The organism is Alloalcanivorax sp. C16-2 (assembly GCF_046507615.1).
Lineage (GTDB): Bacteria > Pseudomonadota > Gammaproteobacteria > Pseudomonadales > Alcanivoracaceae > Alloalcanivorax > Alloalcanivorax marinus_A.
Window position 1 is genome coordinate 1282072 of the sequence record NZ_JBKFTL010000001.1, and the last position, 112755, is coordinate 1394826.

General features: G+C 64.6%; 104 protein-coding genes. 73 read left to right on the plus strand and 31 right to left on the minus strand.

Translation table 11 applies throughout. The features are described from left to right. Positions 1 to 106: 106 nt before the first annotated feature. Both ACLD02_RS06105 and ACLD02_RS06110 read right to left on the minus strand, forming a co-directional pair. Positions 107 to 1738, minus strand: a complete 1632-nt coding sequence (locus tag ACLD02_RS06105) for a hypothetical protein (RefSeq protein ID WP_410298188.1) — start codon at positions 1736 to 1738, stop codon at positions 107 to 109. A gap of 200 nt (positions 1739 to 1938) precedes the next feature. Next, the gene (locus tag ACLD02_RS06110) at positions 1939 to 2361 is read right to left on the minus strand and encodes a putative quinol monooxygenase (protein ID WP_410298189.1); all 423 of its coding nucleotides are present in this window, start codon (positions 2359 to 2361) and stop codon (positions 1939 to 1941) included. A 131-nt stretch (positions 2362 to 2492) separates the two neighbouring features. Here ACLD02_RS06110 and ACLD02_RS06115 point away from each other — a divergent pair, with 131 nt between their 5' ends. Beyond that, on the plus strand, positions 2493 to 3389 hold the full coding sequence (locus tag ACLD02_RS06115; RefSeq protein ID WP_410298190.1) for an AraC family transcriptional regulator N-terminal domain-containing protein: 897 nt from the start codon (positions 2493 to 2495) through the stop codon (positions 3387 to 3389). A 7-nt stretch (positions 3390 to 3396) separates the two neighbouring features. On the opposite strand, the gene ACLD02_RS06120 is transcribed toward ACLD02_RS06115, so the two are convergent. Continuing rightward, complete coding sequence (locus ACLD02_RS06120; protein WP_410298191.1) at positions 3397 to 4578, minus strand: MFS transporter; 1182 nt, start codon at positions 4576 to 4578, stop codon at positions 3397 to 3399. A 149-nt stretch (positions 4579 to 4727) separates the two neighbouring features. Between ACLD02_RS06120 and ACLD02_RS06125 the strand changes: the two genes are divergently transcribed. From ACLD02_RS06125 to ACLD02_RS06140, 4 genes are all read left to right on the plus strand, one after another. Then, positions 4728 to 5174: an Lrp/AsnC family transcriptional regulator gene (locus ACLD02_RS06125; protein ID WP_238401054.1), complete on the plus strand. Its 447-nt coding sequence runs from the start codon at positions 4728 to 4730 to the stop codon at positions 5172 to 5174. Between the two features lie 417 nt (positions 5175 to 5591). Next, positions 5592 to 6404, plus strand: coding sequence for a type IV toxin-antitoxin system AbiEi family antitoxin domain-containing protein (locus ACLD02_RS06130; RefSeq protein ID WP_410298192.1), 813 nt, complete (start codon positions 5592 to 5594; stop codon positions 6402 to 6404). Beyond that, positions 6388 to 7332, plus strand: a complete 945-nt coding sequence (locus tag ACLD02_RS06135) for a nucleotidyl transferase AbiEii/AbiGii toxin family protein (protein ID WP_410298193.1) — start codon at positions 6388 to 6390, stop codon at positions 7330 to 7332. Before ACLD02_RS06130 ends, ACLD02_RS06135 begins: the two co-directional genes overlap by 17 nt. A gap of 81 nt (positions 7333 to 7413) precedes the next feature. Beyond that, the gene (locus ACLD02_RS06140; protein ID WP_410298194.1) at positions 7414 to 8076 is read left to right on the plus strand and encodes a hypothetical protein; all 663 of its coding nucleotides are present in this window, start codon (positions 7414 to 7416) and stop codon (positions 8074 to 8076) included. On the opposite strand, the gene ACLD02_RS06145 is transcribed toward ACLD02_RS06140, so the two are convergent. Continuing rightward, the gene (locus ACLD02_RS06145; RefSeq protein WP_410298195.1) at positions 8073 to 9026 is read right to left on the minus strand and encodes an AraC family transcriptional regulator N-terminal domain-containing protein; all 954 of its coding nucleotides are present in this window, start codon (positions 9024 to 9026) and stop codon (positions 8073 to 8075) included. The genes ACLD02_RS06140 and ACLD02_RS06145 overlap by 4 nt on opposite strands. Before the next feature lie 124 nt (positions 9027 to 9150). On the opposite strand from ACLD02_RS06145, the gene ACLD02_RS06150 reads away from it, so the two are divergent. Next, the gene (locus ACLD02_RS06150; protein ID WP_410298196.1) at positions 9151 to 9984 is read left to right on the plus strand and encodes an oxidoreductase; all 834 of its coding nucleotides are present in this window, start codon (positions 9151 to 9153) and stop codon (positions 9982 to 9984) included. Between the two features lie 23 nt (positions 9985 to 10007). Here the strand turns inward: ACLD02_RS06150 and ACLD02_RS06155 are convergent, their stop codons facing one another. The 5 genes from ACLD02_RS06155 to ACLD02_RS06175 all read right to left on the minus strand — a co-directional run bounded on the left by ACLD02_RS06155 (position 10008) and on the right by ACLD02_RS06175 (position 15539). Next, positions 10008 to 10874 carry a PA4780 family RIO1-like protein kinase gene (locus ACLD02_RS06155; protein WP_410298197.1) on the minus strand — a complete coding sequence of 289 codons (867 nt, stop codon included), beginning with the start codon at positions 10872 to 10874 and terminating at the stop codon, positions 10008 to 10010. 50 nt (positions 10875 to 10924) lie between these two features. Then, on the minus strand, positions 10925 to 13108 hold the full coding sequence (locus tag ACLD02_RS06160; protein WP_410298198.1) for a TRAP transporter permease: 2184 nt from the start codon (positions 13106 to 13108) through the stop codon (positions 10925 to 10927). A 52-nt stretch (positions 13109 to 13160) separates the two neighbouring features. Continuing rightward, positions 13161 to 13634 (minus strand): DUF1850 domain-containing protein, encoded by a 474-nt coding sequence (locus ACLD02_RS06165; RefSeq protein ID WP_410298633.1) that lies wholly within the window; start codon positions 13632 to 13634, stop codon positions 13161 to 13163. 53 nt (positions 13635 to 13687) lie between these two features. Then, complete coding sequence (locus tag ACLD02_RS06170) at positions 13688 to 14749, minus strand: TAXI family TRAP transporter solute-binding subunit (RefSeq protein WP_410298199.1); 1062 nt, start codon at positions 14747 to 14749, stop codon at positions 13688 to 13690. A gap of 160 nt (positions 14750 to 14909) precedes the next feature. Next, a complete protein-coding gene (locus ACLD02_RS06175; RefSeq protein WP_410298200.1) occupies positions 14910 to 15539 on the minus strand; it encodes a TetR family transcriptional regulator in 630 nt (209 codons plus the stop codon). 90 nt (positions 15540 to 15629) lie between these two features. Between ACLD02_RS06175 and ACLD02_RS06180 the strand changes: the two genes are divergently transcribed. The 5 genes from ACLD02_RS06180 (at position 15630) to ACLD02_RS06200 (ending at position 21149) form a co-directional block, all read left to right on the plus strand. Further along, entirely contained in the window at positions 15630 to 16283 is a 654-nt protein-coding gene (locus tag ACLD02_RS06180; RefSeq protein WP_410298201.1) for an O-methyltransferase, read from the plus strand. A gap of 185 nt (positions 16284 to 16468) precedes the next feature. Next, positions 16469 to 16861 (plus strand): VOC family protein, encoded by a 393-nt coding sequence (locus ACLD02_RS06185; protein ID WP_203104876.1) that lies wholly within the window; start codon positions 16469 to 16471, stop codon positions 16859 to 16861. A gap of 151 nt (positions 16862 to 17012) precedes the next feature. After that, on the plus strand, positions 17013 to 17408 hold the full coding sequence (locus tag ACLD02_RS06190) for an Hsp70 family protein (protein ID WP_410298202.1): 396 nt from the start codon (positions 17013 to 17015) through the stop codon (positions 17406 to 17408). Then, positions 17338 to 19269, plus strand: coding sequence for an Hsp70 family protein (locus ACLD02_RS06195; protein WP_410298203.1), 1932 nt, complete (start codon positions 17338 to 17340; stop codon positions 19267 to 19269). The genes ACLD02_RS06190 and ACLD02_RS06195 overlap by 71 nt, the downstream gene beginning before the upstream one ends. Before the next feature lie 56 nt (positions 19270 to 19325). Next, on the plus strand, positions 19326 to 21149 hold the full coding sequence (locus ACLD02_RS06200; RefSeq protein WP_410298204.1) for a hypothetical protein: 1824 nt from the start codon (positions 19326 to 19328) through the stop codon (positions 21147 to 21149). 31 nt (positions 21150 to 21180) lie between these two features. Here ACLD02_RS06200 and ACLD02_RS06205 read toward each other — a convergent pair whose 3' ends face one another. Continuing rightward, on the minus strand, positions 21181 to 22248 hold the full coding sequence (locus ACLD02_RS06205) for an MBL fold metallo-hydrolase (protein WP_410298205.1): 1068 nt from the start codon (positions 22246 to 22248) through the stop codon (positions 21181 to 21183). Positions 22249 to 22370: 122 nt separating this feature from the next. Here ACLD02_RS06205 and ACLD02_RS06210 point away from each other — a divergent pair, with 122 nt between their 5' ends. Together ACLD02_RS06210 and ACLD02_RS06215 are read left to right on the plus strand one after the other, a co-directional pair. Continuing rightward, entirely contained in the window at positions 22371 to 22988 is a 618-nt protein-coding gene (locus ACLD02_RS06210; protein WP_410298206.1) for a TetR/AcrR family transcriptional regulator, read from the plus strand. An 83-nt stretch (positions 22989 to 23071) separates the two neighbouring features. Next, complete coding sequence (locus tag ACLD02_RS06215; protein ID WP_410298207.1) at positions 23072 to 23767, plus strand: class I SAM-dependent methyltransferase; 696 nt, start codon at positions 23072 to 23074, stop codon at positions 23765 to 23767. A gap of 16 nt (positions 23768 to 23783) precedes the next feature. Here ACLD02_RS06215 and ACLD02_RS06220 read toward each other — a convergent pair whose 3' ends face one another. Continuing rightward, positions 23784 to 24395 (minus strand): NAD(P)-dependent oxidoreductase, encoded by a 612-nt coding sequence (locus ACLD02_RS06220; RefSeq protein WP_203104871.1) that lies wholly within the window; start codon positions 24393 to 24395, stop codon positions 23784 to 23786. A 156-nt stretch (positions 24396 to 24551) separates the two neighbouring features. Between ACLD02_RS06220 and ACLD02_RS06225 the strand changes: the two genes are divergently transcribed. After that, positions 24552 to 24950 carry a winged helix-turn-helix transcriptional regulator gene (locus ACLD02_RS06225; protein ID WP_203104870.1) on the plus strand — a complete coding sequence of 133 codons (399 nt, stop codon included), beginning with the start codon at positions 24552 to 24554 and terminating at the stop codon, positions 24948 to 24950. Between the two features lie 15 nt (positions 24951 to 24965). On the opposite strand, the gene ACLD02_RS06230 is transcribed toward ACLD02_RS06225, so the two are convergent. Further along, on the minus strand, positions 24966 to 26234 hold the full coding sequence (locus ACLD02_RS06230; RefSeq protein WP_410298208.1) for an NAD(P)/FAD-dependent oxidoreductase: 1269 nt from the start codon (positions 26232 to 26234) through the stop codon (positions 24966 to 24968). Positions 26235 to 26383: 149 nt separating this feature from the next. Between ACLD02_RS06230 and ACLD02_RS06235 the strand changes: the two genes are divergently transcribed. Continuing rightward, positions 26384 to 26851, plus strand: a complete 468-nt coding sequence (locus ACLD02_RS06235) for a MarR family winged helix-turn-helix transcriptional regulator (RefSeq protein WP_203104868.1) — start codon at positions 26384 to 26386, stop codon at positions 26849 to 26851. Here ACLD02_RS06235 and ACLD02_RS06240 read toward each other — a convergent pair whose 3' ends face one another. Next, positions 26852 to 27292, minus strand: coding sequence for a PaaI family thioesterase (locus ACLD02_RS06240; RefSeq protein WP_410298209.1), 441 nt, complete (start codon positions 27290 to 27292; stop codon positions 26852 to 26854). Between the two features lie 225 nt (positions 27293 to 27517). On the opposite strand from ACLD02_RS06240, the gene ACLD02_RS06245 reads away from it, so the two are divergent. The 8 genes from ACLD02_RS06245 (at position 27518) to ACLD02_RS06280 (ending at position 35750) form a co-directional block, all read left to right on the plus strand. Next, the gene (locus ACLD02_RS06245) at positions 27518 to 27748 is read left to right on the plus strand and encodes a DUF1413 domain-containing protein (protein WP_410298210.1); all 231 of its coding nucleotides are present in this window, start codon (positions 27518 to 27520) and stop codon (positions 27746 to 27748) included. A 206-nt stretch (positions 27749 to 27954) separates the two neighbouring features. Continuing rightward, complete coding sequence (locus ACLD02_RS06250; protein WP_410298211.1) at positions 27955 to 29475, plus strand: Rieske 2Fe-2S domain-containing protein; 1521 nt, start codon at positions 27955 to 27957, stop codon at positions 29473 to 29475. Between the two features lie 65 nt (positions 29476 to 29540). Beyond that, the gene (locus ACLD02_RS06255; RefSeq protein WP_410298212.1) at positions 29541 to 30461 is read left to right on the plus strand and encodes a LysR family transcriptional regulator; all 921 of its coding nucleotides are present in this window, start codon (positions 29541 to 29543) and stop codon (positions 30459 to 30461) included. Positions 30462 to 30553: 92 nt separating this feature from the next. Further along, positions 30554 to 31375 (plus strand): class II aldolase/adducin family protein, encoded by an 822-nt coding sequence (locus ACLD02_RS06260; protein ID WP_410298213.1) that lies wholly within the window; start codon positions 30554 to 30556, stop codon positions 31373 to 31375. A gap of 167 nt (positions 31376 to 31542) precedes the next feature. Further along, positions 31543 to 32418, plus strand: a complete 876-nt coding sequence (locus ACLD02_RS06265) for a LysR substrate-binding domain-containing protein (RefSeq protein WP_410298214.1) — start codon at positions 31543 to 31545, stop codon at positions 32416 to 32418. 141 nt (positions 32419 to 32559) lie between these two features. Further along, positions 32560 to 34257 (plus strand): L-lactate permease, encoded by a 1698-nt coding sequence (locus ACLD02_RS06270; RefSeq protein WP_410298215.1) that lies wholly within the window; start codon positions 32560 to 32562, stop codon positions 34255 to 34257. Positions 34258 to 34341: 84 nt separating this feature from the next. Further along, a complete protein-coding gene (locus tag ACLD02_RS06275) occupies positions 34342 to 35328 on the plus strand; it encodes a PDR/VanB family oxidoreductase (RefSeq protein WP_410298216.1) in 987 nt (328 codons plus the stop codon). A 254-nt stretch (positions 35329 to 35582) separates the two neighbouring features. After that, positions 35583 to 35750 carry a hypothetical protein gene (locus ACLD02_RS06280; protein WP_410298217.1) on the plus strand — a complete coding sequence of 56 codons (168 nt, stop codon included), beginning with the start codon at positions 35583 to 35585 and terminating at the stop codon, positions 35748 to 35750. A gap of 29 nt (positions 35751 to 35779) precedes the next feature. Here ACLD02_RS06280 and ACLD02_RS06285 read toward each other — a convergent pair whose 3' ends face one another. The 4 genes from ACLD02_RS06285 to ACLD02_RS06300 all read right to left on the minus strand — a co-directional run bounded on the left by ACLD02_RS06285 (position 35780) and on the right by ACLD02_RS06300 (position 40744). Then, the gene (locus ACLD02_RS06285) at positions 35780 to 38185 is read right to left on the minus strand and encodes a TonB-dependent receptor domain-containing protein (protein ID WP_410298218.1); all 2406 of its coding nucleotides are present in this window, start codon (positions 38183 to 38185) and stop codon (positions 35780 to 35782) included. A 46-nt stretch (positions 38186 to 38231) separates the two neighbouring features. Then, positions 38232 to 39170, minus strand: a complete 939-nt coding sequence (locus ACLD02_RS06290) for a FecR domain-containing protein (protein WP_203104865.1) — start codon at positions 39168 to 39170, stop codon at positions 38232 to 38234. Then, positions 39167 to 39697: a sigma-70 family RNA polymerase sigma factor gene (locus tag ACLD02_RS06295; protein ID WP_203104864.1), complete on the minus strand. Its 531-nt coding sequence runs from the start codon at positions 39695 to 39697 to the stop codon at positions 39167 to 39169. The genes ACLD02_RS06290 and ACLD02_RS06295 overlap by 4 nt, the downstream gene beginning before the upstream one ends. 159 nt (positions 39698 to 39856) lie before the next feature. Next, the gene (locus ACLD02_RS06300) at positions 39857 to 40744 is read right to left on the minus strand and encodes a LysR family transcriptional regulator (protein WP_410298219.1); all 888 of its coding nucleotides are present in this window, start codon (positions 40742 to 40744) and stop codon (positions 39857 to 39859) included. Positions 40745 to 40869: 125 nt separating this feature from the next. Between ACLD02_RS06300 and ACLD02_RS06305 the strand changes: the two genes are divergently transcribed. Beyond that, complete coding sequence (locus tag ACLD02_RS06305) at positions 40870 to 42063, plus strand: MFS transporter (protein WP_410298220.1); 1194 nt, start codon at positions 40870 to 40872, stop codon at positions 42061 to 42063. Between the two features lie 62 nt (positions 42064 to 42125). Further along, positions 42126 to 43088: an alpha/beta hydrolase gene (locus tag ACLD02_RS06310; protein ID WP_410298221.1), complete on the plus strand. Its 963-nt coding sequence runs from the start codon at positions 42126 to 42128 to the stop codon at positions 43086 to 43088. A gap of 17 nt (positions 43089 to 43105) precedes the next feature. Here the strand turns inward: ACLD02_RS06310 and ACLD02_RS06315 are convergent, their stop codons facing one another. Together ACLD02_RS06315 and ACLD02_RS06320 are read right to left on the minus strand one after the other, a co-directional pair. Beyond that, positions 43106 to 43999 (minus strand): DMT family transporter, encoded by an 894-nt coding sequence (locus tag ACLD02_RS06315; RefSeq protein ID WP_203104860.1) that lies wholly within the window; start codon positions 43997 to 43999, stop codon positions 43106 to 43108. Positions 44000 to 44006: 7 nt separating this feature from the next. Further along, positions 44007 to 45257, minus strand: coding sequence for an MFS transporter (locus ACLD02_RS06320; protein WP_203104859.1), 1251 nt, complete (start codon positions 45255 to 45257; stop codon positions 44007 to 44009). A gap of 198 nt (positions 45258 to 45455) precedes the next feature. Here ACLD02_RS06320 and ACLD02_RS06325 point away from each other — a divergent pair, with 198 nt between their 5' ends. From ACLD02_RS06325 to ACLD02_RS06390, 14 genes are all read left to right on the plus strand, one after another. Continuing rightward, positions 45456 to 46496 carry an NAD-dependent epimerase/dehydratase family protein gene (locus ACLD02_RS06325; protein WP_410298222.1) on the plus strand — a complete coding sequence of 347 codons (1041 nt, stop codon included), beginning with the start codon at positions 45456 to 45458 and terminating at the stop codon, positions 46494 to 46496. Between the two features lie 242 nt (positions 46497 to 46738). After that, positions 46739 to 47401 (plus strand): aldehyde dehydrogenase iron-sulfur subunit PaoA, encoded by a 663-nt coding sequence (paoA, locus tag ACLD02_RS06330; RefSeq protein WP_410298223.1) that lies wholly within the window; start codon positions 46739 to 46741, stop codon positions 47399 to 47401. Then, a complete protein-coding gene (locus ACLD02_RS06335) occupies positions 47398 to 48348 on the plus strand; it encodes an FAD binding domain-containing protein (protein WP_203104857.1) in 951 nt (316 codons plus the stop codon). The genes paoA and ACLD02_RS06335 overlap by 4 nt, the downstream gene beginning before the upstream one ends. Positions 48349 to 48351: 3 nt before the next feature. Further along, on the plus strand, positions 48352 to 50553 hold the full coding sequence (gene paoC / locus ACLD02_RS06340; RefSeq protein ID WP_410298224.1) for an aldehyde oxidoreductase molybdenum-binding subunit PaoC: 2202 nt from the start codon (positions 48352 to 48354) through the stop codon (positions 50551 to 50553). A gap of 64 nt (positions 50554 to 50617) precedes the next feature. Further along, a complete protein-coding gene (locus tag ACLD02_RS06345; RefSeq protein ID WP_203104855.1) occupies positions 50618 to 50944 on the plus strand; it encodes an STN domain-containing protein in 327 nt (108 codons plus the stop codon). 11 nt (positions 50945 to 50955) lie between these two features. Next, a complete protein-coding gene (locus ACLD02_RS06350) occupies positions 50956 to 51975 on the plus strand; it encodes a DUF72 domain-containing protein (protein ID WP_203104854.1) in 1020 nt (339 codons plus the stop codon). A 158-nt stretch (positions 51976 to 52133) separates the two neighbouring features. Further along, positions 52134 to 52490, plus strand: a complete 357-nt coding sequence (locus ACLD02_RS06355) for a toxin (protein ID WP_410298225.1) — start codon at positions 52134 to 52136, stop codon at positions 52488 to 52490. Position 52491: 1 nt separating this feature from the next. Next, entirely contained in the window at positions 52492 to 52803 is a 312-nt protein-coding gene (locus tag ACLD02_RS06360; protein WP_161385025.1) for a helix-turn-helix domain-containing protein, read from the plus strand. A gap of 115 nt (positions 52804 to 52918) precedes the next feature. Next, a complete protein-coding gene (locus tag ACLD02_RS06365; RefSeq protein ID WP_203104852.1) occupies positions 52919 to 53671 on the plus strand; it encodes an SDR family oxidoreductase in 753 nt (250 codons plus the stop codon). 80 nt (positions 53672 to 53751) lie between these two features. Continuing rightward, positions 53752 to 54291: a hypothetical protein gene (locus ACLD02_RS06370; protein ID WP_410298226.1), complete on the plus strand. Its 540-nt coding sequence runs from the start codon at positions 53752 to 53754 to the stop codon at positions 54289 to 54291. A 201-nt stretch (positions 54292 to 54492) separates the two neighbouring features. Beyond that, entirely contained in the window at positions 54493 to 55881 is a 1389-nt protein-coding gene (locus tag ACLD02_RS06375; protein ID WP_410298227.1) for a sensor domain-containing diguanylate cyclase, read from the plus strand. Continuing rightward, positions 55878 to 56522: an alpha/beta hydrolase gene (locus ACLD02_RS06380; RefSeq protein ID WP_410298228.1), complete on the plus strand. Its 645-nt coding sequence runs from the start codon at positions 55878 to 55880 to the stop codon at positions 56520 to 56522. Before ACLD02_RS06375 ends, ACLD02_RS06380 begins: the two co-directional genes overlap by 4 nt. Positions 56523 to 56574: 52 nt before the next feature. Continuing rightward, positions 56575 to 56997: a hypothetical protein gene (locus ACLD02_RS06385; protein WP_203104848.1), complete on the plus strand. Its 423-nt coding sequence runs from the start codon at positions 56575 to 56577 to the stop codon at positions 56995 to 56997. Positions 56998 to 57220: 223 nt separating this feature from the next. Then, positions 57221 to 58024, plus strand: coding sequence for a DNA polymerase beta superfamily protein (locus ACLD02_RS06390; RefSeq protein ID WP_203104847.1), 804 nt, complete (start codon positions 57221 to 57223; stop codon positions 58022 to 58024). Between the two features lie 18 nt (positions 58025 to 58042). Here ACLD02_RS06390 and ACLD02_RS06395 read toward each other — a convergent pair whose 3' ends face one another. Further along, complete coding sequence (locus tag ACLD02_RS06395) at positions 58043 to 60010, minus strand: hypothetical protein (RefSeq protein ID WP_410298229.1); 1968 nt, start codon at positions 60008 to 60010, stop codon at positions 58043 to 58045. Between the two features lie 151 nt (positions 60011 to 60161). Between ACLD02_RS06395 and ACLD02_RS06400 the strand changes: the two genes are divergently transcribed. The 5 genes from ACLD02_RS06400 to ACLD02_RS06420 all read left to right on the plus strand — a co-directional run bounded on the left by ACLD02_RS06400 (position 60162) and on the right by ACLD02_RS06420 (position 65677). Beyond that, positions 60162 to 61361 carry a zinc-binding dehydrogenase gene (locus ACLD02_RS06400; protein ID WP_203104845.1) on the plus strand — a complete coding sequence of 400 codons (1200 nt, stop codon included), beginning with the start codon at positions 60162 to 60164 and terminating at the stop codon, positions 61359 to 61361. Next, positions 61358 to 62398 carry a proline racemase family protein gene (locus ACLD02_RS06405; RefSeq protein ID WP_410298230.1) on the plus strand — a complete coding sequence of 347 codons (1041 nt, stop codon included), beginning with the start codon at positions 61358 to 61360 and terminating at the stop codon, positions 62396 to 62398. Before ACLD02_RS06400 ends, ACLD02_RS06405 begins: the two co-directional genes overlap by 4 nt. Before the next feature lie 74 nt (positions 62399 to 62472). Beyond that, the gene (locus tag ACLD02_RS06410) at positions 62473 to 63744 is read left to right on the plus strand and encodes an MFS transporter (protein ID WP_410298231.1); all 1272 of its coding nucleotides are present in this window, start codon (positions 62473 to 62475) and stop codon (positions 63742 to 63744) included. A 119-nt stretch (positions 63745 to 63863) separates the two neighbouring features. Continuing rightward, positions 63864 to 65204: an acetamidase/formamidase family protein gene (locus ACLD02_RS06415; protein WP_194298311.1), complete on the plus strand. Its 1341-nt coding sequence runs from the start codon at positions 63864 to 63866 to the stop codon at positions 65202 to 65204. 113 nt (positions 65205 to 65317) lie between these two features. After that, positions 65318 to 65677: a thioredoxin family protein gene (locus ACLD02_RS06420; protein ID WP_410298232.1), complete on the plus strand. Its 360-nt coding sequence runs from the start codon at positions 65318 to 65320 to the stop codon at positions 65675 to 65677. A gap of 30 nt (positions 65678 to 65707) precedes the next feature. Here ACLD02_RS06420 and ACLD02_RS06425 read toward each other — a convergent pair whose 3' ends face one another. Next, complete coding sequence (locus tag ACLD02_RS06425; protein WP_410298233.1) at positions 65708 to 66757, minus strand: porin; 1050 nt, start codon at positions 66755 to 66757, stop codon at positions 65708 to 65710. Here ACLD02_RS06425 and ACLD02_RS06430 point away from each other — a divergent pair. The 11 genes from ACLD02_RS06430 (at position 66744) to ACLD02_RS06480 (ending at position 77010) form a co-directional block, all read left to right on the plus strand. Then, complete coding sequence (locus ACLD02_RS06430) at positions 66744 to 67109, plus strand: hypothetical protein (RefSeq protein ID WP_410298234.1); 366 nt, start codon at positions 66744 to 66746, stop codon at positions 67107 to 67109. The two genes, ACLD02_RS06425 and ACLD02_RS06430, sit on opposite strands and share 14 nt — an antisense overlap. Positions 67110 to 67379: 270 nt before the next feature. Next, entirely contained in the window at positions 67380 to 68150 is a 771-nt protein-coding gene (locus tag ACLD02_RS06435; protein WP_203104840.1) for an IclR family transcriptional regulator, read from the plus strand. Positions 68151 to 68176: 26 nt separating this feature from the next. Further along, a complete protein-coding gene (locus ACLD02_RS06440; RefSeq protein WP_410298235.1) occupies positions 68177 to 69541 on the plus strand; it encodes an amidohydrolase family protein in 1365 nt (454 codons plus the stop codon). Between the two features lie 42 nt (positions 69542 to 69583). Continuing rightward, positions 69584 to 70327, plus strand: a complete 744-nt coding sequence (locus tag ACLD02_RS06445; RefSeq protein ID WP_203104838.1) for an ABC transporter permease subunit — start codon at positions 69584 to 69586, stop codon at positions 70325 to 70327. Next, entirely contained in the window at positions 70327 to 71121 is a 795-nt protein-coding gene (locus ACLD02_RS06450; RefSeq protein WP_410298236.1) for an ABC transporter ATP-binding protein, read from the plus strand. Before ACLD02_RS06445 ends, ACLD02_RS06450 begins: the two co-directional genes overlap by 1 nt. Before the next feature lie 51 nt (positions 71122 to 71172). Then, positions 71173 to 72168, plus strand: coding sequence for an ABC transporter substrate-binding protein (locus ACLD02_RS06455; protein WP_410298237.1), 996 nt, complete (start codon positions 71173 to 71175; stop codon positions 72166 to 72168). Between the two features lie 66 nt (positions 72169 to 72234). After that, positions 72235 to 73176 carry an alpha/beta hydrolase gene (locus ACLD02_RS06460; protein WP_410298238.1) on the plus strand — a complete coding sequence of 314 codons (942 nt, stop codon included), beginning with the start codon at positions 72235 to 72237 and terminating at the stop codon, positions 73174 to 73176. A 13-nt stretch (positions 73177 to 73189) separates the two neighbouring features. Beyond that, on the plus strand, positions 73190 to 74131 hold the full coding sequence (locus ACLD02_RS06465) for an aldo/keto reductase (RefSeq protein WP_410298239.1): 942 nt from the start codon (positions 73190 to 73192) through the stop codon (positions 74129 to 74131). 2 nt (positions 74132 to 74133) lie between these two features. Then, the gene (locus tag ACLD02_RS06470; protein ID WP_410298240.1) at positions 74134 to 75480 is read left to right on the plus strand and encodes an NTP/NDP exchange transporter; all 1347 of its coding nucleotides are present in this window, start codon (positions 74134 to 74136) and stop codon (positions 75478 to 75480) included. Between the two features lie 40 nt (positions 75481 to 75520). Then, positions 75521 to 76366 (plus strand): AraC family transcriptional regulator, encoded by an 846-nt coding sequence (locus tag ACLD02_RS06475; protein WP_203104832.1) that lies wholly within the window; start codon positions 75521 to 75523, stop codon positions 76364 to 76366. A 50-nt stretch (positions 76367 to 76416) separates the two neighbouring features. Then, positions 76417 to 77010 carry a LysE family translocator gene (locus tag ACLD02_RS06480; RefSeq protein ID WP_203104831.1) on the plus strand — a complete coding sequence of 198 codons (594 nt, stop codon included), beginning with the start codon at positions 76417 to 76419 and terminating at the stop codon, positions 77008 to 77010. 59 nt (positions 77011 to 77069) lie between these two features. Here the strand turns inward: ACLD02_RS06480 and ACLD02_RS06485 are convergent, their stop codons facing one another. The 4 genes from ACLD02_RS06485 to ACLD02_RS06500 all read right to left on the minus strand — a co-directional run bounded on the left by ACLD02_RS06485 (position 77070) and on the right by ACLD02_RS06500 (position 80824). Then, positions 77070 to 78143 (minus strand): porin, encoded by a 1074-nt coding sequence (locus ACLD02_RS06485; RefSeq protein WP_410298241.1) that lies wholly within the window; start codon positions 78141 to 78143, stop codon positions 77070 to 77072. A 354-nt stretch (positions 78144 to 78497) separates the two neighbouring features. Then, positions 78498 to 79373 carry an amidohydrolase family protein gene (locus tag ACLD02_RS06490; RefSeq protein ID WP_410298242.1) on the minus strand — a complete coding sequence of 292 codons (876 nt, stop codon included), beginning with the start codon at positions 79371 to 79373 and terminating at the stop codon, positions 78498 to 78500. Between the two features lie 61 nt (positions 79374 to 79434). Further along, complete coding sequence (locus ACLD02_RS06495; RefSeq protein WP_410298243.1) at positions 79435 to 79833, minus strand: RidA family protein; 399 nt, start codon at positions 79831 to 79833, stop codon at positions 79435 to 79437. 28 nt (positions 79834 to 79861) lie between these two features. After that, positions 79862 to 80824, minus strand: a complete 963-nt coding sequence (locus ACLD02_RS06500; protein WP_203104827.1) for a Bug family tripartite tricarboxylate transporter substrate binding protein — start codon at positions 80822 to 80824, stop codon at positions 79862 to 79864. A gap of 334 nt (positions 80825 to 81158) precedes the next feature. On the opposite strand from ACLD02_RS06500, the gene ACLD02_RS06505 reads away from it, so the two are divergent. The 13 genes from ACLD02_RS06505 to ACLD02_RS06565 all read left to right on the plus strand — a co-directional run bounded on the left by ACLD02_RS06505 (position 81159) and on the right by ACLD02_RS06565 (position 94608). Beyond that, a complete protein-coding gene (locus tag ACLD02_RS06505) occupies positions 81159 to 81788 on the plus strand; it encodes a flavin reductase family protein (protein WP_203104826.1) in 630 nt (209 codons plus the stop codon). Further along, positions 81785 to 82633, plus strand: a complete 849-nt coding sequence (locus tag ACLD02_RS06510) for an IclR family transcriptional regulator (RefSeq protein WP_203104825.1) — start codon at positions 81785 to 81787, stop codon at positions 82631 to 82633. Before ACLD02_RS06505 ends, ACLD02_RS06510 begins: the two co-directional genes overlap by 4 nt. A gap of 26 nt (positions 82634 to 82659) precedes the next feature. After that, positions 82660 to 83343, plus strand: coding sequence for a fumarylacetoacetate hydrolase family protein (locus ACLD02_RS06515; RefSeq protein WP_203104824.1), 684 nt, complete (start codon positions 82660 to 82662; stop codon positions 83341 to 83343). Beyond that, positions 83343 to 84089: a fumarylacetoacetate hydrolase family protein gene (locus tag ACLD02_RS06520; protein WP_203104823.1), complete on the plus strand. Its 747-nt coding sequence runs from the start codon at positions 83343 to 83345 to the stop codon at positions 84087 to 84089. The genes ACLD02_RS06515 and ACLD02_RS06520 overlap by 1 nt, the downstream gene beginning before the upstream one ends. Beyond that, a complete protein-coding gene (gene hpaH / locus ACLD02_RS06525; RefSeq protein WP_410298244.1) occupies positions 84089 to 84907 on the plus strand; it encodes a 2-oxo-hept-4-ene-1,7-dioate hydratase in 819 nt (272 codons plus the stop codon). The genes ACLD02_RS06520 and hpaH overlap by 1 nt, the downstream gene beginning before the upstream one ends. Before the next feature lie 11 nt (positions 84908 to 84918). Next, complete coding sequence (gene hpaI / locus ACLD02_RS06530) at positions 84919 to 85716, plus strand: 4-hydroxy-2-oxoheptanedioate aldolase (RefSeq protein ID WP_203104821.1); 798 nt, start codon at positions 84919 to 84921, stop codon at positions 85714 to 85716. A gap of 44 nt (positions 85717 to 85760) precedes the next feature. Then, positions 85761 to 86207, plus strand: a complete 447-nt coding sequence (locus ACLD02_RS06535) for a tripartite tricarboxylate transporter TctB family protein (protein ID WP_410298245.1) — start codon at positions 85761 to 85763, stop codon at positions 86205 to 86207. A 4-nt stretch (positions 86208 to 86211) separates the two neighbouring features. Further along, positions 86212 to 87723 carry a tripartite tricarboxylate transporter permease gene (locus tag ACLD02_RS06540; protein WP_203104819.1) on the plus strand — a complete coding sequence of 504 codons (1512 nt, stop codon included), beginning with the start codon at positions 86212 to 86214 and terminating at the stop codon, positions 87721 to 87723. Between the two features lie 6 nt (positions 87724 to 87729). Then, positions 87730 to 89160, plus strand: coding sequence for an aldehyde dehydrogenase family protein (locus ACLD02_RS06545; protein WP_203104818.1), 1431 nt, complete (start codon positions 87730 to 87732; stop codon positions 89158 to 89160). 110 nt (positions 89161 to 89270) lie between these two features. Further along, complete coding sequence (locus tag ACLD02_RS06550) at positions 89271 to 89924, plus strand: DUF2238 domain-containing protein (protein WP_410298246.1); 654 nt, start codon at positions 89271 to 89273, stop codon at positions 89922 to 89924. A gap of 205 nt (positions 89925 to 90129) precedes the next feature. After that, positions 90130 to 90456 (plus strand): thioredoxin family protein, encoded by a 327-nt coding sequence (locus ACLD02_RS06555; RefSeq protein ID WP_203104816.1) that lies wholly within the window; start codon positions 90130 to 90132, stop codon positions 90454 to 90456. Positions 90457 to 90610: 154 nt separating this feature from the next. Further along, positions 90611 to 92290 carry a VRR-NUC domain-containing protein gene (locus ACLD02_RS06560; RefSeq protein ID WP_410298247.1) on the plus strand — a complete coding sequence of 560 codons (1680 nt, stop codon included), beginning with the start codon at positions 90611 to 90613 and terminating at the stop codon, positions 92288 to 92290. A gap of 5 nt (positions 92291 to 92295) precedes the next feature. Continuing rightward, positions 92296 to 94608 (plus strand): ATP-dependent DNA helicase, encoded by a 2313-nt coding sequence (locus ACLD02_RS06565; protein ID WP_203104995.1) that lies wholly within the window; start codon positions 92296 to 92298, stop codon positions 94606 to 94608. Here ACLD02_RS06565 and ACLD02_RS06570 read toward each other — a convergent pair. The 4 genes from ACLD02_RS06570 to ACLD02_RS06585 form a co-directional block, all read right to left on the minus strand. Beyond that, positions 94605 to 95294: a haloacid dehalogenase type II gene (locus ACLD02_RS06570; protein WP_410298248.1), complete on the minus strand. Its 690-nt coding sequence runs from the start codon at positions 95292 to 95294 to the stop codon at positions 94605 to 94607. The two genes, ACLD02_RS06565 and ACLD02_RS06570, sit on opposite strands and share 4 nt — an antisense overlap. Before the next feature lie 17 nt (positions 95295 to 95311). Further along, on the minus strand, positions 95312 to 96919 hold the full coding sequence (locus tag ACLD02_RS06575) for a c-type cytochrome (protein WP_410298249.1): 1608 nt from the start codon (positions 96917 to 96919) through the stop codon (positions 95312 to 95314). Between the two features lie 103 nt (positions 96920 to 97022). Beyond that, positions 97023 to 98552, minus strand: coding sequence for an AMP-binding protein (locus ACLD02_RS06580; protein WP_203104812.1), 1530 nt, complete (start codon positions 98550 to 98552; stop codon positions 97023 to 97025). A gap of 48 nt (positions 98553 to 98600) precedes the next feature. Then, positions 98601 to 99380 carry a crotonase/enoyl-CoA hydratase family protein gene (locus ACLD02_RS06585; RefSeq protein ID WP_410298250.1) on the minus strand — a complete coding sequence of 260 codons (780 nt, stop codon included), beginning with the start codon at positions 99378 to 99380 and terminating at the stop codon, positions 98601 to 98603. A gap of 83 nt (positions 99381 to 99463) precedes the next feature. Here ACLD02_RS06585 and ACLD02_RS06590 point away from each other — a divergent pair, with 83 nt between their 5' ends. From ACLD02_RS06590 to ACLD02_RS06610, 5 genes are all read left to right on the plus strand, one after another. Continuing rightward, on the plus strand, positions 99464 to 100333 hold the full coding sequence (locus ACLD02_RS06590; RefSeq protein ID WP_410298251.1) for a PaaX family transcriptional regulator C-terminal domain-containing protein: 870 nt from the start codon (positions 99464 to 99466) through the stop codon (positions 100331 to 100333). A 168-nt stretch (positions 100334 to 100501) separates the two neighbouring features. Then, a complete protein-coding gene (locus ACLD02_RS06595; protein ID WP_410298252.1) occupies positions 100502 to 106735 on the plus strand; it encodes a carboxypeptidase regulatory-like domain-containing protein in 6234 nt (2077 codons plus the stop codon). A gap of 23 nt (positions 106736 to 106758) precedes the next feature. Beyond that, a complete protein-coding gene (locus ACLD02_RS06600) occupies positions 106759 to 109818 on the plus strand; it encodes a transglutaminase domain-containing protein (protein WP_410298253.1) in 3060 nt (1019 codons plus the stop codon). Positions 109819 to 109820: 2 nt separating this feature from the next. Continuing rightward, positions 109821 to 110294, plus strand: coding sequence for a hypothetical protein (locus ACLD02_RS06605; protein WP_410298254.1), 474 nt, complete (start codon positions 109821 to 109823; stop codon positions 110292 to 110294). Positions 110295 to 110609: 315 nt separating this feature from the next. Next, complete coding sequence (locus ACLD02_RS06610) at positions 110610 to 110975, plus strand: hypothetical protein (protein WP_410298255.1); 366 nt, start codon at positions 110610 to 110612, stop codon at positions 110973 to 110975. A gap of 714 nt (positions 110976 to 111689) precedes the next feature. On the opposite strand, the gene ACLD02_RS06615 is transcribed toward ACLD02_RS06610, so the two are convergent. Continuing rightward, a complete protein-coding gene (locus tag ACLD02_RS06615; protein ID WP_203104807.1) occupies positions 111690 to 112121 on the minus strand; it encodes a PaaI family thioesterase in 432 nt (143 codons plus the stop codon). After that, positions 112118 to 112738: a TetR/AcrR family transcriptional regulator gene (locus ACLD02_RS06620; protein ID WP_410298256.1), complete on the minus strand. Its 621-nt coding sequence runs from the start codon at positions 112736 to 112738 to the stop codon at positions 112118 to 112120. Before ACLD02_RS06620 ends, ACLD02_RS06615 begins: the two co-directional genes overlap by 4 nt. Positions 112739 to 112755: the final 17 nt, after the last annotated feature.

Genomic DNA, 112755 nt, shown 5'->3' on the forward strand with positions numbered 1-112755 from the left:
CCTTGTGATTCGTCAAGGTCGCCTTTATGCCTTGTGTACTTATTAATGTACATAAGGCGTCATTTTGTACGTTTTAGTGATCAATAAGACAAGGGCTGCCCGCGGCTCAGGTGGCCCACAGCTCCGGCGATTCCACTTCCATCCGCAGGCGGGTGTTGCTGAAGGTGCGTTTCAGCAGGCCGCCGAGGCCGGGTTTGGGAATCTCGGCCATCAGCCGCTGGACTTCGTTGAGCAGCGGGTCGGGCAGTTCGAGCCGGCCTTCGGCGGTTTCCTGGAGCAGCCAGCCGCCGTGTTCCCGAGCGGCGTCCCAGTGGCCCTGGGCGCTGAGCAGGGTCATGTGCAGCACGGAGAGATAGGGGTCGAACACCTGGGGCAGCACGCTGCTGCTGACCTTGAGGGCGGCGAGCGGGTCGGCGGCGCCGAACCAGCCTTCGTCCAGGCCCCGGGCCAGGGCGTATTTGCAGGCGGCGAAGTCGGCGGGCACGTCGATCAGCACCGCCCGGGCTTCGGCCTGTTCGCCCCGGGCCAGGTGGGCGCGGGCCAGGGGCAGGGCGCCGTAGCCGTTGCCTTCCTCGATGGCGGCGCGGCACAGGGCCAGGGCTTCCTCGGATTGCGGGTCGTCTGTCAGGCGCAGTTCGGCCAGGTTGAGCTTGCCGGTGGGGCCCCGCTCGGCGGCCAGGTGGAACCAGCGCTCCGCCGCCTTCCGGTCCTGTTGGAAGCCACGGTCGCCGAGGGCCAGGCGGCGGCCCAGAAAGTTGGCGGCATCGGTGCCTTTGGGGCTGGGGTTTTCCGCCAGCTTGGCGAATACGGCGGTGGCTTTTTCGATGTCGCCGGCCACCACCCAGGCCAGGCCCAGGTCGAACTGGTGGTCCGGTTCGTTCGGGGAGGCGTCGACGGCGGCCTGCCAGGCTTCCGCGACCTCCTGGGCGGAGACGCCGATGGCGGAGAGGATCTGTGCTTCCTGTACCAGCAGGTTGGCGCGCATACGCCCCGGCGGGCAGTGTTCCAGGCCGGCGCGGGCGTGGCCGCGGGCGGTGACCAGGTCGCCGTCGATGGCGGCGGCCCGGTTGGCGCGCCACCACCAGTATTCGGCGGTCAGTGCCTGGTGCAGTTCCGGGGCGGTGATGGCCTGCTCGGCCAGCTTCAGCACTTCGCCCATGTGCGCGAGACTGCCGCCCCAGCGGGCTTCGCTGCGGGCCAGGGCGTTGGCCCAGGCGGGCAGCCAGTTCGGGTCCGCTTCCGTCACTTCCGCCATCAGCGCCTGGTGGTCTTCCTCGGTGAGCCCCATCACCGTGGCGGCCTGGCCGATGGCGGCCAGCGCCGGCCCCGGTTGAACACCGAGCTCCAGGGCGCGGCCCAGCGGTGCCCGGGCCCGGGTCATGTACATGCCCACCTGCTCCCATTCGGCCTCGGTGAGCATGTCGGCGGTTTCCTCGCCCCGGGCGGCGAGGCCGGCATAGGTATCCGCCAGGCCACGAACCAGCCAGCTCCAGGGGTTATGGGGCTCGGCCTCGATCCAGGCCTCGATCGCCTCGCGATCGGCGCGGGTCATGGCGTACAGGCTGCCTTCCAGCTGCGCCACGGTATGCAGGGACGGCGTGTCGCGGTAGTCCCTGGCGGTGCGCTCCAGGCGTTCCGTGAGCGCGCTCCACTGGTGGTCCTCGGTGGCGGCGGTGATGGCGGCGTAGGAGCCGGGGATGTACATGTCGGTGATGGTCAGGATCGGGTGCTCGGACATGAAAAAACTCGCGGCGGGTCGGGTTAATCGCTCGGGTGGTCGTTCAAGGGTTTGAATTTTGTGGGATGGGAGCAAGAACGCAACCCGTGGTGATGCGCGGATGCACGTTGAATGAGACGTGCGTCTCAGGATGCCGCGTCGGGGACGGCGCCTCGACGTTCGCGCTGGGCGGGCGGGGCCGACGGACCCCGCCGAGGCGGTCAGCGCCGGGCGAACACTTCCTTGCCCATTAATACATCCAGGCGGTGTACATGGGCCGGGCGGGCCAGGATGGCGTTCATTCGTTGCAGGTCGCGGAAGATGTCGCCGCCGCCGCCCTCTACATGGGCCTGGCGACCGGCCCGGTCGGGAAACACTTCGAAGATGCCGAACACCCCGTGCGCGTATTGCACCGCGTACCAGGGGCCGGTGGCCGGCTCTTCGCGGACGCAGCCGAGGATGTCTTCCAGCATGCGCAGCACCTCCTGTTCCTTGCCGGGCAGGGCCTCGATATGAATGTAGAAGGCTTTGCGGCCTTCCTGGCCGTCCTCACCGGAGACTTCCACGCCCCGGTGCGGGCGGGCAAGGTCGGTGACGGCGGGTTCCGGCGTGGGGCCGGGTTGGCGTGGGGTCTTGTCGGTCATGGTTCACCTCCTTTGCTGAGGCTTCCACGGTAGCGGTGGCGCGCCGCCCGGCGGTGCCTGAAGCGCGCTATGATTTGCCTGATTGTGCCGATCAGGCTGTACCGGACTTGGCGGCTGGATAACAATGGGCCATGTCCGATGCTCTGTGCCAGGCGGTGCGCCGCTACACCCGATTGCAGGCCAATACCGCGGGGATCGCCGCCACGCCGGTGCCCGGGCTGTTTCTGGTGTCGGCCGAGCGCCCCGGCGCGCTGGAGCACGCCATCAGCAAGCCGCTGGTGTGCCTGGTGCTGCAGGGCAGCAAGCGGGTCACCATCGGCCCGCGCACCGTCACCTTCGCCGCCGGCGATGCCATGATCGTCACCGCCAATGTGCCCACCGTCAGCGGTATCCGCGAAGCCAGCGTCGCCCGCCCGTACCTGGCGGTGGCCTTGGATCTGGACCCGACGGTGATCGCCGAGCTGGCTATGACCCTGGGGGCTCACGAGGCGTCGAAAGAGCCGGTCTTTGATGACGCCGAGGTTCAGCTCCGGGACGCGGTGTGGCGGCTGGTGCGGTTGCTGGAACAGCCGCGCTCGCTGGCGGTGCTGGGCCCGTCCCTGGTCCGTGAGATCCATTACTGGCTGTTGCTGGGCCGGCAGGTGCCGGCGATTCGTCATCTTGGCCTGCCAGAGAGCCGGGTGCGTCGCATCGGGCGGGCCGTGGCCCTGCTGCGCCGGGACTACGCCCGGCCTCTGACCGTCGAGCAGCTGGCCGGCGCGGCCGGCATGAGCCGCTCCGCCTTTCACCGGCATTTTCGCGCGGCGACCTCCCTGTCACCGCTGCAATTCCAGAAGCAACTGCGCCTGATCGAGGCGCGCCGCCTGCTGATCTCGGAAGGCAAAAGCGCCAGCCGCGCCGCCTTCGAGGTGGGCTACGCGAGCGTGTCCCAGTTCACCCGGGAATACGCGCGCCTCCATGGCCGCCCGCCGGTGCGGGATCGCAACGCGGTGGCGGAGCAGGGTGAGGCCGCCTCAAACTCAAGATAATCGGGCTTCAGAGCGATTCTGGTTTCACCGCCGAGGAGCCTTCCTGCCCGGCGCTGGCCCAGGCGATAACCGCCAGGCCCAGCGCCACCAGCGAGAGCACGGCGCCGGCCCAGTTCGGCGAGGCCAGGCCAAAGCCGGCGGCGATGGTGGCGCCGCCCAGCCAGGCGCCTAGAGCGTTGCCCAGGTTGAACATGCCGATGTTCACCGAGGCGGCCATGGTGGGCGCGCCCGCCCGGTTGGCTCGGTCCATCACCAGCTTCTGGATTGGGGAGACCGTGGCGAAGCCGAAGGCGGCCATCAGGAACACGGAAGCCGATGCCAGGATGCCGTTCTCCACGCCAAGCCAGAACACCAGCAGCACCGCCGCCTGCGCCGCCAGGGTCACGAACAGGGTGCCGAACAGGGACCGGTCGGCGAACCGGCCGCCGACCCAGTTGCCCACGGCCAGGCCGAGCCCGAACAGGATCATCAGCCGTGCGACACCGCCTTCCGAGAACCCCGTTTCCTGAATCATCATCGGCGCGATGTAGGTGATGGAGGTAAAGAAGGCGGCGGGGCCGAATACGGTGATGCCCATGGACAGCAGCACCTGCGGGTCCACGAACGCGCGCAGCTCGGTCTTCAGCGCGATGGCCTTGCCCGCTTCGATGCGCGGCACCAGCAGCGCGACACTGACCACGGTGACCAGGCCGATGCCGGCGATCAGCCAGAACACCAGCCGCCAGTCGTAGACCTGGGCGAGCCAGGTGCCGGCCGGCACCCCGACCAGGTTCGCCATGGTCAGGCCCGAGAACATAAAGGCGATGGCGCTGGCCTGCCGCTCACGGGCGACCAGGGAGGCGGCGATGATGGAACCGACGCCAAAGAAGGTACCGTGGTTGAACGCGGTCAGAATACGGCCCGCCAGCGCGATCGGCAGCGTCGGCGCCAGTGCGGTGATCACGTTGCCCAGCGTGAAAATCAGCGCCAGCCCGATGAGCAGGGTTTTGCGGGGCACTTTGGCGCCGAGGACGGTCAGAATCGGGGCGCCCACGAACACCCCCAGGGCGTAGGTGGTGGCCATCAAACCGGCCGAGGGAATGTCGACGCCGAAATCCGTGGCGATTTGAGGCAGGATGCCGGCGACGACGAATTCGGTCAGGCCAATGCCGAAAGCGCCGATGGCCAGCGCGAAGAGGGCGGCGGGCATGGGAGGGTCTCCAGGTAAAGAGGTTTTCATTCGAAGATGATTCGGTTAAAAGGAGTCTATTCGAGATGAAATTCGGAGATAAACCGGAAATGCCCGTCCCAGGTAAAGAAAAAGATGCTGTTCGGCAGGTTCGCCATCATCCGGCTGATTTGGACGCGATTGACCGAAAAATATTAGGGGCGCTGGCCGAGGATGCCTCGCGCAGCTACGCGGAACTCAGCAAGATCGTGAACCTGTCCGCCCCCGCCGTGCACGATCGGGTAAAGCGGCTCAAGCGCGATGGCGTTATCAAGGGCACCGTGGCCGTGCTCGACGGCTGCAAACTGGGCCGGACCTTGCTGACGTTTCTGGTGGTCGATACCAGTAACTACAGCGCCACGCGCAAACTGCTTACCTTCGCCGACCGACCGGAAGTGGAAGAGCTGCATACCGTCGCCGGCGACGGCTGTGTGCTGGTGAAGGTACGCGCTGATGACACCGAGTCCCTGGAAAGCTTTCTGATGGAGATTCAGAGCCTGGAGGGGGTGCGGTCGGTGCGCAGCTACATCGCGCTGTCCACCTTCCTGGAGAGGGGCCCTTCCCCGGGCCCGGGCTGAGTTTATACAAAACCCAAAACGCTTTTGTTCTTCGCCTGCGCCTGATCGAACCGCACCTCCACGACCGCCCGTCGATGCGGGATCGCAACGCGGTGGCGGAGCAGGGTGAGGCCACCGCGGGCTCAAGATAATCGGGTTTGGGGCGGCTGGCAGGGCTGGAAGGCGTGCTGATGCCAGCCCCGATTTGCGTTTGCACCCGGCGATATCGCTGACAGGGATTGTCTCTCCTCGCTGACCCCTTTTTCCGTTTTTGCCCACTGTTGCCTGCCGCGCTCCAGAGCGATCCTGTGGCTTGGTCGCTAAGCGACGTTTTGGTTTGCATCCAGGCGATAAAGCTCACCTAAAGTGAGTAAATTCATCCTTTAGTAAACTAAGTTGTAGTTGGCAATGGTTTCTTTTGGCGCTATTTTGCTCACTATGAGTGAGCAAAAGATAAGTTACATAAACCGGCTCTTGTCCGGCCTGGATGACACCACCCTGGTATCCAGTCGCTGGCTGCGAGCCCACGGTTATTCCACCAGCCTGGTGGCGCGCTACGTGGCCAGCGGTTGGTTGGAGTCCCCGGCGCGTGGCGTTTACCTGCGCAAAGGCGGACGGCTGGAATGGCCGTCGGTGGTGCGTAGCCTGCAAAGTCGTGAGGGCCTGTCGCTGTATGTGGGGGGGCGCTTCGCGCTGGCCCTACAGGGGTATGAGCATTATCTGCGCTTGGGAGAGGCTCCCGTGGTGACCCTGTATGGTCCGGATCGGCCGCCGGGGTGGGTGGCGAAGTTACCGCTTGAAGCGCGTTTCGAGTTCTGCGGCGGTGCGCCTTTTGATCTGGCGTTGCCAGGTCTTACAGCTAATACGTCTGACAGAGAGTTATTGGCTCAAGGGCTGGGCCGGCTGGCCGAGCTGGACGGCATCGTTTGCTCTTCACCGGAACGGGCGATGCTGGAGCTGTGTGATCGGCCGCCGGGGGCGGCGCTGGTGTATGAGGTGGATGCCCTGATGCAGGGAATGGCGACCCTGCGGCCGGCGCGGGTGGGGCTGCTGTTGCGTCACTGTCGCAGTGTGAAAGCCAAACGGCTGTTTCTCGCTCTGGCGGAACGGCATCGGCATGCCTGGTTGGCCCATGTCTCCATGGAAGGTGTCGATCTGGGCTCCGGCAAGCGGTCGCTGGTATCAGGAGGGCGTCTGCATCCGACTTACCAGATAACGTTGCCGGGAGACCTGGATGAGCACCTGGGATAGCCGCTACAGGGATCGGGTGCAGCTGTTGGTGGACATCTTGCCTGTGCTGGCCAGGGAGCCGCGCTTCGCCTTGAAGGGCGGCACGGCGATCAACCTGTTCGAGCAGGATCTGCCCCGGTTGTCCGTGGACATTGACCTGACCTGGTTACCGGTGAACGGCTTTGCTGAAGATTCGGCGTTGATCACCGCCGCGCTGGAAACGCTGGCGGAGACATTGCGGGCCCGGCCCCTACGGCTGCGGGTGCAAGCATCGGTGAAGCAGAAGGGGCGGGGTGTGACGCGGCTGGTGGTCAGCCGGGGTCGGGCGCGCGTGCAGATCGAAACCACGCCGGTGATGCGCGGCACCGTGCATCCGACGAGGGAAATGGTGATCAGGCCGGCGGCGGAAGAAGCGTTCGGGTTCGCCTCGGCTCGGGTGCTTGATTTCGCTGATCTGTATGCCGGCAAACTGGCGGCCGCGCTATCGCGGCAACACCCTCGTGACCTGTTTGACGTTGGTTTTCTGCTGGAGGATGAGCGCGCGGATATAGCGCTCTGGCGTACTTTCCTGGTCTACCTGACCTGCAGCCCCAAGCCGGCCTGGGAGATATTGCAGCCCAGTGAACCCAGGGATTTCCACACCATATTCGACTCCCACTTTCAGGGCATGACCGCCGAGCCGGTCAGCGCGGACCAATTGCTGGACAGCCGGGCACGGTTGCTGACACGGATCGCGGGTTGGTTGGATGGGCCCTCCCGCGACTTTCTATGGTCGGTGGAGAACGAACAGCCGGATTTCGGGTTGATCGGTTTGCCCCAGGCTCGGGCGCTGCCCGGTGTGCGTCGTAAGCTTCATAATCTGGCCCGGCGCTCGAAGGAAAAGCGGGCGGCCGATAAAGAGCAGTTGGAGTGTTCTATGGCGCGGATCGCCGGACAGGCAGGCGAATAGCCGGGTTGGTCGATATCGTAGTATGGCTACGATAAGTAGGAAAAAGCTAAATATTCCGTTGGGATAGGGAGGGGGAAAACCATGGATGAATTCATCAGGCTTCTGGCGGCGGGCTTGCAAAAAGGAAACGTGCTGCTCGTCATTATTGTGCTTGTGGTGCTTTTTTTTCTGAATGCGCATAAGTTGTATCCCCTCTTTGTCGAGCGAAAAAAGAGCCGTTTGAAGAGCCTGGAAGCGGCCTTGCAGTCGGAATGGGTGCAGGGCGTGGAAAGAGAGTGCCTGAAGAAACAGGCGGAGACGGAACATTTCCATGCCGCCACCGGGATCAGGTTGGAGAAGGCGCCGCGTGAAGAATTGCTGCGGATCTACGAGCGTAGTGACGGGCGTGTGTCTTTCGTGCATTTGAAGCGCGCCATGCCTTTTGTTCACTATGAAAAGGGCGAGTTCGAGATACGGCTGGGATGGTTTGATCGATGGATGATGTGGGTTGGCATTGGCACCGGCCTGGTCTTTGTTCCGTTATCCATGGCGGTGTTGTTTTGGGGGTTTTATGCATGGCTGGCATGGGACAGCGAGCCGCTCGGTTCGTGGAAAGTCTGGGTGTTCTTGAATTTGGGCGGTTGGGCGTCGGTGTTGTCGTCCCGCTCAGCCTATTCCGCGAATCGCGTTCGCCGGGAAATACAACGCCAAGCCAGTGAAACAAACACCCCCGATGACGCAACCAACCCGCCCGCCAACCCCTAATGCGAAGACACAAACTCCGCGCCCTCATGGGCCGGCGGTAGCGCGAAGCTGTCGCGCAGGCGTTTGGCTTCCCGGGCCGGGGGCAGGCCGAACAGGCGCTTGAACTCCCGGTTGAATTGCGAGGGGCTTTCGTAGCCCACGGCCAGGCTGGCGGCGCTGGCGGTGATGCCCTGGCGCACCATCAGCAGCCGCGCCTGGTGCAGCCGGGTGGATTTCACATATTGCATGGGCGCCATGCCGGTGATGGCTTTGAAGTGGCCGTGGAAGCTGGGCACGCTCATGCCGGCGTCGCGGGCCAGTTCAGAGAGGTTGAGCGGCTGCGCGTGGCAGGCGTGGATGCGCCGCAGCGCGTCCCGGATTTGCGCGAACCGGCCTTGCAGGGTCAGCGCCGCCCGCAGGGTCTGGCCCTGGGGGCCGGTGAGCACGCGAAAGTACAGTTCCCGCACCAGGGCCGGGCCGAGCACGGCGGCTTCCAGGGGATCGTTCAGGGCTTGCAGAAAGCGGTGTAATGAGTCGGTGAGCGCCGGGTCCAGGGGGCTGGACATCATGCTTTGCGGGGCGGCGGTGGGCGCTGGGGCGCCCTGGCGGTCGATCTGGATCATCACGTCCGCCGCCACCTGAAAATCCAGATGCATGTACACCGCCAGCAGGGGCTGTTCTGGTGAGGCATCGGTTTCCATCACGAAGGGCACCGGCACGGAGACCGCCAGGTAGTGGCGGGCGTCGTAGCAATAGACCTGGTCCCGAAAATAGCCGCGCTTGCGGCCCTGCCCGACGATCACGATGCCGGGGTCGTAGAGCACCGGGGTTCGCGCCAGGGGCCGGTCCGAGCGCAGCACGCGCACGTCCGGCAGGGCGGTCAGGTTGTAACCCTCCTGGGGGGCGAGGGCGGCGAGTAGCTCCACCAGGGTGGGGCGGTGGGCGGTGGCCGGGATGCTGGAGGGATTCACGGTGGCTCGGTGACGCGGCTGAGGTATTTATAAGAATAGGCAATAAAAAGAGAAGATGGGAGCGTTTCCGGATGGCGCCCGGAGAATAGTATGCACTCTTCCGTGACGATTGGAGTGTATCGAAATGGCGGTTTCCAAAACCCTGTTGATTACCGGTGTGAGCAGCGGCTTTGGCCGGGCGCTGGCGGAACAGGCCCTGGCCGATGGCCACCGGGTGGTGGGCACCGTGCGCACTGCCGAGGCAAAGCGCGCTTTCGAGACGCTCGATGCCGACCGTGCCTTCGGGCGTCTTCTCGACGTGACCGACTTCGATACCATCGAGGGCGTGATCGCCGAGGTGGAAGAGAGCGTCGGCGAAGTCGACGTGCTGGTGAACAACGCCGGTTACGGTCAAGAAGGCGTGCTGGAGGAGTCGCCGCTGGACGCCATGCGCCGGCAGTTCGACGTTAACGTGTTCGGGGCGGTGGCCATGACCAGGGCGGTGCTGCCCTACATGCGCCGCCGCCGCCGCGGGCACATCCTCAACATCACGTCCATGGGCGGCTATATCACTATGCCCGGCATTGCCTATTACTGTGGCAGCAAGTTCGCCCTGGAAGGGATTTCCGAAGTGCTCGGCAAGGAGGTGGCGCCGTTCGGTATGTTCGTGACGGCGGTGGCACCGGGTTCCTTCCGCACCGATTGGGCCGGCCGTTCCATGGTCCGCACACCCCGGTCGATCACCGATTACGACGCCCTGTTCGATCCGATCCGCGAAGCGCGGCGGGCAAAAAGCGGCCAGCAGCTTGGCGACCCGGTGAAGGCGGCGCGCGCCATGCTGGCGGTGATCGACAGCGAGGCACCGCCGGCCCATCTGCTGCTGGGCAGTGACGCGCTGGGTCTGGTACGCGATAAGCTCACCGCGCTGGCCGTCGAGATCGATCAATGGGAGGCGCTGAGCCGGTCCACGGATGGGTAGCTCCGTGGCGGACAGGCCGCCGGTCAGTGGGCGGCGCCGTCGTCCTCGTCCGGCCGGGCGCGGCGGAGGCGTTCCTGTTCTTCCTCGAAGGCGGCTTTGATTTCGGCGAGCACGTCTTCCACGTTGGCGGCCTGGCCGGCGTCCTGGAATTCGCCGGTGAGGGGCGTGTCCGGGTGCAGCTCGCCGGCTTCGTAGAGCGCCCAGATTTCCTCGCCGTAGCGGCTGTCGAGCAGGGCCGGGGCGAATTGGCCGTAATAGCGGGTCATGTTGTGGACGTCGCGCAGCAGGAAGGCCTTGGCGTGGTTGTTGGCGGCGGCGTTGACCGCCTGGGGCAGGTCGATGATCACCGGGCCGTAGGCGTCCAGCAGCACGTTGAATTCGGACAGGTCGCCGTGGACCAGGCCGGCGCACAGCATGCGTACCACGTAGCGCATCATCTGGGCGTGGTCTTCCAGGGCCTGCTCCTCGGAGGGCACCACATCGCAGAGCCGGGGCGCCACATCGCCCTGGTCGTCGGTGATCAGCTCCATGAGCAGCACGCCTTCCAGCATGTCGTAGGGGCGCGGCACGCGCACGTCGGCGGCGGCCAGGCGACGCAGGGCGTCCACTTCGGCGGTCTGCCAGATCTTTTCCTGCTGGTCGCGGCCGAAGCGGGAGCCCTTCTCCATGGCGCGGGCGCGGCGGGTGCTGCGCACCTTGCGCCCTTCCTGGTAGTGCACCGCCTGTTTGAAGCCGCGCTTGGCGGCTTCTTTGTAGACCTTGGCGCATTGCACCTTGTCACCGCAGCGCACCACGTAGATGTCGGCTTCCTTGCCGCTCATCAGGCGGCTGATCACTTCGTCCACCAGGCCGTCGTCGACCAGGGGCTGTAGGCGTTTCGGGGTTTTCATGCCGCCCTTATACGCTATTCGCCGGGCCCCGGCATCCCTGGGCGGGCCCCTCAAACCGGATCGGTGATCTCCTCCTTTTGCTTTGCTAGCAAAAACAGCACCACCGCCGCCACGGCGCCGAAGGCGTCGCTCCACAGGCCCGGATAAATCAGCGCCAGGGCGCCGGCCAGGGCGAGCAGGCGCCAGGGTGGGCTGAGGGGCCTTCGCAGGTAGCCTTCCACGGCCACCGCCAGGAGCAGCACGCCGATCACGCTGGTGACGATGACCCAGAGGGTGTTGGCCAGGGTGGCGTCGATCATCAGCATGCTGTGGGCGAACACGAACATGTAGGGCACCAGGAAGCCGGCGATGGCGAGCTTCATGGCCTGGAAGCCGGTGGCGTTGGGCGAGCCGCCGCTGATGCCGGCGGCGGCGTAGGCGGCCAGGGCCACCGGGGGTGTCAGGTTGGCGAAGATGCCGAAGTAGAACACGAACATGTGGGCGACGAAGATCGCGGTGTCGTTGCTGCCGGCCAGTTCGCGGAACAACGGAAGGTTGAGCAGGATCGGCGCGGCCATGGTGCTGGTGATGATGTAGGTGGGGATGCTGGGCAGCCCCATGCCGAGCACGATGGAGGCGACCATGGTGAGCAGCAGGGTGACCAGCAGCTGAAGGGTCGGGAACGGGATCGAGCGGCCCAGCTGTACCACGGCGTCGGCGGCGTCCAGGGCGATGCCGGTGAGGGTGGCCACGCCCACCACGATGCCCACGGCGCCGCAGGCCAGGGCCACCGGGATCGAGTTGCGCACGCCGTTGGTCATGGCGTCGCGGCAGTCGATCAGATCGATCTTTTCCGCTTCCAGGCCGAGCCGGGCGCGCAGGGCGTTGATCACCACCGGCAGGGCAATCACCGCGAACAGGCTCCAGCGGCTCAGCGGCATGCTGGGCACGGTGTGGCCCAGGGCCAGGGCGCGCAGTTGCGGCTCGAAAATCAGCAGCGCCAGCAGCACGCTCAGGCCGATGGTGACCTTGCGGGTGCCGCAGATCAGCACGGTGGCGGCGATGGACCAGAAGGCGGCGAAGAAGGGCGCGCGGCCTTCGAACAGCAGCCACAGCAGCACCGCCATGGGCACCAGCAGGTGGCCGCGCTTGAGCAGGACTTCACGGATCGGCGTGAGTTGCGAGCGGGGAATGCCTTCCAGCCCGTTGCGCATGGCACGCAGGTGCACCTGGAACAGCACGCCCAGATAAAACAGCAGCGCCGGGATGATGCCGGCCAGAATCACCTGGGTGTAAGGCACGGACAACACCTCCGCCATGATGAAGGCGGCGGCGCCCATGATCGGCGGCAGGATCTGCCCGCCGACGCTGGCGGAGGCTTCCACGGCGCCGGCGAAGTTGGGCTTGTAGCCGGTGCGCTTCATCAACGGAATGGTGAAGGCGCCGGTGGTCACCACATTGGCGATGGCGGAGCCGTTGATGGAGCCGAGCAGGCCGCTGGCCAGCACCGCCACCTTGGCGGGGCCGCCCCGGGTGTGGCCGGCCACTGCCAGGGCCAGGTCGTTGAACAGCTGGCCCAGGCCGGATTTCACCAGAAAGGCGCCGAACAGAATAAACAGGATGATGTAGCTGGCGGACACGGCGATGGCGGTGCCGAGCAGGCCCTCGGTGATGAACACCAGGTGCGACATGATTTGCCGCCCGGTGGCCAGCAGAATGTTCTCGTTGAGCTGCGGGTAGAACGACAGCTTGGCGTAGAAGCCATAGATCAGAAACAGGGTCGCCAGCAGGGTCAGGCCCCAGCCGGTGACCCGGCGGGTGGCGTCCAGCACCATCAGGATCGCCACGGCGCCGACGATCATGTCGGTGGTGTTGATGCGTCCGCCGGAGGCGATCACCCGGTCCGCCACCACCAGCATGTAGATGCCGATACCGAAAGCCATGGCGGCCAATAACAGATCGAGCCAGGGCACCCGGTCGCGCACGCCCTTCTTGGTGATCGGGTAAAGAATAAAGGTCAGCGCCAGCAGCGTGTAAAGGTGGATGCTGCGCTGGGCCACGTCCACCAGCGGCCCGGAGAACGAGGTGTAAAGATGGAAGGCCGCCAACAATACGCACACGGTAGTGACGAACACCACCGCCCAGCGCGGCAGAGCGTCGCGGACCACGCTCTCGCGGTCGTACTTTTCCAGGGCTTCCTTGACCGCCGGATCGGTATCGTCCGGCGTCGGCCCCGATGTGGATGGCTGGCTCATGCGCCTCTCCAGAATAATCGAGCACGTTGGTGTCGCGCGGCGGTGCCACCGGTCAGCGGAACGATGATTTGTCCAAGGCCCGTGCCAAGGCGGGCAGCGCGGTTAACAGCGTCGCGTCGCGGGTGCTGAACGTCAGCACCGGCGACGTGCCGGGGGCGCTCAGCACCAGTGTCCACCGGTGATAACCCAGGCGATAGTTCTCGGCGGCGGCGGCCTGGACATTGAGCGGATCGACGGGGCGTTCAATGCCGCTCATAACCACCCAGCCGTCCTCCAGCCGGGTTTCCGTTCCCACCCGGTCGGGCACGCCGGCGCCAAAGGTCTTGAAGCGGGTTTCCACCAGCATCAGGGTACCATCCGGCTGAACCTGAAAGCGTTCCTGCCAGTCTTCCTTTTCAACCGAATGGGTCCACCGCAGTACGAAGCTGGCGCCGGTGGGGCCGGGCAGGGCGTAGCGCGTGTGGTCGCCCTCCCGTACCACCAGCCATGGCAGGGGCACCAGCGTGACCGTGGCACCCACGGCCACGATCAAGGCCGGCCACCTCCATTGGCGGAGTCCGCGCATTCCCGGCCCGGCCTTCAGTCGCCGTCGCTATTGCCTTCGCGATCTTCGTAGTAGGCCTTGGCGCCCGGGTGCAGCGGCACCACCAGGTTCTGGTCCATGCTGGCCGGGTCGATGTCCTTGAGTGCCCCCACGGATACCTTGTCGGAACCCAGATAATCGTCAAAGCGCTTGGTCAGTTCCTGGGCCACCGCCTCGTCCATGGACGCCGGCACGATCAGAATATTTCGGATCGCCACGGTGGTGACCGCGTTATCCAGCCCGTAGCGCTCGGGCTTGCCGGCGGGGATGGTGTAGGTCTCATAGTAGGGGTAGGCCTCCAGCAGTTTGTCCGACACTTCGCCTTCCACCGGCACGAAAGTCACGTCGCTGGTCTGCATCAGGCCGGTGATGCTGGAGTTGGGCACGCCGGAGGTGAAGAAAGCCGCGTCCAGGTTGCCGTTGCTCATCTCGGTGACGCTGTCCGCGTAGCCGGTGTGGCTGACCCGGGCCAGATCGTCATAGGTGAGCCCGGCGGATTCCAGTACCTTCTGGGCGCTCTGTTCCACGCCGGAGCCGACCTTGCCCACGCCGACGCGCTTGCCTTTCAGGTCCGCCACGCCCTGGATGCCGCTGTCCGCGGTGGCCACGATCTGCACCACGTTCGGGTACAGGCCGGCCAGGGTGACGATGTCCGCCTTGGCGCCCTCGAACTGGTTCTCGCCGTTGATGGCGTCATAGGCCACGTCGCTCATGACGATGGCGATCTGGTTCAGGCCGTCCTGGATGTTCTGGATGTTCTGCACCGACGCGCCGGTGGACACCACCTGCACCCGGCCGACCTGGTCGCTGGCTTCGAACACCGGCTTCAGGGCGCCACCGATGGGGTAGTAGGAGCCGGAGGTACCGCCGGTGCCGAAGATCAGATCCACTTCCTGCTGGCCGGCGTCGGCCTGGGAGGTTTCGGTGGTGGCGCTGCCGGCCATATTGTTGGTGTCCGCGTCCTTCTTGGCGGCGTCGTTGCCGTTATCACTGCAGCCGGTCAGCGCGGCGCCGGACAAGCCCAGCACGGCGGCCAGTATCAGAGTGCGAGTTAGCATGGGTCTCTCCTGATATTCGTGGTTGTTTATTCCTGTTATCGAGACTGCCCACAGCTTACGAGCGGTGATGGCCTGATACTACGCCAGGAAAGGGGCTTAAGACCAAAGTCGAACAACGCCCGCCTGGCCACCGCCCTGCCGGGGTGTCAGCGCTCCAGCCTCAACCGCGATTCAACCGCTCCACATAACCGCACAACATATCCGCCATGCCGTTCGCGTAGCGCTCGATTTCCTCCTTGCCGCGTGGCTTACCGGAGAACGACTTGCCCACGCTGGTCAGGGTGGAGGCGATCAGATCGCTGGCCAGGTCCCGCTCGGGTTCGTCCAGGTCCGGTAGCAGCTCCAGCATGAAGTCGTCGAACAGCCGGTCGGCCTCTTGGCGCGCCTCCTTGGCTTCCGGGGCATCCCGGTAGAGTGGCGCGGCGTCCGCCAGGGCCTGGCGCACCCGGGCTTCGGCGCATTCGGAAGCGATGAAGCCGTGCACCAGTTGTCGCAACCGGCTCAGCGGCGGCTCGGGTTGGGAGAGGATGTCCTCCAGCATGCGGGCGGAGTCCCGCCACTCATCCGCCTGCAGCCGGAACAGAATCGCCGCCTTGTTGGGGAAGTACTGATACAGCGAGCCCACGCTCACGCCGGCCCGTTCGGCCACCCGAGCGGTGGTGAAACGGGCGGCGCCTTCCCGCTCCAAAACCTGAACCGCCGCCTCCAGAACCGACCGCAGAAGCTGTTCCGCGCGGGCCTGTTTGGGCTCCTTTCTCGTGGAAATAGGGGGGCTGGGGCGCTCGGCCATGGGCGGTTCCTGAATGCGAATATAAAAACTGACGAATTGCTCATATATTTTTTAGCACCACTCATCAGCCCCCTTCAACAGGAGATCACAATGACTGCTTTAACCTCCGCGCCGCTGGCCAACCTGATCAGCCGCTTGTTCGCCGAGGCGGACGCCGCCACCAGCCCCGCGCTGCAATCCTTCACCGACGAAGAACGTGCCACGCTCAACAGCAGCAAGACGCAATACCGCGAACTGTATGGCCGGCTTAAGGATCTCTGGCTGCCGGTGTCGCCGGATACCGGTCGCTTGCTCTACATGCTCGCCCGCTCCTTGCAGGCCCGGCATATCGTTGAGTTCGGCATGTCGTTCGGGCTGTCCACGCTGCATCTGGGTGCCGCCTTGCGCGACGAAGGCGGTGGCCGGGTGATCTCCACGGAGTTCGAACCATCCAAGGTCCAGCGGGCCCGGGCCCATGTGAGCGAAGCGGGCCTGGAAGACCTGATCGAGATTCGTGAGGGCGACGCGCTGGAGACGTTGTCCCGGGACCTGCCGGAGCAGATCGATCTGCTGGTGCTCGACGGCGCCAAGGCGCTGTACGCGGACATCCTTGACCTGGTGGAAGCACGGCTGCGCCCCGGGGCCTGGATCGTCGCCGACGACGCGGACAAGAGCCCGGAGTACATCGAGCGCATTCATAACGACGCGGCTTATCTGTCCGTGCCGTTCGCCGAGGACATCGAACTCAGCATGAAAATGGCCTGATCCCGGGCCTGCCTTCGGCGCGGCGCCATCCTCTAATATTGCCCTCCGTTGAGCCCGTGTTCCCGGTGGTTCTGGTTGCCTCGGCCGCCGCGATGTTGTGATGGCGGGCGGACTGATCGGCGTTCCGTTATAGTCTCTGGCAAATGACAAACGCCGGCGGTTCGCCGGCACCAAAGGAGAGCAGTATGTTCAACCACGTGATGATCGGTTCCAACGATATCGAGCGGTCCAAGCGTTTCTACGACGCGGTGCTTGGGGTGTTTGGCGCCCGCGAGGCGATCCGCAATGAATCCCCGTCCGGGCATATGCGCCTGTTCTATATTCATGACGGCAGCACCTTCGCCGTGAGTCAGCCGATCAACAATGAATCGGCCACCGGCGCCAACGGCGGCACCATCGGTTTCAAGTGCGAATCACCGGAGCAGGTAAAGGAATTCCACGATGTGGCCGTGGCCCATGGTGGCAAGTCCGTGGAAGATCCGCCGGGGCTGCGCGAGAGCGCCATGGGCGCCATGCACCTGAGCTATGTGCTGGACCCGGACGGCAACAAGCTGTGCGGCATCCACCGGGTCCGGTGACGCTAAGGCGGTCATGCCCCCGGAAGGGAATGCACGGGCCGCCTGCTGACCGGTGTGAACTCTTTCCCGGATGCAAACGGTGTTTTCCTGCATGCTTTGATCGCCGCCACGGGAGGTAGGACGGTCGATAACAAGTATGCAAGGAGAAAGCGTGGCCATCATCGGCATTGATCTGGGTACCACCAATAGCGCCTGCGGGGTCTGGAAACCGCAAGGCGTTGAACTGATTCCGAATCGCCTGGGCGAAGTGCTCACCCCCTCCGTGGTCGGGCTGGACGATAGCGGAGAGATCATCGTCGGGCGCACTGCCCGGCAGCGGCTGATCCACCACAGTGACAAAACGGTGGCGGCGTTCAAACGGCTGATGGGTACCGGGCACCGGGTTGCGTTGGGAACCCAGCTTTTCAGCGCCACCGAGCTGTCTTCACTGGTCCTGCGCTCGCTTAAGGAGGACGCGGAGGCCCACCTCGGCGGCCATGGCCTATGGCCTGCACCAGAACCAGGAGGGGCTGTTCCTGATCCTGGATTTGGGGGGCGGCACCTTTGATGTTTCCTTGCTGGAGTTTTTTGAAGGCGTGATGGAAGTCCATGCCAGCGCCGGCGACAACTTTCTCGGTGGCGAGGATTTCGTCGAGGCGATGATCAATGACCTGCTGGTATCGCGGGATATCTCCCGCGACGGCTTGCCCGCGTCCGTGCTGCAGAACCTTTACCTGAAGATGGAAGGCGCCAAACGCAAGCTGGGTACGCCACAAACCCTGACGCTGGACCTGAATGGCCAGTCGTTTACCCATGAGGTGACACCGGAATGGTTCGCCCGGATCGCCACGCCCTTGCTCCTGCGGGCCAGGCATCCCATTGAGCGCACGCTGCGGGACGCGGATCTGCACCCGGGCAAGGTGGATGAAGTGGTGTTGGTGGGCGGCTCCACCCGCTTGGCGTCGTTCCGCTCCATGGTGGGGAAAATGTTTGGCCGTTTGCCTTCCTGCCACCTGGACCCGGACACCGTGGTCGCGCTGGGAGCCACCATCCAGGCCGGGTTGCTTGCCCGTGGCGAGGGATTGGATGATGTGGTATTGACCGATGTCTGCCCTTACACCCTGGGCACCGGCATTATCAATGAAGATAACCCCTCCCTGGGTGACTACTTTCTACCGATTATCGAGCGCAATAGCGTGGTGCCGATCAGCGTGGAGCGCCGTTTGTCCACCGCCAGTGACGGACAAACCCGGATCACCGTGAAGGTGTATCAGGGGGAAAACCGGCTGGTGGAAAAGAATGTCCAGTTGGGTGAGATGGAGGTCCAGGTTCCCAAGGGAGCCCGTGGTCAGGAAAGTGTCACGGTTCGCTACAGCTATGATATGAACGGCTTGCTGGAAGTGGATGTGACCGTCACTTCGACCGGAAAGACCTACCACAAGCTGATCGAGCACAGCCCTGGCGGTCTCAGCGAAGAAGAGAAGGCGCATTCCCGGGAACGCCTGGCGTCGTTGAAGTTTCACCCCCGTGACGGTGAGGAGAATCGTGCCTTGCTGGCCCGTGCGGATCGGCTTTTTGAATCCAATCTCGGAGAGCGGCGGGAACGCATCGCCGATTTGATGGGCGACTTCGAGCAGGTGTTGGATCGGCAAAACCCCCTGGATATCGCCCGTGCCCAAAAGACATTCCGGGAGGCGCTCGACTTTCTGGAACGCCAAGACAGCGCGCCACCGGATGAGCCGCTTCTGCATTACCTGAACCAGCTTTTCGACTGGCAGGGAGATCGCGGGGCGCTGTCCGGGCGGCTGGGCCGTGAGAGATTGGACCTGCTGTTGGCTCCGCTGGACAGCACGCCAAGCGATGATTCCGACCTGATCCGTGGGTTGCGTGGCGGGGAGAAGGTGGTGCGGGAGGTGCGCCGCGAGGAGACCGGCGAAACGCCTTCCGCGGAACCCGAAGAGCTCTATTTCACCGTCATGGGTCTGCGACTGACGGCAATGATTCTGGATTGGATTCTGATTGGCTCGCTGGTCGCCATGCCGGCCTGGATCGTGGTTGTCATCAACAGCAGCATCAATGATACCGATCAGAATACCTTTCAGTGGGTCTTAAGCATCTTCCTCGGCTTGGTTATCCCAATCTATCTGGTGATGGCGGTGGTCATGGAGGGCGGCGGCCGCTGGCAGGCTACGCCAGGCAAACGCATGTTGGGTTTGAAGGTCACGGACCGTAACTTTCAGCCGCTGTCCTTTGGTCATAATCTGTGGCGTGTGGTGTGCTTCGTTTTAATCCACTCCTTTGCGGCGCACTTTGTCGTGGTGATCAATATCTTCCTGCGTGGCAATCTGGTACATGATCGAATAAGCCGGAGCTATTTGATCAATCAGGCCCGTAGTGAGCGGGAGTACAAGGAACGTCAGGGGCGATAGTATTCCTCGCTCGGGCGTGGTTGGTAAGAGACATTAACTGGTTTGGAAATTCTTATATGGAAATAGTGCGGCGAGCCTCCTTCGGGCTGTTGTGGGTGATGGTTTTTCTGATCGGGTGTGCGGAGAGAACCTCGGAAGAGAAACTTCAGGCGCTGGAGGAAAAACAGAAGGAGTACCAGGCACGTATCGACGGCATCAGCGATGAAGAGGCGCGGCGCACACTGACTCATCTGAACGACATGGTCTTCTGGGTCGAGCGCTCGGAGCTGGAGCAAAAAGTGCCCCCCGAGCAAGTGCAATACGAGCCATCGGCGTTCACGATCCTGGACGACTATGAGAATCCACGGGACATGGCGGAACAATGGGCCGCCGGCCTGCTGCTGGTCAGTGACCTGCGTTATCGCCCGGCGGAAACCCGCGTGCTGCCACCTTTTGAATATCCCTTCGAGAGCCGACTGGAATGGCAATCGGTAACGTTGAAAGACGGAACGGCGTTGTCGGTGGTGGAGCGTGACCCTTTCGCCGACCAGACGGGTCTGGCCCCGATGGTACTGTGGAACAGCGACTTTGAGCGCTTGGAAACGCAGCTGGAACCACATCGTAACCTGCCGATCGGGCAGGTTCCCCCGAAGCCCGCACCAGTGGTTCGGGCGCGGGGAAAGCTCACGCTCAAAATGCCTGAGGCGCTGCCGACGCTGGCGTTCACCGCCGCCGAGGTGGGTGAGACAAAGGCGGTGGCGGACTGGCGCTTTACCCTCAAGGAGATTGACGGGCATCAAGCGCGGCTGATCGTCGGTTTGCCGAAGGACTTTGATCAGGAAAGCGTTGACGCGGTGCTGGATTCGATGGTGGCGGAAGCCAGTGACGAGAGCGGCCGCTTCCTGTCGCGCAGCGGTAGTTCCCAGGGGCCGGAGGGCAGCGAAGGCAGCATGCTGGAGGTGCTCGAAACGCTGATCGAGGCGGCCGAGGCCGGCGAGCTGGGTGACGAAGACATGCTGGAGCGCGTGGTTCGGGAACAGCGTAATCTGCTCGATGAGGATCATCCGGAACTTTACTACGAGGTCGCGTTCCGCGGCACGCCGAGTCGCATCCAGTTGCGCATACCCGGTCTGGCCAAGGAAAGTGTGCTCACCGTGCCTCTGGATATGGCGCCGGTGCAGTTCGAGGTGCCGGATAATCTCAATGAGCCGAAGCCGTTTGGCGTGACGGCCCGGGTTTACGATCATGATGCCTCCGACTGGTTGCTGAACCAGCCTCTGGAAGCCAGGCCGGATGAGCTGGCGTCGTTGATCACGCCCACATTCGTGGCGGGCGAGGATATCGGCACGCCCGGTTTCGAGGTGACCGACAAGGTTTACTTCCATTTTCCCGACCGGATGAGTAATCGTCTGGTTTCCACCTTCGAACGCTTTGATGAAGTGAATGCTCTGGCGCTCCTGGATGAGAGTGGGAAGGTGCTCTATGAGTATGATCCGGATGATCGCGATGCGCCCTTGAAGTTCACGGTTGATCGCGTTGAGTATCAGCCTGGCCGATTCGATGGTCCGCCAGCCACACTACGCGGCGAAATCGATATCACCCTGTATACCAATATCAATGTGAGCGACTATTCGATCGACGCCTTGCCGGAGGGTTATGAGATGCATGGGCCGGTGTTGTTCGGTCCGGCGGCGGCGGACAATCAGGTTCCGGACCTGGTGCTGGCGTATGATGCGCAAGAGAACTATCTGAAAAAAATCACCACCGTGCGTCATGGATTCGACGAAGGCTGGTCCCGTCGCGCCTACCACTTTTACGGCACGCCCGCGGGTTTCGTGTTTGTTTCACGCGGAACGGGCCAGAAAGTGCCTTATGCGTTCCAGGTCTCTCTTCAGGAGTAAGTGTCTCGTGGTTGGCGAGCCCGCGCGTGGATTACGCCGGGCGCCACCACGGCGTGCCGGACGCCGGTGCGTGCAGGTCGAGCCGCTCGCCCATCATCGGCGTGGTGATCGACACCCCGTGCTCGGCGGCGAGCGCGGTGATCCGCTCGAACGGCTGGTGCCAGGGGTGCAGGGCGAGGTTGAAGGTGCCGTTGTGGATCGGCAGCATCCAGCGGCCGCGCAGGTCCAGGTGCGCCTGCAGGGATTGCTCGGGCAGCATATGCACGTAGGTCCAGCGCTCGTTGTAGGCGCCGGTTTCCACCAGGGCCAGGTCGAACGGGCCGTAAGCGTCACCAATCGCCTTGAAGCCATCGAAATAGCCACTGTCGCCGCTGAAGAACACCCGCAGCTCGGCGGCCTCGATCACCCAGGATGCCCACAGGCTCTGATTACCGTCGCGCAGGCCGCGCCCTGAGAAGTGCTGGGCGGGCGTGGCGGTGAGGCGCAGGCCCTCGATCTCGGTGGATTGCCACCAGTCCAGTTGCTCCACCTTCGCCGCCTCCACGCCCCAGCGGACCAATTGATCACCGACGCCCAGCGGTGCCACGAAATACTCGACTTTCTCCGCCAAGCGGCGGATCGCGGTCCGGTCCAGATGATCATAGTGGTCGTGTGACAGAATCACGCCGGTGATGGGCGGCAACTCCTCAATGCGGATTGGCGGCTCATGGAAGCGTGCCGGACCGGCCCATTGCACCGGTGAGGCACGCTTGCTGAATACCGGGTCGGTGAGCCAGTAGCGGTGGTTCAGCTTTAGCAGCACGGTGGAATGGCCGAGCCGGTAGAGGCTGCCCTCGGGCGCCGCTTCCAGTTGTGCCCGTGTCAGGGGAAGGACGGGAAGCGCCCGGTCCGGCACCGTGTCGGCGGGTTTGTCGAACAGTACCGTCCAGATCAGCTTCAAGGTGCCGCGCCAGCCTGAGGACGGCGGGCGCGCCGCCTTATTGCGAAAGCGGCCCTCCCGGTGCTGCGGTGATTCCGGGAAGCCGGTGCTGTTCCGGCGGTCGCGGCGGGGGCGGCAACGGTGCACCGCGCGACGCGGGCGGGCGGAGGAGGCGGTCATGGGCGGGCTTCCTGGTGACGGAATGGCAAAAGGTAGACTGGGCAGTGTAGGTTTGCCTTTTGAAAAAGTAAACCGGAGAGTGTAAAGTTTTCGTCGCCTCATCGATTGCCCAGGTCCTGCCCATGTCCTCATCCCCGCAACGCCTCACCGACCGAAAGCGCGCGGCCATTTTGCGCGCGGCGGCGGCGGAATTCCGCCAGGCCGGTTTCGAGGCCACCAGCATGGATCGCATTGCCGCCGCCGCCGGTGTTTCCAAGCGCACGGTCTACAATCATTTTCCCGGTAAGGAAGCGTTGTTCGCCCGGATTCTTGAACAGCTTTGGGAGAGCAGCGTGGGCGGCGTGGCGCTGGTTTACCGCGCGGACCAGCCTCTGGCCCCGCAATTGAAACAATTGCTGCTGCAAAAGCTCCTGCTTCTCAGCGACCCGAATTTCATTGACCTGGCCCGCGTGGCCATGGCCGAGATCATCCACGCGCCGGAGCGGGCCCGGGAGATCGTCGGCCGTATGGACGAAAAGCAAGGCGGGCTGGTGCGGTGGATTCGCGCCGCTATCGCTGATGGGCGCCTGCAGGGTGTGGATGAGGATTTTGCCGGCCAGCAATTGCAGGGGCTGGTGAAGAGCTTCGCGCTCTGGCCGCAGATCATGATGGGGCAGGCGCCGCTCGGTGAAGCCGAACGCGAGCGCGTGGCGGAGTCCGCGGTGGCAATGTTTTTGGGGCACTACGGTCGCGGCGATTGATCATTGCCCGGTCCGAGGCGCTGCCGTTCCGGGCGGGTCGGGCGGGTACGATCTTCCGTTGCTTTTCACGAGGGAGTTACTCCATGGATCAGGACCAGATCAAAGCCCTGTTCGATCAACAGGCTGAAGGTTACGACACTCAGTGGGTGAAGACCGCGCCGATCCGTGAGTGCCTGCATTTTCTGCTGGATTCCCTGTTCACGGATTTGCCGGACGACGCGCGAATTCTGTGCGTGGGCGCGGGCACCGGGGCGGAGATCGCCCATCTGGCGTCTCGGCACCCCGGCTGGCATTTCGTGGCGGTGGAGCCTTCCGGAGCCATGCTTGAAGAGTGTCGGCACAAGGCGGAGCGGGGAGGCTTCGCGGACCGTTGCACCTTTCATGAAGGTTATGTGGAGTCATTGCCCGCCGACCAGCGGCACCACGCGGCCACCTGTTTTCTGGTTTCCCAGTTCATTCTCGACGAGGCCGAACGCATCCGCTTCTTCGCGGAGATCGCCCGGCGTTTGCAGCCGGGCGGGTTGCTGGCCAGTTCCGATCTGGCGTCGGACGTTGCGTCGCCGGAATATGCGGTGCTGCTACGGGCCTGGATGAGCATGATGTCGACGGCGGCGGTGTCGCCGGAGATGCTCGAGCGCATGCGCCACGCCTACGCCAACGATGTGGGCGTGCTGCCGCCGGAGAAGATCGCCGCCTTGATCGCCGCCGGCGGCTTCTCGTTACCGGTGCGTTTTTTCCAGGCCGGCTTGATCCACGCCTGGTGTTCCCGGCGCGATTGAACCGGCCCGCTGTCTTTCAATAGCCGACGGTGAAGCGCTGGCGCGCATGGCGGGGCGTTTCCAGCTCGTCCACCAGGGCGATGGCGAAGTCCTCGAAGGAAATGCTGGAGCCGCCGTCGTGGGTGAGCAGGCTGTCCTTGCCGAGCCGGAACCGGCCAGTGCGCTCGCCGGGAACGAACTCCGCCGACGGGGACAGGAAGGTCCAGTCCAGATCGTCGACACCTCGCAGGTAATCCAGGAACTCGCCGCCGGCGGCGGCTTCGGCGCGGTAGGCCTCGGGGAAATCCGGCTGGTCGATGAGTTTCTGGCCTGGCGCCACTTCCAGGCTGCCGGCGCCGCCCACCACCAGGTAGCGTTTCACGCCGGCGTCGCGGACGGCGCCGACCAGGGTTTCCACGTTGCTGACGGAAAAGTGTACCGAGCTGATGACCGCGTCGTGGCCTTTGAGCAGGGCGGCCAGGGACGCGCGGTCGTTAGCGTCGCCCGGGGTCGGCGTGACGCCGGGCAAAGTGGCGATGCGACCGGTGTCCCGGGCGATGGCGGTGACTTTATGCCCGCGGTCGGACAGTTCCTTGAGAATTCGTGAACCGGCGTTGCCGGAGGCGCCGATGAGTGCGACCTGTGCCATGGTGTGCTCCTGATGATGGATGGGCGGATTGCCAAAGGTCTAAAAACTGGACCATGGGAGGAATCTATGGGAGTTTTGGGTTCTCAACAAGAAGTCACCGCCGCCTGACCCGGTCACACGAACCTGACCCGGGCTGGCCCGTCGCAGGAAAACACCATGACCGACAGCCCGAAGAAATCCGCCTCAAGCCTGTGTGAGCGACAGGCGCTGGCGCAGCCATGCCCGATCCGCGACGTGCTTGATCGCATCGGCGATCAGTGGAGCCTGTTGGTTCTGGATGCGCTGGCGCCGGGCCGTCGCCGCTTCAACGAAATGCTGCGCGAGATCGGCGATGTGTCCCGGCAGATGCTGTCGCGCACCCTGAAGCAGTTGGAGCAGGACGGTTTCATCACCCGCACCGCTTACCCGGAAGTGCCGCCCCGGGTGGAATACGCGCTTACCGATCTGGGCCGCTCGTTCCAGGCGCCCATGGGGGCGCTGGTGGCCTGGGCGGATGAGCATCACCGCGCCATCGTCGAGGCGCGCCAGCGCTACCTGGCCGGCGCCGGGGGCTGAGGGCGCGCGTCCGGCTCAGAACCGGTCCGCCCGATAGGGCGTCATATCCACGTTGGTGTTCTCGCCGTCCATCATCTGGCTGATCAATTTGCCGGTCACGGGGCCCAGGGTGAAGCCCTGGTGGCCGTGGCCGAAGGCCAGCCACAGGCCGGGCAGGCCGGGGGCGGGGCCGATGATCGGTTTCATGTCCGGTGTGCAGGGACGGGCGCCCAGCCAGGGCCGAGGGTCCCGGCGTTCACCCAGTGGGAACAGGCGGCGGGCGACGGCTTCGGCGGCGTCCAGTTGCCGGTAGTGGGGCGTGGCGTCCTGGCGCGCCAATTCGGCGCCGGTGGTCAGGCGGATGCCGGCGCGCATGGGGGCGAGCAGATAGCCGGTTTCCGCATCCATGATCCAATGGTGCAGACGGGCGCCGTCTTGCGCGTCGTAGTGCATGTGGTAGCCGCGTTTGACGAACAGCGGCACCTGCAAGCCCTGCTGTCGCAGCCATTCGCCGGACCAGGGCCCCAGGGCCAGCACCACCTGGTCGGCGTGTAACGCCAGGCCGTCGACCACCGCCCGCCATTGCTCGCCGTCGCGGGACAGTGTTTCCAGGGCGCCCCGCACGAAACGGCCGCCTTGCCGTTGAAAGTGCTCGGCATAGGCGGCCACCAAAGCGCCCGGGTCGGTGGCGGTCCACGGCTGGGTGTAGTGCACGGCGCCGATCAGGGCGGAGTCCAGATCCGGCTCCAGCTCGGCGACGGCGGCCCGGTCCAGCACCCGGTGAGTGACGCCGTACTCGGTGGCGTCCTGTTTCGCTTCAAGCACCTGCTCACGCCAGGCCTGCTCGGTGCGAAACACCTTCAGGTAGCCATCCCGCCGGATCAGGTCGCCGGCGCCGGCGGCGTCGATCATCCCGGCGTGGGCGTCCAGGGCCCGGCTTATCAGGGCGGCGTATTCCGGGACGATGCGGGCATAGCGCCCGGGCGCCGAATTGCGCCAGTACTGAAACAGGGGCAGGGCGGCGCGGGCCATGCCGGTGGGCCGGTAGCGGATGTCGATTTCCCGGTTGGGCAGCACCCGCAGCAAGGTGCCCGCGTCCCGTGGAAAGCGGTAGGGCCGCACCGCCTCGCGCTGGATGATGCCAGCGTTGCCAAAGGAGGTTTCCCGGCCCGGTGCGTTGCGATCCACCAGGGTCACCCGGTGGCCGCGCCGGCGCAGATGCCAGGCCACGCTCACGCCGACCATGCCGGCGCCGAGCACGACAATATGGCGGGGCGGTTGTGGTTCGGGCCGGGGCTGGGCCATGGGGGCGGCCTCCTGAAAAACGCGTTGGTGTCGGCCCCCATCCTCCCACAGGAGGCGGGCTTTCGATATCGTCGTTGGAGAACGGGGCCGCCTTGTCAGTGTTTCCGGCGGCGGCCACAATGACGTCGGCAACGGGAGCGCGGAATTCCATGGTGATACACAACAAAAGCCGGTTACCCGGCGTGGCGCTGACGCCGCTGGACCCTCTGGACGCTGCCCTCGAGGCGCTTCATTTCGGCTTTCGGGGCCTGACCGTGGAAGCGGACCGTTACCTCGCCACCCTGGGCCTGTCCCGGGTGCACCACCGTATTCTTTATGTCATCGCCCGTGCCGAAAGCATCACCGTGGGCGAGTTGGCGGCGCTGCTGGGGATCAGCAAGCAGGCGTTGCACCGGCCGCTGACATTCCTGACGGAAAACGATTACGTGACCATGCGCCGCGACGCGGACAACCATCGTTTCAAACAGCTGGCCCTGACCCCGGCCGGTCGCCAGGTGGAGCAGGCGGCGAGTCAGCATGAGCGGGACGCGGTGGCCGCCGCGTTCGCCCGGGTGCCCGCCAAGAGCCGGGACGACTGGTACCGCATCATGGGGTCGTTGGCTTCGAAGCTGGAGTGATCAGCGCTCGTCCATGACCATCAGCGTCGCCGTGCCCTTGGCGTACAGGGTGCCGGCTTCGTCGCGGATCTCAGTATCGCAGATCGCCAGCCGCCGGGTGCGGTCCACCAGCCGGCCTTCCGCCTGATAGGTTTGGTTCTGGCGCAGCGGGCGCAGGTATTTCACGTTCAGATCCACGGTGGCGTAAGGCGTGTCGCCGGCCAGCGTGGAATAGAGCGCCAGCGCCGCGGCACCGTCCAGGCAAGTGGCGGCGAAGCCGCCGTGGACCGCGCCCAGCGGGTTGAGGTGGCGGTCGTCCGGAGTCACGTCCAGCACCACGTGGCCTTCGCTGGCACGGGCCATCCGCATGCCCATGGTCGCACCGATGGAGGAGCCGTTGGAGCGGGTTTTCGCCAGCTGTTCGAGTATGTCCAGACCGGTGGCGTCGGGGGGGATCGTCATCGTCGTTGTCCTTGAGTGGAGGGCCGGTGAGTGGAAATCCTGGCATGCTCCGTTTTCTAAAGTCAATAATGTTGATGTGAGGGCGTAATGGATCGTGTCGCTGGCGCCGCTGTTTTTCTCCTTGATGGGCACGGTGGGCTGGCTGTTGAATGAATACATCGCCGTCACAAGGACGGAATCCGCCAACCGCGCCGCGAGAACGGACTGGAGAATCGGTAGGTTCATATGGACAACGCACTGCAAAAACGGCTGGAAAAAGCGCTTAACAAGCGCTCGCCCGGCGAGTTTCATTTCCCCGAGGTGTACGGCGCCGGCTGGGATGACCTCTACATCGGCGACAAGGTGAAGCTGGGCAACACCTTCCTGCGTCTGGTGCGCCTGGGGCGTTTCCCGGGCATTGAGGACACCGGCAAGAAGAAAGGCGGCGGCCGGCTTTACCGCAAGCTTGGACACTAGTGGTACGGGAAGTGTTTTCCGATGACAAAGACCGGGCCTATTCGTGGCAAGGGGGCCTTGGTATTGCCGCTTTTTTAAACTGATATTTTTTATTCATTTATGGAATAAGCCAGGTGAATGAGGTCCATTCGGAAATTGAATTCGACGGTCCACATTTCTCTTCACTATAAAGTCAAAGACCCCAAAGCGAGTGAGGCGAAATGAGAATGATGAATACAAAGCCCGAGACCAATAATTCGAAAAAAAGCGACAAGCTCAGACCTTATGGTGGCTATTTCACCAACGTCGTTCCCGAGCATGACCCGGAGTTGACCGAGACCGGACCGGGCACGCCAATGGGTGAATACATGCGCACCTTCTGGCATCCGGTCTGCATGTCCATGGAGCTCACCGACACCCCCCGCTTCATCAAAATTCTTGGCGAGGAGCTGGTGGTGTTCAGGGACAAATCCGGTCGTGTTGGCGTGTTGCATGCGCATTGCGTGCATCGTGGTGCCTCCCTTGAATACGGTTCCATCCAGGAAAAAGGCATAAAATGCTGCTATCACGGTATGGTCTTTGATGTTGATGGAACCTGCCTGCATGTGCCCTATCCTTCGGGTGAAGAGAAAGAAGCCGAAAAATTCGCGTGCTCCATCCAGCAAGGGGCCTACAAGGCGTTTGAGCGCCATGGTCTGGTATTCGCCTACATGGGGCATCCCGATAAGGAGCCGCCGTTTCCAGAATGGGAAGAGAACTTCACCGTCATGGAGGGTGATGAGCTGGTCCCATACAGTAACTTCCAGCACTGTAACTGGCTGCAGGTGCAAGATAACGCCGCCGATAACTACCACCCCACCGCGTTGCACGCGAAGAGGAACGTGGTGAATGGCCATTATCAGGGAACCACCTTCGACGAAGTGGGGGCCGCTTCCATGGAAGTCGGGCCCGACATGCAGTTCATTCCGGTTCAGGGGGGCAGAAGCCTGGCGTGCGCCGGCGCCCGGCGCGTCGATGGCGAAAAGCTGTTCATCCGGGTGCAGCACCAGGTTTTGCCCAACCTGAGTTTGCACGCCTACACCTCGGAGGACGGATCAAAGCGAAAACACTTCAGTCGCTTCCACATCGTTCGCTGGACGGTGCCGGTCGACGACGAAAACAGCAAGATGATCGGCTGGCGGGTCATGGGGCCCGGGATCGACACGCGAGGTGTCGGTGACAAAAGCCTGGTCGGTTACGAGACCATCGATTTCCTCGAAGGCCAAGTGGCGATGCGACGAAATGAGCGCTTCGGCGACTACGCCCTGGAAGATCTACCCCCCATCCCGGCCAACCATAGGGAGCGTGATTGCTACAAAGCCGCGCAATACGCACCAGGAGACTATGAGGCGATCATCAGCCAGCGGCCCATTGCCGTGCACCAGTTGGAAAACCCCACCAAGTTCGACGCCGGTCTCTATCTGTTTCGAAAATTGCTGCGTGACGCGGTGCGAGGGAAAAATCCAGCCGCCACCGCGGAGGGCTTCAAGACCTGGCTGGAAGAATACGGTGGTAATCCGCACAGCTATTGCAGCGGTAATGTGCTCGAAGTGCCGGAGGCCGACGAGCCGGAAGAGGAGGTGGCTCGGCGCCGGCACGTAGCCAAAACCGTGGTCGGTATCATCACCGACAGCGATGGCTATCAGGGCGATGAGCGCGCTGAATACGTGAGGCGCAGAATGGATGAACTGGAGACCCACTACAAATAGTCCCCGCGCACAAGACCGCCGTCGCCTTTGGGCAGCGGCGGTCTCCCTGTTCTGAACGGCATGAAATGATGAAGAATGATAATGTTGCCGAGATGAAAGTCTTCAAGTCGGTGGTCGACCTTGGTGGCTTCACCGCATGCGCCAACCATCTCGGCGTCAGCCAGTCCTACGTAAGTAAAACAGTCAGTGGGTTGGAGGCGCGACTCGGAATCAAGCTGATACACCGGAACACAAGAAATCAAAAGGTCACCGAAGAGGGCGTCGAGTATCTTGAAAAAATCGGCGAGATACTGGGCAAGCTGGAAGAGGTCGAGATCTGGGCATACCGGCGCAGCCAGAAAGAATCTCCGACCGGTGAGATCAGGCTGACCGCGCCTCTTGCATTCGGCATAGATCCGGTCAGCCGCTTCCTGCCTGAGTTCCTTAAATCACACCCTTCCATATCGCTGAACCTATCCCTGACGGATTATCACGAGAACCTGCTGGATGGCACCGCCGATATGGCCATCAGGATGGGCCCCCTGGCGGACTCCAGTCTGGTTGCCAAGCGGTTGTGTAAGTTGAACAGGCTAATCGTCGCTTCACCGGAGTACCTGGACGGAAACCCGGCAATCGAGCTGCCCGACGACTTGTTGCACCATGAATGCCTATTGTGGAGCGGCGACAAGTCCAGTCTCAATAAGTGGCGATTCATGGTTGATGGTATGCCAATGACGGTGACTGTGAGCGGCAGGGTCAGAAGCACAAACGGGGTGGCGTTGATCAAGATGTGCCAGGAGGGAATGGGGGTCATGAGAATGGCGGAGCATGTCGCCGTTCCACTGATAAAAAAGGGAAAGTTAAGGGCGGTTCTGGAGACGTACAACGATTGTCACGACGACTACATCTATATCGTTTTTCCGGGCGAGAAAGAGCTCAACCCCCGGTTCAGAAGCTTTGTCGAATTCATGGTGGATAAACTCCGCTACCCGGATTGGCAACTTTAGCGATGTGCGGGAATAAGTGTTATTCGAGCGCGCCTGTTGTTCGCGAGATGGACGAAAATTAAATTGAAGTCTTCGAACATTGGGAGTCAGAAATGAATAGCCTGAATTTACCTAAAGGGAAGATTTCCATCTATCAACCGGAACAGGAGGGGCTTATTTTTCCGGAAATTCCGGAGTTCAAGAATTACGAAGAGGAGCGGGATTACCGGAAGCGCCACTTGGTTGCTGCCTGTCGGGCGTTCGCCGATCACGGCTTTGATTATGGCTTCGCCGGGCATCTGACGGTTCGTGATCCGGAATGTCCGGATCTTTATTGGACCAATCCGATGGCGGTGCATTTTTCCAGCGTGAAGATGTCTAATCTGATTCTGGTGGATCATGATGGAACGGTGGTGGAGGGCAATAATGCCTTGAACCGCGCCGGGTTCGTTCTGCACGCCGCGGTTCATCATGAACATCCGGATATCATTGCGATGTGCCATGCGCACACGCTCTATGGCACCGCTTGGGCAGCCACCGGCAAGAGCTTGCCGCCGATTACACAAGACGCGGCGGCCTTTTTTGGTAATCATGCCGTGATCAGGGAAGAAGGTGGAAAGGTGGCGGTGGAGGTTTCCGCCGGCAAGAAGGTGGCGGATGCTTTTGAAGGCGTCCGTGCCGCGATCCATCAGAACCACGGGATCATCACCGCGAGCCGCCACAGTATCGATGACGCGGCCTTCTGGTTCATCGCTCTTGAGCGCTGCTGTCAGCAGCAGCTGATGATCGAATCTTCCGGTATTGAGCCCATCCTCGTTCCGGAGGACAAAGCGAAATACAGCCGGGAACACGTCGGTAGCGATTATATCGGCTGGCTGCATTTTCAGCCCCTCTATGACCATTTGGCGCGCACCCAGCCCGATATGTTCTCTTAATTATGGTTGCAAAAGCAGGTCCGGCGCGCTATCCCGCCGGGCCTGTTTTATTTTATAGGAAAATATAGACAAAAATTAATCCTGCTTCATCGTTTGTGGGTGTTCAAGTTTATCCTCGCGGAAGGCTGTGAGACTATTGCTGGATTAGTTTGTTGCCGGGGTTTCTCATGTCTTTGAATTTTCATCAGTTGCGATGTTTTCATGCCGTCGCATTGCAGGGAAGTTTCACGTCCGCCGCTAAATCATTGTTCATAGGTCAGCCCAGTATAACCACCCACATAAAATCCCTTGAACAAAAATATGGAGTCGAGCTTTTTTATAGGTATGGCCACAAAGTTTGTCTCACGGCCACTGGGAAGCGCCTGCTGAAACTGACCACGCAGTTATTCGAACTTGAAAAATCCTCGGAACAGCTTTTAAAGGCCGCGGGTGGTTTGCTGGAGGGGGAGATCCGGATATCCGCGTTCGATCCGGTGCAGATCGCGACGCTTGCCTCTCGGTTTCACTCTCAGTACCCGAACATTTCTTTGAAAGTATCCTTCGGCAATGCGGAGCACCTGGTGGACAGCCTGGTGTCACTCAACGCGGATGTTTCCTTTCTACCAAAATTGGGTGATCGGCGTTTCCATTCAATCAGTTATCGCCGTGTCGGCATCGTGCTTCTCTCCGACAAGACATTCACGCGCGGCTCCCGTGGCAGGGTATCGATCCACGATCTGGAAGGTCTCGACATGATCGTGCGCGAGAAAGGTTCGATGCAGCAGAAGATACTCGATGAGATCCTTGAGGCTTCCGAGGTGTCGGTAAAAAGAGTCCTGGAAATCGACAGTCAGGATGCTGTCCGTGAAGCGATATCCACGGGTCTGGGCGTCGGCATCGCATTGGACAGCGCGGATTATATCGATCAAAGGTTAAAGAAAAACGCGATCACCGATTCCCATGGCGAGGAACTTTATCTGGATATGGAAGTGGCCTGTCTAAGGGAGCGCAGGGGGGCGCCCATCATCAGGGAGTTTTTTGACTTCGTTGCCAGGGGTGCGTAGCTGGCGTGCCGCACTGAAAAGGAATAACTGTTATTCCCCGTGCGCCGTTTTTCCGGTGGCATTGCTCTTCTATTATTGATTCAGGCTTTATTGAAAATCAGGCCGCTATAAAAAAACAAATTTGATGCGGAGGTGCGCCAGATGACTTCATTGGTTTCGATGTCGGCTTTCTTTCCTTTGATTTTTGCCGGCATCTTGATCGTGGTATTTAAAATGTCGGCGAAGCGTGCCATGCCTTTGGTTCTACTCTCCGCTGTTTTGATTGCTCTGTTTGTGTGGCACGTGCCGGTGAGCAGGGTGGTGGCGTCCTGCATTCAGGGTGTGATCCTTACCGTGGCGATCGTCTGGGTTATTTTCGGTGCCATCCTGCTGCTGAAAACACTGAAATTTTCCGGCGGGATACACGCCATACGAACGGGGTTTTGCAGCATTACCCCGGATCGGCGCGTACAGGTGGTCATAGTAGCCTGGCTTTTCGGCAGTTTCATAGAGGGGGCGTCCGGATTCGGCACGCCGGCGGCCGTGGTGGCGCCGTTGTTGGTGGCCATCGGATTTCCGGCGTTGGCCGCCCTGATCGCCGGATTGATGATTCAGTCGACGCCGGTATCTTTCGGGGCGGTCGGATTACCCATCGTGCTGGGCGTCGGTGGTGGCGTTAATCAACAGGCGATAGCGGCGGAATTGGCGTCAAAAGGCAGCAGCTGGGATGTTTATTTCAGTGAGATCGTGTCGACGGTAGCAGTCACGCACGCGATCATTGGCTTGCTGATGCCGACTCTGATGGTGTTGATCGTCGTCCGCTTCTTCGGCGAGGAAAAATCCTGGCGGCCGGCTTTGCCGGCGATCCCATTCGCGCTGTTCGCCGCAGCCTGCTTTTCCGTTCCGTACTGTCTTGTGGGTATTTTCTTTGGTCCTGAATTTCCCTCGATACTGGGCGCGATGATTGGCTTGATGATCGTGGTGCCCGCGGCCAGGAAAGGTTTTCTTATGCCAAAGGACAGTTGGGATTTCGCGCCGCCTTCTTCCTGGCCTCGGCATTGGCTCGGGACCATTGAGGTGAAGGATCAGGCCGATGTGCACAAGGACGGCATTTCGGTGTTCAAAGGGTGGCTGCCTTACGTCGTGCTGGCGGCCCTTCTCGTACTGTCCCGGGTGTCTGCCGACGTCAAGGGCATGCTTCAGTCCGTCGATATATCCTGGGATGCCATTCTGGGGCACTCCGATATATCGGCCAGCTTTCAGCCGCTTTATGTTCCGGGTGGCATTCTCGTTTTTGTCGCGCTGATCACCATTTTTATGCACAGGATGGATCGTAAAAGTGCCGCCATGGCGTTTTCAGAATCGGCGCGCGTGCTGGTCAGTGCAGCTTTTGTTCTTTTGTTTACCGTGCCCATGGTGAGGATATTGATCAACTCGGGAGTAAATGACGCCGGGTTCGATTCCATGCCCATTGCAATGGCACATGTGGCCTCATCGGGGTTGGGCGATTTCTACCCGCTTTTCGCACCGACGATTGGGGCGTTGGGAGCATTCATTGCCGGGTCGAATACGGTATCCAATCTTATGTTATCCGAGTTTCAGTTCAACGTCGCTCATGGGTTGGGACTATCGACTGTTTTGATGATTTCTCTCCAGGCGGTGGGAGCCGCCGCCGGCAACATGATTGCCATCCACAATGTGGTGGCGGCCTCCGCCACCGTCGGAATGCTTGGCAATGAAGGCATAACGTTGAGAAAGACCGCGCTCCCCACTCTTTACTATCTTTCGGCGACGGGACTTTTCGGCATGTTGGCAATTTACGTTTTTGGTTTCAACGACTCGTTGATGTGGCCTTTTTAATCAAAGCACGTTTTGGCGCCGGTGGTTGCTCGCCTTGCGGAGAGACGAGCATGCCGAGCGTGAATGGACGATGGGAGTTAAAGAATGAGCAGTGATGACGCCCGGGAATCCGGCGACCTCGAAGTGATGGTTTCGAAAATCATCGATGAAGCGTTTGGTGTCAAATCGTTTGAGCTGGTGGACAGGTTCGGCAAGACGCTTCCCTCTTTTTCCGCCGGCTCACATGTCGACGTAAAAATACCCGGCGGCTATGTCAGACAGTATTCGTTGTCGAATGACCCAAAGGAGACGAACCGCTATGTGATCGGCGTACTGTGCGAGAACATGGGGCGAGGGGGCTCACGGGCGCTCCATGAGCGTATCCGTGTCGGCGATACACTTCTGATCGGTCGCCCGAGAAATAATTTCTCTCTTTGCATGGACGCGAAAAGGCACGTGCTTATCGCCGGTGGTATCGGCGTCACGCCCCTGAAGTCGATGGTCCATACGCTGCTGAATCATGGCGCTGATTTTGAATTGCACTATTGCGCCAAAACCCCGGATCACGCCGCGTTCAAGGTGCCGTTCGGAGCCCTGGAGCGCGATGGACGTGTTTTTATGCATTATGATCATGGCGATCCTTCCCGTGGTTTGGACATTCCCTCTCTGTTGGCCAGATCTCGGCCGGGCGATCACCTGTACTACTGTGGCCCGGGCGGATTCATGGCGGCGTGTGCCGCGGCCTCGGACCATTGGCCAACAGGCACGGTTCATTGCGAACATTTCAAAGCTCCGGACGTAAAGTTCGACAATGTAGTTTCCGAAGAGCCCTGTGGCTTCAAGATAAAGATCGCCAGCACCGGAGAAGTGCTGGCCGTCGGTGAGGAGCAGAGTATCGCCGATGTTCTGGCCGCGAACGGGTACGGTATTGAGACTTCGTGTGAGGCGGGCCTTTGTGCGACCTGCAAACTACGTTATCTCGAAGGCAAGATCGATCATCGTGACTTTATTCTGGATGATGAAGAACGGGGGGAATATCTGACGGCGTGCGTCTCCAGGGGCGTATCGGAGATGGTGGTAATCGACCTGTAAGGCCGACTTACAGCGCTCTTTACGACCGTCCGACGAGCAACCGAAAGCGTAGTAATCCCTGACGCTGTCTTGGCATTCCGGGGCTTGTTAGAAGGCTTTTCGAAGGCGTGTTGATAACGGCGGAGCTTAGGTTTCGGGTAACGTTATTCTATCGGCACATGGCCGGAAAAAACGTCCATCGTTGGCAAGCTGGTGCGGAGGAGAGGTGAAATGAGAAACGCGGCAATTTGGCTGGTGGCGGCTCTGGTCGCCGGTTGCTCCGGCAAGGGCGAACCCTGCGCCTAAAAAATCGAGACGGCCCTTCCAACGGCGAGTTGCTGGCGGGGCTGGAAAGCGCCGGCCCGGACCAGCCTCACCCGGAGGAGCGTGAGGCGGTACTGGCCGACGAGGGCGGCGACTGGGCGTTGCCGGGCTTTCTGTAAGAGCCTTCTTGCAGGCGCCCGTCGAGCGGCTAGAAATCCAGGCCGTAGCCCAGGCTGATGACGCGGCCACGGCCCTTGAAGTACTGATTGTTCTGGGACGAGGCGGTCTGCGAGAAGTAGGTGAAATAGTCCTCGTTGAACAGGTTCTCGATGCCGGCGCTCAGCTCGCCCTTTGGCAGCCGGTACAGCAAGGACAGGTCCACCAGGTTGTAGCCCTCGAAATGCTGGTCCGGATTGTCGAACGACCGGCTGAAATAACGGGTGCCCTGCAGCCGGGTGCGCAGGCGCTCACTCCAGCTCGCCTGCCAGTGCAGGGAAAGCTGGTCCGGCGCCACATTGCGGCCGTCCAGCTTGCTGTCCACCTTGCCGTCCTGGTCGCTGTCGTACTCGCCGCGCACCCGGGCGTAGCTGGCGCCCAGGGTGTGTTGGTCCAGCACCCGCCACTCGGCGCTGGCTTCCCAGCCGTCGATCTCGGTTTTCTCCCGGCGTACCTCGGCGATGCCGTTGACGTTCTCCAGCCGTGAGCCCAGGTCCGAATCGGATTGGTAGTAGCTTAGCTCCACGCTGACCCGGTCGCGGTGGAAGCGCACGCCAATCTCGCGGTTGTCGGTGACCACCGGACGCAGATCCAGATAGTCGTCCAGGTTCTGGTTCGGCACGCTGATTTCACGGATCACCCGGCCCACGTCCGGCATGCCGAACCCTTCGGCATAGCTGCCGAACAGTTGCCAGCTGTCGGTCAGCTGATAGGTGAGGCCGGCGTTGAGCAGGGTTTCGTCGAAGCTGGGGGAGCCGCCGTTGACGTCGGTGCCGCCGCCGTAGGACGCCAGGGTGGTGTAGTCATCCACGTCCAGGCGCGCGTATTCGTAGCGCACGCCGGTTTGCAGGTTGAGCCGTTCGTTCACCCGCCACTGGGCCTGCAGGAACGGGGCGATGTTCTGGAAGCGGGTCTCCGGCACCCACTCCCGGTCGGTGAGAACCATCATCTGCCGGGTTTCATCCTGCAGCAGATCGACGCCGGTGGTTATACCCAGCAGGCCGTCGAGAAGGCCGGCCCGGTTGAGGGTGAATTTGGCGCCGACTTTGTCCGCTTCATTCTGCGATTGATCGAACAGGTTGCCGGTGGGGTCGATGGCCGGGTCCTGGAAGGTGGCGAACACGCCGCCGCCATAGCGGGCCCGGAAACGCTGGGTATAAAGCTGCGCGCGCACGTCGTTGCCGCCCAGGTCGCGGTGTTGATAGACCAGGCTGGTGGTCAGCACCTCGTTGCGCGGCGCCTTGCCTTCCGGGCGCCCGCGCCGGGAGGTGGTGGGCACACCGGTGGCGCGGTCGCCGTCCACCGTCTCGTAGTCGTAGTCCCCTTCCAGAAAGAAGCGGTTCACGGTGAATTGCAGGTTCTGGTTGTCGTCGAACCAGTAACCGATCTTGGCCATCAGATCTTGGCCCTGGGAATCCATGATGTCGCCCTGGCTGCGGTCCACCCCCACCGGTCGGTCATGGGCGTCATAGAACAGGCCGTGGGACTGATAGGACACGCCGGCCAGGTATTCCCAGTTGCCGCTGTTGCCTTGCAGGCGATAGTCGGTTTTGTAGCTCAGGCTGTCGGACGGGAACTTCGGGTCGGCGCTGAGGCGCACGCCGGCGTGTTGGTGCACGCCGTCGCCCTGGGGATGCCGGGTGACGAAGTTAATGATGCCGCCGGTGGCGCCCAGTCCGTGCTCGGCGCTGGCGCCGTGGATCACCTCGATACGGTCGAGCATGGAGAAATCGATGGTGTAGCCCTCCCGGCTGCTGTCGCGCAGCGGGTTGGACTGGGGCACGCCGTCGATCAGGATCAGTGGTTTGCGGCCGCGAAAGGTCTCGCCGTAATTGGTGAGCTTCTGACGGCTGGGCCCGTAGGAGGGAATCAGGCTGCTGAGCACCGACGACTGGTCGGTGGTCATGGCCAACTGCTCCTCGATCTGCTCGCGCTCGATCACGGTGATTTTTTGCGGTGTGCGGCCCAGCTCACTGGGGGCCCGGGTGGTGCTGACGGTCACCGGTGCCAGGGTGCCTGACACCGGCGCGGCGGGGGCGGTGATCAGGTAGCCGCCGTTGGCGCTGCGCGCCACCCGCAAGCCGCTGCCCGCCAGTACCCGCCGCAGGGCCTCGTCGGTGGTGTGGATGCCGTCGACGCCGTCGCTGTGCAGACCTTCCAGTCGAACCGGATCGAACGTCAGGGTGATGCCGGCGACCCGCGCCAGTTGGTTGAGCGCGGTGGCCAAGGGGCCGGGAGCGATCTGGAACGGGTGGCGGGCGTCGTTCACCTCCTGGTCGTGGTAGGGGCGGGCCTGGGCGGCGCCGGCCAGGGGCAGGCTCGCCAGGAGCAGGCAAAGCAGGGCCCGGCGGGGGGTGGAAAGAGTGTGGAACATGGTTTCCTCGACATTGCTCTTCAATGGACGTTTATCCAGTAGTCGAGTGAGCAGCCGAAAAGGGGCCAACTTATGCGGGTGGGGCGCCAACGGATACCCAGAAATCGGTGAACCGGCTGACGCGCAGATGGAAGACCTGTTCCAGCACCTCCAGCGCCAGCTCGGTATCGTCGGTCTGGAACACACCGGAAATACGCAGGTCGGCCACGTCCGGCTGGCAACGCAGCACCCCGGGCCGGTAGCGGGCGAGCTCCGCGATCACCTCGGCCAGCGGCCAGCTCTCCACCACCAGCTCGCCCTGGCGCCAGGCCAGCCGGTCGGCGGGCGCCGCGCCCACGGCAGTTACCGCCGTGTCGGAGAACAGGCCTTCCTGGCCCTGCACCAGCCGTTGCCCGGTGCCGGACAGTGGCGTCAGCGTCACCGCGTCCCGCGCCACCGTGACCCGGGTCGCCTGGTCCAGGCAACGCACCGCGAACTCAGTGCCCAGGGCACGTACCCGCCCCTGGGCGGTGCGCACCGAGAGGGTGCCGGGCCGGCGGTGGCCGGTGCGCACGAACAGCTCGCCCTGGTACAGGCGCAACTCCAGGTCAGTGCCGTCCGTGACCACGTCCAGGGCGGTGTCGGTATTCAGTATCACGGCGCTGCCGTCGGCCAGGGTCAGCGCTCGCCGTTCGCCCACGGCGGTGCGGTGCGCGGCCAGCCAGGGGCGCCACGGGGCCTCATTGGCCAGGTGCCAGCCCAGCGGCGCGGCCAGCCCCAGGCCGGCCAGGGATTTCAGCACGGTGCGCCGGTGCAGGCGCGGGCGCCGCAATACCGGCGCGGCCAGGTCCGCCGGCAGGCTGGTGAATTGCTGATTGAGTTGGCAGGCCGCCTCCCAGACCCGGCGGTGGGCTTCGCTGGTCTGGTACCAGCGCCGCAGGGCATCCTGCTCGTCGTCGCTAAGGGCGCCGGCATCCAGGCGCACCAGCCAGGCGGATGCTTCCCGCAGCAGGGTGGGGCGGTCGGTCACGGTGTTATTTCCTGGCCGACCATATGGTCCAGGCAGGCCAGGAAGGCCCGTTGCATATGCCGTTTCACGGTGCGCGACGATACGCCCAGCCGTTCGGCGATTTGCGGGTAGGTCAGGCCGTCGAGCCGCGACAGCAGAAACGCCCGACGGGTGGCGGCGGGCAGGGTATCCAGCATGCGATCCAGTTGCTGCAGGGTTTCCAGGATGATCTGCTGCTCCTCGAGGGCCAGGGTGGCGGCCTCCGGGCGTTGCGCCAGGGCCTCCAGATAGGCCTGCTCCACCGCGCGGCGGCGAAAATGGTCGACCATCAAACCATTGGCCACCAGACGCAGGTACTGGCGCGGATGACTGACGGTGAAATCCCGCTCCTGGCGCTGGCGCTGCATGATCCGCACGAAGGTATCCTGGGCCAGGTCGGCGGCGGTCTCCGAACAGCCCAGCCGGTGGCACAGCCAGCCGCGCAGCCAGCCGTGATGGCCGCGATACAGATGCTGGAGCGGATCCTGGGTCAGTTCGCCCGCCGACATGATGACGTCCCCCGCGTCAATTCCCAAATCATGCAATTGATAATCAGTCTCAATCTTATAGGTGGTGGCCCAGCCGCTCAAGCCGGGGGCTTACAGTTTCAATGAACACCGCTTGGCCAGGCGCGGGCTCGCCGAGCTCGGACAGGTCGTGGAGCCCCGTTAAACCCGCAGGGCGTTCAGCACCAGGGAAAAGGCCGGCGAGGGCTGGCGGCGGCTGGGGTAGTAGAGGTAATAGCCGGGGAACGGTTCGCACCAGTCGTCCAGTACCCGCTCCAGGCGCCCCGCTTCCAGGTGGGGCGCGAACTCCTGCTCCGGCAGGAAGGCGATGCCCAGGCCGTGCAGGGCGGCGTCCACTATTGGTGGTGAGGTGTTGAACACCAACTGGCCGTCCACGCGCACGGTTTGCTCCCGGCCCCGGTGGTCGAACTCCCAGACGTACAGACCGCCGTGGGTGGGGAAGCGCAGGTTGATGCAAAGGTGCTCGGTGAGGTCCGCCGGGGTGGCCGGTCGACCGTGGGCCTCGAAGTAGGCCGGCGTGGCCACGGCGGCCATGCGCAGGGGCGGGCCGATGGGCACCGCGATCATGTCCTTGTCGATGGTGTCGCCCAGACGCACGCCGGCGTCGAACCGGTCGGCGACGATGTCGCGGAAGCCGTAGTTAACATCAAACTCCAGGTTGATGTCCGGGTAATCATGCATCAGCGGTGCCAGCCGAGGCAGGAGTGTGTGGCGCAGCACATGGTCGCCGCAGGTGATGCGCACCGTGCCGGCGGGCTTGTCGCGCAGCTCGGTGAGCGCGTCCAGTTCCGCCTCGATCTCGTCGAAGCGGTGGCCGATGGCACGCAGCAGGCGCTCGCCGGCGGCGGTGGGCGAGACGCTGCGGGTGGTGCGTGTCAGCAGGCGGATGTCGAGCTGGCGTTCCAGGCCGCTGATGGTCTGACTCAGAGCGGACTGGGTCACGCCCAGCCGGGCGGCGGCGCGGGTGAAGCTGCCTTCCCGGGCCACGGTGACGAAGGCCAGCAGGTCGTTGAAGTTGCGCTTGATCATCCCGGGCCCCGGCTGATTGATTAGTAGAGCTAATATCCTCATTAAGAATTCATTAGCTAGTCAACCCCGGGGTGGCGGCGGAGAATGCACGGTCTCTGAAATTCTCTCCCGCGAACAGGACCGGAATGCCTTCTCAACCCCGAACGGCGACCCTGGAACAGGTGGGCTCCGTGCCCGCTTACTGGAGCGGCGTGCTGGCCATGACGCTGTGCGTGTTCACGCTGATTGCCTCCGAGTTCTTGCCGGTGAGCCTGCTTACGCCCATCGCCGCCGAGTTCGGCGTGGGCGAGGGGCTGGCCGGGCAGGGGCTGACCATCTCCGGCGTGTTCGCGGTGCTCACCAGCCTGAGCATCGCCTCCCTGGCCGGGCGCATGAACCGCAAGACCCTGATGTCGCTGCTCACCGCACTGATGGTGGTGTCCGGCGCCACGGTGGCGCTGGCGCCCACGTTCACCGTGTACATGATCGGCCGCGCCCTGATCGGCGTGGTGATCGGCGGCTTCTGGTCGCTGTCCGCGGCGGTGGCGATGCGGCTGGTGCCGCCCCATCGGGTGCCCCGGGCGCTGGGCATCTTCAACGGCGGCAACGCCGTGGCCATGGTGGTGGCGCCGCCGCTGGGCGCCTGGCTGGGTGAGGCGATCGGCTGGCGCGGCGCCTTTTTCTGCCTGGTGCCGGTGGGGCTGGCGGTGCTGCTGTGGCAGTGGCGAAGCCTGCCGTCGATGCGCGCGGAGGCGCGGCCGGCGGCGCCCACCGCCGTGTTCAAGCTGCTCACGCGGCCGCCGGTGGCGGTGGGCATGTTGGCGGTGGGCGTGTTCTTCATGGGCCAGTTTTCCCTGTTCACCTATGTGCGGCCGTTTCTGGAAACGGTGACGCGGGTGGAGGTGAGCACCCTGTCCTGGATTCTCATGGGCATCGGCGCCGCCGGCGTGTTTGGCACCACCCTGGTGGGCTTCGTGCTCAACCGGCACCTGTACCGCACCCTGATGCTGATTCCCCTGTTGATGGCGGGTGTCGCCGTGGCGCTGACCCTGTTTGGCCACCGGGTGTGGCCGGTGGCGGCGCTGCTCGGCTTCTGGGGGCTGGTGGCCACGGCGGCTCCGGCGGGCTGGTGGACCTGGATCGCCCGGGCCCTGCCCGACGACGCGGAAACCGGTGGTGGCCTGATGGTGGCGGTGATCCAGCTTTCCATCGCCCTGGGCTCGTCGGTGGGCGGCGTCCTGTTCGATACCCGTGGCTACCAGACCACTTTCCTGGTCAGCGCCGCCCTGTTACTGGCGGCGGTAACGCTGGCCTTCTTCACCCGGCGAACGGAGTCATGATGAAGCCACTGCTGACCGCGCTGATTTTCAACTTGTGTTTGATCTCCGCAGGAGGAGCCGACATGCCAAGCGATGCGAACAACTTCTACACCAGTGACCGGGTCACCGTGGAAAAGGTGACCTTCCCCAACCAATACCAGATGAAGGTGGTGGGCAACCTGTTCGTGCCCGAGGGTCTGGACCGCGACAGCGCCCATCCGGCCATCGTGGTGGGCCACCCCATGGGCGCGGTGAAGGAACAAAGCGCCAACCTCTACGCCACCAAGATGGCCGAGCGTGGTTTCGTCACCCTGTCCCTGGATCTGTCGTTCTGGGGCGAAAGCGAGGGCCGGCCCCGTAATGCCGTGTCCCCGGACATTTACGCCGAGGATTTCAGCGCGGCGGTGGATTTCCTGTCCAGCCAGGCGTTCGTGGACGCGCAACGCATCGGCGTGATCGGCGTTTGTGGCAGCGGCAGCTTCGCCATCAGCGCCGCCAAGATCGATCCGCGCCTGAAAGCGGTGGCCACGGTGAGCATGTACAACATGGGCGCCGCCAACCGTAACGGGCTCAACCACGGTCTGTCCCTGGAACAGCGCAAGGTGATCCTGGAACAGGCGGTGAAACAGCGGCAGGTGGAATACAACGGTGGGGAAACCCTCTACACCAGCGGCACCGTGCATGAAATCACCGAGGACTCCACGGCCATCGAACGGGAGTTCTACGATTTCTACCGTACGCCGCGCGGCGAATACACCCCGGAAAGCTCGTCCCCGGCGCTGACCACCCACCCGACCCTGTCCAGCAACGTGAAGTTCATGAACTTCTACCCGTTCCAGGACATTGAGACCATCTCGCCCCGGCCGATGCTGTTCATCACCGGCTCCGAAGCGCACTCCATCGAGTTCAGCCGCGACGCCTACGCCCGCGCCGCCGAGCCCAAGGAGCTACTGGAGATTCCCGGCGCCGGCCACGTGGACCTCTACGACCGGGTGGACCTGATTCCGTTCGACAAGCTGGACGCCTTCTTCACCGATCACCTTTGAGTGAGAGGGCGGCGCGCTCAGGCCGGGTGACCGGCCCGGCGCTGGTTGACCACGCACAGGCCGCCGACGATGGCGGCCGCGCCCACCCAGAACAGGGCGTTCTGCCGCTCGCCCAGCAGCACCACCGCGAACACCACGCCGAACAGCGGCGCCAGGAAATTCATGGCGGACACCTGGGAGGTGTAGTGGCGGCGCAGCATGGCGAAGAACACCAGGTAGCTCAGGAACGCCACGCCCACGGTCTGGAATGCCAGGGAGGCGATCAGCGCCGGGCTCCAGTGAACGCTCCAACCACCGTCCGGCACCAGGGTGGCCAGGCCCAGCAGGGGCACCGAGCCGAACAACTGGTGGAACAGCACCACCGGCGCGTCCAGGTCGCGCAGGTCGGTGGCGCGGATCACCAGCACGGTGGCCGCCCAGCACACCGCGCCGGCGAAGCACAGCAGGTCGCCGAGCACGGTGGCGGCGCCGCTGCCGCCGGTGCCGGAGAAGGCGGTGAGCGCCACGCCCAGAAAGGCGAACAGAATGCCCAGCACCTTGAAGCGGCGCACCGGCTCGTCGCGAACGATGTACATGGCGCCCAGGGCGATCATCATCGGCGCGGTGTAATAGATCACCGCGGCGTGGGCGGCGCTGGTCAGCGCCAGCCCCAGATACAGAAAGCCGAAATCCAGGGCGAACAGCAGGCCCAGGAGCATGGACGGGCCGGTGGGCGCGCGGAACGGGTTGCGGCGCTGGCCGAGAAACCACAGCGCCAGCAGCGCCGTGCCGCCCAGCGAGCGCAGGAAGGTCTGGGTTAGCGGCGCCATGTCGGAAACCACCGCTTTGACGGCGGTCTGCTGGGCGCCGAAGGCGGCGAACACCAGGATCAGTATCAGGATGGCGCGGGACGTCAGCGGTTGAAGCGGCATAAAGCAATCAGGCAATGGCGGCGGCCGGTGCCGGCCGCTCGTGGACGAACAGATGGGCCAGGGAAGACAGCACCCCCAGCGCGATGGCCAGGTACCATATCTGGTCATAGCTGGCGAAGCGATCGAAGAACACGCCGCCCAGCCAGACGCCGGCGAAGCTGCCCAGTTGATGGCTGAGAAACACGAAGCCGAACAGGGTGCCCATGGCGCGCGGTCCGAACTGGGTCAGTACCAGGGCGCTGGTCAGCGGCACCGTGGACAGCCACAGCCCACCCATCACCAGGGCGAAGATCATCACCGAGGCCGGCGTCAGCGGCAGGGTGATGAAAATCAGGATCACCAGGGCGCGCAGCGCGTAAATGGCGGCCAGCACATAGGGTTTGGGAAAACGCATACCCAGCCGTGACGCGAACAGGGTGCCGAAAATATTGGCCAGACCGGCCAGCGCCAGGGCCTGCAGCCCCAGGGCGCGAAGTTCCGCCGGCGAGGCGGCGGATACGCAGAAGTTCTGCACATAGGTGGGCAGGTGGGCGGTGATGAATGCCAGGTGGAAACCGCACACGAAGAAGCCGGCGTTGAGCAGCAGGTAATCCCGATAGCCGAAGGCGCCGCGCACCATGGCGGGCAGCGGTGGCGGCGCGGCGCCGGCGGTGTCGTGCTCCGTGGCCGCCACCCGAAGGCGTGGAATGCACAGCGCCATGGGCAGCAGGGTGGCGGTGATCACCAGCAGGGTCATGCGCCAGTCCAGCCACTCGATCAGCCAGGCGGTGAGCAGCGGCAGCACCACCTGGCCGGCGGAGCCCATGGCCGAGGTGATGCCCAGGTAATGGGCCCGCTTGTGCTCCGGGGCCGCCCGGCCCACCACCGCCAGCACCAGGCCGAAGGCGGTGCCGGAAATGCCCATGCCCACCAACACCCCGGCGCCCAGATGCTGGGCCCAGGCGCTGCTGGCGAACACGCAGATCAGCATGCCGGCCAGGTAGCAGACGAAGCCCAGCCACAGGGCGCGGCGGTCGCCGTAGCGGTCGGCGAGGATGCCGAAGCCGGGCTGGGCCAGCCCCCACACCAGGTTCTGGATGGCGATCGACAGGGAGAACACCTCGATGCGACCGCCGAACAGCTCATCGGACAGCGGCTGCACCACGCCACCGAATACGGCGCGCACGCCGAACGCCAGCGCCAGCACCACGCCGCCGGCCAACACGATGGCGCGAATGTCCCGGAGGCCGGTATCGGCCCGCTGTTCTGATCCCGTCATGATGCCTCCCTTAAAACCACCGAATACTAATCGAATAACGCTGAAAGAACGGTTCAGTTGCGCTGAATATGAGCGGCACACCGTCGCGCGCCAGTGTATGAGCCGTGACCCTATCGCCCCGGCGCTCGGTTCCGTCCGTCAGTTACAGGACCAGGCGCGGCGCCCATGATGCCGGGAATCAAGGCGGAGGAGGCGATTATGCAAATCGATACGAGCATGCCGGTGATGGTCACCGGCGCTACCGGTTACGTGGCCGGCCGGCTGATGGAGCGGTTGCTGGAAGAAGGGCTTACCGTGCACGCGCCGGTGCGTGATCCGGACAATCCGGACAAGCTTAAATACCTCAATGCCATCGCCGAGCGTACCCCCGGCGAGATTCGTTATTTCAAGGCGGATTTGCTGGCGCCGGGCTCCTACGCCGAGGCCATGGCCGGCTGTTCGGTGGTGTTCCACACCGCCTCGCCGTTCATCACCTCGGTGAAGGACCCGCTCAAGGAGCTGGTGGAACCGGCCCAGCAGGGCACCCGCAACGTGCTGGAAACGGTGAACGACACGGAGTCCGTGCGGCGCGTGGTGCTGACCAGCAGCTGCGCCGCCATTTACGGCGACAACGCGGACCTGGAAGACACCGCCCAGGGCGTGTTCACGGAAGCGGACTGGAACACCAGCTCGTCCCTGGAGCATCAGGCTTACTCCTACTCCAAGACCCTGGCCGAGCGGGAAGCCTGGAAGATCGCCAAGTCACAACAACGCTGGGATCTGGTGACCATCAATCCGTCGCTGGTGGTGGGCCCGGGTATCAATCCCAACGCCACCTCGGAGAGCTTCACTATCGTGCACCAGCTTGGCGACGGCACCGCGCGCATGGGCGTGCCGGACATCGGCATGGGCGTGGTGGACGTGCGTGAAGTGGCCGAGGCCCATGTGCGCGCCGCGTTCCTGCCGGAAGCCCATGGGCGTTACATTTTGTCCGGCCACGACACCAGTTTCCCGGAGATCGCGCGGGTCCTGCGTCACCGCTTCGGCAAGGACTACCCTCTGCCCAAGCGGACCCTGCCCAAGGCGGCGGTATGGTTGTTCGGGCCGATGGTCAACAAGACCCTGACCCGCGACTACGTTACCCGCAACGTGAACCTGCCCTGGCGGGCCGACAACCGGCGCAGCCGCGAGGAACTGGGCATCCAGTACCGGTCGCTGGAGGAATCCCTGTTCGCCTTCTTCGAGCAGGTAATGCGCTGATCGCGTGACCGGCGGCCGGGTTTGGAGGATCCGGCAGGCATGGGGCAGGATCGGGCAAGCCGGTGTGCCGGGGCGTTCGCTAGGGTGGTTTTTTACATCGATTTATCCATTCGAAATGCGTGCGCCTCTTCGTTTCCGGTAAGTTGTCTCCAGTAACGTGGAAACAAGGCTTTTCACACGTACGTCCTCGCCAGCGGGCGGCATCGACACGGTCGCCCCGCCAGCCAGAAGGATCGGTGACCATGTCTCAGCACCCCCGTTTCAAGATCACGCGTCGCGCCCTGATGATCGTCGGCGCCGCCTCCGCGGCCTCCCTGGGCCTGCCTCGACTGGCCGCCGCTGGTCGCGACGGTGAAAGCCCCACCAGCGCTCCCGCCGCTGATGACAAGGCGGCCACCGCCGAAGTGGCGTTCACCGTCAACGGCGTACCCCGCCGGTTCACCGCCGACACCCGGCTGACCCTGCTCGACGCCCTGCGCGAACAGCTGCGACTGACCGGCACCAAGAAGGGCTGCGACCACGGTCAGTGCGGTGCCTGCACGGTGATGGTCAACGGCCGGCGGGTGAACGCCTGCCTGTCCCTGGCGGTGATGCACGAGGGGGACGAGATCACCACCGTGGAAGGCCTGGGCACGCCGGACAATCTCGACCCCATGCAGGCGGCCTTCATCGAGCATGATGGCTACCAGTGCGGTTACTGCACGCCGGGACAGATCTGCTCCGCCAAGGCCACCCTGCAGGAAATTCAAGACGGGGTGCCCAGCCACGTGACCGCCGACCTGAACGCGCCGATGAAGGTGACGGCGGAAGAAATCCGCGAGCGCATGAGCGGCAACATCTGCCGCTGCGGCGCCTACGCCAACATTCTCGACGCCGTGCGGGACGTGGCCGGGGAGCAATCATGAGAGCCTTTACCTACGAACGGGCGGAGACCCCGCAACAGGCGGCCATGGCGGCGGCGTCCACGGACCACGCCCGTTTCATCGCTGGTGGCACCAATCTGCTGGACCTGATGAAGATCGAGGTGGAAACCCCGGCCCATCTTATCGACGTGAACGGCCTGGGGCTGGACACCATCGAGGACACCGACGACGGCGGTCTGCGCGTGGGCGCTCTGGTGCGCAACACCGACCTGGCCGCCGACCCCCGGGTACGGCGCCACTACGGCGTGCTCACCCGGGCCCTGGTGGCCGGCGCCTCCGGGCAACTGCGCAACAAGGCCACCACCGGCGGTAACCTGTTGCAGCGCACCCGCTGCCCGTACTTCTACGACACCAACATGCCCTGCAACAAACGCAGGCCCGGCGCCGGCTGCGCCGCCCGGGAGGGCTTTAGCCGCCAATTGGCGGTCATCGGCGGCAGCGAGCACTGCATCGCCACCCACCCCAGTGACATGGCGGTGGCCATGCGCTTGCTGGACGCGGAAGTGGAAACCGTGCTGCCCAACGGAAATACCCGGGCCATCCCCATCGCCGATTTTCACCGCCTGCCCGGCGACACGCCGCAGATTGATTCGGTGCTGATTCCCGGCGAGTTCATCACCGCCGTGACCCTGCCCAGGCCCCTGGGCGGCAAGCATTTCTACCACAAGGTGCGCGACCGGGCGTCCTACGCTTTCGCCCTGGTGTCGGTGGCGGCGGTGGTTCAGCCCGACGGCAGCGGCCGGGTGGCGCTGGGCGGCGTGGCGCCGAAGCCATGGCGCCGGGAAGAGGCGGACGAGGCCCTGCCGAGGGGCGCCAAGGCGGTGATGGCGCGGCTGCTGGACGGCGCCGAGCCCACCCACGAGAACCGCTTCAAGGTGAACCTGGCCGAGCGCACCCTGGCCGCCGTGCTCGCGGAAGCGAAGGAGTAACCCATGCGTTTCGACAAACCCGCCGGGAGCAATCCGGCCGATCGCGGAACCGTGCTGGGCCAGCCCCTGCCGCGCATCGATGGCCCGCTGAAAACCACCGGCACCGCGCCCTACGCCTACGAGCGCCATGACGTGGCTAACGGCCAGCTGGTCGGCTACCCGGTGGGCGCCGCCATCGCCAAGGGCCGCATCCGTTCCATGGACACCCGCGCCGCCAAGGCGGCGCCGGGCGTGGTGGCGGTGATCACCACCCTGGACATGGACCGGCTGCCCAAGGCGAGAATGAACGTGGCCTACCTGTTCGGTGGCCGCGACATCCAGCATTACCACCAGGCCATCGCCGTGGTGGTGGCGGACACCTTCGAGCGTGCCCGCGCCGCCGCCGCCCTGATCCGCACCGACTACGACGAGGACGAAAGCGCCTCCTTCGATCTCGCCGAGCAACGCCGCGCCCACCAGGATGACGAGCTGGAACCGATGGCGAAGGTGGGCGACTTCGACCGCGCCTTCGCCGAGGCGCCGGTGAAACTCGACCAGACCTATACCACGTCGGCCCAGAGCCACGCGCAGATGGAACCCCATGCCTCCATCGCCGAATGGAAGGACGGCGCGCTCACCCTGTGGAGCGCCAATCAGATGATCGAGTGGAGCAAGCAGGCGCTGGCCAAGGCGTTCGACCTGCCCGACGAGAAAGTGCGGCTCGATTCGCCCTACATCGGCGGTGGTTTCGGCGCCAAGCTGTTCCTGCGCGCCGACGCGGTGCTGGCGGCGGTGGCCGCCCGGGAAACCGGCCGGCCGGTGAAGGTGGCGCTGCCGCGCCCGCTGATCGCCAACAACGCCACCCATCGCGGCCTGACCATCCAGCGCATCCGCATCGGCACCGATCGGGACGGGCGCATCACCGCCATCGGCCACGACAACACCAGCAACACCCTGCCCGGCGGCGATGGCGAGAACGGCGCCGCGCCCACCCAGCATTTCTACGCCGGCGCCAACCGCCTGCTGGTGCACCGGCCTCTGGAAATGCACCTGCCGGAAAGCAACGCCATGCGCGCCCCCGGCGAAACCGCCGGTTTGATGGCCCTGGAAGTGGCCATGGACGAAATGGCCGGGAAACTGGACATGGACCCGGTGGCGTTCCGCGTGCTCAACGACACCCAGGTGGACCCGGACAACCCCGAGCGGCCCTTCTCCGAGCGGCATTTCGTGGAATGCCTGGAACGGGGCGCCGAGCGTTTTGGCTGGAATGAACGTAACCGCAAGCCCGGCGCCCGCCGCGACGGCCAATGGCTGATCGGCCACGGCGTGGCCGGCGCCTACCGGGGCGCGCCGGTGCAGGCCTCTGGCGCCCGGGTACGACTCAAGCCGGACGGCACCGTACGTGTGGAGACCGACATGACCGACATCGGCACCGGCTCCTACACCATCATCGCCCAGACCGCCGCGGAAATGCTCGGCGTGCCCCTGGACGCGGTGGACGTGGCGCTCGGCGATTCCGATGCGCCGGCCTCCGCCGGCTCCGGTGGCCAGTGGGGCGCGGCCAGTTCCACAGCCGGCGTTTACGCCGCCTGCGTCGCCCTGCGCGAAGCCATCGCCGAGCGCCTGGACGCCGACCCCGAGGACCTGAGCTTCGCCGACAGCGTGGTTCGCCACGGTGACCGCCGCACGCCGCTCACCGAGGTGGGCGGCGGCGAGGAGCTGGTGGCCGAGGACAAGATCGAGTTCGGCGACTTCCGCGGCAAGGAGTACCTGCTCGCCACCTTCGGCGCCCACTTCGTGGAAGTGGGCGTGCACGCCGCCACCGGTGAGATCCGTGTGCGGCGCATGCTGGCGGTGTGCGACGCCGGCCGCATCCTCAACCCGGTCACCGCCCGCAGCCAGGTGATCGGCGCCATGACCATGGGCGTGGGCGCGGCCCTGATGGAGGAACTGGCGGTGGATACCCGCTACGGGTTCTTCGCCAACCACGATCTGGCCGGCTACGAGGTGCCGGTGCACGCCGACATCCCGGAGCAGGAAGTGATTTTCCTGGAAGGCGAGGACCGCTATTCCACGCCCCTGAAAGCCAAGGGCGTGGGCGAGCTGGGCATTTGCGGCGTCAGCGCCGCCGTGGCCAACGCGGTCCATAACGCCACCGGTGTGCGCGTGCGCGATTATCCGGTGACTCTGGACAAGCTGCTCGACGGACTCCCTGACCTGGCCTGAGCCCGGAACCCGGAGTGCGCGCACCGGTCTCAGAGTGCACATCATTGCAAATGGAGATTGAACGATGCGCGATACCCTGATGATGGCCCTGGGCGCCGGCGCCTTGATGCTGGCCGGCTGCACCGGCCAGGACCGCGCCGCGCCGATGGAAACCGGCAAGTGCGACGCCGTGGCGAGTTACGACTTGCCGGCCCAGCGCTTCGATGAAACCGCCCAGCAACTGGCCCACGCCACCGGCTGTTTCATCGAGGCGGACACCGATGAAATCGGCGCCGTCCAGGTTCAGCCGGTGGCCGGGCGCATGAGCATTCGCCAGGCCCTGGAGACCGCCCTGGACGGCACCGGGCTGGCTATCACCGAGCACGCTCCCAACACCCTGAAAGTGGAATAACCCCGCCCGCCATGCCCACCGAGCCGCCACCGCCGGGCACCGGCGTCCTGTTCGAGGCGCCCGCCGCCGTGCCCCCGGCGGTGCGGCCGGCGGCGCCGGACCCCGCCCTCGCGTCTCTGGCCGCCGCTCTGCCGGAACGGCTGTGGCTGGGCACCTCTTCCTGGCATTACCCTGGCTGGGCCGGTCTGGTCTGGGACAAGCTGTATGACGAGGGCCAACTTTCCCGGGAAGGCCTCGACGCCTACGCCCGCCATCCCCTGTTCAACGCCGTGGGCCTGGACCGGGGCTTCTACCGGCCGCTTTCCATGGCGCAGTACGCCGACCACGCCCGCCAGGTACCGGCGGCTTTCCGCTTCGTGGTCAAGGCGCCGAGCCGCGTCACCGACGCCTTGCGCCGTGGTAGCGGCGGCCAGGGCCTGAAGCCCAACCCGGATTTCCTGGACGCCGAACTGGCCTGGCGGGACTTTCTGGCACCGGCGGCGGAGGGGCTGGGCGGGAAACTCGGCGCCCTGGTGTTCCAGATCAGCCCGCTGCCCGGCGCCTGGCTGGGGCACATGGCACCGGTGATCGAACGCCTGCATGACCTGTTGCGCGGCCTGCGGGCCCGGGCGCCGGCCACGCCGCTGGCGGTGGAGGTGCGCGATCCGCACTGGCTGACGCCGGACTTCGTGGCCGCTCTCAAGGACACCGGTGCCACCTACTGCCTGGGCCTGCACGGCAAGATGCCCCCCATCACCGAACAGCTCCCGGTGCTGCGCGCGCTCTGGCCCGGCCCGCTGGTGTGCCGCTGGAACCTGAACCTCAGGCACGGCGCTTACGGGTACGAAGACGCCCGCGACCGCTACTCACCCTTCGACAAGCTGGTGGATCCGGACCCGGACACCCGCGCCGCCCTGGCGCGGGTGATCGCCGGCACGGTGGGCGCCGGCCAGCCCGCTTTCGTTACCCTGAGCAACAAGGCGGAGGGCAGCGCGCCGCGCTCCGTGGCCGCCCTGGCCGAGGCGGTACTGGCCGCCGCCACCCGCCGCTGAGCGCCACCATGGTGTTCGGCTGACGTCCTTCCTCGCTTATTTCCCACAAACCGGCGGGCCCTTGTCCGACTCCGCCGCCAGGGGCCCCTGCGTACAGTAAGGGCTGGACGGCCCATTCATCGGGATGGGGTTTTATTTGTACGCAGGGAACGTATAGTATGCGAGCGGTATTCGTGGAGTTGACGCCGTTCCGGCGCCACCGGGCGGCGTATCTGGACGAGGACACCTACTGGCTGCTGCAGCGGGTTCTGATGCTGCATCCGGAGGCCGGCCCCCGGATGCCGGGCACCGGCGGATTGCGCAAGCTGCGTTTCGTGGATGAACGGCGCGGCAAGGGCACGCGCGGCGGCTTACGGGTGATCTATTACTGGTGGCCCACGGGCGCTCAGTTCTGGTTGTTCACGCTCTACGGCAAGGACGAGGCCGACGATTTGACGCTGGCCGAGCGTCGCGCGCTGAGACGCCTGCTGAAGGCGGAGTTGATGGCGAGGCGTAATCAGACGGGAGGATCATGACATGAAGCGGGATCTGTTCGCGGAATTGAAGGAAGGCTTTCAGGAACTGGAGGCCCAGCGCCAGGGCAAACTTACCCTGCGTGGTCAGGAGGCCCGGCTGGCGCCGGTGGCGGCCATTGACGCCGGTGACCTGCTGGCCCTGCGCGAGCGCCTCAACCTGTCCCGGGCGGTGTTCGCCATGTACCTGCGCACCAATCCCCGCACCCTGGAAAACTGGGAGCAGGGCCGTGCCCGCCCCAACGCCCAGGCCGCTACCCTGATCCGCCTGATCGAACGCTACCCGGACACCCTGGAGCGACTGGCCGGGCTGTAGTTTCGCGTCTGATTGTTCATGAAAACCGAATAGAGTTATCAGGATTGTCGGGTTTATCGATTTTTCCTGAACGATAGCATGGGGTTTTCCGATTCATTGCGCCGAGAGGTCCCCCATGAGCAGCACTTCCATCGAACACTCTTCCAAGGTCGCCCTGGTCACCGGCGCCTCCCGTGGTATTGGCCGCGCCATTGCCCTGCGGCTGGCCCGGGACGGCTTCGCCGTGGTGGTCAACTACGCCCACTCTGAAGCCGCCGCCCGGGAGGTGGTGGACGCCATCGAGGCGGACGGCGGCCGCGCCCTGGCGGTGCGGGCGGATGTGGGTGACGAGCAGGATGTGGCGCGGTTGTTCGACAGCGCGGAACAAACCCTGGGTGGCGTCCATGTGGTGGTCAACAGCGCCGGCGAGCTGCCCATGGCGCCGATTGAAACCGCCCGCCTGGCGGATTTCGACCGGGTCATTCGCACCAACCTGCGCGGCACCTTCCTGGTGCTCGCCGAGGCCGCCGCCCGGCTCGGGCAAGGCGGCCGCATCGTGGCCCTCTCCACCAGCGTCATTGCCAAGGCGTTGCCCGCCTATGGCCCCTACATCGCCAGCAAGGCCGGCGTGGAAGGTCTGGTGCGGGTGCTCGCCAACGAGCTGCGCGGCCGGCATATCACGGTGAATGCCGTGGCGCCGGGACCGGTGGGCACGGAACTGTTCCTGGAGGGCAAGTCCCAGGCGCTGATCGACCAACTGGCCGCCCAGGCACCCCTGGAACGGCTCGGCGAGCCGGATGATATCGCCGGCGTGGTGTCGTTCCTGGCCGGCCCGGACGGCGGTTGGGTCAACGCCCAGGTGCTGCGCGCCAACGGCGGCTTTGCCTGAGCCGGCGCCGCCGTGTCGCGGTCGGTGGCACGCCGCCCGGCGGCGGTGTAACGTCGCTTCCTTTTCCGAGGGGGAAGCGAATGAATTCCGTCAGTACAGCGGCGACGCTGCTCGCCGCCCTGGCTCTTACCGGCTGTGCCGGCATCGTCGGCGGCGGGTTGGCGCGGGTGGATCAGACCTCGGTGGCGGTGCCGGTCTGCGACGCCGACACCGACCCCAGGCCCTACTATTTCGAGCTGGACGCGGACGCCCGTAACGACTACCTGGACGATAACCTGGCGGGCAAGCTGTCCGGCTGGACCCTGGGGCTGCTGCCCACCTACTGGTTGTCGCCGGTGAAGGCGGAAGCCCGCCTGTACCACCGGGGCGAGCGGATCGACACCTATCAATACTCCGCCCGGGTGCACAAGTTCTATGGCCTGCTCTGGGCCCTGCCTCTGATCCCGGTGAACGCGGTGGTCGCCGATTACAACCAGGTGCCGGCCAACGAAGGCGTGGGGTTGGCGGTGGGTTGGATCATCCCCGACAAGGCCGCCGCCCGGGCCTATCTGGATGCCACGGAAAAGCGTGGCCTGGCGCCGGATCAGGTGTGCTACTGGCGAGGTGACCGCCGGCACTGATGGTGCCGCGTATATTTTGTATATACCTTCTGTTTCAAGCCGGGCCGTGGCGCGTCAAGGGGGCGTGAATCCGGGGTTTTTGCTTTGACAGCGCGGCGTTTAACGACAACCATGTGGTCGTCGGTTGTCCGGCTGTCCAGCGACTCTTTGATTATGGCCCAAGAAAATCAACGTGGCGGGATCTCCCCAGCCACGGATGACATGTCCTCCCCGGTGGAGCTGAACTCGGTTTCAGCCGCTCTGCTCGCGGATATTTTCAATCAGCTTCCGGAAGCGGTGGTGGTGGCCGATCAGGCGCGCCGGGTGGTTTATGTCAATCCTGCCACCGAACGGCTGTTCGGTTATTCTCCGGTCGAGCTGATTGGCAAGGAAACGGCGATTTTCTATGCCGACCGGAGTGACTTCGACGACCAGGGCCAGCGTCGTTACAACCCGGACGCCCATGGCGGCATGGCCAATTACCGGATGACCTACCGGTGCGCCGATGGAACCGTGTTCCTGGCACACACCTGCGGTGGCGTGATGCATGATTCGCGCGGTGAAGTGAGCGGCTACATCGCTTTGGTGCGCCCCTCCGCGCCGGTGGAAAAATCCATCGATACCCTGCAACGGCTGCATGCCATCAGCGCCAATCCATCCATGGATCGGGATGAACGGATCGACGCCATCCTGGAGCTGGGGGCGAGTCATTTCGGGCTGCCGGTGGCGATCCAGTCACGCATCGTTGGAGAGGATTATCTGGTCGAGCATTGCGTGAGCCCGGACGGTGGTCTGGTTCCAGGCACCGGGTTCGAGTTGCCCGGGACCTATTGCGTGCACACGCTCAAGGCGGACCGGCCGATCGGTTTCCACCACACCGCGCACAGTGAAATCCGCCACCATCCCTGTTATCTGAATTTCGGTCTGGAGTCCTACATCGGCAGCCCGATTCAGGTGGCGGGCAAGGTCTACGGCACCCTGAATTTCTCCTCGCCGGAACCGTGCCGGCCTTTCACTCAGGACGATCTGATTTTCATGCAGTTGCTGGCGGACACCGTCGGTCATGAAATCCACGAAAGCATGATGCGCGACCAACTGAGCGCGTTAGCCCGCACCGATGAGCTCACCGGAATCGCCAACCGGCGCGCGATCATGGAGACCCTGGACTGGCAGGTGGCGCATTCGCGTCGCTCCGGGCTGCCATTGTGCGTATTGTCCCTGGATCTGGATTACTTCAAGCGCATTAACGACACCTGGGGCCATGCCGGTGGCGACAGCGTGCTGAGCGCCTTCGCCGACATCCTGCTGAGGTCGTGCCGCGAAGTGGATCACTGCGGAAGGCTGGGGGGCGAGGAATTCATCGTTGTTCTGCCGGATACAGATCTACAAGGTGGCCGCGCGGTGGCGTCGCGTTTGCGCAATACCATGGCCATCAGTCAGCTGCCGGTGTCCGACCGGGAGAAGATCACCGTGACGCTTAGTGCCGGCCTGGCCGCCCTGGGCCCCGAGGAGACCGTGCCGTCCCTGCTGCGCCGCGTCGACGATGCCCTCTACGAGGCCAAGAACGGTGGCCGCGACCGCCTGTGCGAGGCCGGTGACGCGCGGCAATGAGCAGTGGCCGTGAGACGCTTGATCTGAACGGCCCGGCGGGCCGTCTCCGTTTGACCCTGGATCACCCGGATGGACCACCCCGGGGCGTGGCCCTGGTGGGGCACCCGCAGCCGGTGCTGGGCGGCTCACCGCGCCATCCGGTTCCCCATGCGCTGGCGCGGGCCCTGCGTGCCGGCGGCTGGCTGGCGGTGCGGCCGGCGTTCCGTGGCGTGGACGGGTCGGAAGGTGAGCACGATGAAGGGGAAGGCGAAACCGAGGACACCGGCGTGATGATCGAAGCGCTGCGGGTGCGCCATCCGGACCTGCCCCTGGCCCTGGTGGGCTTCTCCTTCGGCGCCTGGGTGTTCGCGCGTGCCGCCGCGCGGCTGGCGCGACCGGTGGACGCGCTGGTGTTGATGGGCATGCCGGTGGGGAAGGTGCCCGATGGCCGTGTCTACGAACCGGTGCCGGTACCCACCGATGCGCTGCTGCTGCATGGCGAGGACGACGAGCGCGCGCCGCTGGCGGACCTGCTCGCTCATTTGCGCGCCGAGCGCCATCCGGTGACCGTGTTTCCCGGCACCGACCACTTCTTCAAAGGCTGTTTACCGGCGGCATCCCAGGCCGTGCTCACCCATCTGCGGGCGGTGGCCGGGGCGTGACGGCGTGAAGGTGGTACCCTTGGCGTTTTCCCACTGAAACGAGCGAAGCCCAATGAGTGATCAACGCACGCCCTGGCATTGCGCCCACGGCCGCCCCTATGATCCCTTCCCGGTGCTGGATGCCCTGGCCGGTGGGGACCCCGAGGCTCTGGATACGCTGTGGCGGAACCTGGTGCGTGACGGCGCGGTGGGAACGGCTTCCTACGCGGCGGTGCCGCGCTTGGTGGATGCCGGCCAACTGGCGCTGGTGGCGGCCATCGAGCTGGGACGCGAGGAGGACGGCGCGCCATCATTGCCGGCGGACCTGCGCACGCCATACCTGCGTGCCGTCGAGTACGCTCTGGAGCGGGTGCCCGGAGACAGCGAACGGCTGCAGGCCTGGTATTCACTGCATGCCGCCCGTCGGGGCCACCGTGAGCTGGCGCGGGCACTGCAACTGATGGACCGGCGGGCGATCCTCGACCTCCACGGCTGATCGGGCCGCCCCAATGCGTGGCGGTCGCGGTCGAAGCCGCTCCCGTCGCCAGCCGCGCGCTGCTCTAGGCGCGATGAACCTGAATTTTCCGAAGCTTTACAAAGCCTGCCAACCGGGTCGTGGGGCAAAGGCGCGGGCATGGGATACCATCCGCGGAGTTCCGACCGGTGTCCGCCCATGAAGCGGGTGCCCGGCTCGGTTGGCATCCGGACCAAGAGCAATCATGACTGACTTATCCGAAGGCGTTATCGACGCCGCCGTCCATGGCGAGATTCTGCGGCGCCTGCGCGCCACCGAGCAGGAGCACGATGTGCGCGTGCTGCTCGCGGTGGAATCCGGTAGCCGTGCCTGGGGATTTCCTTCTCCGAACAGCGATTACGATGTCCGCTTTGTCTACGTCCGTTCCGAGGACTGGTATCTGTCCCTGGATGTGGAGGACCGCCGCGACGTGATCGAGTACGAGATCGTCGATGACATTGATCTTAACGGCTGGGATCTGCGCAAGGCGCTGAAACTGCTGCGTAAATCCAACCCATCCATCGTCGAATGGTTGCAGTCGTCGATCCTGTATCGGGATGACGGCCACTTCGCCGAGCGGGCCCGGGCATTGCTGCCGAGCGTCTACGCCGTCGACAAGGGTGTGTTTCATTACCTCAGCATGGCGGACAAGAATTACCACGGTTATCTCAAGGCGAGGCTGGTGCCGCTCAAGAAATATTTCTATGTGCTGCGACCGCTGCTGGCGATCCGCTGGCTGGAGCGGTACCGCACGCCGGCGCCGATCGAATTCGAGCGGCTGCGTGCGCTGGTGGCGGACAATGAAATCCTCGACAAGGAGATCGGCCGCTTGCTGGCGCGCAAGCAGCGCAGCCAGGAGAAGGAATTCGTGCCGGCGATTCCGGCGCTCAACGAGTTCATCGAACACGAGCTGTCGCGGCTGTCCCGATATCAGGCCAAGGGGGACACGCCGGACGGTGATCCGGCGGCGCTCAACGCCCTGTTTCGCGATTGCTTGCGGGGGCGATGAGCGCGCCGGAAGAAGACGTTAATCCTCGTCGTTGTCGCCCGTCACTTCCACCAGCACCACCAGCCCCAACTCGTTGGGATCGCCCTGGTCCGGTTCGAAACGCAGGGTGAACAGGCCCAGGCTGGCATCCTGATTGAAGAAGCCGTCCAGCACATTGGTGCCGTCACCAGCCTCCAGGGTCAGGGTGGCGGCGCCGTTGGCGGCGACGTCCACGGAAAAGCTTTCTTCGACCTCATCCACGCTGGTCTCCAGGTTGGCGGCCAGGTTGTTCTTGCTCACCTCATTGATGCCGCCGGCCAGGGTCGCCTGGGTGGCGCTGTCCAGGGTCAGGAAGGTATTGAACTGGCTGGCGTACATTTCCATATTGGCGCCGCCCGCCGGGTTGCCTTCCAGGAACAGCGACAGCAGCATCATCCGATAGCGGTTGCCGGCCACGTCGGGGGTGGCTTGGGGCAGCTTCACCATCAGGGTGGTGTCGAAACGGGCGAATTCCGAGTCGCTTCCCTCGGCGCGCATCAGGCTGATGAAATCGTGGGTGTCGTTGATGAAACCGTCCTCGGGCTCGCCGCCGATGGCCACGATGTCACCGTCACCGTCGATGATCACCGACAAATTCTCGACCGTCTCGGTGGCGCCGGTTTCATAACCGGTGCCCACGCCCAGTCGATGGAAGGTACCGGTGGCCAGATTCAGATTACCGTTGCCATTAAAGCTCACCACATTGGTTTCCGCTTCCACGGCGATCAACCCCTGTTCCATCTCGGTGGCCAGGTAGACGCGACCGAAATCACCGTCAAGGTCGTTGTCGCTGAAATCCGTGGGGGTGCGGGCGAATACCTCCAGGGCCCGGAAGGCTTCATCGCCGCGCCGGTCGTCCGGGTTGAGGGCGCCGTCCTGGGTCACGCCGTAGCGTACCGCCGCTTCCTTGGACACCTGGAAGAACAGCCCACGGTCGCCGACCCGTTGCAGGTTGTACACCGAGGGCGGGAAGCGGAACGCATGCTCGTCATCGACTTCCTCCTCGAATTCGCCTTCCACGGACAGAATGCCGGAAGCGGTGAGCGCGGCGGAGAAGGTTTCGTCCATCTCCTCCCCACTGGTGCCATAGTCCAGCCAGGCGCCGCTGACGGTGTTGCCGGACAGCATGCCCTCGGCGCTTTCCTCGCCGGTCAGGTTGAGGTCGACGATGCCGTCGCCGCCATCGCTGAAAGTGAAGGTGCTGGTGTAAAGGTCGGTGGCGAAGGTGCCGCCGCTCTGATCATCGCTATCGTGCAGACCTAGCGAGAAGGCGTTGGCGCGGTAGTGGCCGGCCACCGTGGCGGCGTCGCCGCCGCCGTCGTTGATCACCGCCACCTGGTTTTCCACCAGGTCGCCGACCTCGGCGTCCAACTGCTCGAGCATGTCGGTCAGGTTGGCGCCGGCGGTGAGATCGAAGGCCTCCACCTTGCCTTTGAGCTTGACCACCTCATTGATCACCAGTTGCTCCAGGTCGGTGCCCTGGGCGATGAATTCGCGCAGCAGGAATTCCGAAGTGGGGTCGATATTGACCGCTTCCTCCACCACCTGGGCGCGCATCTGGGCGTCGGCGCCGCTGATGCGCACCACCAGGTTGCCGGCCAGGTTCACGCCCTGGGGCAGGGTCAGGGTGTAATCGCCGGTGGTGGACGTGGTGGTGGTGGCGAGCACCTCGCCGACCGGGTTGCCGTCATTGTCCACCCGGATCAATTCCACGGTGGCGCCGTTGACCGGCTGCAGGCCGGTGATGGCCGCTGCCGCCGGCTGGATCAGGAAGTCCAGCACCACCCGCAACGGGTCCGGCGCGCGCAGTGAGGCGACCATGCCGGAAGGCGCCGAGGCGGTGCCGGTGACGGTGCGTGCCTGGCCAGTGTCGGAATCGTCGGAAGAGGACGACGAGGAGTCGCCGCAGGCGGCGAGAGCCGCCAGCAAGGCCATCAAGGCCAGTGTATGAAACGGTTTGAAGTTCATGTGAACGTCCCCAGTGTGTTGTCTTGTCCACGGCGAGCCTAGCCAGCGCCCTGCTACCCCACATCCCCCAAATGGGGTAAGACCACCTTGAAATCCCGTTCCGGGCTATCAGGTAGGCGGCATCGGCAAGCATTCGTGCAAGGAGGAGCTCATGAGTTCTAACGCCGACGCGCGGGATATTCCCGACACCATGGCCGCCATGGTGCTCACCGGCCACGGCGGTTTGGACAAGCTGGTTTACCGGGACGATCTGCCGGTGCCGGCGCCGGGCCCCGGTCAGGTGCTGGTGCGGGTGACCGCCACCGCCAAGAACAACACCGACCGCAAGGCCCGCGAAGGGCTCTATCCCACCAAGGAGAAGGACGAGGTCACCTCCTTTCAGATGGGCGGCGCGCCCACCTTGACGTTCCCGCGCATCCAGGGCGCCGACGTGGCCGGCCGGGTGGTGGCGGTGGGCGAAGGCGTTGATCCAGCCCGCCTTGGTGAACGGGGGCTGCTGGATTTCAATCTCTATCCGGATGACCGACAGGATCTTAACCTGACCCCGGATTATTACGGCCATGGCGCCGATGGCGGCTTCGCCGAATACATCGTGGTGCCGTCGGACCAGTTCCACGCGGTGCCCAACCCGGAACTGGCCGACGCCGAGCTGGCCGCCCTGGGTATGTGTTCCTACCAGACCGCCTGCCACATGCTCACCGCCGCCCGGGTGCGCGCCGGCGAGCGGGTATTGGTCACCGGCGCCAGTGGTGGCGTGGGCACCGCGTTGATCCAGCTGTGCCGGCTGCTGGGCGCCATCCCCTATGCCCTGAGCACGCCGGACAAGGCGGAGGCGCTGCGTGAACTGGGCGCCGAGGCGGTGCTGGACCGCTCCAATATGGACACCTTCACCGAGCGGGTCCGGGATCTCACCGGCGGGGCTCCCATCGACGCGGTCATGGATCTGGTGGGCGGCGACATGACCGACCGCTTCATCGATACCATGATTTTCGACATGAAGGCCCGTGACGGTTACCCGCGCCTGAGCATCGCCGGCGCCAGTGGCGGCAACGTCAGCGAGATTCTCTGGACGCGGATTTATCTGTACCAGGTCCAGGTGTTCGGGGTGTCCCACGGCACCCGGCGGGAAGCCGGGCAACTGATGCAATGGATTCGCGACGGGGCGCTCAAGCCGGTGCTGCACGGCGCCTTCCGTCTCTCCGACCTGCACCGCGCGGAGCGTTATTTCGTGGAGCGCGGCAGCCACTACCTGGGCAAGATCGTGATCGTGCCCGACGCTCAGTGGCCGGAGCACGGTGCCCCCTTCGCCTTGAACCAGCAGGAGCAGAATCGGGGGGCGCCGGTGTCATGAAAAACGAACTGACCCTGCAACTGATCGACACCCACGCCGGCGGCGACGTGAGCCGAATCGTCACCGGCGGCGTGGACCCGCTGCCCGGCGCCACCGTGCGCCAGCGAATGGAATACCTGCGCGACGATGCCGACGGCTTGCGCCGGCTACTGTTGGAAGAACCCTACGGGGCGCCGGAAATGTCCGTGGATCTGATCGTGCCGCCTTCGGACCCCCGAGCGGAAACCGGCTACATCATCATGGAAGTGATGGGCTATCCGATCTACTCCGGCTCCAACACCATCTGTACCGCCACGGCACTGCTGGAGAGCGGCCTGGTGCCCAAGCGCGAGGGGCATCAGCATTTTCTGCTGGAATCGCCGGCCGGGCTGGTGCAGATCGATGCCCGGATCGAGAACGGCGTGGTGGAAGCGATCACCTGCGGCGGTCTGCCCAGCTACATTGATACCCATCGCGCCTCCATCCATGTGCCGCATCTGGGCGACATAAGCTACAGCGTGGCCTACAGCGGCGGTTTCTACGCCCTGGTGGACGCCCGCGATCTGGGTTTCCACCTGACCCGGGACGAAGAGCGCGATCTGGCCCGCTGCGCCGGCGCCATCGTCGAGGCGATCCAGGCGGAGCGCGGTTTTTCCCATTACACCCTGGGCGATGTGGGACCGCTGCCGTTTCTGCACTTCATGGGGCCGGTGGAACAGGTCGCCGATGACTTTTACCGCTCCCGCTCGGCCACTTACGTGCACCCCGGGGTGATCTGCCGCAGCACCACCGGCACCGGTACCTCGGCGCGGCTGGCATTGATGCACCATGAAGGCGACATCCGCCCCGGCGACAAGCTGGAAACCGTCTCGTTGCGTGAGTCCGGGTTCATTGGCGAGTTCCTTGGCGTGGAGCAGGCCGGCGCCCACGACGTGGTGCGCAACACCATCACCGGCAAGGGCCATGTGCTGGCCCGCTCGGAGGTCGTGGTCAACTGCGATGACCCGATGGTGGAGTGCGGCGGTCTGCACCACATTCTGACGTCGCGCCACGGCTGAGCTAATCCGGCGGGCAATCGACGCGCCGCTCCGTTATCCTGTGCCGCCGAAAGCGCCTGGGAAAGGAGTTGCGCATGCGGCGAACCGGAAAGCGGCACACGGCGGTCATGGCCGGTTTCATTGGCAACGTGGTGGAGTGGTATGACTTCGCCCTGTACGGCTACATGGCCGGTATCATCGCCGACCTGTTCTTTCCCGGGGAGGACAGCATCGCCGCGCTGATCGCCACCTATGGGGTGTTCGCCGCCGGTTTCCTGATGCGCCCCCTGGGCTCGGTGGCGTTCGGCTGGCTTGGCGACACCCTGGGCCGCAGTGCCACCATGTTGTTATCGGTAAGCATGATGGCGCTGCCGACGCTGTTGCTGGGTTGTTTGCCGGTGTACGACAGCATCGGCCTGTGGGCGCCGCTGCTATTGGTGCTGATCCGCCTGGTGCAGGGTTTGTCCGTGGGGGGAGAGTTCAGCAGCTCGGTGACCTATCTGGTGGAGACCGCGCCCCGTTCCCGGCGTGGTCTGGCTGGCAGCTGGGCCAACACCGGCACCATGGTGGGCATGTTGCTGGGGTCCGCGGTGGCGGCGCTCACCACCTCGCTGTTCGCCCAGGAAACCCTGTTGGACTGGGGCTGGCGGGTGCCCTTCCTGCTTGGCGGCATCCTCGGGGTCACTTCCATTCTGATGCGCCGCCATCTGCCCAAGTCCGAGGAATTCCAGCGCCACCACGAAGAGCGACCAGATACCTCGCCGTTGCGCCGCGCGCTTACCGAAAACCGCCTTGAGATGGTGCAGGCGGTGGTGTTCGCGTCCGCCTATGGCGCGCTGTTCTACCTGCCGTTGGTGTATCTGCCGGAATGGCTAAACCGTTTCACCGGCCTGCCTCTGGATCTGGCGCTGCGCATCAACACCTTCGCAACGGTGCTGCTGCTGGTGTTGATTCCACTGTCCGGCTGGATCGGCGACCATGGCCCGCGCCGCACCCGCTTCATCGCCCTGGCCATGTTCGCCATGGCGGCGGTGGCCTGGCCCGCCTATGCCTGGTTGCACGCCGACCGCCTGGTGGCGGCGGTGGTGGTGCAGTTCGGGCTGGTGGCGCTGCTGGCGGTGCCGCTGGGTTCGGCGCCGGCCATGTTCGTGGAGTTGTTCCCGGCCCGGGATCGTCTGTCCGGCTATTCGGTGGCCTATAACCTGGGTCTGGGTGTGATCGGCGGTGCCACGCCGATGTTCGCCACCTGGCTGATCGAGGCCACCGGTTACGCCGCCGTGCCCGGCGTGCTGCTCGCCGCCTGCGCCCTGGTGGCCGGGCTGGTGATGCTGTGGATGCGCGACCGCAGCCGCGAGCCGCTGCGCTAGCGGCCGGGGGCCGCGCGGGCACGGACCTTGCTATCCCATCAGTGGGCTGACGTTTTTCACCGGACGCGGGGCGTGTCCGGGGGCGTCGGGCTCCATTTTGGGTACTGGGAGGCAAGATCATGCGCGTTTTCGGAACATCCCTGCTCGGCGCCGGCATGGGCGTCGGCCTGGCGCTGCTCACGGCGCCAGCGCACGCGGCGGACTGCGCCGCCGGCGACGCCCGGCATTTCACCGTGGCCGCCAACAAGGACACCGTTCACTGGGGCTACTTCAGCAAGGACGCCACGCCGCTGATCGAAGTGAACTCCGGTGACTTCGTGACCATGGAAGCGCTCACCCACCATGCGGGGGACGACTACGACCGCATGATCAAGGGCGACGACGGCGCCGAGAGCGTGTTCCACTGGACCAGGAATGAGAAGGGCGTGGAACGTCGCGGCGCCGGCCCCATGGATGCCTCGGTGTACGGGCGCGGTGCCGGCGAAGGGTTCGGGGTGCACATCATGACCGGGCCGGTGAAGGTGTGCGGCGCGCAACCCGGCGACGTGCTGGAAGTGCGCATTCTCGACGTGAACCTGCGCCCCAGCGGCAACCAGGAGTTCGCCGGCAAGACCTTCGGCTCCAACGTGGCCGCCAACTGGGGCTTCCAATACAACGATCTGATCGAGTCCCCGGACAAGCGCGAGGTGGTCACCATCTTCGAGCTGGACAGCAGCGGCGCCAATGTCTGGGCCAAGCCGCTTTATAACTTCCGCTGGACGCCGCAAACCGACCCCTACGGCGTGGAACACGAAACCATTGATTACCCCGGCGTGGTGGTCGACCACGACACCGTGGACGAGCAGCCGGTGCTGGAAGGCGTGCAGGTCCGCGCCCGACCGCACTTCGGCACCATGGGCGTGGCGCCCCGGGAAGCGGACATGGTGGACACGGTGCCGCCGGCCTATTTCGGCGGCAACATCGACGACTGGCGCATTGGCAAGGGCGCCACCATGTACTACCCGGTGGCGGTGGACGGCGCCCTGTTCTCCGTGGGCGACCCGCACGCCGCCCAGGGCGATTCCGAACTCAGCGGTACCGCCATCGAAACCTCGCTCACCGGGGTGTTCCAGCTGATCCTGCACAAGAAGGCGGACCTGAAAGGCACGCGGCTCAGCGGTCTTTACTATCCGCTGCTGGAAACCGACGACGCCTGGGTGGTGCACGGCTTCAGCTATCCCAACTACCTGGCTGAACTGGATAAGCCGCAGCAGACCATCTACCAGAAGTCGTCCATTGATCTGGCCATGCGCGACGCCTTCCGCAAGATGCGTCATTTCCTGATGACCGCCCAGGGGCTCAGCGAGGACGAGGCGGTGAGCCTGATGTCGGTGGGCACGGACTTCGGCATCACCCAGGTGGTGGACGGCAACTGGGGCGTGCATGGCACCGTGAAGAAGGAAGTGTTCATGCACCGTTGAACGGCGCGCGGCGGCGGTCTTTATAGTGTTTTGCAAACACCGGGTAGGCGGCCGCCGCCATCATCCCCACACTGAATGCCAATGCTTCGTTAATGCTTTGAAAGGAGGCAACCATGGCATTCAGTGCGGAATACGCCAGCAACCATCCTACCCGGGACGAAATCCAGGGCATCGTGGCGCCCACGGTACTGGAGTTCGGTAGCCCGGATTGTCCCCACTGCCAGGAAGCCGGGCCGAAAGTGAAGGCCGCGTTTCAGGATTTCCCGGGTATCGGTCACGTCAAGCTGGAAGACCACGAGGACAAGATGCTCGGGCGCGCGTTCAACGTGGATAAATGGCCAACGTTGATCTTTATTCAGGAAGGTCGGGAGGTGAGCCGGTTGGTGCGGCCCGACAATGAGGATCAGATTCGGGACCGCATGGAGGACATTGACGCCAACCCGGCCCAAAGCGCGCAAATCGGCGGCTCCTGAGGAGCCGCCATCAGCCGGGTATGCCGTTCCCTAGAATTTGAAGCGGCTGCCCACGCCGTAGGTATCGCCGTCGCCGGTGTCTTCCAGATCGTCGTGCATGTAGGCGACGTAGACATCCAGGGTTTCATTGAACGGGTAGTCGTAGCCCACCGTCCAGGTTTTGCGTTTGGTGTCCCGGTCGCCGCTGTAATCGGTGTGCGCGTAGGACGCCAGCGCGGCCCCTTTACCCACCGGAATGGAGACGCCGGCCTGGCCGGTGTCGGTATCGATGTCGCCGGTGCTGGTGCCGGTGTCCAACTGCTGGTAGGACGCGAATACCTTGACCACGCCCAGGTCGTAGCTGGCGCCCGCCAGCAGCCCATCCTGCTCCACCGCGCCCAGGGCGCCGGCTTCGCCCACGCCGCCATTGCTGTCGATGGCGCCTTCCTCGATGCGGTGTCCGGCCACCGTCAGCATCAGGCCGCCGCCGCGATAGACCAGATGACCGCCCACCCGGTTGGCGCTTTCGTCGCCTTCCTGCTCGCCGAAGGCGTACATCACGTTGGCGGTGACGCCGCCCATGTTGGGGCTGGTGTAGGAGAGCGCGTTGGACCAGGCGGAATCACCGGCGGTGGGGCCGTTGTTGCCGCCCAGGAAAGAGTGCTGAATGGCCGGCGCGAAACCGAATGAACCGCCGAACGGGTTGGAGATCAGGGTGGGGACGAACATGGGCGCGGTGCTGCGACCGGCCTTGAAGGTGCCCAGATCCCCGGCCACGCCTACGTAAGCGTTGCGGGCGAAGAATTCATCGCCGCTGTAGCGTCGGTCCTCGCCGGTGTCCGGGCGCAGGAAGCTTTCCGCCACCGCCATGCCGATCATGCCGTTGGGCAGGGTGGTGGTGACCTTCGCCCCCAGGAAGGAGGTGGTCATGCCGCCGGCGTCGAGTTTGGCGGTGCCGTCGTTGTCGCCGGGCAGTTCCTTGCTGCCGGCCCAGACGTCAAGGACGCCGTAGAAGCTGGCTTCGGTTTCGGCCTGGGCCAGGCCGCTGAGGCCGAACAGGGCGGAAGTGGCCAGGATGGTATTGCGGATGCTGCGTTTCATCGGGTTTCCTCTTGTTTTTCAGGTCTCACGGTGGGGCGGCTCAGGCGGGCCGGTGCTCCCCGTTCTCTATCCCCATTTCTTGTATACAAGAAATAAGAAAAGCTGGTTTTGTTTCTATGTGGTCCATTATGGCGCCCCTGGAGAGCAGTCATTGCCCGGGGTAGGGCGACAAAGTGCCCCTTTTCTGTGCTTTTTGGGCAAAAAATCGCCGGCCTGCATCACGCAAGGCGGGCTTTTGGGGTGTGTCAGGGATGTTTCAGGGGCTGAAAAATGGCGCGTTCATTCCTTTTTCCATAAGTTGTTGTTTTATATGTATGTATTGGCTGTTTGTTTTTTGTTCTTTAAAAGCTAATCATGTATACAAAATTGAATCAAGGCTCGGTCATAAATCCACGCACTTTTTTCGGGCAGGGGCGGTATTGGGTGGCAAAACAGTGGCAGGACGTTCTGAATCGTGGGACGCTCAACCGGTAGCCCGTGCGCCGAAGGGGTGGCGCGCGGATTCCTCGAAAAGACCGGTCCCGTCTGGCAAGACAAATACAGGTACCGAAGATCGACCGGGCGGGCACAGGGGGAACCGTTAGCGCCGGTTCCGCCGATCGTTCATGTTTGGGACAGAATAATGAGTAAAGACAACGCTTCCTCACTGGATCGTATCCTCGACATCCTGTTGATGTTCGCGGGCCACGGACAGGTGGTCACCCGCCAGGAAATCGAACGGCGCTTCGGGCTCTCGCGCAGTTCCGCCTACCGTTACTTGCATACACTTCGCCGCCGTGGCCTGATCTCGAGCATGGCGCGCAGCGGTGAATACGTGCTCAGCCCCGGCTTCAGCCGCCTGGTGGCGATGACCGAGGAGAGCGGTCGTGACATGGCGGCGCTGGCGGCGCCGATTCTGCGCGAACTCACCGCCATGACCGGCGAAAGCGCCCTGGTGACCCACCGGGTCGGCGAGCGGGTGCTGTGCGTGGGATTCCAGGAGGGGCCGCGCACGGTGCGGGTGGGGCTCGGCCCGGCGGCGGACACCCCCCTTTATCTGGGCTCTTCCGCCAAGGTCCATCTGGCGCACATGCCCGATTACGACATCCGCCGTATTCTTGACCAGTGCGCGACGCTGACGCCGGAGCAATGGGGCGGTAATGTGGGGGTCCTGGAATGGGAGCTTCAGGACATCCGCGAGCGGGGCTACGCCACCAGCAACGGTGAGCTGGAAAGCGGAGTGTTCAGTACCTCGGTGCCGGTGTTCTGCCACGACGGCACCCTGTTGGCGGCGGTCACCGTGGCCGCCGTGGGAGACCGGGCGCAAGACCCGGAAGACGGCTGGCTTGATCACCTGCGCATTGCCGCCGCGCGCATAGCTCGTGAATGGCCGCGCGCCGGTCGCGGGATCTGAGCCCGCCACGGGAGTGAGGAGAGAGCATGACCACCACGTTGTTCCAAGGGGGGCGGGTCCTGACCCTGGACGAGGCAGATCGGCAGTACCATGACGGTTGCGTGCTGGTCCGCGACGACCGGATCGCCTTTGTCGGCCCCCGGGCGGAATTGCCGGATACCCCGGTGGACCGCGTTATCGACGTCACCGGCAAGCTGGTGATGCCCGGCCTGGTGAACGGCCACACCCACCTGAGCATGATCTTCGGTCGTACCCTGGGGCCGGAAAAACGGCTGCTCGACTGGCTCGACCAGCAACTGCCGATGATCGGCGCCTTTGACGACGAAGCCATGTACGTGGCCCAGATGCTGGGCTGCCTGGAAAATCTCAAGAACGGCAACACTTCCCTGGTGGAAAACCTGGCCGCCGCCCATCCGGACGACACCGCCATGGAGGACGCCACCTTCCGTGCCCTGCGCGACTCCGGCATCCGCGGCACCCTGGCGCGGGCGTTCGAGGGCCGCAATTTCCTGCCGGATTTCATGGAGAGTCTGGACGACCAGGCGCGCCGGGTCACGGCGCTGGCGGAACGCTGGCACGGCGCCGAGGGCGACCGGCTGCGGCTGTCCTTCGGGCCCCTGCTGCCCTGGTGCATGACCGAGGAGATGTACCGGGAGACCCGTGCCCTGGCGGACCGCCTGGGCCTGTGCCTGCACATGCACGTGGCGGAATCCCCGGAGTTCAACCGGCTCATCGCCAAGCATCTGGGCCGCGATATTCGCCAGGTGGAACTGCTCCACGAAACCGGTTGCCTGGGTCCGGACGTGCAGGTGGTGGCGGTGTCCGACGTTTCGCCCCGGGAGGTGGAATTGCTTGCCCAGAGCGACACCCGCGTGTTGCTGGACCCGCCCACGCGCCTGTTCTGGGGCACCGGCTTTCCCGCCATTCATCCGTTCCTGGAAGCCGGCCTCACCTGCGGGCTGGCCACCAACGGCCCCGCCGCCAACTGCGGCCAGGATCTGTTCGAAAGCATGAAATACGCCTGCGCCACCGCCAAGACCGCCAAGAACGATCCCCAGGCTCTGGGTCGTCACCGTGCCCTGCGCATGGCCACCTCCGAAGGGGCTCGCGCGATCGGTCGGGACGACCAGGTGGGGGGGCTGGCGGAGGGCCTCAAGGCGGACCTCATCACCGTGGATCTGGAGCAGGCGCACCTGGCGCCCACCCTGGATGTCACCGCCGCCCTGGTCTATAGCGCCAAGGGCACCGACGTGCGTGACGTGATGGTGGACGGCCAGCTTTTGATCGAGAACCGCAAGGCCTTGTTCGTCGACGAAAGCGCCCTGATGCGCCAGGCGGAAGAGATCGCCCGCCGCTGCATCCGCGAGGCCGGCGTCGACGTATCGCTTTAACGCGGGCGCCGTCGGCGCGCCGCGACAATAAGGAGCCCCTCCGTGTTGATAAAGGTGGGATCGATGATCGCCGCGCTGCTGGCGTGGCTTGGGTTGTCTTTTTTGTTTCCGGAAACCGTGTTGCCCGGCCCATGGCAGACCATCCAGGTGCTGGCGGACAACTTCGCCAACGGCGACATTCTCTCGCATCTCGCCGCCACGCTGGGGCGGGTGCTGGGCGGCCTGGTGCTGGCCATGGCGGTGGGCATTCCGGTCGGCGTGCTGATGGGGGTCAACCGGTTGGCGGAGAAGACCCTGGACGTCTGGGTAATGGTGGCGCTCACCGTGCCCAGCCTGTGTTACGCGATCTTCGCGTTCATCTGGATCGGGCTTAACGAAACCGCCGCCATTGTCGCCATCGGTTTGACCTCGGCGCCGTCCATCGCCATCAACCTGTGGGAAGGCGTCAAGAACATCGACACCCGCCTGTTCCAGATGGCGCGGGTATTCAACGCCTCGCGCTGGGTGATCATCCGGCGGGTGCTGTTTCCCCAGGTGCTGCCCTACATCATGGCGTCATTGCGTTTCGGCTTGGGCATCGTATGGAAGATCACGGTGCTGGTTGAATTGCTGGGCCGCCCGGACGGGGTGGGCTTCGAGCTGTTCTACTGGTATCAGCTTGGCAACATGCAGCAGGTGCTGGCATGGACCCTGCTGTTCACCCTGGTGATGCTCTTCATCGAGCTGGTCATTCTGCAAAACCTGGAGCGCCGCATGTTCGCCTGGCGCCCGGAAGTGAGAATCTGATGGACAATGGTATCCGCATCCAGGGGCTGACCAAGTCCTTCCCGGCGCCGCGCAAGGGCGGCGCCGAGCACCGTGTTCTCAATGGCCTGGACCTGACCATCGGCGACAATGAATTCGTGTGCGTGCTGGGGCCTTCCGGTTGCGGCAAGTCCACGCTGCTGAACACCCTTTCCGGTCTCGACCGTGACTACCAGGGGGAGATCCGCTTCGGCGACCGGCCCATGACCCGCGCCGGCAAGCCGCCGGTCAGGATGGGCTACCTGTTCCAGGACCCGCGCCTGCTGCCCTGGCTCAGTGCCGAACGCAATGTGGATTTCGCCCTGGAAAATTCCGATGTGCCCCGGCACCGCTGGGCGGAGATCAAGGATCATTATTTCCAGCTCACCGGCCTGCAGGCGTTCCGTGGCCACCACCCCCACGAACTGTCCGGCGGCATGGCCCAGCGTCTGGCGCTGGTGCGCGCCCTGGCCGTCGAACCGGATGTGCTGTTCATGGACGAGCCGTTCAGCGGCCTGGATGAACTGACCGCGCGGCGCCTGCGAGTGGACCTGCTGGACATCTGGCGGCGCACCGGTAAGACCATCGTCTTCATCACGCACAATAGTTACGAGGCCACCTTTCTGGCGGACCGGGTGGTGGTATTGTCCCAGGGGCGTATTCGTCGCGAAATTCCGGTGACGGTGCCGCGTCCCCGGGACTACGATGATCCGGCCCTGTTCGCGGTCAGCAAGGAGGTGTCGGCCACCTTCATCGCCGCCGCCGAGGAGGCCGAGCGCGCCCGCGCGCAATCATAGAGCAAACTTGGAAACGCACCGCAAAACACAACGAAAAAAGGGAGCAAACCCATGACAGACTCGAAATCGAAAGCGACCACCTGGTGGGGGATACCGGTTCTGATCGCGGCGCTCTGGAGCCTGGCGAGCCCCGCCGGCGCCGAGGACACCCCGATCCGCCTGGGTGATATGGCCCAGTCCCTGAACGGCGTCGCCTCCCAGGTGATGATCGACCAGGAGTTCGATCACAAGTACGGCGTGGACGTGACCCACAAGGCCTATCCCACTCTGGACGGTCTGTTCAACGCCATTCGCGGCAAGCAGGTGGATCTGGGCTTCGGCGGCTGGACCAGTTTCGCCCAGTTCCGCTCCCAGGGCTTCCCGGTATTCAACATCTTCGCGGTGGGGCGCGGCGCCACCCTGGACGTGCTGGTGCCGGTGGATTCCGATATCCACAGCCTGGCCGATCTGAAGGGCAAGCGGGTGGTCTCCTACGCCGGCGCCGCCGGCACCGCCACCGTGCTGCTGCGCGTGGTGCTCAGCGACTTCTACGGTTTCGATCCGGCGGAAGGCGGCGATCTGCAGTACGCCGGCCCGGGTCTGATCCCTACCCTGATGAAGAACGGTGATGTGGACGCCGGTCTGCTGTTCGACCCGATCGGCGCCAAGGCGCTGGCCTCCGGCGAGTTCCGCAGCATCGGCAACCTGGCGGAAATTTACAAGGAAAAGACCGGCGATGATTTCCTGTGGATCGCCCTGGCCACCAACGACGATTTCGCCGCCGAACATCCGGAGGCGGTGTCCGGTTTCATCAAGGGCTGGGTGGAAGCAGTGGCCTACGTGAAACAGCACCCGGAAGTGTTCGAGGCCTACGGCAAGAAGCTGGGCCTGGACGAGGACGGCATCAAGCTGCTCGCTGGCCGGGTGATCCGCGACTACGCCACCACCTGGAACCAGCAGTACATCGATGGCCTGATGTCGTTCGCCGAGCGTGCCCGCAAGGTGATGGACAAGGGCTACCTGGAGAATGTGCCCGACGACGCCTTCTCCACTGATTACACGCCCTGAAGCCACCGCCGGCGGCGCCCCTCGGCGCCGCCGTTTCTCTCCTCCCGTCTCCACAGGACGCTCCCCATGTCGTTCGATGACCTCCCGGCGCGCCCGCCGATCTACCCCCGTGAGGCGGAAGACTATGCCCGGGATGCCCTGATTCTGTCCCGGCGCGCCGCCGACCGCGTCCGCTCCTGTCCGGACCTGCCCTACGGCGACGATTACTGGCAGAAACTGGATATCTATCTGCCCGACGACGCCGAGCCCGGCGCCGACCTGCCGGTGCTGGTGTTCGCCCATGGTGGCGCCTGGACCCATGGCTACAAGGAATGGATGGGGCTGATGGCGCCGGCTCTGGTGGCGACGCCGGCGATCCTGGTTTCCGTATCCTACCGGCTGGCGCCGGAATGCCGCTTCCCCGGCCCCCTGGAGGACTGCGTCGCCGCCCTGGCCTGGGTGCACCGGCACATCGACGAATACGGCGGTGATCCCGGGCGCCTGTTCGTGGGCGGTCACTCCGCCGGCGGCCATCTCTATACACTGGCGTCGCTGCAGCCGGCGCGGCTGGCCCGGGCCGGCCTGCCGGCGGGTGCCATCCGTGGCTGCATGGCGATCTGTTCGCAGCTCAATCTGGTGTTCGACGACCCGCCGCCGGGCAGCGGCGAGGCCCGTATCTACGAGCAGTTCCTGGCCCGGGCCGGCGACGACCGCGCCGCCAGCCCGCTCCATCAGTTGCCGCCGGATGGCGCGCCACCGCCGTTTCTGCTGGTCCATGGCGAGAACGACTTCCCGCGCATCATCACCAGCAACCGGCGCATGCTGGCGGCGCTCAAACGCCACCATCTGCCGGTGCGCTTCCAGATCGAGCCCGGCGCCTCCCACTTCGCCGTGGCCCTGCGCCTGGCGGACCCGGAATGCGCCACCACCGCCACCCTGCGCGCCTGGCTCCGCGACGGACCTTCCGGCTTCGCGCCGGAGGGGGAGGATCATTTGCCTGTTCCCGGTGTCCATCCTGAAGAGAAATAAGCGGGAGGAGACCATGGTTTCACGTCGGGATTTTCTCAATGGCGCCCTGTGGGGCGGAGTAGGGCTGGCGCTGGGTCTGAACGGCCCGGCCCGGGCGGCGGACAAGGCAACCGGCGAGGCGATGGCCGGCGACGCGCTGCGCACCCGGGCGATTCCCGCCACCGGCCAGACACTGCCGGTGATCGGCGCCGGCACGTCCGGCAGCTTCGTGGCGGACATCGGTTCGGACAAGTACCGCCGCCTCAAGGACGTCATGACGCTGTTTTTCGACGGCGGTGCCACGGTGTTCGACACCAGCCCCAACTACGGCGGCGCCGACCGGGTACTGGGCGCCCTGCTGGAGGAGGGCGGCTGGCGCGACCGGTGCTTCCTGGCCACCAAGATCGCCGCCGACAGCCGCGCCGCCGCCGAGCGGCAATGGGCCGGCTCCCTGGAGGCCCTGCGCACGGACCACGTGGAGCTGCTGCAGGTGCACAACCTGCGCCACTGGAAAACCCAGCTGCCCTACGCCCGCGAGCTCAAGGAGCAGGGCAAGACCAAGTATGTGGGCGTGACCCACTATCTGCAGCGCGGCCTGGACGAAATGGCCGCCATCCTGCGCGACGAGCCGTTGGACTTCATTCAGATCAACTATTCCGTGAACGCCCCGGAGGCGGCCCGTGAAGTGCTGCCCCTGGCCCGGGACAAGGGCGTGGCGGTGCTGATCAACCGCGCCTTCGACGACGGCGATCTGTTCGCCAGGGTGAAGGGCAAGCCGCTGCCCGGCTGGGCCGCCGAGGTGGGCGCGCAAAGCTGGGCCCAGCTGTTCCTCAAGTTCGCGATCAGCCATCCGGCGGTGACCGCCGTGATCCCCGCCACCAGCAAGCCCGAACACCAGCTGGATAATCTGAACGCCGGTCGTGGCGGCCTGCTCAGCGAGGCCCAACAGCGCGAACTGATGACCATGGACTGGTAACCATGGCGTCGGGGCAGGACGGACATCCACTGCCGCGCCTGGCGGCGCGGCTGTTCAATATCCGGGTGGAGGAAGCGCCGGCGGTGATCGCCGGCCTGCTGATCTTCTTCCTGCTGTTCACCGGTTATTTCATGCTGCGCCCGGTGCGCGAGACCATGGGCGTGGCCGGCGGCGTGGATAACCTGCAGTGGCTGTTCACCGGTACCTTCCTGGCCACCCTGGCGGTGCTGCCGCTGTTCGGCTGGCTGGCGTCCCGGGTGCCGCGCCGGCGGATCCTGCCGGCCGCCTATGGCTTCTTCGTGGTCAACCTGCTGGTGTTCGCGGCGCTGTTCGCGCGCACCGTGGACAACGTCTGGGTGGCGCGCACCTTCTACATCTGGCTGTCGGTGTTCAACCTGGTGGTGATCTCCCTGGCCTGGAGCGTGCTGGCGGACGTGTTCAGCATCGCCCAGGGCAAGCGATTGTTCGGCATGATCGCCGGCGGCGCCAGCCTGGGCGGCCTGGTGGGGCCGGGACTCGGCACCCTGCTGGTGGCGCCCGCCGGCCACGCTGGCCTGGTGGTGCTGGCGGCGCTGCTGCTGGCCGGCAGCGCGGTCGCCGCGATCTGGTTGTACCGCTGGCGTGACCGGCATCCGCTGCCCGCCGAGGCGGAGGCCGGCGCCGAACGGGCCCGTCCGCTCGGCGGCAACCCCTTCGATGGCGCCCTGGAAGTGCTGCGCACGCCCTTCCTGATGGGCATCGCCCTGTTCGTGGTACTGCTCGCCAGCGTCAGCACCTTTCTGTATTTCGAGCAGGCGCGGCTGGTGGCGGAGACCTTCCCCGACCCCACCCGCCAGACCCAGGTGTTCGGGCTGATCGACACCGTGGTGCAGTTCCTGGCTATCCTTACCCAGATCTTTTTCACCGGGCGCATCGCCCAGCGGCTCGGCATCGGCGTGCTGCTCACCGCCGTGCCGCTGGTGATCGCCGCCGGCTTTCTGTGGCTGGCGGTGGCGCCGGTGTTCAGCGTGTTCGTGGTGATCATGGTGGCGCGCCGGGCCGGCGAGTACGCCCTGGTGCGCCCGGGCCGGGAGATGCTCTACACCTCGGTGCCGCCGGCGCAGAAGTACAAAGCCAAGAATTTCATCGACACCGTGGTCTACCGGGGCGGCGACGCCCTCAGTGGCTGGCTTAAACGGGGCCTGGACCTGCTCGGCGATCTGCCGGGGCCGGCCCTGATGATCGGCGCCGGCATCGCCCTGGCCTGGGCTGGCACCGGCTTTCTGCTGGGGCGCGCCGAGCGCCGCCGCGAACGGAGCGGCGAGGGCGGCTGCACGAATCTTCCAGACGCGGGTGGAGCCGGGCGTTAAACTGACCGCTTCACCGGAAACCGTTATGCCGGGAATCGCCATGTCGCACGCCGACCGCACCGACAACTGGGTTCGTTTCGCCCGTGACCGGGATACCGGCATCGAGACCATCCATGCCCATTTCGAGGGGCATGCCTATGATCCCCACTGGCATGACACCTACGCGGTGGGAATCACCGAACAGGGTGTGCAGCGCTTCCACGTCGGTCGCGTGCGCCACGAAAGCGTGCCCGGCCGCGCCATCCTGCTGGAGCCCGGTGAGATCCACGATGGCAATGGGCCGACGCCGGGCGGCTTCACCTACCGGCTGCTGTACCTGGACCCGGCCTGGCTGCGTGAGGCCCTGGGCGGTTTGTTCGAGGATCGCCCCGATCATTATGAATTGCGGTTCGGCGCCACCCTGAGCGACGACCAAACCGTGGCCCGCGCCATTGCCCGTGCCTTCGAGGCGCTGCATGGCGGCGAGATGCGCATGGTCCGGCAAACCGCCCTGGACCAGCTGCTGCGGCGCCTGACCCGCCACGCCGACTGGCGCGCGCGGCCCGGCCCGGACCCATCCAGCGTTCCGCTGGCCCGCCGGGCCCGGGATTATCTGCACGCCCACCAGACCGAGGACATCGGCCTGGATGATCTGGCGGCGGCGGTGGGCAGCGACCGCTTCCGCATCAGCCGTGCCTTCAAAGCCGCTCACGGCCTGCCGCCTCACGCCTACCTGGTGCAACTCAGGCTGTTGCGTGCCCGCCGCCTGCTGGCCGCCGGCGTCTCGCCGGCGGACGTGGCGGCCATGGTGGGCTTCGCCGACCAGAGCCACCTGGGCCGCTGGTTCCGCCGCGCCTACGCCATGACGCCGGCCTATTACCGGCGGCGCACAAAGCTTCCAGACTAGGGCCGCCAACGACACCACACTGGGGCTTTCCGTCACCGTCGTGGATGCTCATGGAATCCCTGTTGCCCTTTGTCCTGTTCGCCTTGGTCGCCTCCATCACCCCCGGGCCCACCAATGTGCTGGTGCTCGCCAATGCCACCCGCCACGGGCTGGTGGCGGCTCTCCCCATGGTGGCGGGCGCCGCCGGCGGCGCCGCGTCCGTGCTGCTGCTGGTGGGCACCGGCCTGGCCCGCCCTCTGGCCGCCCACGAGGGCGTGCGCCTCTTGATGGCGGCGGCCGGGCTGGCCTGGCTCACGGTGCTGGCGGTGCAGTTATTCCGCGCCGCCCCCCAGCTTCCCGACGCCGGCGATGACGGTGACCGCCGTGGTCGCCTGGGCCTGATCGGCACCGCCGGCCTGCAATGGATCAACCCCAAGGCGTGGATGATGGCGCTGGCCGCCACGGGCGTGTTCGCCGGCGGCAGCGTGCCGATGCCGGCTTTGGCCGGGGTGTTCTTCGTGGTGGCGTTGCCCTGCGTGCTGGTATGGGCCGGGCTGGGCGCCGGCGCGGCGCGCTGGATTCGGAATCCGGCGGCGATGGGCTGGTTCAATCGGGGAATGGCGGTGCTGCTACTGCTCTCCGCCTGGGCGGCGGTTTTCTGGTAATAACAGCCCGGAAAGGGGACCACGCCCCAGGCGCGGCCCCGATCGAGGCGCGAAACGGCTTAGAACTTGAAGCGCGCCCCCACCCCGTAGGTGGAACCGTCGCCTACGTCATCGATGTCGTCGTGCAGGTACATCGCGTACAGGTCCAGCTGGCTGTTGACGATGTAATCGTAGCCTGCCGCCCAGGTATCACGCTCGTAATCCAGCGCGCCGCTGAAATCGGAGTTGGCGAACGAACCCAGCACGCGGCCCTTGCCCACCGGCACGGCCACGCCGGCCTGCCAGGTGTCGGTGTCCACGTCACCGGCGGTGGTGTCGGTATCCAGCGTTTGATACTGGCCATACAGCGTGGCCACGCCGAAGTCATAGGACAGACCCGCCATCACCGCTTCCTGATCGGTGGCGCCGGGAATGGTGCCACGCTCGCCCGCGCCGCCACCGTTGTCCAGGGTGCCTTCGCGCACGCGCATGGCGGCCACGGTCGCCACCAGGCCGGCGTGACGGTACACCAGGTTGCCGCCCACCTTGCTCTCGCCGTCCTCGCCTTCTTCCTCGCCGAAGGCATACACCAGATTGACCTTCAGGCCGCCCAGGCTCGGGGTGGTGTAGTTGATGGAGTCGTTCCAGGTGGTGTCGCCCATCACCGCGCCGTTACGGCCACCGTTGTAGGTGTGCAGCATCATCGGCGAAAACGCGAACGAGTCCTTCACCGAGTTGGTGAACACCAGCGGCAGGAAGTACGGGGACTTGGTGCGGCCGGCGCGCAACAGACCGTAGCGGCTGCTGTCCACGCCGATGTAAGCGTTGCGGCCGAAGAACTCATCGTTATTGTAGCGACCGTTCTCGCCGGTGTCCGGGCGAACGAACATTTCCGCCACGCCCACGAAGGAGGTTTCTTCGTCGAGCTGGTAGTCAACCCGCGCGCCCAGGAAGGAGGTGGACATGCCACCGGCGGCCAGTTGTTTGGTGTCGTCGCCGGCGCCGGGTTTTTCCGCGCTGCCGGTCCACAGGTCGAGCAAGCCGTAGAACTTGGCCTCGGGTTGGGCCGCCTGGGCGGCGCCGGACAGGGCCAGAGTGCCGGCCACGGTGCCGCCGGCGAGGATCATGGAAAGGGTCTTTTTGTTGAGTCTCATGGGTCAGTACCTTTTTTAAAGCACAAACCACCCCCAGCGCGTCTGGTCGGACGCTTTTTCCGGTTGCCTGATCGGGGTGTTATCGGGTGGTCGTGTTATGGCGTTGTTTTGATGATTGCTCCAGATTTTCTAAAAAAGACACGCACCAAAGATGCGCATCCATAAGTAATACTTTGTCGTTATGGTGCACGGTGGGCAAACAAAAAAACTCTGATATGTCCACGATGTAGACAGTCGGGTTTCATGTTATTGGGGACGCATAAAAGACTATAAAAACAGGGGTTTGGTGAGTTTTTGGTGAGCAAAAAAATGCCCGGCTCAGTGGCCGGGCAAAGGTTTGGGAGAAATCTCGAATCAGCTTTTGAATCCGAACAATTCGGCCGGATTGTCGACCAGAATTTTTTGCCGTTCGCCGGCGTCCGGCGCGTAACGGTAGAGCAGCTCAAGCAGCTCGGCGTCGTTGGGCGGCGGAGACTTGGACAGCGGATGCGGCCAGTCACTGGCCCATACCACGCGGTCCGGGGCGGCGTCGATGTAGGCGCGGGCGATGGGCAGGACATCGTCCCAGGGATAACCCCGGGTGGAGATCTTCTCGCCCAGCGACAGCATTACCCAGAAGTTACCTTTCTTGAGCAGTTCGATGGTTTTCCGGACATTGGGGTCGTTGACGCCCAGGTTGGCGTCGGCGCGGCCCAGGTGGTCGATGAGCACCGGAATGTCCAGGTTCTCGTACAGCTCGACGCTGTCGAGGATGCCGTTTTTCTCCGGCTGGATTTTCACGTACCAGCCCAGCTCCCGCAGGCGGTCGGCGGCGCGCCGGAACTCCGCCGGCGTCAGGCCGACGCCGAGCTCCTTGCGGAAAGTGAAGCGGGCGCCGCGTACGCCGGCGGCGTCCATCTCCTCGATGTAGCCGTCATCGCGTTCCTTCAGCGCGATGGCGTTGGCGCAACCCCGGTAGTTGGGGCCGGCCTGCTCAAGCGCGTCCAGCACCACGCTGTGGTCGGCGCCATAGGTGGTGGCCTGGACAATCACGCCCCGCTCGATGCCCAGGGCACGGTGCATCTTCAGTGCCGCGTCGATGGTCGCCGAAGGCATCTTGAAGGGAGCTTCCGGGCGCGGCGGGTAACGTTCCGGGTCGCCGAACACATGGAATTGCGAATCGCAGGTGTTGGCCGGCGGCGCCTCCCGAGGGGCGCGGGGATCCGGGTTGAAAGGGTAATACTCGGGCATGGTGGCTCCTGCCATTAGCGGATCGGGGAGGCCGCGCCGGGCGCGGCCGGAGTGGCGTGCCTCAGGCGTCGGCGGCTTGGCCGATCACCGCCAGCACGTCGCACTGGATCAGAAACTTCGAGTCGACCGGATTCTGGATGGCGTGCCGGGCCGGTCGGGATTCCGGGTCCGGAAACATCGCCAGCCATTCGGCGTTGAGGACATCCCGCTGCGAGCGATCCTGCATCCAGACGGTCATCTTGAGAATGTCGTCGGTGCTGCCGCCGGCGGCTTCGACGATATTGCGCACATGCTGGAACATGAACGCGCATTGGGTCGCCAGGTCGGCGCCCAGTTCGCCGGTGTCCGGATTGGTGCCGTTGATCACGCCGGTGGCCATCAGGTCCCCGATCCGGCTGGCTGCCGGGATCGGGTTCTGATGGGAGAAGCCGGCGCTGTGGACGCTCTTGCGTCGTGACATGCGGGGTTCCTCTGCTTTCACGATGGTCTTAACGGTGGATGTTGGCGCCACGGATCAGGGTGCCCCAGCGATCATACTGCTCGTTGAGGAACACCTTGAAATCATCCACGTCCATGGCGCGTGCCTCGGCGCCGGCGGTCTCGAATTTCTTCACCACGGCCGGATCGTTGAGGATCTTTTTCAGCGCCGCGTTGAGTTCGTTGACCACGTCCTCGGGCATGCCGGCCGGGCCGAACAGGCCGGTGAAGGTTTCCGATACCGCGTCGGAGTAGCCCAGTTCCTTCAGGGTGGGTACGTCGGGCAGGGATTCCATGCGTTCCGGGGAGGTCACGGCCAGGGCCTTCAGCTTGCCGCTGTTGATGTACTGCTTGGCCACGGTGTACTGGTCGAAGTTGAAGTCCACGCGGCCGCCGAGCAGGTCGGTGGTGGCCGGAGCGTTGCCTTTGTAGTGCACGGTGAGCCATTCGGTGTGCAGCAGGCGCTGCATCATTTCACTGATCAGGTGGTTCTGGGTGCCGGCGCCGGGGGAAGCCATGGCCAGCTCGCCGGGATGCTTCTTGGCGTAGTCGAACAGCGCCTCGGCGCTGTCCAGACCCAGTTCCGGGTTCGCCTGCAGTACCAGGGTCACGAAGGAAATCGAACCGATCGGCGCGAAATCGTCCTTCCAGAAGTAGTTGTCCTTGCGGAACAGCAGCGGGCTGAACAGCACCGGGCCATTGGGAGCCACGAACAGGGTGTAGCCGTCCTTGTCGGACTTGACCACGTAGGAGGCGGCGATCATGCCGCCGGCGCCGGGCCGGTTCTCCACCACGAACGGCTGGCCGAACTCCTTCTCCAGACCGTCGGCGACGATGCGCGCGGCCAGGTCCACGTTACCGCCGGGCGGGTAGGGCACCACCAGGTGCACCGGTTTTTCCGGCCAGGCGGCCTGGGCGCCGGTGGCCAGGCCGAGGAGCAGGAACAGGACGGTGAAATGCTTGAAAAAACGCATATTTTTATTCTCCTTCCAGGGCTGTGCCGGGTTTGGCATGGGCGCCCGCGAGTGAGTGGTTTCTGTTTTGGAACCGATACTTTCCGGAATCCATGGTGCGGTCAGCAACCGTAAAACCCCGCAAAGGTCCACATGATGGACGGCGGGAGTCATCAAGTATCAGCGTTATGCCTTAGATTACTCTCAAAAAGCGCCCCGAAGGGGCCTTTGAGAGCCCGCTAATGATTTAAATGTCCATATGGTGGACACTATGGTCAGCGTCATGTTGACCCCCTACCGGGTCCCTCTTAGCTTTTCGCTATCCCATCAGCGGTCGATTACCAGGAGAATAAATATGCAAATCGACATTGGTTCCCTGACGCCGCAGGAATGCTACCGCCTGATCAGTGGCATCGTGGTTCCCCGGCCGATTGCCTGGATCACCACTCAGTCTCCGGATGGCGTGGTCAATCTGGCGCCTTTCAGCTGCTTTACCTTCGTCTCCAACACCCCCCTGATGGTGGGCGTCAATATCGGCCGCAAGGCCGGTCGTGAGAAGGATACCGCTCGCAATATTCGTGCCTTGAACGAGTTCGTGGTGAACATCGCGGACTGGTCCATGGTCGAGGACGTGCACGCCAGCGCCGTGGAATATGAAAGCCATGAAAGCGAGGTGGAAAGCCTGGGCCTGGCGGTGGAGCCGTCCGCCACGGTGAAGACGCCGCGCCTGGCGAAAGCGCCGATCAGCCTGGAATGCCGTCTGCATAGCGTTACCGGTTACGGCAGCACGGGTGCTGAGTTCTTCGTCGGTGAAGTCAGCCGCGTCCATATCGTGGACGAGCTGTATCGCGATGGCCGCATCGACACCCGCGAGCTGCAGCCGGTGTGCCGCATCGCCGGCGCCAACTACGCTACCCTGGGCGAGATTCGCCAGCTCAAGCCGGTGGCGCAAACACCCAAGAGCATCATCGAGCCGGGCGCATGAACCGCGACGACGGTCCGCGTCCGCCGGAGAGCGGCCCGGGCAAGCCCGGCGTCGAGGCCGGTGAGGGCGGCAAAACCCTGGGCGCGCGCAGCATCCGCCGCGCGGTGGCGATCCTGCGTATCCTGGCCACCGGGCAGGAGCAGGGTGTGCGCATCACCGACATCGTCCATCAGACCGGTCTCAATCGCCCTACGGTGCACCGTATTCTGCGGGTACTGATCGAGGAAGAAGCGGTGGAGCAGGACCCCAATACGCGCCGCTACATGGTTGGGCCGGAGGTCTCCCTGCTGGGCCTGTCGCGCACCGCCCGGGTGCCGGTGAAGTCGGTGGCCGAGCCCTACCTGCGCCACATCGCCGAGCAATGCGGCGACAGTGTCTTCCTGACCATTCGCAGCGGCTTCGATTCCATCTGCGTGGACCGTAAAACCGGCAACTACCCGGTCAAGGTGCTTTCCATCGAGGTGGGCGCCCGCCGTCCCCTCGGCATCAGCGTTTCCGGCCTGGTGCTGCTGGCGTTCGCCGAGGACGCCGACATGGAGGAAGTGCTGCTCGGCAATGAGCAGCGCCTTACCAGTCATGGGGTGGAATTGAGCGCGGTACGTCAGCGCATCACCGAAATCCGTTCCCTGGGCTATGCCTATAGCGAGGTGGGCGTGGTGCCCGGTACTCGTGCTCTGGCGCTGCCGGTGTTCGACGCCGAAGGCCAGTTGCTGGCGTCGGTGGCGGTGTCGGCCATGGCCGACCGGCTCAGCCCGGAACGGCTCGCCACCCTGGTGCCCTTGATCCGCCATCAGACCGAACTGATCGCCAAGCGGTTGAGCGAAGTCCAGACCCGCCGCCGTTAGGCCCCTTTATCCAATCAGGAGCGAAGATGACATCCGTGACCCTGTGCCCGGGAGGGCCCCTGCTGAGTGGCGCCGTATACGGCTGCCTGCTTAACGTCCAGGACGAGCTGGACCGGCTCGGTGACGCCATCAACGAGCCGCCGTACAACGGCGCGCCCACCGGCCCGGTAATGTACGTGAAAACCCCCAATACCCAGGTCGCCGCCGGTACTCCCGTGGTGATACCCGCCGACGTGGAGCAGGTGCGGGTGTGCGCCACCCTGGGGGTGGTGATCAAGGACACCCTGACCCGCGCCGACGCCGACCAGGCCCGCGCGGCGATTGCCGGTTACACCCTGGTCAACGACCTCACCGTGCCGCACGACAGCTTGTTCCGGCAGCCGCTCAAGCAGAAATGCCGTGACGGCTTCTGCCCGATCGGGCCTAACCTGGTGGACGCCGCCGACCTGCCGGACCCGGACGGCCTCGCCGTGCGTGCCCTGGTCAACGGCGAATGCCGTCAGGAGTGGCGTCTGGCCGAGCTGGTGCGTCCGGTGGCCACGCTGCTTGCCGATATTTCCGATTTCACCAGCCTCTACCCCGGTGACCTGATTCTGGTGGGCGTGTCCCCGGACGCGCCTCTGGCCGGCGCCGGCGACATCGTGGCGGTGGAAATCGACGGCCTGGGTCGTCTTGAAAATCCGCTCGTCAGCGAAGGGGAGAACGCCTGATGAAACAAGCCCGAATCGCTTTTGAAGGCCGTGTTCAACAGGCCTGGGAAGATCAAGGCAAAGTGCGTCTGGCGGATGGCCGTCGGGTGGAGGAAACCGAGGTGGTGTGGCTGCCGCCGGTGACCCCCGGCACCATTCTCGCGCTCGGCCTGAACTATGCCGACCATGCCGCGGAAATCGCCTCCAAGGCGCCGGAAGAGCCGATGGTGTTCCTTAAAGGCGCCAACACCCTGGTCGGTCACCGCGCCTTCACGCCGCGCCCCGATGATGCCACCAATATGCACTATGAGTGCGAATTGGCGATCGTGGTCGGCAAGCCGGCCCGCAACGTGGCCAAGGCCGACGCCTACGACTACATCGCCGGCTACACGGTGGCCAACGATTACGCCGTGCGCAATTATCTGGAAGGGTTCTACCGGCCCAACTTCCGCATCAAGAGCCGGGACAACTGCACGCCCATCGGTCCCTGGCTGGTGGACGCGGCGGACATTCCCGATCCGATGAATCTGCGCCTCACCACCCGCGTCAACGGTGAAACCACCCAGGAAGGCTCCACCAAGGACATGATCTTCGACGTGCCTTTCCTGATCGAATATTTCAGCGCCTTCATGACGTTGCAGCCCGGCGACGTGATCCTCACCGGCACCCCCAAGGGCACCGTCAACGTGATGCCCGGCGACGAAGTGGTCACCGAGATCGAGGGTGTCGGCGCGCTGCACAATACGATTATCGCGAGGAAGCCCTGATGACCGAACAAGCGAAGCTCGCCGCCGAGGCCATTCAGGACGCGGCGGAACGACTCGACCGCGCCGAGCGGGAACGCACCCAGATCGACCATCTGACTCTGCAATACCCGGAGATCGGATTCGCCGACGCCTACGCCATCCAGCGCCAGTGGGTGGACATGAAGGTAGCTCGTGGCCGCCGGGTGATGGGCCACAAGATCGGCCTTACGTCCCGGGCCATGCAGATGTCCGCGCGCATTGATGAACCGGATTACGGCGTGCTGCTCGACGACATGTTCTTCGAGGACAACGCCGAGATCGAAGTGGGCCGCTTCATCGTGCCGCGCCTGGAAGTGGAGCTGGCGTTCGTGCTCAAGGAAGACCTGGCCGGCCCGGACTGCACCGTGCTGGACGTGATGCGCGCCACCGAATACGTGATCCCGGCACTGGAGATCATCGACGCCCGGGTGCGTCAGGTGGACCCGGCCAGCGGCGCGCCGCGCAAGGTGTTCGACACCATTTCCGACAACGCCGCCAACGCCGGCGTGGTACTGGGCGGGCGCACCATCCGCCCGTTCGACATCGACCTGCGCTGGAGCGCGGCGGTGTGCAGTCGCAATGGCCTGGTGGAGGAAACCGGCGTGGCCGCCGGCGTGCTCGGCCATCCGGCCAAGGGCATCGCCTGGCTGGCCAACAAGCTGGCCCCCCACGGTGTCACTCTGAAAGCCGGCGAGATCGTGCTGGCCGGTTCCTTCACCCGTCCGGTGGCGGCGTCCGCCGGCGATACCTTCCACGTGGACTACGGCCCGCTCGGCGCGCTGGGTCTGCGCTTCGTCTGACAGGAGGCGTCATGGATCTTCCGGTCAATAGTTTCAAACAGGCGCTGACGGAAGGGCGTACCCAGATCGGTCTGTGGTGTGCTCTGGCCGACGGTTATGGCACCGAGATCGCCGCCGCCGCCGGTTTCGACTGGCTGCTGATCGACGGCGAGCACGGTCCCAACGATGTGCGCTCGATCCTGGCACAGCTGCAGGCGGTGGCGCCGTACCCGACGCACCCGGTGGTGCGCCCGGTGAACGGTCACGCCGATACCCTCAAGCCGCTGCTGGATGCCGGCGTGCAAACCTTTCTGGTGCCGATGGTGGAAAGCGCCGAGCAGGCGCGCGCCATCGTCGAGGCCACCCGCTACCCGCCGCACGGCTGCCGGGGCGTGGGCGCGGGCCTGGCGCGCGCCTCGCGCTGGGGCCGGGTGCCGGATTACGTGCACCGCTGTCATGAGCAACTGTGCGTGTTGCTGCAGGTGGAAAGCCGCGCCGGCCTGGACAACCTGGACGAGATCGCCGCCGTGGACGGCGTCGACGGCGTGTTCATCGGCGCCGCCGACCTGGGCGCCGATCTCGGCCATCTGGGCCAGCCCGGTCACCCGGAGGTGAACGCGGCCTTGCTGGACGCCTTCAAACGCATCGAGGCGGCGGGTAAACCCGCCGGCGCTCTCACCGTCAACGAGGAACTGGCCCGCGAGCATCTCGCCGCTGGCTGCCGTTTTCTCGCGGTGGGCGCCGACGCCTCGCTTCTGGCCCGCGCCACGGACGCGCTGTCGCGCCGCTTCAAGGACCATTTGTCGCCGTCCCAGGCCGGCGGTTACTGAATCTATTCTCACAACGCGCTTTGCGCCTCGGAGGAGAATAATAAATGGCTCGTTCCATTAACTGGTTACAGGTGGGCGCGGCGCTGCTGCTCGGCCTGTTTGGTCTCTACGTGATTGTTCAAGGCAGTGGCTACGAAATGGGCTCGCTGCGTCGCATGGGTCCCGGTTTCTTCCCGGTGATGATCGGCTCGGTGTTGTTGCTGTTCGCCGTTCTGCTGGTGCTGGAAGTGTGGCATGCGGAAAAAACGGAACGGAACTTCTGGATTCCACGGCCGATTCTCACCATCAGCGCGGGCTTCGTGGCGTTCGCCGCGTTGCTGGAGAGGGCCGGGCTGGTGCCCGCCACGCTGGCGCTGGTGGTGCTGGTGTCGCTGGCCGAGAAGCCGCTGCGTCCGGCGGCGGCGGTGGCCACCGCGGTGGGGCTGAGCGTGCTCGGCGTCCTGGTATTCATTTACGGCTTCGGCATTCCGGTGGCCGCGTTCGAGTGGTGATTTGATGGATATCCTTCACAATCTGGCGCTCGGCGCCGAAGTGGCATTTTCCTGGCAGGGCCTGCTGTTCTGTTTCGTGGGCGTGCTGGTGGGTACCTTCGTGGGCGTGCTGCCCGGCATCGGACCGCTGGCGGCGATTTCGCTTGCTCTGCCGATGACCTATTACCTGTCTCCGCCGATTGCTCTGATCATGCTGGCCGGCATTTTCTACGGCGCCCAGTACGGCGGCTCCATCGCCGCCATTCTCCTCAACCTGCCGGGCACCGCCTCGGCGGCGGTGACCTGTCTCGACGGCAACCAGATGACCAAGCAGGGGCGCGCTGGCGTGGCCTTGTTCACCGCCGCCATCTCGTCCTTCTCCGGTGGCATCGTGGCCATTTTCATGGTGCTCGGGTTCACGCCGATGATTGCGTCCTTCGCCATGGATTTCGGCGCGGTGGATTACTTCTCGATCATGCTGCTGGGCCTGGTGGCGGCCTCCACCCTGTCGGTGGGCTCGCCGCTCAAGGGCATGACCATGGTGATGCTGGGCATCGCCCTGGGACTGGTGGGCACGGACGATACCTCCGGCGCCGAGCGTTTTACCTTCGGCGCCCTGGCGTTGTCCGACGGCATCAGCCTGGTGGCTCTGGCCATGGGGCTGTTCGGGGTGGGTGAAATCCTCGCCAACCTGGGGCAGGAAAAGCGTTCCCCGCTCAAGGCCAGCGGCCTGACCTTCAAATCCATGCTGCCCAAGCGGCACGAATGGCATGGTCTGTGGAAGACCATCCTGCGCGGTTCCGGCATCGGCGCCTTCGTCGGGGCGCTGCCCGGCTCCGGCCCGGCCATCGCCGCCTTCATGTCCTACGCGGCGGAAAAGAAGCTGGCCAAGAACCCGGAAAATTTCGGCAAGGGCGAACTGCGCGGCGTGGCGTCTCCGGAATCCGCCAATAACGCGGCGGTACAGGCGGCGTTCATTCCCACCCTGAGTCTGGGTATCCCCGGCGACGCGGTGATGGCGGTGCTGCTTGGCGCCATGATTTTGCACGGTATCACCCCGGGGCCGGAGCTGGTCACCAGCAATCCGGATATGTTCTGGGGCCTGGTGGTGAGCTTCGGCGTCGGCAACATCATGCTGCTGATTCTGAACCTGCCGCTGATCCGGGTGTGGGTGCGTATGTTGTCGATTCCCTATCACGTGCTGTACCCGGCCATGTTGTTCTTTATCTGCATCGGTGTGTTCTCGGTGCGCTCCAGCGTGTTCGATATCTATACCGCGCTGTTCTTCGGGGTGATCGGCTATTTCCTGATCCGGTTGCGTTTCCCGGCGGCGCCGCTGCTGCTCGGCTTCATTCTCGGGCCGATGATGGAAGTGCATTTCCGCCGCGCGCTGCTGCTTTCCCGGGGCGACTACATGACCTTCTTCAATAGCGTGCCGAGCACCGTGTTCCTGATTCTCACCGCGCTGTTCCTGCTGCTGCCCCTTTGGGCCGCCTTCCGCAAACGCAGCGCGCGCCCGGCCAACCAGGGAGATTGATCGACCATGCGTAACAACTTCATCGCCGGTACCTGGGCCCGGGGCAACGGGGCCCGGCCCAACATCAATCCGTCCGATACCACGGACGTGATCGGAGAATACGCCCAGGCGGACGCCGACCAGACCCGCCAGGCCATTGCCGCCGCCCGGGCCGCCTTCCCGGGCTGGCGCCGCGCCGGTATTCAGGCGCGCGCCGATGCGCTGGACTTCATCGGCCTGGAATTGGCCACCCGCAAGGAAGAACTGGGCCGGCTGCTGTCCCGGGAAGAGGGCAAGACCCTGCCCGAGGGCATCGCCGAGGTGAACCGGGCGGCGCAGATTTTCCGTTTCTTCGCCGGCGAAGTCCTGCGGCCGGGCGGCGAGACGCTGCCCTCGGTGCGCCCCGGCATGGACGTGCACATCACCCGCGAGCCGGTGGGCGTGGTGGGCATCATCACACCGTGGAATTTTCCGATCGCGATTCCCGCCTGGAAAATCGCGCCGGCGCTCGCGTACGGCAACTGCGTGGTATTCAAGCCCGCCGATCTGGTGCCCGGTTCCGGTTGGGCACTGGCGGAGATCATCAGCCGCAGCGGCCTGCCCGAGGGGGTGTTCAACCTGACCATGGGGCGCGGCAGCGTGGTCGGCCAGACTTTGCTGGAAAGCGCCGACGTGGACGCCATCTCCTTTACCGGCTCGGAGAACACCGGAGCCCGGGTAATGGCCACCGCCGGCGCCCGCTTCGCCAAGCTGCAGTTGGAAATGGGGGGCAAGAACCCGCTGGTGGTGCTCGACGATGCCGACCTGGAGCGTGCCGTGGAAGTGGCCGTGCAAGGGGCCTATTTCTCCACCGGCCAGCGCTGCACCGCCTCGTCCCGGTTCATTGTCGAGAAAGGCATCCACGATCGTTTCGTGGACGGCGTGCAACGGCGCCTGTCCGGTTTGAAGGTGGATCACGCCCTGGGCGAAGGCACCGACATCGGCCCGGTGGTGGACCAGAGCCAGCTCGATCAGGACCTCGGCTACGTGGACATCGGTCGCGAGGAGGGCGCGCGCCTGGTGTGTGGCGGTGAGCGTCTGCAACGGGGCAGCGAGGGGTTCTACATGGCCCCGGCCCTGTTCGCCGACACCGACCCGTCCATGCGCATCGCCCGGGAAGAGATTTTCGGCCCGGTGGCCTGTGTGATTCTGGCGGACGATTACGAGCACGCCCTGACCCTGGCCAACGACACCGAGTTTGGTCTGTCCGCGGGTATCTGCACCTCGTCCCTGAAGTATGCTACCCACTTCCGCCACCATGCCGAGGCCGGCATGGTGATGGTCAACACGCCCACCGCCGGTGTCGATTACCATGTGCCGTTTGGCGGTCGTAAAGGCTCAAGCTACGGCTCCCGGGAACAGGGCCGCTACGCGGCGGAGTTCTTCACCACGGTGAAAACCGCCTACGTGGCGCCTTGAGTTATCGCGACTGGGCGGCACTCCGCTTCAGTCGCGATGCGCTTCGGCGTCTTCCCGTCCGGTGTTAAGCTGCCGGCACCAAAAACATTGAACCGGGTGCCGGCAAAAACATGGACGAACGCAAAACCTTCGCGGCGTGCTCCGCGATATTGCTGGTGGTGATGGCGGCCCTGGCGGTGTCGCCGGTGGAGCGTGGAACCTGGCTGATGGAAAATGCCGTGGTGGCCCTGTTCCTGGCGACCCTGTGGGCCACGCGCCGCTGGTTCCGCTTCTCCGCCGGCAACTATGGGCTCATTACCCTGTTTCTGGTTCTCCATGAAATCGGCGCCCACTACACCTACTCGCGGGTTCCCTACGACGCCTGGGCTCGGCAGCTGGCGGGCTTCAGCATCGATGAACTGTTCGGCTGGCAACGCAATCAGTACGACCGCCTGCTGCATCTGCTGTACGGTGTGCTGCTGGTGCTGCCGCTGCGCGAGCTGTGCCGTCGCGTTGCCGGCCTGCGTGGTGTCTGGGCCGGCTTTTTCGCCTTCGCGCTGATTCTTGCCTCGTCGATGATCTACGAACTGATCGAGTGGGGCGCGGCGGAGGTCCTCGGCGATGGCAGCGATCTGTTCCTGGGTACCCAGGGCGACCCCTGGGACGCCCAGAAGGATATGGCCCTGGCGCTGCTGGGCGCGTTGATGGCCCTGGCGCTGGCCGCGCTGGCCGCTGGACGCCGGACGCCGGACGCCGGACGCCGGACGCTGGCCGCCGGACGCTAGACGCCGGACGCTAGACGCTTAACCCGTGGTCTGAAAGGCTTGGTGTGTTTTCTGCGTCTCAGTCAGCTCGCCGTACCTCGCCGCGCCGGGTTGTAGCGTCCGGCGTCCGGCGCCGGCGCGAACGGAAGGGCAACGGCTGACTTGAACGGCGCCGGGCCGGCGGGTGTATGCTGGCCCACGCCGATATCGCCGCCGGAGTCGCTCCATGCCTTACCAATCCCAATACCAGCCGGAAACCCTGGACCGCGCCGCCGTGGACGCCGCCCCCGGCCCCCGGGTGCTGGAATTCGGCACCAACTGGTGTGGCCACTGCCGGGCCGCCCAGCCCTTGATCCAGGCGGCGCTGGCCGACCACCCGGATCTCGAGCACCTCAAGGTGGAGGATGGCAAGGGCCGGCCCCTGGGGCGTTCGTTCCGGGTCAAGCTGTGGCCGACGCTGATCTTTCTGCGCGACGGCGAGGAGGTGGCCCGTCTGGTGCGGCCCGGCGACCCAGCGGAAATCGGTGAGGCCCTGGCGCGCCTCACCGGTTGATCGCGGCTGAAGCGGAACGCCGCCCGGCCGCTCCTACAACCATAGCGAACGCCGCGAGCATCGGCGATCCACCCCGTAGGAGCGGCTTCAGCCGCGATCGGCCCGGCGACGTGCGGTGCTCGCGTCACCGAGAATCGCTCCCTATACTAGCCAAATGGACAGTATCGCCGCCCCCGCCACCCTGGACGACCCGCTCTATTACCTGCGCAACTTCGAGACCGTGCTGCGCTGGGTGAGCCGGTGTCACGGGGATCTGCTCGATGAGGCCGAACGGGCCTTCGTGGCCGGCGTGGCGGCGCTGCCGGTGGCGCCCCGGGCGCTGCTGACGCGCATGGTGATGCGCACCGGCGAACTGTTCCGCGCTGACAAACTGCGCTACCCGGAGATCGGCCCGGCCATGCCGGCGCTGACGGCGCTGGAGGCGGCGGGCTGGGTACGGCGGGACGGTGACCTGGCTCTTGAGGACCTGTTCCGCCTCTACACCAAGGTAGAGCTGGGCCGCGCTCTGGCGCCCCGGCTGGCCGCCGCCGGTCTGGACCGGCACGGTCGCAAGGCGGACTGGCTGGCCACCCTGGCCGAGCAGCCACCCGCGCCCCGCCCGCTGACCGCCTGGGACCCGGACGGCCACCTTCCGCCGGCCTGGCGGCTCACCGTGATGCCGGTGTGCGAGCGCCTGCGGCTGATGTTCTTTGGCAACCTGTACCAGGACTGGCGCGAATTCGTGCTCACCGAGCTGGGCACCTTCCGCTATGAGCGGGTGCGCCTGGACGCCACCACGCGCCCGTATCGCGATCGCGCCGACCTGGACGCCTGGCTGGCCCTGCATGCCTGCCGGCAGCGGTTCGAGGCCGGCGAACCGGTGGCCACCGTGGCCGCCGATCTGCCGGACGGCGACACCGGCAACCCCTGGGTTGAGGAGCGCCGCCACAAGCTGCGTTACAAACTGGCCCGCCAGTGGGAACGGGAGAATGAACTGGAGCGGGCCGAGGCCCTGTACGCGCGATGCCATCATCCGGACGCCCGGGCCCGGCGCCTGCGGGTGCTGGAGCGGCGCGGTGAGTACCGGGCCGCCCTGGCGCTGGCCGGTGAGGCCGCCGCCGCTCCGGAGAGCGAGGCGGAGCGCCAGCACCTGGGCCGGCTGCTGCCGCGCCTGCATCGCAAGCTGGACCTGCCCAGGCCCGGCCCGGCGGCGGCGCCGGACACCGAGCAATGGTCGCTGACCCTGCCGCTGGCCGACCTGATGCGCGTCGGCTCCGTGGAGGGCGCGGTGGCCGCGCACTTCCACCGCGAGGAGGCGCCGGTGTTCTACGTCGAGAACACGCTGCTCACCGGCCTGTTCGGGCTGCTGTGCTGGGAGGCGGTGTTCGCGCCCTTGCCCGGCGCCTTCTTCCACCCGTTCCAGAGCGGCCCGGCGGACCTGCACCGGCCGGATTTCCTGGCCCGGCGCCGGGAGCGGTTCGCCGCCGCCTTCGCCGATCTGGAAAGCGGCCGCCACCGGCGGCGCATTGTCGATACCTTCCACCGTAAATACGGCACTCAATCGCCGTTCGTGCACTGGGGGGCGCTCTCCGAACCGCTGCTGGAACTGGCCCTGGACTGCATTCCCGCCGCCCACCTGGCCCGCCACGGCGAGCGCCTGCTGCGCGACATCAAGGCCAACCGGGCGGGCCTGCCGGATCTGATCCAGTTTTTCCCGGCGCGGCGGGAGTATCGGATGATCGAGGTAAAGGGTCCCGGCGACCGGCTCCAGGACAACCAGCGCCGTTGGCTGGCGTACTTCGCCGAGCAGCGCATGCCGGCGGTGGTCTGCAAGGTGACCTGGGAGGAGCGGTGAGCACGATCGGCGAGGCAACCTCCTATACCGTGGCGGTGCGCGCTTTGTGCGAGTTCACCGCCAAGGCCGGCGACCTGGATCTGCGTTTCACGCCGTCGCCCACCGCCCAGGAGGGCATCGCCGGCCATGCCACCGTCACCGGCCGGCGTGGCCAGGGCTACGAAACGGAAGTGGCGTTGAGCGGTGAGCACCGCCACCTCGGGGTGCGTGGCCGCGCCGATGGCTACGATTCGCGCCGCAACCGGCTGGAGGAGATCAAGACCTTCCGTGGCGACCTGGCTCGCCAGCCCGGCAACCACCGGGCCCTGCACTGGGCCCAGCTCAAGGTCTACGGCGCTTTGCTGTGCCGGGCCCGGGAACTGGACAGCGTGGAGTTGGCGCTGGTCTATTTCGACGTGGTCAAGCAGAAGGAAACGCCACTGCGCGAGACCCACGCCGCCGCCGATCTGGACGCGTTTTTCCAGGACCAGTGCGAGCGTTTCCTGCAATGGGCGGACCGCGAGCTGGCCCACCGCAAGCGCCGGGACGGGCACCTGGCCGCGCTGGTGTTCCCCCACGCGGATTTTCGCCCCGGCCAGCGGGTGTTGGCGGAGTCGGTCTACCAGACCGCCTGCACCGGTCGGGCCCTGCTGGCCCAGGCGCCCACCGGCATCGGCAAGACCCTGGGTACGCTGTTTCCGCTGCTCAAGGCTGCCCCCGGCCAGGGCCTGGACAAGCTGTTCTTCCTCAGCGCCAAGACCCCGGGCCGGCGCCTGGCCCTGGACGCGGTGCGCACCCTGACCCCGGACCCGGTGGCGCCGGCGCCCGGCGACCCGCCCCTGCGCACCCTGGAGCTGATCGCCCGGGAAAAAAGCTGCGAGCACCCGGATCGGGCCTGCCACGGCGAATCCTGCCCGCTGGCGGCGGGCTTCTACGACCGCCTGCCGGCGGCCCGCGCCGCCGCCGCCGGCGAGGCCATGCTCGACCGGGCACGGCTGCGCGAGCTGGCCCTGGAGCACCAGGTCTGCCCCTACTACCTGAGCCAGGAAATGGCACGCTGGAGCGACCTGGTGGTGGGGGACTACAACTATTTCTTTGATTTGTCCGCGCTGCTGCACGGCCTGGCCACGGAGAATCAGTGGCGGGTGGCGGTGCTGGCGGACGAGGCCCACAACCTGGTGGACCGGGCCCGGGGCATGTACAGCGCCGAGCTGGATCAGATCGCTTTCCGGCGCGTCAGGCGCGCGGTGCCAAAGGCGCTCAAGGGCGCCTTCGACCGGCTCAACCGCCAGTGGAACGCGCTCAACAAGGACATCGACGCGGCCCAGCCGGACCGGGACTACCGGGTCCACGACGATCCGCCCCAGGCGTTTCTGTTCGCCCTGCAGCAGATGCTGGCCGCCATCAACGACCACATGGCCGAGCACCCGGAACCCCTGGACGGCGAGCTTACCCGTTTCTATTTCGATGCCCTGCATTTCAACCGGGTGGCGGAGCTTTACGACGGCGACGCCTTCCTGTTCGACAGCGAACGGCTGGCCCCCGCCCGGGGCCGGCCCGGCTCCCGCCTGTGCCTGCGCAACGTGGTGCCGGCGGCGCTGCTGGCGCCGCGCTTCGAGACCGCCCGCGCCGCCGTGCTGTTCTCCGCCACGCTGAGCCCGGCCCGTTATTACGCCGACCTGCTCGGCCTGCCGGCGGACACCGCCTGGGTGGACGTGCCCACCCCGTTCCGCGCCGAGCAGCTTGAGGTGCGCATCGCCCGACGCATCTCCACCCGCTACCGGGACCGTCCGGCCTCCCTGGCGCCCATCGCCGAGCTGATGGGCGGGCAGTACCGGCAACGGCCCGGTAACTATCTGGCGTTCTTCAGCAGTTACGACTATCTGGAGCGGGTGCTGGCGGTGTTCCGCCAGCAATGGCCGGACGTGCCGGTCTGGGCTCAGGAGCGGCGCATGGACGAAAACGCCCGCCAGGATTTTCTGGACCGTTTCCAGGACGGCGGTGAGGGCATCGGCTTCGCGGTGCTGGGCGGCGCCTTCGCGGAAGGTATCGACTTGCCGGGCCGGCGCCTGATCGGCGCCTTCGTGGCCACCCTGGGCCTGCCCCAGGTGAACCCGGTGAACGAACAGTTCAAGGAACGGCTGGCGGCCCTGTTCGGTGACGGCTACGACTACACCTATCTGTACCCGGGGCTGCGCAAGGTAGTGCAGGCCGCCGGCCGGGTAATCCGTACCGGCGACGACGAAGGCGTGGTGCACCTGATCGATGACCGCTTCGGCCGTCATCAGGTGCGAGCCCTGTTGCCGGCCTGGTGGCGGCTGGAGCCGGGACCCGGTTAAACGCCGAACCGCGCCGCCATTTCCAGTAAATCCTCGAACAGGAAATCGTGGTCCTCGGAAAACCGCTTGGCGGGGCCTTTTGGCCCGTATTCCAGCGGCCGTTTCACATAGGCGGTGCGCAGGCCGGCGGCCCGGGCGGCCTCCAGATCATCCTGGTGGGTGGCGACCATCAGCACCTGCTCCGGGCTCACCTGAAAGGTTTCCGCCACGCCGAGGTACATGCGGGGGTCCGGTTTAAAGGTGCCGAAGGTCTCGGCGGAGAGAATACGGCTCCAGGGCAGGTCGCCGTGGCTGGCCAGATCCTCGAGAAGGCTGAGGTTGCCGTTGGACAGGGTGCAGGTAGTGAAGCGTCGCTTCAGCCTGTGCAAGGCCGGCGAACTGTCCGGCCAGGGATCGAGCCGGTGCCAGGCCAGATTCAGATGCCGCTTCTGGCTTTCAGCGAGATCATCGACACCGAATTGTTCCAGTATCTCCTCAAGAATCGAGAAATGGATGTCATCGATCAGCGCCCAGGGCGCTTCCCCGGACACCACCCTGGCCATGGCCGGCTTATAGCCGGCCCGCCAGGCGAGGGTGAAGTCATCGGCGGGCACCGGCAGGTGCAGTGCCCGCACTTCCCGTTCGATGGAACCGAACCAATCAACCACCGTCCCGAATACATCGAAGGAAACCACCTGAATGCTCATTGCCGTCACTTCATGGCTTATTGAGCGTCCACGTTAGCACGATGGCGGGCGGTGCCGTCGTGGTCCTTCTCCCATTGTTCCAGGGTGCCCGGCGCGCCGAGAGGGTAGCCGTTCACCGTCTTGCCGTAGTAGTCCCGGTCCCGGTTGCCGTGGAACGCCTTGATGGTGGCCTCCAGGTCGCCGTCGAAACGCGGGTCCTGGGGGCGCGGCTGACTGTTGATATAGGCGGACAGGTCCCAGGCCTGCTGGTCGGTGAGGCTGCCCGGGCGGCCCAGGGGCATGTTCGCCTTGATGAAATCCGCGCCAGTGTTGACCCGGTGCATGCCGGCGCCCCAGTTGTAGGCATGGGGCCCCCACAACGGCGGGAACACATAATCCTTGGTGGGCTGGTCGGTACCGGGGCGGGCGGTGCCCTGGCCATCGTCGCCATGGCACAGCGCGCAGTGCTCGGTGAACAGGGCGGCGCCCCGCTCCGGCGACGGCGCCTGCGACGGCGCGGCCAGGGCCGGGTAACCCTGGCCGTCCAGGGTCCGGCCGCTGGGCGCGCCGGTGGCCTGCCAGTGCATGTAGGCCTGCAGTGCGGTGACCAGATCGCTGTCCGGCGCCGGTGCAACACCCTTGGCCGAGCCCTGGGCGTTCTCGGAATAGGTGAAGCAGCCGACGATGCGGTCCGCCATGGTGTTGATGCGGTCGTTCTTGCTCCGGTACTTGGGATACAGGCCCCAGGCCGCCCACATGGGGGCGGAATCCGCCTGGCGTCCGCTGTTCAGGTGGCAGTTCACGCAGGCCTGGCCGTTGCCCACGAAGGGCGCGGAATCCGCATGGGTGGGGGTGGCGTTGAAGATGGCGGCGCCCCGGCGGATGACCTCGCCATCCGGGCCGTCCGGCAGGTCGGCCAGCAGCGGTGGCTGGAAGTGGCCTTCCATGGCGTCGGCCCGGCCTGGCGCCGGGTCCGGCCGGGCGGATGCCGGCACGGCGCCCCGGGCGGGCAGGGCGGCCAGCCAGGCCGACACCGCCTTGATCTCCTCGTCACTGAGCTTTTCCGCGATCTGTTTCATCAGGCCGTCGGCGTCGTTGGCGCGGGTGCCGTTCTTCCACGCCTGGAGCTGGCTTTCCAGATAGCCGGCGTGCTGCCCGGCCAGGCCGGGGAAATGCGGCGCCACGCCGCGCGCGCCGTCGCCATGGCAGGCCACGCAGGCAGGCAGATGATCCGCCCAGCGCCCGTTCACCGAGAGCTCCCGGCCGGCGGCCCCGTGGTCGCCGGAGGCGCCGTCGCCGTCGCGAGGAGGCAGACTGGCATAGTAGGTGGCCAGTGCCTGGATCTGCGCGTCCGACAGGCCCTTGGCGATGGGCATCATGATCGGGTTCTGTCGCCGGCCCGCCGCCAGATCGTGCATTTGCTTGGCCAGATAGCCCGCCGGCAGGCCGGCCAGGGACGGGAAGCCGGCGGCGTTGCCGTGGCCGTCCGGCCCATGGCAGCTGGCACAGGGGGCCACGCCAGGGGCGCCCTGGTTGGCCAGGGTTTCGCCGGAGACGGCGGCGGTGGCGGTAAACGGCAGGCCGGCCAGCACGGCGGTGGCCAGCAGGGCCCGGAAGGTCAGCAGGAACAGGGTTGTTCTTTTCATTGGGTGGCTCCCTGACGCGGTGGTGGAAGGGGAGTTGCCTGCGGGCAATTTTGCGTCAAGGAGCCGTGAAGGTAAAGTTTGATTATATGCTTATTCTTATTGGTTATTTTCCTGCCTCGGCATATTGATCCCGCAGGGCCTTACGGTTGAGCTTGCCCACGGCGGTCTTGGGGATGGCGTCGGTGAAGATCACCCGGCGCGGTTTCTTGTAGGACGCCACCTTTTCGGCCACGAAGGCGATCAGGGCGTTCTCGTCCATGCTCTGGCCGGGTTTGAGCGCCACCACGGCGGTCACCGCCTCCACCCATTTTGTGTCCTGGACGCCGATCACCGCGCACTCCGCCACCGCCGGGTGGGCCATCAGCACGTCCTCCACTTCCCGGGGGTACACGTTGTAGCCGCCGGTGATGATCATGTCCGAGGTGCGGTCCTTGAGGTGCAGGTAGCCGCGTTCGTCGAACGCCGCCACGTCCCGGGTGCGCAACCAGCCGCCCTCCATGAACATTTCCTGGTTCAAGGCCGGGGCGTTGTGGTAGCCGGCCATCATCGACGGCGCGCGCACCGCGATCTCGCCAGGCTCGCCGGCGGGCACGTCCTGGCCGGCCTCGTCCACCAGCCGGATTTCCACGTCCAGGGACGGCCGGCCGCAGGCGCCCAGCAGCTCGTCTTCGTGGTCCTCGGGGCGCAGCACCGCGATGGTCAGCGGGCACTCGGTCTGGCCGTAGTACTGCCAGAATTTCTCCCGGCCCCACAGTTGCATGGCCTGCTCGATCACCGGTCTTGGCATGGGCGAGGCGCCGTAGATCACCTGGCGCAAGTGGCTCACATCGGTGGTTATGAAGCGGGGATGGCCGAGCAGCATCTGCAGCATGGTGGGCACCATGTTCACGGCGGTGATGCGTTCCTTCTCGATCAGATCAAGGAAGGCGTCCGGGTCGAAGCCGGGCATGATCACGGTACGCGCGCCGCGCAGCCAGAACGGCAGCACGAACACGCCGGAAGCGTGAATCAGGGAGGCGGCGTGCAACATGGCGTCGTCGCGCTGCACATTGACCAGATTCAGCAGCACGTTACGACAGATGCCCGCGTAGGACGCCTGGGTGTGCTGGGCCGCCTTAAGGGTGCCGGTGGTGCCGGAGGTGAACAGCGTCAGGATCACGTCGTCCGGTTCCACTGTCACGTCCGGCGCCGCCGCGCTGCAGTGCGCGGCGGCGGCCAGCAGATCATCGCCCACGGCGTCGGCGCCGATGCCGTGGCACACCAGCCCCGGGCGCGCCTCGCGCAAGGCCGCCGCCCGTTCCGCCAGGTCGGCGCCGTACAGCAGCACCCCGGCGCCGGTTTCCTCCAGCATGCGGGCGTGCTCCTCCAGGGACAGGCGGGCGTTCAACGGTACCCGGTTGATGCCCGCCTTCACGCAGGCGAAATCCACCGGCACGCTGTACAGGCCGTTGTTGAGCAGCAGGGCGACCCGGTCGCCCCGTTGTAGGCCCCGTTCGATCAGGGCATGGGCCAGTTGATTGCTCAGCGCCTGGGTTTCGCCGAAGGTCAGGCTCTCGTTGCCGAACACGATGGCGGTGCGCCCCGGATTGTAGCCGGCGCCGCGATGAATCAGGTCCAGATAGGTGGTGCTCATCAGACTCTCCCCTTGTAGTTCTGTCCGTTGTTGTTCGGGATGGTGTCGTTATTCGAATTCGCCGTGGCGGCCGGCGCCCTTGGCGAAGCGGTCCGCGCCGGCGATGGCTTCCTCGAAGACGATCGGGTAGCCGCCGGCGCCTTCCCGCCGCAGCGCCTCCGCCAGATCGTGGTCCCACTGGCCGTAGGCGGAGGCCCGATCCGCCTTCATGCACTGTTGCGGGAAGCCGGCGATCTGGCGGGCCAGGGTCTCGGCGGCTTCAACAGCGGTGCCGTCGTCCACCACCCGGTTGGCCAGGCCCATTTGCAAGGCTTCCTCGGCGCCCACCGGGCGGCCGGTAAGAATCATGTCCAGGGCGCGGCCCTGGCCGACGATGCGCGGCAGGCGCACCGTGCCGCCGTCGATCAGCGGCACCCCCCAGCGCCGGCAGAACACGCCGAACACCGCCGAGCGTTCCGCCACGCGCAGATCGCACAGCAGCGAAAGTTCCAGACCGCCCGCCACCGCGTGGCCGGACACCGCCGCGATCACCGGCTTGCTCAGCATCATGCGGCTGGGCCCCATGGGACCCGGGCCGGTACCCTGGGGCTCCACCTCGTTGCGCCGCTCCGGATCGCCCAGGGCGGCCAGGTCGGCGCCGGCGCAGAAGGTGCCGCCGGCACCGGCCAGCACCGCCACCCGCGCTTCTTCGTCGGCCTCGAAGGCCTCGAAGGCGGCGCGCAGCGCGGTGGCGGTGGGCCGGTCCACCGCATTGCGTTTCTCCGGGCGGTTGATGATGATCGTGCGCACCGGGCCGTTGGTGCGGGTCAGAACAAGGGATGCGGACACGGCGGACTCCTCGCGACCGGGTCGGATACCCGGTTTATTACATGTTTTGTCTATTTGTTCCAAATTAGGATATATTTCAAAGAATGTCCAGATCAGACAGTTCAAGTTATAAAAAGATCGGTACGAAAACCGGCCAAAAAGCCGGTGCACGGAGCCGGGCCGCCGATCCTCCCCTCGCCGCTGGCGACCTGGTACTGGACCTGCTCTCTACCCACGACGCCCACCAACTGACCGTGGCCGCCCTGTGCCACGCCGCGGAAATCTGCGGCGTGCGCCCTCAGAACGTGCGCGTCGCGCTCAACCGCCTGTTGGCTCAGGGCAAGCTGGACAGCCCGGAACGAGGCCTCTACCGGCTCGACACCGGCGGCAGCGGGCTATTCGCGGAAGTGGCCAACTGGCTGCGCCGTGAGCAGCAAGCGGTGCCCTGGAGGGGAGGCTGGGCGGCGGTGCTCGACAGCGCCGTGCCGCGCGGTGAAAAAACCGCCTGGCGCCGGCACGAACGGGCCCTCACCTTGCGCGGCCTGCGCAAACTCGGTGACACCGGCCTGCGCCTGCGCCCGGACAACCTGACCGGCGGCATCGACGGCCTGCGCCACGATCTGCGGCGACTGGGCCTGGCCGACGGCGCCCGGGTGTTCCGCGCCGCCGACTTCGACGCCACCGACGAACAAGCCGCCCGCGGCCTGTGGGATACCGCCGCCCTTGGCCGTCAGTACCGCGACATGGAAAAGCGCCTCGCCACCAGCCACCGCAAGCTGGCCCGCCAGGCACCGGAACAGGCCGCCCGCGACAGCCTGCTCCTCGGCCGCGCCGCCATCCGCTGCATCCTCCACGACCCGCTGCTCCCCGACGAACTCATGGACCAGGCCCCGCGCCACCGCCTGATCGAGCGCATGGGGGCCTACCAGCGTGATGCCAAGGCGATCTGGATGGGGTTGCTTGACGCGGTTTGACGAGGTTCACGTTTTCGCCCAAAAACCGTTAAGACGCGCTTTTTTCCTACAGCGGCCTTAAGAGATTTCTTACAAGCGCGGCGCCGTTCCGTTGCTAACCTCCCGGGTGCAAATGTTTGCTTTCTGTCCACTGGGGGACGGAGGGCCAGGACAATCTGGGGGAAAGGCATGGAAACGCCGCTGGCCAGCCATGGAGGCTGGTTTCGTCTTGTCGTCTGTTTTTGTTTTTTGTTCATCCTGCCGCTGAACGGGCAGGCCGGTCCCGCCGAGGGGCGGCAATGGCTGCTCGGCCAGATTCAGCAGGATGGGTCGCTGAACAGTGAGGCCACCCTGGCCACCGCGTTCCAGGCCACCACGGAGAGCGTGGAAACCTTTCGGATTCAGCCGGACGCGGAGCCCGGCGACCTCTCCGGCGTCGCCGCCTATCTGGCCGCCGCCGCGCCGGACCGGAGCGCCGAGAATCTGGCCCGGCGCCTGATCGCTTCGCACGCTCTGGGGCTGGATTTCAATGCCGATCGGCAGGCGCTGATGGCCAGGCAACGTGCCTATTCCGGTTTTGGCGCGTTTCCCGGCCACGATGCCGACGCGGTCAGTACCGCCTTCGCCTTGCGGGCCTTGCACCGGCTGGGCGTGACCCAGGAGCCCGCGGCGTATTCGCTTCAATACCTTCTCGACAGCCAGCTCGACAGCGGCGGCTGGGCACTGGACGGTGAGAATGCCCAGGTGCAGACCACCGCCCTGGCCATGCATGCGCTCTGGCTATACCGCAACCAGTACCAGGTGGCCGCCGCGCTCGACGCGGCCCAGTCGTTTTTGCTCGGTGAGCGTGACGGAGACCTGTGGGCGGATACCGAACAATCGGCGCTGGCCTTGATCGCCCTTTTGTCCCGGGCCGTGGATCGTTCCCCCTATGAACCGGCGTTACAGGCTCTGGCGAACCGTCAGAATCCCGCCGGGGATCTCGATGGCGATGTCCACGCCACCGCGCTGGCCCTTCGGGTATTGGCGCTGGGATCGCTTCCTCCGCGGGATCTCACCCGGCTCACCGGCAGTCTGGTGGACGCGCAAACCGGCCAGCCCCTGGCGGATGGCCGGGTAAGTCTTTCCGGCAGTGATACCCGGGAAGCCCGGACCGGCGCCGATGGCGCCTTTCTGTTCGAGAACCTGCCCACCGGCCAGTATCGGATCGAGGCGGGCAAGGCCGGCTACGGTACCCTGGTGCTCAACACCGTGGTGCAAACCGGCGACAAGCGGGATCTGGGCAGTCTGGCTCTGGACGTACGGCAAACCGATCCCGACACCGGCGAACCGGTGTCCACCGGACTTCTTCGCGGGCGGGTGACCGCCAGCGAAGACGGCGCCGCCCTGGCCGGCGCCACCCTGACGTTGGGAGGCTCCGGTCGCTCCGTGACCACGGGCCCCGACGGCCGCTACGTGATCGGTGACATCGCCGCCGGTCCGGTCACGGTGACCGCCTCCGCGCCGGGTTATCGGACTGCCGTGGGCAGCGCCGAGATTCAGGCGGGGCAGACCCTGGTGTTCTCGCCGGCCTTGCGTGTCGCCGTGACGCTGGGTGTGAACGTGGAGGGCCGGGTCACGGCGCAGGCCTCCGGTGACGCGGTGGCCGGCGCGCTGGTTAGCGCCCGGGTCGGCGATACCACGAAATCCGTGAGCACGGACGCACAAGGCGATTATCGCCTGACCAGCTTGCCCGCCGGGGAGGTGGCGCTCACCGTCAACGCCGATGGCTATGCCTCCGTGTCTGGTCAGGCGCAAGCCGACGACGGCGATACCTTGTCATTCTCGCCACGGCTTGTCCCCGTGGGCGAGCCGCCGGTTTCCCTGCCCGGCGGCTTCCGTGGCGTGGTCGTGGACGGCATCACCGGGCGAGGTATCGAAGGCGCTGAAATCCGGGTGGAGTACGAAGGCGGCTCCGAGAGCCAGGTCACCGACGCCGACGGTCACTTCCTCATCGATACGCTGAGCGCGGGGGACGTCGGTTTGATCATCAGTGCCCCGGGCCATGCATCGGTCAGCGCGACGGCGCGGGTGGAAGCCGGCTTCATCAGCGATGTGGGCGAGGTGGAACTCACTCCCCTGGACGAGGCGGTGAACAGTGTCGCCGGCCGGGTGGTGGATGTGCGTACCGGCGAACCACTGGAAGGCGTGCTGGCCCAGGTTAAATCGGGGGCCTCCTCATCCACGGTGGTGGCCGAGGCTCTCAGTGGTCCGGACGGCGGTTTCGAAGTGCTTGGATTGCGTCTGGACGACTATGTTTTGGTGCTGTCGCTCACCGATTACCAGGATCTCTCGGTTCCCTTCCTGATCGCTTCCGGCGGTGTACTGGAAATGGGCGAGCTGCGCATGCGGCCGCCCGGTATCGATGCCCTGCTGCCGGATCTGGCCATACAGAGCACCGCGACCGGTGGCCTCTCTTCCGACCCGGATACCTTCGCGGCCAGTGGCGATCTGGACGTGGTGGTCATTAACCGCGGTAACACGGCGCTGGATCAGAGTTTCCGCGTGTTGGCCTTCAGCGACCGGGATCGCGATGGCGTCTTCGACCCGGACACGGATGTAGCGCTCGGGGAACAGATCGTCGACGGGGCGCTTGATGTGGATACCACCCGACTGATCTCCATTGCCGTGGACGGGCCTCTCCCGTTCCGCGATGCACCGATCACGGTGATGCTCGACGCCGATGAAGCGATCTCCGAACTGTCCGAGACCAACAATCTGGAAAGTACCGCCGGGGAGTGTGTGAACAACCAGAAGCCGTATCTGGATCTGGCCTTGTGCCTGGATGCGTCCGGCAGCGTCAGCCGTTCCGAGTTCCAACTGCAATTGGAAGGCACGGCCCGGGCCATCGAGAACCCGGATATCGTGCCACGTGACGGTTCGGTGCGGCTTTCCCTTCTGCAGTTCAGCAGCTCGGATCGCCTGGAAATCAACCCGACGCTTGTCGAGGAAGATAATGTGGCCGATCTGGCGGATGCCATCCGGGCGGTGCCGAAAATGGGCGGCGGCACTTCCATCCATCAGTGTATTGATGGCGCCGCCAACACCATCACCCAGACCACGCCGGCGGCGGCGCTGCGAGTGATTGACGTCTCCACCGACGGCCAGTCCAGCCAATCCTCCGCCGTGGCCGCCGCCAATCGCGCCCGTGATGGCGGCGTGGATGTGCTCAATGCCATTGGCGTGGGCAGTGGCGCCAACGAAAACCTGCTCAACGCCATCGTTTTCCCCGAACCGGTGGGCGGCGACCGTGGCTTCGTGCTGATGGTCGACAGCTACGAGGAATACATTGAGGGCATCGCCGGCAAGATCGCCAAGGAAACCCGTATTCCCGATCTTACCGTGGGCGGCCTGAAACTGGTGGATCACGGAACCGGCGAACCGGTCAGTGTGGAAGTAGTGGTCGGCAACGCCGGCTCCGCGGCGATCACCGAGGACATTACCGTCACGTTCTTCGACGGCGACGCCAACACCGGCGAGGTAATCGGAGAGGTCACGTTGCAAGAAGGCATCGAAGCCGGCGCTTTCCGCACCGTCGGCCTGGACGATGTGCCGGTGGCGGCCCTGCACAATGGCACCGTGCGCGCCGCTGCTGAAATCGCCGGCAACGTGTCGGAGTGCAATACCGGCAACAACGGTGTGAACATCCCGGTCACCGTGCAGCGGGGTGAAGTGTCCCTGGGACTGTCGTCCAGCGCGCCGTCACCCATGGAATTGCTAGGGATTGATGCTCTGGTCGGCAATATCGGCGCGGTGGCCGGCGACTATCGGGTAACGCTGCGTATCGAGGATACCAATGGGGTGTTGGTGGCGGACCTTGGAGAGCACGCCGTCGACGAACTGGCCGCCGGCCAGCAGTACCAACACACCGAGGAATGGGATACCGGTGTCACGCTGACCGGTGCTTATCGGGCCGTGGCCGACCTCTATAACGCCTCGGGCCGTCTGCTGGACAGTGACCAGGCCGCTTTCCGGATCACCGAGGAGGGGGACCCGTTCGATCCGGTGGCGGCGGTCCGGGTTGGCGCGGACCGGGCCGAATACCGTCTCGGTGATACCGTGATGATCGAGAGTTCGCTGAGCAACACCAGCCTCGGCACACCGATCCCGGCCCCCCGTTATCGCCTTGTGGTGGCCGGCCCTGACGGGCAGGTGGTGCTGAGCGAGGAGACCACGTTGAGCGGCCTGGCCATTGGCCAGGTGCTGACCCTGCCGGACCGGCTTACTCTGGCTGACCTTCCGGTCGGTGACTACGCGGTAACCGGTACCCTGTTCGCCAGTAACGACCAGGTGCTCGCCCGGGACCAGGCCGGTTTCTCGGTCGCCGCCGATCCGCTCCGTGCCTTGCAGGGCGGTGTCTCCGTCGAAGCAGAGTCGGTCTTCCTGGGCGATGCCCAGAGCTGCCACTTCCGACTGCGTAACAGCGGTGAACAGGTCCTGGAAGACATCGGCGTGCGGCGGGCGCGTGTCGACCTGGATAACCAGATCGAGCTTGCGGATGAAGACGCCACGGTGACCCTGGCGCCTGGTGAGGAAAGGACCTTCACGGATACCTTCAGCACCGCCGGGTTCAATCTTACCCGCCACGCCTGCGTGCTTCAGGTCGCCCACGACGGCGAAAGCCGGGATCTCGGCAACGCCACCTTCCAGATCACCGAACCGCCCGTGTCCCTGGAGGCCGGCCTTAGCCTGAGTGGTGGCCCCCGCCTGCTGGTGTTGGTGGATAAGAAGGTGTCCACCTGCATGGCGGTCAGGACCCTGACTCTCGAAGCCGTTTTCCCGGAGACCTTGTCGCCCTTCGCTCTGGTTCACGCCAAGGTGCTCGGTCGGCATTTCCGGATAGAGGACATGGAGTCCGCCACGCCCCGTTTCTTCGATGGTCCGGTGAACCATGGTGATGGCCACAATGTGGATCTTACTTTGATGGATCTTGACCGGGAGCGGTTGACGGTACGGCTGCAAGGCGAGGGTCTGGTCGACGGTGACTATTCCCTTAAAGCGTTCTATCCGGCCTTCCTGTTCCTGCACAAAGACCTGGATAGTGGCGAAGTTCACTTTGAATGCGGTGAGCCTCCGCGACCGGGTGACGTGCTGGGCGATTTCAAGGTCACCGAGGTGGAGCTGGTGGAAAAATTGCGCCGGGACGGCGGTGAGCCGGAAGTGCCCGTGATCGCCGCGCAACGCCAATGGCTTGATGACACCCTGGCCGAGCGGGATTACACCCTGGTGGACTCCCTGGATGCCTTCGGAGCGGCGGTACGCTCTGGCGATTATCAACAATACCTGCTGTTGGCTGACCGTATACCGGTGGAGCACTGGACCGCCAAACAACTCCGGGAGGCGGTGAATCGTGGCGAAGGGCTGGTTTACGCCGCCGGCAATCTGCCCGAGGCCGGCCCGCTGCATGAAGCCTTGGGTATCCAACCTCACCGTGAACGGCACGGGTTCGGCTGGCACCACCATCATGAGCCGCGCCAGGGCGATTACGCCGACGGCGTGTTGATGGAGCGCTCGCCGCTGGGCGATGCCGGTGTCCTGCCGTTTGCTCTCAACCGTGAGCTGGCGCTGGTGCATCGCGGGAACAGCCACGTGGCCGGTCATTACCAGAACCTGCGTCTGGGCGGCGGCCATGGCCGTGGCCGTCACTGCCCGTTGTACCCCGTCGAGCATCCGGCGGTGACGTATCGGGATTACGGCCAGGGCCGGACCGTGTTCGCCGGCTTCGACCTCGCCGCGGAAGGCACCGCCGAGCCCTCCACGCAGCGCTATGCCGAGTTGCTCGACGGCATGCTCGCCTTCACCGAAACCGACCTGACCATCACGCGCTCCGGCGCCGTGGTGCCGGTCACCCTGACGGTGGAGAACAACGGGCCGGCGGTGGCCGTGGAAGCGCGCCTGACGCTGGAAGACGGCGGCGAGGTACTGACGACGCTGCCGCGAACCGGCAATGGCCAACCGGTCTGGCAATTCGAGCTGGCGGAGAGAGAAACGCGCTCCCTGCGTGCCTGGGTACGCCCGGATTATCGGCAGGGCGTGAGCGACCTTTCCGCAACGTTGCAAGCGAGCGCGCCAAGCGGTGCCGCCAAGACCTTTGAAGAGGCCCTGCGCATCGAACTGCGCGCGGACGCCCCCGAGACCCTGCCAGCGATTGAATCCTCGGTTCGTCAGGCGCTCTGGCAAGCACCCTGGGACCTGGCTCTGAAACACGCGGCGCTGAGCCTGCATCAAGCCGGCCACGCCCGGGAGCATGGCCGAACCGGGGATGCGATCAAACTGGCGCTTAAAGCCACCACGTCGTTGCAGGCATCCCGGCACCGGGATGCCGATGAATTGCGACGTCGCCTGGACTGGGTGATCTGGGCTCTCAACAAGGAAGGGAACTAGGGGGAATCATGCAAGGACGACAAATGAACACCACGATGACGGATCGCAACAGTTCCGAAAGCCACGCGACGCCAGCCATGGAGCGGATGCGATACGCTCGGCGGTTCTGTCGAACCACCGCTCTGGTCGCGGTGATGATGCTGCTTAACGCGGTGATCTGGCCCTCCTGGGCGGTGGCCGTGGAAGTGGAACGCCAGAAAGAAGCGCAGGCGCAAGCCAGCTGGGAGGCACGCCATCAGTCCCTGGAGCAGGTTCTCCTTGGTATCCGCCAGGAAGCCAGGGACGGGCGCTCTATGATGGCGGATACCCTCGCCGAACAAAATCAGGGGTTCCTGGGCAAGGCCCGTTCGCTGTTTGGTATCGAACAGGCGCCCGCCGAGGCGCTGCCTCGTCTTCAATGGCTATCACAGCGGGCGGCCAACCTGCACGAGCAAGCCCTGGCCTCCTTCGATGAAACCGAGGCGCATCTGCGCAAGAAGGATCTGCCGCGGCGTATTCTCGACCGCAATGATCGTGCCCGCGAAGAATACCAACAGGCTTATGCCACCATGCGGGAAACGCTGGATCAGGCCCTCGATTCCGGTTCGCTCGAAGAGCAGGAAGAGGCCATGGCGGCGTTGGTCGACTTCATGGACCGTTTCACCCTGGACAAGCCCCGCGACCCCTTCGACCCGAACAAATTGCCCTGGCGCACCCCGGACCCGGACAAGACGCCGACCCCGGCGCGTTCCGCCGAGGCCCTTAGCCAGCGCACGGGTTTGCCGCTATTTGAGCAAGGGCTTGAACTCGCCAGCCTGAATAACAACGCCGCCCTGAGCGTGGCGCCGGGCGCCCCCACGGACGAGGCCCTGGCCGCTACCCTGGATGCGCCGAAAACGCCAGCCATCCAGGCTAAAGCCGCCGAACTCGACCACGACCCGGTTCGCATCTACCAATGGGTGCGCAACAACATCGAGTTCATCCCCAGCTACGGCTCCATTCAAGGCGCCGAGTACACCCTGGAACTGGGTAAAGGCAATGCCTTCGACACCGCCAGCCTGCTCATCGCCTTGCTGCGCGCCTCCGATATCCCGGCCCGCTACGCCATGGGCACCGTGCGCATCCCCGCCGACCAGGTCATGAACTGGGTTGGCGGCGTCAACGTGCCCAGCGCCGCCGGCAACTTGATGGGGCAGGGTGGCATCCCCAACACCGGCCTGGCCCGGGGAGGCCAGATCAGCCACTTCGAACTGGAACACATCTGGGTGGAAGCCTGGATCGACTTCCACCCCAGCCGCGGCGCCGATCACCGCACCGGTGATACCTGGGTACCCATGGATGCCAGCTTCAAGCAGTACCAATACAGCGAAGGCATGGACCTGCAGGACCAGGTCCCCTTCGACGCCGAAGGCCTGGCCCGCACCATCGAACAGGAAAGCACCATCAACGAAGAGGAAGGCTGGGTGCAGGGTGTGCCGGGCACCGCCATCGAGGAAAGGCTGGAAGATTATCGCGCGGAGTTACAAGCGTACATCGACAATCAGGCCCCGGAAGCCACGGTCGGCGAGGTACTGGGCACCAAGACCATCAAGGACGTCATCCATCAACAACTGACAGCGTCTTTGCCCTACGACCTCGTTACGCGGCAACTCACGACCAGCGAGCTCTCCGATTCAGTGCGCTGGAAATTCAGGTACCGACTGCATACCAGCACCAACGGCTATAAGGGCTCTGAATTACTGACCATCGAAGAACCCACCGTGGCCCTAGCGGGGAAAAGCCTCTCACTCTCCTTCTCCCCGGCGACCCAGGAGGATGAAGACACCCTGGCCAGCTATCTTCCCGACGCCGACGAGGACGGTGAGCTGGACCCGGGCGAGCTTCCGGACACGCTGCCCGGTCATCTCATCAATCTGAAAGCACGATTCTCAATCGGATCGGAAACCGTTGCGAACCCGGAACAAGAACTGGCCATGGGCTCGGGCCTCGCCTCTGAAATGGGCTATTGGCAACCGGGTCGCGGATGGGACACCTCCGAGAACAAGCCCATCGCCGGTGAATTCCGCGCGCTTGCTCTGGATCTGCAAGGCATAAGCGGGCCGGCGGCGGAAAAGCTGCAGACCGACCTCGAAACCACCCAGGCTAAGCTAGAGGACGAGGAATACAGCGGCCTCACCAAACAGCAATTGGTTGGGGATATGCTTTACAGCACCATTCTGAGCTACTTCGCGCTTAACGATATCCAGGATCGTCTCAGTGAGCGCTTGGCTCTTAGTGTCGGGTATAGGGCTCCCAGCTATGGAATATTCAAAACGAGTCTGCAGCCTCAATACTGGTTCGGTATGCCAAGGGACGTAAAAGCGAGCGGTCTAACAATGGACGTGGACCATATGACGAGCATTCGAGTGGACAAGAACAATGATCGAGGTCGGTGGGTTGCTCTAAACCGGGCCCAGGGTGCTCGTATGTCTGCTATGGAGCATTTGGTGCCCGAAGAAATGTATACCACGGAAGCTAATTCTGCTAACGGCATTAGTGCAATAAAAGCGTTGAAGATCGCTTCATCCGAGGGGCAAAAGATATGGACTATTAATAAAATTAATATGGAATATGCCTTGCCCGCGCTCAATGTTAGCGATGCGGTTGAGATGGATATTCGTAATTCGGTTTATGCCGGCAAGGAGGTAACGGCGCACGAAGCCGCTGTAAATCTGGCAGGAAAACCTTTTTTTGGGTATATGGTTGTTGATCCTGAAACGGGTGCAGGCGCCTATTTGATTGAAAGTGGAGAAAATGGTGGGGTTCTCGAGTTTTCACTCATCTTTGCGTTGTTTGTGTTCGCCTTTTTTTTATCGGTTATGCTTATTACCTCTTCGGGGTGGTTGATCTTGGCCGGTATAGTTTCTTTTGTGTGGAATGTGATGAATTTTGTATCCTGGGTAGATGGGCTGAAAAGTTCGGAAACGAAAGCTGATTTTTCGTCCAATAATTTCACGGCCATGGGAGGTCTGGTTATGGGATTGTTGGCGTCCTATCTCTCCGGTGGTGCGGCCGCAGTCCTTTGGTTTGGAGATTTCATGGCATATTTCTTGGGGATGATATAAGTATGGGGAAGTGGTTCCTTATTATTTTTTATGCGCTGGTAACGTTCCGGGTGGCTTGGATTGAAAACACGGATCTTTACGCCACCCAGAAAATCGGCTTCTTCTTTATGTATTTTTTCGGAGGAGTTGCTTTAATGTATTTCTCATGGCTTTACCTTGAGCTTTGGGGGGTGGTTTCAAAGAAAAAAAATGGGGTTTATATGCTAAGGAGTCTGTTGATTCCATTGACTCCGTTTGGGTTTTGGACCTCCTGGAAGTTCTGTGATGGGGATCCAGCTGTTGTTATAGGAGTGGTGGCTTTTTGTGTACTTTTTTTGTTCGGTGGGGAAAGTTTGTCAAGGGCTTTTCGAAAGTTCTTTTTCTCCAGGCCAGGGAATGAACGTTTTTATAATGGTTTCTCCGAGAGGTGGCAAGTTGTTCCTTTCGATGTTGTTTATTTGGGGGTTAATTTGGCCTCCTTGTATTTTTTAGCCTAAGTGCATTTTTTGGAAAGACGTTGTTTTTTGGTTTTGGCAGGGGCGATCTTTTCAAGGCAATACGGTATGTGTGGAGTTGTAACCGTAATCACGGTGCTTGTTGTTGGTGTTTATGCGTATTTTCTAAAAAAACGGATAGAAGGTAGGCGATAGGCTCTTTGTCAGGAAGCTTCTCAGCACCTGACGCGTCGAGAGGCAAGCCGCATCCGCGAAGCGCTCCGGATAACGTCGCGGTTTGAGTTTACGCTTCCTTATTGGGGTGATGTCTACTCCAGAGCGGGCCCCATCCGTCAGGATCTTGTGTCGGACCTGCTCATGTCGGTAGGTTTGGGTCGCTATACCGGATTTTTCAAGGTGACGTTGGTGGGCTTTATTGGTGATTTCGGTGACTTTCCGGACTTTCTGATACGGCCTCGGGCGTTATTGGAAACACGGTTTGAGTTGAGAGGAGGGTGCCCAGTCAAGGGCGAGTGGTATGCCTGGGGGGATTTCGCTCCACATCACAACCTCGAAGCATTGGTTGACCGGTTTGAGGCTTTTGCCAACGGTGCTGTCCTCAGAAAGAAAGGTGATGTTCTGAGTTTTTATTTCAGGGGCGAGTACCTCCATGAAAGTCGAGTATTGGATATGTTGCCCGAGTGGCGCCGATTCTGCCGTGATTTCCGGGGTCTGGTGCGGTGATGCTTAGTATTGTGCCAGCCATTATGGCTTCTATTGCTGGTTTGATGTTTGGACGGATGATCAAGGAGTCTGCGTGCGAAGGCTGATTTTATGATATTGGCAAAAATGTGTGTGTATGGTTTGTTGTCGGTTATTTTGATGTCGAGCGCGTATGATGCGCGAGGTATGGGGGCTGTTTTTTTATGGTTTTCTGGTGGTGTCGGGGTGCTGGTTTTTGGTATGTATTTTTGGGAGTTGAGGGATTCGGATGATTACGAGTCATATATTGAAAATAATATAAACTGGAGGCCATTGGGGGTGGGGGTTTTCTGGGTGACAATTTTTTTGAGTAGTGTGTTCGTGCTTTTCGGGTGGGTGGGGCGATAATGAGTGGCGATATTTTCAATGATTATCTTTGCGGCGGGGGATATAGCTTGACCTGGAGCCAGGTTGTATTGTGATGGTTTTGACTGGCAATGCTTTTCTGGAGAACGGTTTTAGTCGTGCCGGTTGTGATGCTGCTTTTGTAATGCTTGCTTTAACCGCTCAGTGGGATCTGGTCATGGCTTTTGGGCGCGGTGGACTGTCAGGGGAATACCATCACTAGACATACCATTACTACACACAGCCGGGTCGCTGTCGCTTTAGAAAAAGTCCGGTGATCCGAAGGCGCCGGGCGGGGAGAGCGTCGCCGGCGCTGGGGGTGGATCACCGGAGGTGAAGCTTGGTGGCGGGTTAGAGCAGAATCAGCGTGGAGGTGGCACTGGCGTAGAGGGTGCCGTCGGCGCCGGTGAGGCGGGCTTCGGTGAAGGCCAGCCGGCGGCCTCGGGAGAGGATCTTGCCTTCGGCGCGGACCGGTCCGGTGTTTTTGGTCATGGCCTTGTGATAGGCGACTTTCAGTTCGGCGGTGCTGTAGCCCTGGCCGGCGGCGAGGGTGGAGTGCACGGCGCAGCCGCAGGCCGAATCCAGCAGGGTGGCGGCGTAACCACCGTGGACGGTGCCGATGGGGTTGTAGACCTTTTCCGAGGGCGTGCCTTCGAACACCACCCGGCCTTCTTCCAGTTCGACCAGGGTGAATTCCATGGTGCGGCCGATGCCCGGACGGTCGTCATTGTCCAGGGCGTATTGCAGGGCTTGCAGGCCGGTCATTTCCGCGAGATTGCTCATTGGGTTTCCTTGGAACGGTTTGCTTCAGGTTGGGTTGAGGCGGATGCTCGGGCGCCGGGCAGTTCGGCGGCCACCGCCTGGAGGAATTCGTTGGAGAGGGCGTCGTCGTCCACGGCGCGGGCCAGGATCAGGCCGCCGACCATGGCGGCGGTGGCGGCCAGGGCCTGGCGCCGCTTGCGCGCTGCCCGGTGACCGGGCAGGGCGCTTTCCACCAGGGCGATGAGGCGCCGCACGCTGCCGGTCATGGCGGCGCGCACCGGCGCGCTCTGGCGTGGGGCGTCGCTGGCCAGGGCGGCCACCACGCAGCCGGCGCCGGGATGGTCCCGGTGGGCGCGGGACAGGTAACGGTCGGCGACGGTGTCCATGGAGAGCGCGCCGTGTCGCTCGCGGGCTTCGTCCCAGCCCTGGCCGGCGGTGTTGATGGCGTGTTCACAGGCTTCGGCCATCAGTTGCTCCTTGGAGTCGAAGTGACCATAGAAGCCGCCGTGGGTGAGCCCGGCCTGTTTCATCAGGGCGGCCACTCCGACGCCGTCGAAACCCCGTTCCCGGAACAGCCGGGCGGCTTCCTCGACGATGCGTTCCCGATTGGCGGCGGCCTGTGCCTTGCTGACGCGCATGCCGGTCTCCTGGCTTT

Bases quoted from the DNA above. Each gene is read 5' to 3' on its own strand.
- ACLD02_RS06175 (WP_410298200.1), bottom strand. From the start codon at position 15,539: ATGGCCGAGCGCCCCAGCCCCCCTATTTCCACGAGAAAGGAGCCCAAA.
- ACLD02_RS06535 (WP_410298245.1), top strand. From the start codon at position 85,761: ATGGCTCGTTCCATTAACTGGTTACAGGTGGGCGCGGCGCTGCTGCTC.
- ACLD02_RS06315 (WP_203104860.1), bottom strand. From the start codon at position 43,999: ATGCCGCTTCAACCGCTGACGTCCCGCGCCATCCTGATACTGATCCTG.
- ACLD02_RS06515 (WP_203104824.1), top strand. From the start codon at position 82,660: ATGACATCCGTGACCCTGTGCCCGGGAGGGCCCCTGCTGAGTGGCGCC.
- ACLD02_RS06470 (WP_410298240.1), top strand. From the start codon at position 74,134: ATGGCGTCGGGGCAGGACGGACATCCACTGCCGCGCCTGGCGGCGCGG.
- ACLD02_RS06480 (WP_203104831.1), top strand. From the start codon at position 76,417: ATGGAATCCCTGTTGCCCTTTGTCCTGTTCGCCTTGGTCGCCTCCATC.
- ACLD02_RS06130 (WP_410298192.1), top strand. From the start codon at position 5,592: ATGAGTGAGCAAAAGATAAGTTACATAAACCGGCTCTTGTCCGGCCTG.
- ACLD02_RS06410 (WP_410298231.1), top strand. From the start codon at position 62,473: ATGCGGCGAACCGGAAAGCGGCACACGGCGGTCATGGCCGGTTTCATT.
- ACLD02_RS06380 (WP_410298228.1), top strand. From the start codon at position 55,878: ATGAGCAGTGGCCGTGAGACGCTTGATCTGAACGGCCCGGCGGGCCGT.
- ACLD02_RS06110 (WP_410298189.1), bottom strand. From the start codon at position 2,361: ATGACCGACAAGACCCCACGCCAACCCGGCCCCACGCCGGAACCCGCC.
- ACLD02_RS06510 (WP_203104825.1), top strand. From the start codon at position 81,785: ATGAACCGCGACGACGGTCCGCGTCCGCCGGAGAGCGGCCCGGGCAAG.
- paoC (WP_410298224.1), top strand. From the start codon at position 48,352: ATGCGTTTCGACAAACCCGCCGGGAGCAATCCGGCCGATCGCGGAACC.
- ACLD02_RS06220 (WP_203104871.1), bottom strand. From the start codon at position 24,395: ATGGCACAGGTCGCACTCATCGGCGCCTCCGGCAACGCCGGTTCACGA.
- ACLD02_RS06570 (WP_410298248.1), bottom strand. From the start codon at position 95,294: ATGAGCATTCAGGTGGTTTCCTTCGATGTATTCGGGACGGTGGTTGAT.
- ACLD02_RS06140 (WP_410298194.1), top strand. From the start codon at position 7,414: ATGGATGAATTCATCAGGCTTCTGGCGGCGGGCTTGCAAAAAGGAAAC.
- ACLD02_RS06225 (WP_203104870.1), top strand. From the start codon at position 24,552: ATGACCGACAGCCCGAAGAAATCCGCCTCAAGCCTGTGTGAGCGACAG.
- ACLD02_RS06255 (WP_410298212.1), top strand. From the start codon at position 29,541: ATGATGAAGAATGATAATGTTGCCGAGATGAAAGTCTTCAAGTCGGTG.
- ACLD02_RS06475 (WP_203104832.1), top strand. From the start codon at position 75,521: ATGTCGCACGCCGACCGCACCGACAACTGGGTTCGTTTCGCCCGTGAC.
- ACLD02_RS06485 (WP_410298241.1), bottom strand. From the start codon at position 78,143: ATGAGACTCAACAAAAAGACCCTTTCCATGATCCTCGCCGGCGGCACC.
- ACLD02_RS06135 (WP_410298193.1), top strand. From the start codon at position 6,388: ATGAGCACCTGGGATAGCCGCTACAGGGATCGGGTGCAGCTGTTGGTG.
- hpaI (WP_203104821.1), top strand. From the start codon at position 84,919: ATGGATCTTCCGGTCAATAGTTTCAAACAGGCGCTGACGGAAGGGCGT.
- ACLD02_RS06370 (WP_410298226.1), top strand. From the start codon at position 53,752: ATGAATTCCGTCAGTACAGCGGCGACGCTGCTCGCCGCCCTGGCTCTT.
- ACLD02_RS06375 (WP_410298227.1), top strand. From the start codon at position 54,493: ATGTCCTCCCCGGTGGAGCTGAACTCGGTTTCAGCCGCTCTGCTCGCG.
- ACLD02_RS06435 (WP_203104840.1), top strand. From the start codon at position 67,380: ATGAGTAAAGACAACGCTTCCTCACTGGATCGTATCCTCGACATCCTG.
- ACLD02_RS06215 (WP_410298207.1), top strand. From the start codon at position 23,072: ATGGATCAGGACCAGATCAAAGCCCTGTTCGATCAACAGGCTGAAGGT.
- ACLD02_RS06465 (WP_410298239.1), top strand. From the start codon at position 73,190: ATGGTTTCACGTCGGGATTTTCTCAATGGCGCCCTGTGGGGCGGAGTA.
- ACLD02_RS06415 (WP_194298311.1), top strand. From the start codon at position 63,864: ATGCGCGTTTTCGGAACATCCCTGCTCGGCGCCGGCATGGGCGTCGGC.
- ACLD02_RS06200 (WP_410298204.1), top strand. From the start codon at position 19,326: ATGGAAATAGTGCGGCGAGCCTCCTTCGGGCTGTTGTGGGTGATGGTT.
- ACLD02_RS06425 (WP_410298233.1), bottom strand. From the start codon at position 66,757: ATGAAACGCAGCATCCGCAATACCATCCTGGCCACTTCCGCCCTGTTC.
- ACLD02_RS06240 (WP_410298209.1), bottom strand. From the start codon at position 27,292: ATGACGATCCCCCCCGACGCCACCGGTCTGGACATACTCGAACAGCTG.
- ACLD02_RS06365 (WP_203104852.1), top strand. From the start codon at position 52,919: ATGAGCAGCACTTCCATCGAACACTCTTCCAAGGTCGCCCTGGTCACC.
- ACLD02_RS06245 (WP_410298210.1), top strand. From the start codon at position 27,518: ATGGACAACGCACTGCAAAAACGGCTGGAAAAAGCGCTTAACAAGCGC.
- ACLD02_RS06120 (WP_410298191.1), bottom strand. From the start codon at position 4,578: ATGCCCGCCGCCCTCTTCGCGCTGGCCATCGGCGCTTTCGGCATTGGC.
- ACLD02_RS06360 (WP_161385025.1), top strand. From the start codon at position 52,492: ATGAAGCGGGATCTGTTCGCGGAATTGAAGGAAGGCTTTCAGGAACTG.
- ACLD02_RS06540 (WP_203104819.1), top strand. From the start codon at position 86,212: ATGGATATCCTTCACAATCTGGCGCTCGGCGCCGAAGTGGCATTTTCC.
- ACLD02_RS06385 (WP_203104848.1), top strand. From the start codon at position 56,575: ATGAGTGATCAACGCACGCCCTGGCATTGCGCCCACGGCCGCCCCTAT.
- ACLD02_RS06115 (WP_410298190.1), top strand. From the start codon at position 2,493: ATGTCCGATGCTCTGTGCCAGGCGGTGCGCCGCTACACCCGATTGCAG.
- ACLD02_RS06310 (WP_410298221.1), top strand. From the start codon at position 42,126: ATGCCAAGCGATGCGAACAACTTCTACACCAGTGACCGGGTCACCGTG.
- ACLD02_RS06295 (WP_203104864.1), bottom strand. From the start codon at position 39,697: ATGTCGGCGGGCGAACTGACCCAGGATCCGCTCCAGCATCTGTATCGC.
- ACLD02_RS06160 (WP_410298198.1), bottom strand. From the start codon at position 13,108: ATGAGCCAGCCATCCACATCGGGGCCGACGCCGGACGATACCGATCCG.
- ACLD02_RS06350 (WP_203104854.1), top strand. From the start codon at position 50,956: ATGCCCACCGAGCCGCCACCGCCGGGCACCGGCGTCCTGTTCGAGGCG.
- ACLD02_RS06300 (WP_410298219.1), bottom strand. From the start codon at position 40,744: ATGATCAAGCGCAACTTCAACGACCTGCTGGCCTTCGTCACCGTGGCC.
- ACLD02_RS06490 (WP_410298242.1), bottom strand. From the start codon at position 79,373: ATGCCCGAGTATTACCCTTTCAACCCGGATCCCCGCGCCCCTCGGGAG.
- ACLD02_RS06105 (WP_410298188.1), bottom strand. From the start codon at position 1,738: ATGTCCGAGCACCCGATCCTGACCATCACCGACATGTACATCCCCGGC.
- ACLD02_RS06620 (WP_410298256.1), bottom strand. From the start codon at position 112,738: ATGCGCGTCAGCAAGGCACAGGCCGCCGCCAATCGGGAACGCATCGTC.
- ACLD02_RS06150 (WP_410298196.1), top strand. From the start codon at position 9,151: ATGGCGGTTTCCAAAACCCTGTTGATTACCGGTGTGAGCAGCGGCTTT.
- ACLD02_RS06355 (WP_410298225.1), top strand. From the start codon at position 52,134: ATGCGAGCGGTATTCGTGGAGTTGACGCCGTTCCGGCGCCACCGGGCG.
- ACLD02_RS06270 (WP_410298215.1), top strand. From the start codon at position 32,560: ATGACTTCATTGGTTTCGATGTCGGCTTTCTTTCCTTTGATTTTTGCC.
- paoA (WP_410298223.1), top strand. From the start codon at position 46,739: ATGTCTCAGCACCCCCGTTTCAAGATCACGCGTCGCGCCCTGATGATC.
- ACLD02_RS06580 (WP_203104812.1), bottom strand. From the start codon at position 98,552: ATGAGCACCACCTATCTGGACCTGATTCATCGCGGCGCCGGCTACAAT.
- hpaH (WP_410298244.1), top strand. From the start codon at position 84,089: ATGACCGAACAAGCGAAGCTCGCCGCCGAGGCCATTCAGGACGCGGCG.
- ACLD02_RS06590 (WP_410298251.1), top strand. From the start codon at position 99,464: ATGTCCAGATCAGACAGTTCAAGTTATAAAAAGATCGGTACGAAAACC.
- ACLD02_RS06170 (WP_410298199.1), bottom strand. From the start codon at position 14,749: ATGCTAACTCGCACTCTGATACTGGCCGCCGTGCTGGGCTTGTCCGGC.
- ACLD02_RS06320 (WP_203104859.1), bottom strand. From the start codon at position 45,257: ATGACGGGATCAGAACAGCGGGCCGATACCGGCCTCCGGGACATTCGC.
- ACLD02_RS06405 (WP_410298230.1), top strand. From the start codon at position 61,358: ATGAAAAACGAACTGACCCTGCAACTGATCGACACCCACGCCGGCGGC.
- ACLD02_RS06430 (WP_410298234.1), top strand. From the start codon at position 66,744: ATGCTGCGTTTCATCGGGTTTCCTCTTGTTTTTCAGGTCTCACGGTGG.
- ACLD02_RS06555 (WP_203104816.1), top strand. From the start codon at position 90,130: ATGCCTTACCAATCCCAATACCAGCCGGAAACCCTGGACCGCGCCGCC.
- ACLD02_RS06265 (WP_410298214.1), top strand. From the start codon at position 31,543: ATGTCTTTGAATTTTCATCAGTTGCGATGTTTTCATGCCGTCGCATTG.
- ACLD02_RS06195 (WP_410298203.1), top strand. From the start codon at position 17,338: ATGGCCTATGGCCTGCACCAGAACCAGGAGGGGCTGTTCCTGATCCTG.
- ACLD02_RS06345 (WP_203104855.1), top strand. From the start codon at position 50,618: ATGCGCGATACCCTGATGATGGCCCTGGGCGCCGGCGCCTTGATGCTG.
- ACLD02_RS06450 (WP_410298236.1), top strand. From the start codon at position 70,327: ATGGACAATGGTATCCGCATCCAGGGGCTGACCAAGTCCTTCCCGGCG.
- ACLD02_RS06235 (WP_203104868.1), top strand. From the start codon at position 26,384: ATGGTGATACACAACAAAAGCCGGTTACCCGGCGTGGCGCTGACGCCG.
- ACLD02_RS06605 (WP_410298254.1), top strand. From the start codon at position 109,821: ATGGGGAAGTGGTTCCTTATTATTTTTTATGCGCTGGTAACGTTCCGG.
- ACLD02_RS06305 (WP_410298220.1), top strand. From the start codon at position 40,870: ATGCCTTCTCAACCCCGAACGGCGACCCTGGAACAGGTGGGCTCCGTG.
- ACLD02_RS06505 (WP_203104826.1), top strand. From the start codon at position 81,159: ATGCAAATCGACATTGGTTCCCTGACGCCGCAGGAATGCTACCGCCTG.
- ACLD02_RS06230 (WP_410298208.1), bottom strand. From the start codon at position 26,234: ATGGCCCAGCCCCGGCCCGAACCACAACCGCCCCGCCATATTGTCGTG.
- ACLD02_RS06600 (WP_410298253.1), top strand. From the start codon at position 106,759: ATGAACACCACGATGACGGATCGCAACAGTTCCGAAAGCCACGCGACG.
- ACLD02_RS06495 (WP_410298243.1), bottom strand. From the start codon at position 79,833: ATGTCACGACGCAAGAGCGTCCACAGCGCCGGCTTCTCCCATCAGAAC.
- ACLD02_RS06395 (WP_410298229.1), bottom strand. From the start codon at position 60,010: ATGAACTTCAAACCGTTTCATACACTGGCCTTGATGGCCTTGCTGGCG.
- ACLD02_RS06260 (WP_410298213.1), top strand. From the start codon at position 30,554: ATGAATAGCCTGAATTTACCTAAAGGGAAGATTTCCATCTATCAACCG.
- ACLD02_RS06575 (WP_410298249.1), bottom strand. From the start codon at position 96,919: ATGAAAAGAACAACCCTGTTCCTGCTGACCTTCCGGGCCCTGCTGGCC.
- ACLD02_RS06550 (WP_410298246.1), top strand. From the start codon at position 89,271: ATGGACGAACGCAAAACCTTCGCGGCGTGCTCCGCGATATTGCTGGTG.
- ACLD02_RS06335 (WP_203104857.1), top strand. From the start codon at position 47,398: ATGAGAGCCTTTACCTACGAACGGGCGGAGACCCCGCAACAGGCGGCC.
- ACLD02_RS06185 (WP_203104876.1), top strand. From the start codon at position 16,469: ATGTTCAACCACGTGATGATCGGTTCCAACGATATCGAGCGGTCCAAG.
- ACLD02_RS06500 (WP_203104827.1), bottom strand. From the start codon at position 80,824: ATGCGTTTTTTCAAGCATTTCACCGTCCTGTTCCTGCTCCTCGGCCTG.
- ACLD02_RS06455 (WP_410298237.1), top strand. From the start codon at position 71,173: ATGACAGACTCGAAATCGAAAGCGACCACCTGGTGGGGGATACCGGTT.
- ACLD02_RS06440 (WP_410298235.1), top strand. From the start codon at position 68,177: ATGACCACCACGTTGTTCCAAGGGGGGCGGGTCCTGACCCTGGACGAG.
- ACLD02_RS06400 (WP_203104845.1), top strand. From the start codon at position 60,162: ATGAGTTCTAACGCCGACGCGCGGGATATTCCCGACACCATGGCCGCC.
- ACLD02_RS06460 (WP_410298238.1), top strand. From the start codon at position 72,235: ATGTCGTTCGATGACCTCCCGGCGCGCCCGCCGATCTACCCCCGTGAG.
- ACLD02_RS06250 (WP_410298211.1), top strand. From the start codon at position 27,955: ATGATGAATACAAAGCCCGAGACCAATAATTCGAAAAAAAGCGACAAG.
- ACLD02_RS06205 (WP_410298205.1), bottom strand. From the start codon at position 22,248: ATGACCGCCTCCTCCGCCCGCCCGCGTCGCGCGGTGCACCGTTGCCGC.
- ACLD02_RS06210 (WP_410298206.1), top strand. From the start codon at position 22,371: ATGTCCTCATCCCCGCAACGCCTCACCGACCGAAAGCGCGCGGCCATT.
- ACLD02_RS06520 (WP_203104823.1), top strand. From the start codon at position 83,343: ATGAAACAAGCCCGAATCGCTTTTGAAGGCCGTGTTCAACAGGCCTGG.
- ACLD02_RS06325 (WP_410298222.1), top strand. From the start codon at position 45,456: ATGCAAATCGATACGAGCATGCCGGTGATGGTCACCGGCGCTACCGGT.
- ACLD02_RS06275 (WP_410298216.1), top strand. From the start codon at position 34,342: ATGAGCAGTGATGACGCCCGGGAATCCGGCGACCTCGAAGTGATGGTT.
- ACLD02_RS06155 (WP_410298197.1), bottom strand. From the start codon at position 10,874: ATGAAAACCCCGAAACGCCTACAGCCCCTGGTCGACGACGGCCTGGTG.
- ACLD02_RS06560 (WP_410298247.1), top strand. From the start codon at position 90,611: ATGGACAGTATCGCCGCCCCCGCCACCCTGGACGACCCGCTCTATTAC.
- ACLD02_RS06610 (WP_410298255.1), top strand. From the start codon at position 110,610: ATGTCGGTAGGTTTGGGTCGCTATACCGGATTTTTCAAGGTGACGTTG.
- ACLD02_RS06390 (WP_203104847.1), top strand. From the start codon at position 57,221: ATGACTGACTTATCCGAAGGCGTTATCGACGCCGCCGTCCATGGCGAG.
- ACLD02_RS06545 (WP_203104818.1), top strand. From the start codon at position 87,730: ATGCGTAACAACTTCATCGCCGGTACCTGGGCCCGGGGCAACGGGGCC.
- ACLD02_RS06420 (WP_410298232.1), top strand. From the start codon at position 65,318: ATGGCATTCAGTGCGGAATACGCCAGCAACCATCCTACCCGGGACGAA.
- ACLD02_RS06595 (WP_410298252.1), top strand. From the start codon at position 100,502: ATGGAAACGCCGCTGGCCAGCCATGGAGGCTGGTTTCGTCTTGTCGTC.
- ACLD02_RS06615 (WP_203104807.1), bottom strand. From the start codon at position 112,121: ATGAGCAATCTCGCGGAAATGACCGGCCTGCAAGCCCTGCAATACGCC.
- ACLD02_RS06180 (WP_410298201.1), top strand. From the start codon at position 15,630: ATGACTGCTTTAACCTCCGCGCCGCTGGCCAACCTGATCAGCCGCTTG.